Source organism: Mesorhizobium sp. M1D.F.Ca.ET.043.01.1.1, assembly GCF_003952385.1.
In the GTDB taxonomy this organism is placed as follows: Bacteria; Pseudomonadota; Alphaproteobacteria; order Rhizobiales; family Rhizobiaceae; genus Mesorhizobium.
Map to the genome: position 1 here is coordinate 1,566,032 of NZ_CP034444.1, position 115,343 is coordinate 1,681,374.

Annotated in this window: 98 protein-coding genes and 4 pseudogenes (1 of these 102 cut by a window edge); 54 read left to right on the forward strand and 48 right to left on the reverse strand. The window is 63.2% G+C overall.

All coding sequences use genetic code 11. The features are described 5' to 3' along the window. The 4 genes from EJ067_RS07855 to EJ067_RS07870 all read left to right on the forward strand — a co-directional run. Positions 1–1,267: the 3' portion of a serine/threonine-protein kinase gene (locus EJ067_RS07855; RefSeq protein WP_126085449.1), read on the forward strand. Its footprint begins 1,316 nt before the window's first position; only the last 1,267 of its 2,583 coding nucleotides appear in the window; the start codon falls outside the window, past its left edge; the stop codon is at positions 1,265–1,267. Positions 1,268–1,279: 12 nt separating this feature from the next. Continuing rightward, positions 1,280–1,780, forward strand: coding sequence for a DUF1036 domain-containing protein (locus EJ067_RS07860; RefSeq protein ID WP_189510463.1), 501 nt, complete (start codon positions 1,280–1,282; stop codon positions 1,778–1,780). Continuing rightward, a complete protein-coding gene (locus EJ067_RS07865; RefSeq protein WP_126085450.1) occupies positions 1,777–4,203 on the forward strand; it encodes a M23 family metallopeptidase in 2,427 nt (808 codons plus the stop codon). The genes EJ067_RS07860 and EJ067_RS07865 overlap by 4 nt, the downstream gene beginning before the upstream one ends. Before the next feature lie 229 nt (positions 4,204–4,432). Then, positions 4,433–6,055 (forward strand): caspase family protein, encoded by a 1,623-nt coding sequence (locus EJ067_RS07870; protein ID WP_126085451.1) that lies wholly within the window; start codon positions 4,433–4,435, stop codon positions 6,053–6,055. A 139-nt stretch (positions 6,056–6,194) separates the two neighbouring features. On the opposite strand, the gene EJ067_RS07875 is transcribed toward EJ067_RS07870, so the two are convergent. Next, positions 6,195–6,728 (reverse strand): OmpA family protein, encoded by a 534-nt coding sequence (locus tag EJ067_RS07875; protein WP_189510466.1) that lies wholly within the window; start codon positions 6,726–6,728, stop codon positions 6,195–6,197. Positions 6,729–6,899: 171 nt separating this feature from the next. Here EJ067_RS07875 and EJ067_RS07880 point away from each other — a divergent pair, with 171 nt between their 5' ends. Next, the gene (locus EJ067_RS07880; protein ID WP_126085452.1) at positions 6,900–7,466 is read left to right on the forward strand and encodes a hypothetical protein; all 567 of its coding nucleotides are present in this window, start codon (positions 6,900–6,902) and stop codon (positions 7,464–7,466) included. A 379-nt stretch (positions 7,467–7,845) separates the two neighbouring features. Here the strand turns inward: EJ067_RS07880 and EJ067_RS07890 are convergent, their stop codons facing one another. Next, positions 7,846–10,395: a caspase family protein gene (locus EJ067_RS07890; protein WP_126085454.1), complete on the reverse strand. Its 2,550-nt coding sequence runs from the start codon at positions 10,393–10,395 to the stop codon at positions 7,846–7,848. A gap of 246 nt (positions 10,396–10,641) precedes the next feature. Between EJ067_RS07890 and hutH the strand changes: the two genes are divergently transcribed. Together hutH and EJ067_RS35140 are read left to right on the forward strand one after the other, a co-directional pair. Further along, complete coding sequence (gene hutH, locus EJ067_RS07895; protein ID WP_126085455.1) at positions 10,642–12,138, forward strand: histidine ammonia-lyase; 1,497 nt, start codon at positions 10,642–10,644, stop codon at positions 12,136–12,138. A gap of 52 nt (positions 12,139–12,190) precedes the next feature. After that, positions 12,191–12,280: pseudogene (locus tag EJ067_RS35140) on the forward strand (DNA-binding protein); the annotation flags it as partial. 42 nt (positions 12,281–12,322) lie between these two features. Here EJ067_RS35140 and EJ067_RS07905 read toward each other — a convergent pair. Continuing rightward, complete coding sequence (locus tag EJ067_RS07905) at positions 12,323–12,931, reverse strand: isochorismatase family cysteine hydrolase (RefSeq protein WP_126085456.1); 609 nt, start codon at positions 12,929–12,931, stop codon at positions 12,323–12,325. Positions 12,932–13,088: 157 nt separating this feature from the next. Between EJ067_RS07905 and EJ067_RS07910 the strand changes: the two genes are divergently transcribed. From EJ067_RS07910 to EJ067_RS07925, 4 genes are all read left to right on the forward strand, one after another. Beyond that, positions 13,089–14,126 (forward strand): ATP-dependent DNA ligase, encoded by a 1,038-nt coding sequence (locus tag EJ067_RS07910; protein WP_126089533.1) that lies wholly within the window; start codon positions 13,089–13,091, stop codon positions 14,124–14,126. A gap of 103 nt (positions 14,127–14,229) precedes the next feature. Next, on the forward strand, positions 14,230–14,511 hold the full coding sequence (locus EJ067_RS07915; protein WP_126085457.1) for a hypothetical protein: 282 nt from the start codon (positions 14,230–14,232) through the stop codon (positions 14,509–14,511). Between the two features lie 153 nt (positions 14,512–14,664). Further along, entirely contained in the window at positions 14,665–15,030 is a 366-nt protein-coding gene (locus EJ067_RS07920) for a metalloregulator ArsR/SmtB family transcription factor (RefSeq protein ID WP_126085458.1), read from the forward strand. Beyond that, on the forward strand, positions 15,008–15,526 hold the full coding sequence (locus tag EJ067_RS07925) for an SRPBCC family protein (protein WP_126085459.1): 519 nt from the start codon (positions 15,008–15,010) through the stop codon (positions 15,524–15,526). The genes EJ067_RS07920 and EJ067_RS07925 overlap by 23 nt, the downstream gene beginning before the upstream one ends. 225 nt (positions 15,527–15,751) lie before the next feature. On the opposite strand, the gene EJ067_RS35145 is transcribed toward EJ067_RS07925, so the two are convergent. The 13 genes from EJ067_RS35145 to EJ067_RS07985 all read right to left on the reverse strand — a co-directional run bounded on the left by EJ067_RS35145 (position 15,752) and on the right by EJ067_RS07985 (position 24,839). Beyond that, positions 15,752–16,180 carry a DUF1445 domain-containing protein gene (locus EJ067_RS35145; RefSeq protein WP_245468205.1) on the reverse strand — a complete coding sequence of 143 codons (429 nt, stop codon included), beginning with the start codon at positions 16,178–16,180 and terminating at the stop codon, positions 15,752–15,754. Continuing rightward, positions 16,162–16,578 (reverse strand): hypothetical protein, encoded by a 417-nt coding sequence (locus EJ067_RS35150; protein WP_245468206.1) that lies wholly within the window; start codon positions 16,576–16,578, stop codon positions 16,162–16,164. The genes EJ067_RS35145 and EJ067_RS35150 overlap by 19 nt, the downstream gene beginning before the upstream one ends. A 167-nt stretch (positions 16,579–16,745) precedes the next feature. After that, positions 16,746–17,483 (reverse strand): type III secretion system export apparatus subunit SctT, encoded by a 738-nt coding sequence (gene sctT, locus EJ067_RS07935; RefSeq protein ID WP_245468207.1) that lies wholly within the window; start codon positions 17,481–17,483, stop codon positions 16,746–16,748. Between the two features lie 87 nt (positions 17,484–17,570). Beyond that, entirely contained in the window at positions 17,571–17,840 is a 270-nt protein-coding gene (locus tag EJ067_RS07940; RefSeq protein ID WP_126085461.1) for a flagellar biosynthetic protein FliQ, read from the reverse strand. A gap of 18 nt (positions 17,841–17,858) precedes the next feature. Beyond that, entirely contained in the window at positions 17,859–18,512 is a 654-nt protein-coding gene (gene sctR / locus EJ067_RS07945; protein WP_126085462.1) for a type III secretion system export apparatus subunit SctR, read from the reverse strand. Then, entirely contained in the window at positions 18,505–19,485 is a 981-nt protein-coding gene (gene sctQ, locus EJ067_RS07950; RefSeq protein WP_189510468.1) for a type III secretion system cytoplasmic ring protein SctQ, read from the reverse strand. Before sctQ ends, sctR begins: the two co-directional genes overlap by 8 nt. Before the next feature lie 152 nt (positions 19,486–19,637). After that, on the reverse strand, positions 19,638–20,126 hold the full coding sequence (locus tag EJ067_RS07955) for a hypothetical protein (RefSeq protein WP_126085464.1): 489 nt from the start codon (positions 20,124–20,126) through the stop codon (positions 19,638–19,640). Beyond that, on the reverse strand, positions 20,113–21,471 hold the full coding sequence (locus EJ067_RS07960; RefSeq protein WP_126085465.1) for a FliI/YscN family ATPase: 1,359 nt from the start codon (positions 21,469–21,471) through the stop codon (positions 20,113–20,115). Before EJ067_RS07960 ends, EJ067_RS07955 begins: the two co-directional genes overlap by 14 nt. Then, complete coding sequence (gene sctL / locus EJ067_RS07965; protein ID WP_126085466.1) at positions 21,468–22,088, reverse strand: type III secretion system stator protein SctL; 621 nt, start codon at positions 22,086–22,088, stop codon at positions 21,468–21,470. The genes EJ067_RS07960 and sctL overlap by 4 nt, the downstream gene beginning before the upstream one ends. Continuing rightward, the gene (locus tag EJ067_RS07970; protein ID WP_189510470.1) at positions 22,088–22,660 is read right to left on the reverse strand and encodes a SctK family type III secretion system sorting platform protein; all 573 of its coding nucleotides are present in this window, start codon (positions 22,658–22,660) and stop codon (positions 22,088–22,090) included. Before EJ067_RS07970 ends, sctL begins: the two co-directional genes overlap by 1 nt. A gap of 47 nt (positions 22,661–22,707) precedes the next feature. Further along, complete coding sequence (gene sctJ / locus EJ067_RS07975; protein ID WP_168247633.1) at positions 22,708–23,454, reverse strand: type III secretion inner membrane ring lipoprotein SctJ; 747 nt, start codon at positions 23,452–23,454, stop codon at positions 22,708–22,710. 100 nt (positions 23,455–23,554) lie between these two features. Beyond that, positions 23,555–24,175, reverse strand: coding sequence for a hypothetical protein (locus EJ067_RS07980; protein WP_126085468.1), 621 nt, complete (start codon positions 24,173–24,175; stop codon positions 23,555–23,557). A 16-nt stretch (positions 24,176–24,191) separates the two neighbouring features. Further along, a complete protein-coding gene (locus EJ067_RS07985) occupies positions 24,192–24,839 on the reverse strand; it encodes a type III secretion protein (RefSeq protein ID WP_245468208.1) in 648 nt (215 codons plus the stop codon). Between the two features lie 233 nt (positions 24,840–25,072). Here EJ067_RS07985 and EJ067_RS07990 point away from each other — a divergent pair, with 233 nt between their 5' ends. The 3 genes and pseudogenes from EJ067_RS07990 to EJ067_RS07995 all read left to right on the forward strand — a co-directional run bounded on the left by EJ067_RS07990 (position 25,073) and on the right by EJ067_RS07995 (position 26,776). After that, complete coding sequence (locus EJ067_RS07990) at positions 25,073–25,795, forward strand: L,D-transpeptidase (protein WP_245468209.1); 723 nt, start codon at positions 25,073–25,075, stop codon at positions 25,793–25,795. Positions 25,796–25,840: 45 nt separating this feature from the next. Continuing rightward, a pseudogene (locus EJ067_RS35155) lies at positions 25,841–25,933 on the forward strand (LysR family transcriptional regulator); the annotation flags it as partial. A gap of 93 nt (positions 25,934–26,026) precedes the next feature. After that, positions 26,027–26,776, forward strand: a complete 750-nt coding sequence (locus EJ067_RS07995) for a substrate-binding domain-containing protein (protein WP_245468289.1) — start codon at positions 26,027–26,029, stop codon at positions 26,774–26,776. Here the strand turns inward: EJ067_RS07995 and EJ067_RS08000 are convergent. Both EJ067_RS08000 and EJ067_RS08005 read right to left on the reverse strand, forming a co-directional pair. Next, positions 26,749–36,390, reverse strand: a complete 9,642-nt coding sequence (locus tag EJ067_RS08000; protein ID WP_126085470.1) for a LysM peptidoglycan-binding domain-containing protein — start codon at positions 36,388–36,390, stop codon at positions 26,749–26,751. The genes EJ067_RS07995 and EJ067_RS08000 overlap by 28 nt on opposite strands. Before the next feature lie 72 nt (positions 36,391–36,462). Further along, positions 36,463–37,311 carry a MurR/RpiR family transcriptional regulator gene (locus EJ067_RS08005; protein WP_245468210.1) on the reverse strand — a complete coding sequence of 283 codons (849 nt, stop codon included), beginning with the start codon at positions 37,309–37,311 and terminating at the stop codon, positions 36,463–36,465. A 217-nt stretch (positions 37,312–37,528) separates the two neighbouring features. Here EJ067_RS08005 and EJ067_RS08010 point away from each other — a divergent pair, with 217 nt between their 5' ends. From EJ067_RS08010 to EJ067_RS08040, 7 genes are all read left to right on the forward strand, one after another. Next, a complete protein-coding gene (locus tag EJ067_RS08010) occupies positions 37,529–37,714 on the forward strand; it encodes a hypothetical protein (RefSeq protein WP_189510473.1) in 186 nt (61 codons plus the stop codon). Positions 37,715–37,837: 123 nt separating this feature from the next. Continuing rightward, positions 37,838–38,860: an EscD/YscD/HrpQ family type III secretion system periplasmic domain-containing protein gene (locus EJ067_RS08015; protein ID WP_126085473.1), complete on the forward strand. Its 1,023-nt coding sequence runs from the start codon at positions 37,838–37,840 to the stop codon at positions 38,858–38,860. A gap of 38 nt (positions 38,861–38,898) precedes the next feature. Then, complete coding sequence (locus EJ067_RS08020; protein WP_126085474.1) at positions 38,899–39,297, forward strand: hypothetical protein; 399 nt, start codon at positions 38,899–38,901, stop codon at positions 39,295–39,297. A 137-nt stretch (positions 39,298–39,434) separates the two neighbouring features. Then, complete coding sequence (locus EJ067_RS35160; protein ID WP_245468211.1) at positions 39,435–39,632, forward strand: hypothetical protein; 198 nt, start codon at positions 39,435–39,437, stop codon at positions 39,630–39,632. Then, positions 39,629–41,791: a type III secretion system export apparatus subunit SctV gene (gene sctV, locus EJ067_RS08030; protein WP_126085476.1), complete on the forward strand. Its 2,163-nt coding sequence runs from the start codon at positions 39,629–39,631 to the stop codon at positions 41,789–41,791. Before EJ067_RS35160 ends, sctV begins: the two co-directional genes overlap by 4 nt. A gap of 48 nt (positions 41,792–41,839) precedes the next feature. Next, positions 41,840–43,201, forward strand: a complete 1,362-nt coding sequence (locus EJ067_RS08035; protein ID WP_245468212.1) for a type II and III secretion system protein family protein — start codon at positions 41,840–41,842, stop codon at positions 43,199–43,201. A gap of 12 nt (positions 43,202–43,213) precedes the next feature. Beyond that, positions 43,214–43,663, forward strand: a complete 450-nt coding sequence (locus EJ067_RS08040; protein WP_126085477.1) for a hypothetical protein — start codon at positions 43,214–43,216, stop codon at positions 43,661–43,663. A 170-nt stretch (positions 43,664–43,833) separates the two neighbouring features. Here the strand turns inward: EJ067_RS08040 and EJ067_RS08045 are convergent, their stop codons facing one another. Further along, positions 43,834–44,637: a tetratricopeptide repeat protein gene (locus EJ067_RS08045; protein WP_126085478.1), complete on the reverse strand. Its 804-nt coding sequence runs from the start codon at positions 44,635–44,637 to the stop codon at positions 43,834–43,836. A gap of 85 nt (positions 44,638–44,722) precedes the next feature. Between EJ067_RS08045 and EJ067_RS08050 the strand changes: the two genes are divergently transcribed. Further along, the gene (locus tag EJ067_RS08050) at positions 44,723–45,763 is read left to right on the forward strand and encodes an EscU/YscU/HrcU family type III secretion system export apparatus switch protein (protein ID WP_126085479.1); all 1,041 of its coding nucleotides are present in this window, start codon (positions 44,723–44,725) and stop codon (positions 45,761–45,763) included. 145 nt (positions 45,764–45,908) lie between these two features. Here the strand turns inward: EJ067_RS08050 and EJ067_RS08055 are convergent, their stop codons facing one another. Continuing rightward, entirely contained in the window at positions 45,909–47,330 is a 1,422-nt protein-coding gene (locus tag EJ067_RS08055; protein ID WP_126085480.1) for an FAD-binding oxidoreductase, read from the reverse strand. A 106-nt stretch (positions 47,331–47,436) separates the two neighbouring features. Between EJ067_RS08055 and EJ067_RS08060 the strand changes: the two genes are divergently transcribed. Continuing rightward, positions 47,437–48,132 (forward strand): helix-turn-helix domain-containing protein, encoded by a 696-nt coding sequence (locus tag EJ067_RS08060; protein WP_126085481.1) that lies wholly within the window; start codon positions 47,437–47,439, stop codon positions 48,130–48,132. A 179-nt stretch (positions 48,133–48,311) separates the two neighbouring features. On the opposite strand, the gene EJ067_RS08065 is transcribed toward EJ067_RS08060, so the two are convergent. Next, positions 48,312–49,169: a GNAT family N-acetyltransferase gene (locus EJ067_RS08065; RefSeq protein ID WP_189510720.1), complete on the reverse strand. Its 858-nt coding sequence runs from the start codon at positions 49,167–49,169 to the stop codon at positions 48,312–48,314. Between the two features lie 284 nt (positions 49,170–49,453). Here EJ067_RS08065 and argE point away from each other — a divergent pair, with 284 nt between their 5' ends. The 6 genes from argE (at position 49,454) to EJ067_RS08095 (ending at position 56,033) form a co-directional block, all read left to right on the forward strand. Further along, a complete protein-coding gene (gene argE / locus EJ067_RS08070) occupies positions 49,454–50,578 on the forward strand; it encodes an acetylornithine deacetylase (protein WP_126085482.1) in 1,125 nt (374 codons plus the stop codon). Between the two features lie 13 nt (positions 50,579–50,591). Then, positions 50,592–51,515 (forward strand): glyoxylate/hydroxypyruvate reductase A, encoded by a 924-nt coding sequence (locus EJ067_RS08075; protein WP_126085483.1) that lies wholly within the window; start codon positions 50,592–50,594, stop codon positions 51,513–51,515. Positions 51,516–51,539: 24 nt separating this feature from the next. Continuing rightward, complete coding sequence (locus tag EJ067_RS08080) at positions 51,540–51,893, forward strand: cupin domain-containing protein (protein ID WP_126085484.1); 354 nt, start codon at positions 51,540–51,542, stop codon at positions 51,891–51,893. A 147-nt stretch (positions 51,894–52,040) separates the two neighbouring features. Continuing rightward, on the forward strand, positions 52,041–53,504 hold the full coding sequence (locus EJ067_RS08085) for an aldehyde dehydrogenase family protein (RefSeq protein WP_126085485.1): 1,464 nt from the start codon (positions 52,041–52,043) through the stop codon (positions 53,502–53,504). Between the two features lie 10 nt (positions 53,505–53,514). Then, positions 53,515–54,558 (forward strand): tartrate dehydrogenase, encoded by a 1,044-nt coding sequence (locus EJ067_RS08090; protein WP_126085486.1) that lies wholly within the window; start codon positions 53,515–53,517, stop codon positions 54,556–54,558. A gap of 17 nt (positions 54,559–54,575) precedes the next feature. Further along, positions 54,576–56,033 carry an NAD-dependent succinate-semialdehyde dehydrogenase gene (locus tag EJ067_RS08095; RefSeq protein WP_126085487.1) on the forward strand — a complete coding sequence of 486 codons (1,458 nt, stop codon included), beginning with the start codon at positions 54,576–54,578 and terminating at the stop codon, positions 56,031–56,033. A 100-nt stretch (positions 56,034–56,133) separates the two neighbouring features. On the opposite strand, the gene EJ067_RS08100 is transcribed toward EJ067_RS08095, so the two are convergent. After that, on the reverse strand, positions 56,134–57,408 hold the full coding sequence (locus EJ067_RS08100) for an FAD-binding oxidoreductase (protein WP_126085488.1): 1,275 nt from the start codon (positions 57,406–57,408) through the stop codon (positions 56,134–56,136). Between the two features lie 16 nt (positions 57,409–57,424). Next, positions 57,425–58,093, reverse strand: a complete 669-nt coding sequence (locus tag EJ067_RS08105) for a haloacid dehalogenase type II (RefSeq protein ID WP_126085489.1) — start codon at positions 58,091–58,093, stop codon at positions 57,425–57,427. A 318-nt stretch (positions 58,094–58,411) separates the two neighbouring features. Here EJ067_RS08105 and EJ067_RS08110 point away from each other — a divergent pair, with 318 nt between their 5' ends. The 14 genes from EJ067_RS08110 (at position 58,412) to EJ067_RS08175 (ending at position 72,676) form a co-directional block, all read left to right on the forward strand. Further along, on the forward strand, positions 58,412–59,251 hold the full coding sequence (locus tag EJ067_RS08110) for a GNAT family N-acetyltransferase (RefSeq protein WP_126085490.1): 840 nt from the start codon (positions 58,412–58,414) through the stop codon (positions 59,249–59,251). A gap of 14 nt (positions 59,252–59,265) precedes the next feature. Continuing rightward, on the forward strand, positions 59,266–60,639 hold the full coding sequence (locus tag EJ067_RS08115) for an aspartate aminotransferase family protein (RefSeq protein ID WP_126085491.1): 1,374 nt from the start codon (positions 59,266–59,268) through the stop codon (positions 60,637–60,639). A 237-nt stretch (positions 60,640–60,876) separates the two neighbouring features. Beyond that, positions 60,877–61,599 (forward strand): HAD-IA family hydrolase, encoded by a 723-nt coding sequence (locus EJ067_RS08120; protein WP_126085492.1) that lies wholly within the window; start codon positions 60,877–60,879, stop codon positions 61,597–61,599. A 64-nt stretch (positions 61,600–61,663) separates the two neighbouring features. Next, positions 61,664–63,274, forward strand: coding sequence for an ABC transporter substrate-binding protein (locus EJ067_RS08125; RefSeq protein WP_126085493.1), 1,611 nt, complete (start codon positions 61,664–61,666; stop codon positions 63,272–63,274). A gap of 86 nt (positions 63,275–63,360) precedes the next feature. Further along, a complete protein-coding gene (locus EJ067_RS08130; protein WP_126085494.1) occupies positions 63,361–64,311 on the forward strand; it encodes an ABC transporter permease in 951 nt (316 codons plus the stop codon). Beyond that, the gene (locus EJ067_RS08135; protein ID WP_126085495.1) at positions 64,308–65,159 is read left to right on the forward strand and encodes an ABC transporter permease; all 852 of its coding nucleotides are present in this window, start codon (positions 64,308–64,310) and stop codon (positions 65,157–65,159) included. Before EJ067_RS08130 ends, EJ067_RS08135 begins: the two co-directional genes overlap by 4 nt. A 2-nt stretch (positions 65,160–65,161) precedes the next feature. Further along, the gene (locus EJ067_RS08140; RefSeq protein ID WP_126085496.1) at positions 65,162–66,817 is read left to right on the forward strand and encodes an ABC transporter ATP-binding protein; all 1,656 of its coding nucleotides are present in this window, start codon (positions 65,162–65,164) and stop codon (positions 66,815–66,817) included. An 87-nt stretch (positions 66,818–66,904) separates the two neighbouring features. After that, positions 66,905–67,384, forward strand: coding sequence for an Lrp/AsnC family transcriptional regulator (locus tag EJ067_RS08145; protein ID WP_126085497.1), 480 nt, complete (start codon positions 66,905–66,907; stop codon positions 67,382–67,384). A gap of 469 nt (positions 67,385–67,853) precedes the next feature. Then, positions 67,854–68,630: an amino acid ABC transporter ATP-binding protein gene (locus EJ067_RS08150; RefSeq protein WP_189510475.1), complete on the forward strand. Its 777-nt coding sequence runs from the start codon at positions 67,854–67,856 to the stop codon at positions 68,628–68,630. An 85-nt stretch (positions 68,631–68,715) separates the two neighbouring features. Next, positions 68,716–69,489 (forward strand): transporter substrate-binding domain-containing protein, encoded by a 774-nt coding sequence (locus EJ067_RS08155; RefSeq protein ID WP_245468213.1) that lies wholly within the window; start codon positions 68,716–68,718, stop codon positions 69,487–69,489. Positions 69,490–69,548: 59 nt separating this feature from the next. Beyond that, complete coding sequence (locus EJ067_RS08160) at positions 69,549–70,262, forward strand: ABC transporter permease subunit (RefSeq protein ID WP_126085500.1); 714 nt, start codon at positions 69,549–69,551, stop codon at positions 70,260–70,262. 1 nt (position 70,263) lies between these two features. Then, positions 70,264–70,956, forward strand: coding sequence for an ABC transporter permease subunit (locus EJ067_RS08165; protein WP_126085501.1), 693 nt, complete (start codon positions 70,264–70,266; stop codon positions 70,954–70,956). Positions 70,957–70,967: 11 nt separating this feature from the next. Further along, entirely contained in the window at positions 70,968–71,321 is a 354-nt protein-coding gene (locus tag EJ067_RS08170; RefSeq protein WP_126085502.1) for a cupin domain-containing protein, read from the forward strand. A gap of 20 nt (positions 71,322–71,341) precedes the next feature. Beyond that, entirely contained in the window at positions 71,342–72,676 is a 1,335-nt protein-coding gene (locus tag EJ067_RS08175; RefSeq protein WP_126085503.1) for an FAD-binding oxidoreductase, read from the forward strand. An 82-nt stretch (positions 72,677–72,758) separates the two neighbouring features. On the opposite strand, the gene EJ067_RS08180 is transcribed toward EJ067_RS08175, so the two are convergent. Continuing rightward, positions 72,759–73,235: an Lrp/AsnC family transcriptional regulator gene (locus tag EJ067_RS08180; protein ID WP_126085504.1), complete on the reverse strand. Its 477-nt coding sequence runs from the start codon at positions 73,233–73,235 to the stop codon at positions 72,759–72,761. 222 nt (positions 73,236–73,457) lie between these two features. Between EJ067_RS08180 and EJ067_RS08185 the strand changes: the two genes are divergently transcribed. Beyond that, entirely contained in the window at positions 73,458–74,783 is a 1,326-nt protein-coding gene (locus EJ067_RS08185; protein ID WP_126085505.1) for an FAD-binding oxidoreductase, read from the forward strand. A 23-nt stretch (positions 74,784–74,806) separates the two neighbouring features. On the opposite strand, the gene EJ067_RS08190 is transcribed toward EJ067_RS08185, so the two are convergent. The 5 genes from EJ067_RS08190 to EJ067_RS08210 form a co-directional block, all read right to left on the reverse strand. After that, positions 74,807–76,174 (reverse strand): FAD/NAD(P)-binding oxidoreductase, encoded by a 1,368-nt coding sequence (locus EJ067_RS08190; RefSeq protein WP_126085506.1) that lies wholly within the window; start codon positions 76,172–76,174, stop codon positions 74,807–74,809. Beyond that, the gene (locus EJ067_RS08195; RefSeq protein ID WP_126085507.1) at positions 76,171–76,473 is read right to left on the reverse strand and encodes a (2Fe-2S)-binding protein; all 303 of its coding nucleotides are present in this window, start codon (positions 76,471–76,473) and stop codon (positions 76,171–76,173) included. Before EJ067_RS08195 ends, EJ067_RS08190 begins: the two co-directional genes overlap by 4 nt. Beyond that, positions 76,470–78,455, reverse strand: coding sequence for a hydantoinase B/oxoprolinase family protein (locus EJ067_RS08200; RefSeq protein ID WP_126085508.1), 1,986 nt, complete (start codon positions 78,453–78,455; stop codon positions 76,470–76,472). The genes EJ067_RS08195 and EJ067_RS08200 overlap by 4 nt, the downstream gene beginning before the upstream one ends. Positions 78,456–78,459: 4 nt before the next feature. After that, positions 78,460–80,544, reverse strand: a complete 2,085-nt coding sequence (locus EJ067_RS08205; protein WP_126085509.1) for a hydantoinase/oxoprolinase family protein — start codon at positions 80,542–80,544, stop codon at positions 78,460–78,462. 90 nt (positions 80,545–80,634) lie between these two features. Then, a complete protein-coding gene (locus EJ067_RS08210; RefSeq protein WP_126085510.1) occupies positions 80,635–81,540 on the reverse strand; it encodes a LysR family transcriptional regulator in 906 nt (301 codons plus the stop codon). 111 nt (positions 81,541–81,651) lie between these two features. Here EJ067_RS08210 and EJ067_RS08215 point away from each other — a divergent pair. Then, positions 81,652–82,769: pseudogene (locus tag EJ067_RS08215) on the forward strand (FAD-binding oxidoreductase). 166 nt (positions 82,770–82,935) lie between these two features. Here EJ067_RS08215 and EJ067_RS35165 read toward each other — a convergent pair. The 8 genes from EJ067_RS35165 to EJ067_RS08255 all read right to left on the reverse strand — a co-directional run bounded on the left by EJ067_RS35165 (position 82,936) and on the right by EJ067_RS08255 (position 90,955). Then, positions 82,936–83,220 (reverse strand): hypothetical protein, encoded by a 285-nt coding sequence (locus EJ067_RS35165; RefSeq protein ID WP_126085511.1) that lies wholly within the window; start codon positions 83,218–83,220, stop codon positions 82,936–82,938. Positions 83,221–83,228: 8 nt separating this feature from the next. Next, positions 83,229–83,927: a hypothetical protein gene (locus EJ067_RS08225; RefSeq protein ID WP_126085512.1), complete on the reverse strand. Its 699-nt coding sequence runs from the start codon at positions 83,925–83,927 to the stop codon at positions 83,229–83,231. 58 nt (positions 83,928–83,985) lie between these two features. After that, on the reverse strand, positions 83,986–85,383 hold the full coding sequence (locus EJ067_RS08230; RefSeq protein WP_126085513.1) for an amino acid permease: 1,398 nt from the start codon (positions 85,381–85,383) through the stop codon (positions 83,986–83,988). A 10-nt stretch (positions 85,384–85,393) separates the two neighbouring features. After that, the gene (locus tag EJ067_RS08235) at positions 85,394–85,561 is read right to left on the reverse strand and encodes a hypothetical protein (protein WP_168247624.1); all 168 of its coding nucleotides are present in this window, start codon (positions 85,559–85,561) and stop codon (positions 85,394–85,396) included. 10 nt (positions 85,562–85,571) lie between these two features. Then, a complete protein-coding gene (locus EJ067_RS08240; RefSeq protein ID WP_126085514.1) occupies positions 85,572–85,955 on the reverse strand; it encodes a hypothetical protein in 384 nt (127 codons plus the stop codon). Between the two features lie 11 nt (positions 85,956–85,966). Then, positions 85,967–86,284, reverse strand: a complete 318-nt coding sequence (locus tag EJ067_RS08245) for a hypothetical protein (protein WP_126085515.1) — start codon at positions 86,282–86,284, stop codon at positions 85,967–85,969. Positions 86,285–86,709: 425 nt separating this feature from the next. Beyond that, positions 86,710–88,014 carry a serine hydroxymethyltransferase gene (gene glyA / locus EJ067_RS08250; protein ID WP_126085516.1) on the reverse strand — a complete coding sequence of 435 codons (1,305 nt, stop codon included), beginning with the start codon at positions 88,012–88,014 and terminating at the stop codon, positions 86,710–86,712. A 43-nt stretch (positions 88,015–88,057) separates the two neighbouring features. Then, on the reverse strand, positions 88,058–90,955 hold the full coding sequence (locus tag EJ067_RS08255) for a phosphoenolpyruvate carboxylase (RefSeq protein WP_245468214.1): 2,898 nt from the start codon (positions 90,953–90,955) through the stop codon (positions 88,058–88,060). Positions 90,956–91,118: 163 nt separating this feature from the next. Between EJ067_RS08255 and EJ067_RS08260 the strand changes: the two genes are divergently transcribed. Next, the gene (locus EJ067_RS08260; RefSeq protein WP_126085517.1) at positions 91,119–91,463 is read left to right on the forward strand and encodes a hypothetical protein; all 345 of its coding nucleotides are present in this window, start codon (positions 91,119–91,121) and stop codon (positions 91,461–91,463) included. 189 nt (positions 91,464–91,652) lie between these two features. Here the strand turns inward: EJ067_RS08260 and EJ067_RS08265 are convergent, their stop codons facing one another. The 6 genes and pseudogenes from EJ067_RS08265 to EJ067_RS08290 all read right to left on the reverse strand — a co-directional run bounded on the left by EJ067_RS08265 (position 91,653) and on the right by EJ067_RS08290 (position 96,997). After that, entirely contained in the window at positions 91,653–92,288 is a 636-nt protein-coding gene (locus tag EJ067_RS08265; protein ID WP_126085518.1) for a response regulator transcription factor, read from the reverse strand. A gap of 346 nt (positions 92,289–92,634) precedes the next feature. Next, positions 92,635–92,807: pseudogene (locus tag EJ067_RS08270) on the reverse strand (NAD(P)-dependent oxidoreductase); the annotation flags it as partial. Between the two features lie 372 nt (positions 92,808–93,179). Beyond that, entirely contained in the window at positions 93,180–94,220 is a 1,041-nt protein-coding gene (locus tag EJ067_RS08275; protein WP_126085519.1) for a DUF3445 domain-containing protein, read from the reverse strand. A 16-nt stretch (positions 94,221–94,236) separates the two neighbouring features. Beyond that, the gene (locus EJ067_RS08280; protein ID WP_126085520.1) at positions 94,237–95,202 is read right to left on the reverse strand and encodes a PDR/VanB family oxidoreductase; all 966 of its coding nucleotides are present in this window, start codon (positions 95,200–95,202) and stop codon (positions 94,237–94,239) included. Then, complete coding sequence (locus EJ067_RS08285) at positions 95,199–95,798, reverse strand: dimethylamine monooxygenase subunit DmmA family protein (RefSeq protein ID WP_126085521.1); 600 nt, start codon at positions 95,796–95,798, stop codon at positions 95,199–95,201. The genes EJ067_RS08280 and EJ067_RS08285 overlap by 4 nt, the downstream gene beginning before the upstream one ends. A 65-nt stretch (positions 95,799–95,863) precedes the next feature. Beyond that, a complete protein-coding gene (locus EJ067_RS08290) occupies positions 95,864–96,997 on the reverse strand; it encodes an aminomethyltransferase family protein (RefSeq protein WP_126085522.1) in 1,134 nt (377 codons plus the stop codon). A 96-nt stretch (positions 96,998–97,093) separates the two neighbouring features. Here EJ067_RS08290 and EJ067_RS08295 point away from each other — a divergent pair, with 96 nt between their 5' ends. Next, positions 97,094–98,023 (forward strand): FCD domain-containing protein, encoded by a 930-nt coding sequence (locus EJ067_RS08295; protein WP_210211687.1) that lies wholly within the window; start codon positions 97,094–97,096, stop codon positions 98,021–98,023. 7 nt (positions 98,024–98,030) lie between these two features. Here EJ067_RS08295 and EJ067_RS08300 read toward each other — a convergent pair whose 3' ends face one another. Continuing rightward, entirely contained in the window at positions 98,031–99,326 is a 1,296-nt protein-coding gene (locus EJ067_RS08300) for an ABC transporter substrate-binding protein (protein WP_126085523.1), read from the reverse strand. A gap of 163 nt (positions 99,327–99,489) precedes the next feature. On the opposite strand from EJ067_RS08300, the gene EJ067_RS08305 reads away from it, so the two are divergent. The 7 genes from EJ067_RS08305 (at position 99,490) to EJ067_RS08335 (ending at position 109,647) form a co-directional block, all read left to right on the forward strand. Then, positions 99,490–100,833: an NAD(P)/FAD-dependent oxidoreductase gene (locus tag EJ067_RS08305; RefSeq protein WP_189510723.1), complete on the forward strand. Its 1,344-nt coding sequence runs from the start codon at positions 99,490–99,492 to the stop codon at positions 100,831–100,833. Positions 100,834–100,974: 141 nt separating this feature from the next. Beyond that, positions 100,975–102,042 (forward strand): GlxA family transcriptional regulator, encoded by a 1,068-nt coding sequence (locus EJ067_RS08310; RefSeq protein WP_126085525.1) that lies wholly within the window; start codon positions 100,975–100,977, stop codon positions 102,040–102,042. Positions 102,043–102,084: 42 nt separating this feature from the next. Next, entirely contained in the window at positions 102,085–104,457 is a 2,373-nt protein-coding gene (locus EJ067_RS08315) for an aminomethyltransferase family protein (protein ID WP_126085526.1), read from the forward strand. Between the two features lie 5 nt (positions 104,458–104,462). After that, positions 104,463–105,014, forward strand: a complete 552-nt coding sequence (locus EJ067_RS08320) for a group II truncated hemoglobin (RefSeq protein WP_126085527.1) — start codon at positions 104,463–104,465, stop codon at positions 105,012–105,014. Then, positions 105,011–106,720, forward strand: a complete 1,710-nt coding sequence (locus tag EJ067_RS08325) for an APC family permease (RefSeq protein ID WP_126085528.1) — start codon at positions 105,011–105,013, stop codon at positions 106,718–106,720. Before EJ067_RS08320 ends, EJ067_RS08325 begins: the two co-directional genes overlap by 4 nt. 303 nt (positions 106,721–107,023) lie before the next feature. Further along, positions 107,024–107,923 (forward strand): bifunctional methylenetetrahydrofolate dehydrogenase/methenyltetrahydrofolate cyclohydrolase, encoded by a 900-nt coding sequence (locus tag EJ067_RS08330; protein ID WP_126089541.1) that lies wholly within the window; start codon positions 107,024–107,026, stop codon positions 107,921–107,923. Positions 107,924–107,967: 44 nt separating this feature from the next. Continuing rightward, entirely contained in the window at positions 107,968–109,647 is a 1,680-nt protein-coding gene (locus EJ067_RS08335) for a formate--tetrahydrofolate ligase (RefSeq protein ID WP_126085529.1), read from the forward strand. A 414-nt stretch (positions 109,648–110,061) separates the two neighbouring features. Here the strand turns inward: EJ067_RS08335 and EJ067_RS08340 are convergent, their stop codons facing one another. Genes EJ067_RS08340 through EJ067_RS08355 form a run of 4 tightly spaced genes read right to left on the reverse strand, consistent with a single transcriptional unit; the run spans position 110,062 to position 115,321 of the window. After that, a complete protein-coding gene (locus EJ067_RS08340) occupies positions 110,062–110,691 on the reverse strand; it encodes a sarcosine oxidase subunit gamma family protein (protein WP_126085530.1) in 630 nt (209 codons plus the stop codon). Then, a complete protein-coding gene (locus EJ067_RS08345; RefSeq protein ID WP_189510477.1) occupies positions 110,684–113,746 on the reverse strand; it encodes a sarcosine oxidase subunit alpha in 3,063 nt (1,020 codons plus the stop codon). Before EJ067_RS08345 ends, EJ067_RS08340 begins: the two co-directional genes overlap by 8 nt. After that, positions 113,743–114,051: a sarcosine oxidase subunit delta gene (locus EJ067_RS08350; RefSeq protein ID WP_126085532.1), complete on the reverse strand. Its 309-nt coding sequence runs from the start codon at positions 114,049–114,051 to the stop codon at positions 113,743–113,745. The genes EJ067_RS08345 and EJ067_RS08350 overlap by 4 nt, the downstream gene beginning before the upstream one ends. A gap of 16 nt (positions 114,052–114,067) precedes the next feature. After that, on the reverse strand, positions 114,068–115,321 hold the full coding sequence (locus tag EJ067_RS08355) for a sarcosine oxidase subunit beta family protein (protein WP_126085533.1): 1,254 nt from the start codon (positions 115,319–115,321) through the stop codon (positions 114,068–114,070). Between the last annotated feature and the right edge of the window lie 22 nt (positions 115,322–115,343).

Here is a 115,343-nt window from a genome sequence, read left to right on the forward strand (position 1 = left end):
TGTTTCGCCCGCGCCGTCCCAAGCGGAAGCCAGGACCGGCCCCGAGGGGAAGCCGGCAGATGCAGGGGCCGCGCAGAACCCGGCGCAGCCCGCCGAAACGCCCGCACCCAAGCCTCGACCGCCGGCGGAGATCCAGAGAACGCCGGCGGCCCAGCCGGAGAGCGATGCCAAAAATCGGGCCGAAACCCCGCAGCCGACCGAGATCGAACCCGCGAAACCGTCAACCGGGACACCGACGCCGGCTCCAAAGGTTGCGCAAAGCCAGAAGCCGGCTCAACCAACCAACGAGGCGCCGCCGGCCAAGGCGTCAGGACCGAGCCAGACGGAAGCAGAAAACTCTCCGGCGCCGGAAGCAAAGCCGCCGGCGACCAGGCCCAGCGCATCGGACCTCGTCGAGGCTCTGTCCAAGTTGCCCAAGCCGAAGACTGCTCCGCCTGCCGAAAGCCAGGCACCGGCGTCGCCTCCCAGCCAGCCGACCGCGCCCGAAGCGGCTGGCCAGCCGGCAACTCCGAGCGCGTCGACGCAACCGGCACCGCTGCCGCAAACGCCGCCTGCAGCCAAGCAACCGCAGAATACGGACGTCGTCATCAACCTGCCCAAGCCGCAGGTTCCGCCGCCGGCAAAAGAGCTCGACGAGCTGACGCAGCGCGCCTCCTGGGTGCGCGACTTCAGCGGCGGTGACTGCTTCTATGCGAGCCTGACATCGGCGACGGACGGCGCCGCCGCGATCGAAGGTTTTGGAACAACGGTGCAGCCCTTCGAACAACTGCTCAATGATTTCCAGTCGAGATTCCACCTCGAGCCGGATATCAGCGTGCGCCTCATCGACCAGCCACAATGCGAGGTGACCAACTTCCTGCGCTTCCTCGACCGCAGCGGAACGGAGCGGCCGCAACTCGTTCTCGACCGGACGTCCGTGCCGGACGGCGCGCCGATCAGCGGCACGATCGTGACGCGCGGCGGGCTGATTTCCAACGTGATGCTGATCGACCACAAGGGCATCGCCTTCAACCTCGACGAGCGCATGGTGGCGCAGCCGGGCAAGGCGGCGTTCAGCATCCCGATCGGTCTCAGCGACGCCGACAGGGCGGCCGGCAAGGCGCTGCCGCAGATCATGCTGGTGATCACCGGACCCCGGGATATCCGGGCCGCGATGTTCTCGCGGCCGACGCCGGCCTCGGAGCTGTTGCCCAGGATCCTCGAGGAGATCCAGGCCGACGGTTCCCAATTCTCCGCCACGGCCAAGTACTTCCGACTTGGCGGATAGACATGGACGCCGATGGAACTCCGCTACCCGCGTCCTTCCTCTCCGTCACTGCCATGCAAGAAGCGTGGCCGGCTTCGAATTCGGGCTGATACGACCGGCCGCATGAAGCTTGCCGCACTGCTCGGCGGGGTGCTGCTCTCGATCCTCACCACCGGTAGAGCCCATGCCGAATTCACGGTCTGCAACCAGACGCTCGACGTCGTCAACCTTGCCGTCGGACAGAAGGTCGACGATGCCGACCAGACCGACGGCTGGTGGACGATCGGCGCCAACCAGTGTGTCAACGTCATCCGCGAGGAGCTCACCAACCGCTATATCTACATCTACGCCACGGACGTGTTCGGCCATGCGATCCTGAACGGATCGACCGAGATGTGCATCGACCGCCGCCGCTTCTCGATCCGCGGCATCGACGAGTGCTGGCAGCGCGGCCATATCGCCGCGCGCTTCGTCGAGGTCGACACGCTGGAGCAGGTGCGCTGGACTTATTTCCTGACCGGAAGCAGCCCGTGACGCACAGCATCGACACGAGCTTCAAGTTGAAGAAGCAGGCGCGCCTGGCCGAGCGCCGGCGCAAGCTCTGGCGCTGGGTTCTTTCCGGTGTCGCCGGGCTCGCCGTCGTTTCGATCGCCACGGGGTTCTACCTCACCAAGGACTACTGGTCGTTCGGCGACGAGGACGAGGAACTGCATCCGGTCGAAGGCATGGAGGATGTACCGCCCGATGCCTCGGTCTATGTGCCGGCCATCATCGACCTCGCCGGCGACCCGATGTGGATCACGCTGGCGCCCGACGCCGACACCGCAACGAAGGGCAAGACCGTCGCGCGTCCGGCCGAGCTCGACAGTTCCGGCGCCTCGCCGCAGATCGAGATCCTCTCCGACGTGATGCTGAGCGCCAGCGAGAAATTTATGACGACGATCCCGTCGACACAGGAGGATTTCGCCTTCTTCCAGGCGCAGCGGCAGACCGCGCCAAAAGTCTCGGCGACGGCGCCCGACCAGCAAGCCGCCCCGCCCGCCCCGGCTGCAGCCGACGATCAGCAAGGCGATCTGGCGAACGACCTTCAGGCGGCGCCGGACGAGAGCGAACCGCCTGAGGCTTCTGCGCCCAAGGCGGATGCGGACGATCCCGAGGCGGGCTGGGGCGAGACCGTCGATCAGGGCGAAGCTGCCCTTCCCGCCTTCAAGAAGACCGAGATCGAGAACAACACGACCGTCGCCACCGTCACCAGCGAGTACCAGCGCTTCGAGGCGACGGGGGACACGTTCGTAAAAATCCTCAACGACCGCAGCCTGGACAGCGTCGTCGCCGACGCGCACTTCTCTGCCGACGACGCGAAACTGGCGGGCGAAGCGCTGAAGGCATTGTTCAACTGCGATGGCCTGCAATCTGGCTATGTGGTGGCCATGCGCGGGTTCAGGCCGAACCGCGAGACGACGACCATGTTGCTCATGCAGGTTTCGATCTACGCCAGGAACGTCTATGTCGGCACGCTGACGCGCAATGCGGCCGGCGCCTTCGTCTCGGGCGTCGATCCGTGGGTGCGCGAGGACCTGTTCAACTATTCCGGCGCATCCGACGAGGGCGGGCCGAAGCGGCAGTACCGCCTGCTCGACGCGATCTATTCGACGGCGGCGCGCAACAAGGTTCCGACCAGCGTGATCGGCGAGGCGATCATGTATATGTCGCGCGGACAGGACCTCGACGCTTTCGCCAGCGAGGACCAGCGCCTGGTGCTGATCTATTCGCAGACGCCGCGCGGCCAGGGCGAGATCTCCGGAAGGGTCCTCTATGTCGGCGTCCAGGGCACTGAGAAGAGCCTCGACTGTTTCGTCTTCCAGCAGAGCGACGGGCAGTACGCGTGCGTCACGGGCAATGACGAGGTCCGTTCGCTGACCGTCACCAATGGCATGGTCACGCCGGTCAGCGGGGTTATGACCTCGACCTTCGGCCCGCGCAAGCATCCGATCCTGGGCACAGTTCGCATCCACAAAGGCGTCGACTGGGCCGCTCCGGTCGGCACGCCGATCATGGCCGCCTTCGACGGCGAGATCTCCTTCCAGGGCGATGGCGGCAGCTATGGCAACCTGGTCAAGATCGCGCACGCCAACGGGCGCGAGACGCGCTATGCGCATATGCAGAAATTCGCCATCGCAAGCGGCGTCGGCACCAAGGTGAAGGCCGGCGACGTCATCGGCTATATCGGGACAACGGGGCTTTCGACGGGCCCGCATCTGCATTTCGAGCTCTACCAGAGCGGCGAGGCGATCGATCCGCTGGGGACGGTCACCACGGTCGCCACCTATGCTGCAGCCAGTTCCGGCGGCTCCGGCGACGCTGCCGTCGAGACGCTGACCGACCGGATCGTGCATGTCGAAAGCGGCGGCAGCGCACGGGCCAAGAACCCGCTGTCCTCGGCGACCGGCGCCGGCCAGTTCATCACCAAGACCTGGATCCGGATGATGAACACCTACCGGCCCGATCTCGCCCGCTCGCTGTCGACCGCCGACCTGCTGGCGCTTCGCTACGACGCCACGCTGTCGCGCGAGATGGTGCGCAACCTGGCGCGCGAGGGCGAAGCCTATCTTCGCGCCCGCGGCCACCAGATCACCGCCGGGCGGCTCTATCTCTGCCACTTCCTCGGCATGGAGGGTGCTGCCCAGGTGCTGGCGGCGCCGGGCTCGGCGCAACTGAGCGCGGTCCTCGGGGCCGCTGTGATCCAGGCCAATCCGTTCCTCACCGGCAAGACCACCAGCTACGTCGTCGACTGGGCCGAACGGAAGATGGGCCAGAAGGTGATCCGCGTGGCATCCGATCAGAACCAGCAGACGACCACGACGCAGATCCGGCAGACATCGCCGGAGTTCGAAAAATACAAGCAGGCGATGACGGCGCTGGTCAATTCGATTCAAAGCACGCTGGAGCCTGGTTAACCCCGGGTTTCAGTCGCCCGCGGATCGCGCCCCGGCAGCCAAGCCGTTTGGTTTTGATGCTTGCGAATGGTATATTGACGCGTGGTTGCAAAGTTTTTTTGTGAACCAAAACTGTGGCCGGGATCACATACGTCCAGAAGCCATTTTTGGCAGAAGCGACTTTGTCGCGAGCGGAAATTAGCATGCGCAGAAACCGATAACGCGCCCCCTCGGGGCGGAGGGCAGATCCATGAAAGCGTTCGCCGTCCTTTTGAGCGGAATTCTTCTGTTCGTCCTTGCCGCGTTCGGCGCCGAGGCCGCCACGCCAGATGCCGCCAAACGCGTCGCGCTGGTCATCGGCAACAGCAAATATGTCAACGCCGTGCCGTTGCCCAACCCGGCCAACGACGCGCAGCTCATCGCATCGACGCTGCGCAATGCCGGCTTCGAGGTGATCGAAGGCGTCGACCAGGACAATCAAGGCATGCACAGCCTGATCAGCCGGTTTACGGAAGAATCCTATAACGCCGACCTCGCCGTCATCTTCTATGCCGGCCACGGCATGCAGGTCGACGGCAAGAACTACCTGATCCCGGTCGATGCCGAGCTGACCTCGCCGGCCTATCTCAAGACCCGCACCGTGCAGATCGACGAGTTCATGGCCGCGTTACCGCCCGACCCGGCCGTCGGCGTCATCATCCTCGACGCCTGCCGTGACAATCCGCTGGCAAGGACGCTGGCCGCCTCGCTGCCGAAGAGCCGCTCGCTCGGCGCCGGCCTGGCGCCGGTGGAAGCGAAGGCCGACGGCGTCGGCACGGGCGGCGTGCTTATCGCCTATGCAACCGACCCCGGCGCCATCGCCTTCGACGGCAACGGCGTCGACAGCCCCTATTCGCTGGCCCTGGCCAAGCACCTGACCGAGCCCGGGATCGAGATCCAGAGCGCCCTGACGCGGGTGCGCGGCGAGGTGACGGAAGCCACGCAAGGCCGGCAGCGGCCCTGGCACAATGCTTCGCTCGGACGCGAGGTCTTCCTCGGCAAGCCCGCGGCGGAAGCCGCGCCCGTCGCGGCGCCCGTGGCCGATGCGGCCAAGACGACGGCGGCCGCCCCTGCGGCAGCCAGCGAACCGCCCTCCTGGGAGGTCGAGCAGCGTCTTTGGGACGAGGCTTCGAAGAAGAACGCCATCCCGTTCTACGAAGCCTATCTCGAACAATTCCCGAACGGCCGCTTCGCGACGGTGGCCAAGCTAAACATCGATCAGTTGAAGGACCCGAACGCACAAAACAAGCAGGTCGCGGCCCTCGATGCCAATGGGACTGACGCCAATGCCGGTTCGGCCGTGCGCACCTCGGTCGGCATCAGCGACGAGATGAAGCGGACGCCGGGCACCGAACTGACGGAAGACGCCATCGGGCTCGATCGCGACGGCCGCATCGACCTGCAGCTGCGCATCGAGGCGCTGGGCAACGAGCTTGGCCAGGCCGACGGCAATATCGGCCCGAGGACGCGCCAGGCGATCGGCGTCTGGCAGAGCAAGAACGGCCTGCCGCAGACGACCTATCTGACGGGCGAGCAGCTGGCGTTCCTGGTGATCCAGACCGACCCGATGATGGATGCGGTACGTGCCAAGAATGCCGCCGACCAGGCGCGCGCGGCGGCGCCCAAGAAGCCTGTGGTGCAGAAGACCCGCACGCTGAAGCCGGTAGCCCAGAAACCACGCAAGAGACAGCAGCAGGTCGTCCAGCGGAGGCGGGACCGCGAGACCGTGGTTCGCGAGGAAGGCCCGCCGCCGAACGACAACAACGACTTCCTGACCAAGGCGCTGATCTTCGGCACCGGTGTCGCGGTGGGCGGCGTGCTCAACAAGCCCTGATTGTCTTCGCGCAATTCCGGACGGAAAACCGCTACGCACTTTTCCTGGAATTGCTCTTAACAGAAACGGGAGTCCGGCGGTCTGGCCGGGCTCCCGTTGATTGCCGTATGCGGCGCGCGGATGACTTTGTGCCCGCGGCTTATTCCGTCCTGATCCGCATCTCCACCCGGCGGTTGACCGGATCGTAAGGATTGGCGACGCGCGGGTGCGATTTGCCGAGGCCGATCGCCTCGAGCCGGGCGGCCTGAACGCCGCTCGCGGTCAGGAAGGCGGCCACCGACTGTGCCCGTCTTTGCGACAGGTCCTGGTTATAGCGCGTCGAGCCGGAAGCATCGGTATGGCCTTCGACGACGAAGGTGAACGTGCTCAGCCGGTTGTCCTTCAGCGCCTTGGCGAACTCGTCGAGTTCGGCGCGCGCGGTCGGATCGAGCTGGGCGGAATCCAGGCCGAAATTGATCATCATATCGAGCCCGGTCTTGGTGGGGGCCGCGTTCTTGTCGTTCTTGCTCTTGCACTCTTCCTCGGTGCCGACGCAGATCCCGCGCGACGCACCGAGTTTGCCCTGGCCGGTGAAGAACTTCACGATGTCCTCGGATTTCTGAAGCGGATCAGCGGAAACGTGCGTCGAAAAAAGCACGGCCGCCAATGCAAAGGCTGAGCTGGCCAACCGCATGACCGTTACTCCTTGTTTGAGCGGATCTCGCTGCGGCGGAAAATAGCAAATTTCGCGACGGTTGTCTGTGAACAAACACACGCCCGGAGCGGCCGCTGTTTGTTAAGCTAGGCTTGACCAATGCCCCCGCCGGGGTTTCAGTACCTCTATTCCTAGTGGGGGCGGGCAGCCATGGCCAACGGGCTCCGGTTCAGGACGGCGCGGGATCTCTTCAGCGCTTGCCCTGCCGTCGCCCACGATATGAAAGCGGCCCCCACCGACCAGTCTTCGATCGAGTTCTGCCGCGCGCTGCTGGCCGGGCGCGTGCCCGAAGAGGCAATCACCTTTTGCGCCTATCTGCTGCCCGAGCGGGCCGCGGTCTGGTGGGCGCATGAGTGCCTGGGCAATCTTGCGGAGCTGCTCGGCGACAGGGATCTCGAATTGCTGGCGCTCGTCGGCGACTGGGTCGGCCAACCCGGCAATCCCGACCACCGCGCAGCGGTTTCCCAGGCAGTGGAGGTGCCGCCGACGACACCCGTCTCGTGGCTGGCCCTGGCCGCGGGCTGGCGCGACAGCGGCTCGGCCGTCGACCAGGCAGCGGTCGGATTTCCGACCGCCCACGCCGTCGGCGCGGGGATCCTGGCGGGGCTTGCGCGGGTGTCGCTCGCGGACCGTTTTGCCGTGCTTTCGGCCTTCGTCGAAATGGGCATCCAGATGGCGGAGATGGAAGCGCAGCAGCAATCGGCCGACGCCTATTAGCTCCGCTCGCGCTCGTGATCGGCAACCCACGATAGCGGCATGAGGTGCTGCTCACCAAGCCAGTGCAATCGCAAAGTTGCAGTTAGCAGGCCTCATCACCACCCGCCACCGCCACCGCCACTTCCACCCAAGGGCGCAATGATGGGCGCAGTCTGAACAGGTTGGACCGGGTTCTGGGCAGTGACCTTTTTGCGCTTGACGACTTTTGGCGCGGTCGTGGTCCGGACGACTTTCGCCTGAGGTTTCGCTGCCACCGGCGCCGGCTCCGGTTTGGGCGGCATTAAGGACGTACAGCCCATGAGCGCCGCCAAAACGGCGGAGAGAGTTGTTCCGACGACTGCCTGTTTCAGTGCCCTGCCCACCATAGCCTCCCTGTTGATCAGAACAAGTCTCGACGCGGATTGGCTTGCTCCCAAACGGCCCTGGCTGTCTTGACCAGTTGGTCGTCGAGTGAACCACCCGTCTGGATTTTCGATTTAAGCTCGGACCGCAGCTGTTTCAGTGCTGCTGTCTTGGCCTTTGCGGGGAATTGCTCCAACGTGGACTGGGCGCTCGGCAATTCGTTTCGAAGATCGAGCCCGACCGCAAATGCGAGATAGCGGGCGGCCACGATCTGGTCCGCTTTCCCGCCTTTCTGCATCTCAAGCGCCGCGCGATCATAGGCGCCGGAATAATCGCCGCGGGTGGCTGCCATCTCGAACAGCCTTTGCGCTTCATCGAGGTCCGGCGTCACGCCGAGACCGTCCCGATACATACGCCCAAGGCTGGCAGGAGCATAAGGCTGGCCGAGATCCATGGCCTTCTGGAAAAGCGCCTGCGCCTGCTTCGGATCCTTTTCGACGCCGCGACCGCTGAGATAACTACGGCCGAGAATGTTCATTGAATACATATCCTGCCGCTCAACGCCGGCCTTCAGAAAGGCCACGGCGCGAGCAGGATCTGCGGGCACGCCGCTGCGGCCCTCGGTGAAGATCGCGGCGAGATCGTTCATCGCATAGGTGTGACCCATAGCAGCCGCTTTCAGCAGCAGGTCCAGCCCCTTGGCGGTATCGCGCTGGACCCCCAGCCCGTTGAACAAGGCCCGACCCCAGGCGGTCATTCCGTAGGGATCGCCTTTGTCTGATGCTTTTACATAGAAGCCGTTCGCTTTCGTAGGATCGACAGCCGTCCCTATCCCGGATGAGGCGATATAGCCGAGCTCGAACACCGCGCGGACGTGCCCCTTGTCGGCAGCCTCCTGGATCGCCTTTTTCGCGTCCTCGACCTTGCCGACAACAAGCAGCGCACGCCCGAGCTCGTAGCGGAAGCGGGCGACGTCCGGATAGGCTTTCACCGCCGCCCGGCAGACGTCCACGGCGTTGCTGCTGATCTCGTTCGGCAACAGGCCGGGGACGACGCCCTGCAGGTCGAGGGGCTCGCCGGCCTCCCTGTCGCAGGGATCGACGCTGGGCGACAGCTTCATCGTCGCCTGCTTCGACGAGGTATTATCAGCGCGGATCTCGACGCCGACTATGAGTGGTTTGACTTCACCTATCTGGGGTTCGTAGCGCAAATGGTCGACTTCATCGGCCATCAGGCTGGAATCCGGAGACAGGGTCCGATCCGGCAGCGACAGCGTTCCCGTCGCCGGGTAGCTCGCCAGCTTCAGGCTGACGGCGGGATCCTTGGTCGGGAAATCGAGCTTCAGCGGCACCGGGCCGACACCGACCGGTACGCTGATGTCGCTCTTTTCGATCGCCTCGGCCGCGCCGGCGATGTGGATGCCGCGCTCCAGCACCTGCTGCTTCTGCTCGGCCTCGAGCGAGGCCATGAGCTGCTGCCCTTCGGCGGCGTTCCCGTTCTTGACCCTGAACACGAGGATGCCCTGGGATTCGCCGCCCCAGTTGTCGCGCGTGGCATATGCCAGCATGTCGACCTCTTCCTGCGCGCCGGAACCCTTCGGCACGTCCATTTGAAGGCGCGGCAGGTCCTTGCCGGCGATCGGCTCGCCGGTCGCGACAGGCTTGCCGTCCAGCATCAGGCGTCCGAGCGCCGGCGGCCTCTCGATGCTGACGGTGACCGCGCCGCCGTCGACGTCAACCGGCTCCGGCAGGTCCAGAGCGACGGGCCCGACGCCCGACGGCACGACTTTCTCCAGCACCGGCGGCAGCGCAGGGCGGCTGGCGCGGCGCATCAACACCACCTCGTCGATCAGCGATGAGTTTTCCCAGGGAACCTGCTTGCCGTCGGTCGCCTTGACAACGTCGCGGCGGACTGCCGCCATCACCGTGCGGATCTCCTGGTTCGGCGCCAAGGCGCGGCGGGAGAACGCGGACGAGAACGGGCTCAAGTCACCCGTCCCGTCATAGGCGACCGCTCCCGGTTCGGTGGCGAAGGCAATCAGCGTGTTCAGCGAGCTTTTCACCTGCGCAAGGCCGGCGCCGCCGGCGGCGATCAGCTGGTCGCGCAGCCAATAGTCCTTGCGCGGAAACGGATTGTTGCGGCAGGCGTCCAGGATGATCACCTGGATCTTCGACTTCGAGCGCATCTGCTCCAGCACGTCGTCGAGTTTGATCGCCTGGACCTCGATGTCGGCCGCGGCCTTCAGCGAGGCGTCGACCGGAATGAGGAAATTCTCGCCGCCGATCTGAAAGCCATGGCCGGAATAATAGACGACTGCGAGATCGGCGCCGTCCGCCGCGGCGAGATAGTTGCGGAACTGCTCCTCGAACTGCAGCTTGGTGAGATCCCTGGCGACGAACACATCGAAGCCGGCCATGCGGAAGGTGTTCGACACATCCTCGGCATCCTTGTCCGGATTCTTGAGCGCCGGGATGGCGCGGTATTCGGAATTGCCGATGACAAAGGCAACCCTTCGATCGGCATGAGCTTCGAACGCCGTGAAGCCCACGAGGACCAAGGCTGCAAGGAAGGCGCAGCATCGCAGCATGGCAAATCCTTAACTGCTATGACCTGTCGGCCGCAGCAATGCAGCTTGCGGCGCATGGGTCTGTTAAAGAGTTCACAATCTGCCGAGACCGGAGCAGAACGCATGCATAACGACTGCGGGCATGCGTCTCATCCAATCGGATTCTAAAATACTCCAGAGGCACGGGCGCCGCAATGACGCTGCGCCGCGTCCAAGGGGCGGCGTGGCACATTTGCGCGGCGCCGATCATGAGATAGATGAAAGGGCATGACAGCCAGAGTGATCGTCCTCGACGCCAGGCCGCTCGGCGCGACGGATGTCGCCGAGATCGCGCGGCGCAATGCCCGCCTCGTGCTTGGCGAGGAGGCCATGCGCCGCATCCGCGCCGGCCGCGCGCTCATCGAGCGCCTCACCCAGCTCGGCAAGCCGCTTTATGGCGTCACCACCGGCCTCGGCGCCTGTGTCGACACGCCGCTTGCCGAGGCCGATCTGATCGCCTTCCAGCACAGCGTGCCGCTCAGCCACTCGATGGGCGCCGGGCCGGCCCTGCCGACCGAGGCGGTGCGGGCGCTGTTGACGGCGCGCATCTGTGGCATGGCCGCCGGTGGCACCGGCGCCTCCGAGCGGGTCATCATGGGACTGCTTGCCGCGCTCAACGCCGGCGTCCATCCGGTGATCCCTAGCTGGGGTTCGATCGGCGCGGCCGACCTTGCCCCTCTCGGCCACATGGCAAGGGCGCTCGGCGGCGACGGCGAGGCCGAGTTCCAGGGCAGGGTCATGCCGGCCGCCGAGGCGCTGAAGCTTGCCGGGCTGGAGCCGCTCGACCTGCGCGAGAAGGACGGCCACGCCATCATCGTCGCGAACAGCCTTTCGACCGGAACGGCGTGCCTCGCCCTCGAGGATGTCGCCTGCCTCATCGACTGGTCGCTGGCGGCCGTGGCACTCAACCATGAGGCGTTCCGCTCGTCCCTCAAGGCCATCGACGAGGACGCGCTGGCGGCGCGGCCGGCATTCGGGCAATGCGAGATCGGCGCGCGGCTCCGGGCGGAGCTGGCCGGAAGCGGGCTGTGGGATGAAAATGCCGCGCGGCGCCTCCAGGACCCGCTGAGCTTCCGCTGCGTGCCGCAGGTGTGGGGCGGCCTGCTCAACGCGTTCGAGCAGGCCAGGCTGGCGACGGAGATCGAGCTTGGCCATTCGGGCGACAATCCGGTGATCCTGCCGGCGGCCGAACGCGTCGTCTCGAACGGCAATTTCGACCTCACGGCCTTCACGCTGGCCTGGGAACAGCTCGGCCAGGCGCTTGCGCATTGCGCGGTCGCCACCGCCAACCGCTCGATGAAGCTGATGTCGCCGACGGTGGCCGAACTGCCGCGCTTCCTGTCGGCCAGGGGCGGCAGCCGCCAGGGCTACGCCGAGTTGCAGAAGCCGGTCGCGGCGCTCGAGGCCGAGATCCGGCATCTCGCCAACCCGATGTCGCTCAGCCCGCTGGCCGTCTCGGACGGCATCGAGGACCAGTCGTCGATGGCGCCGCGGGTAGTGGCCAAGACCGCCGGCATCATCGAGCGCCTGCGCTACCTCGTCGCCATGGAGTTGATCTTCGCGGCGACTGGCGTCGAGTTGCGCGGCGTGGTCGACAGCATGGGCGAAGGCCCGCAACGCAGTTATGCCGCCGTGCGCGCGCTCGTGGCCCCCCTCGACGACGACCGCGAGATGAGCGCGGACATGGCGCGGGTCGCGCGGATGGTGGCGGGGCCGCGTCTCTGATCCGAACTTGCCGCCCCGTTTCCTCTACCTCGCCAGCCGCGCGGCGTGCCACTTGGAAGTCACCGTGCTGGAGTCACCTGCTCATCTGCGCCGCAGAAAGCGCCCTAGGCTCGGCATCGCCTTGATCGACCTCGAGGCCTGATGCCGGCGGCGTCGATGCCCGTGAGGGATCGTCGTATAACGATCAGTTCCAGGCCGAGAGAACCGTCTCCATCTCGACCGTCTCGACCTGTTGCGCGAAGCGCTGATGATAGACGGTCATCAGCGCGTCATGCGTGGCATCCGAGGAGCTGCAAAGCGCATCGGTGACCAGCACGACGCGATAGCCGATATCGATCGCTCCGAGGACGGTTGCAAGCACGCAGACGTCGGTCTCGCCGCCGGTGATCACCAGCGTATCGATCCGGCGTGCGGCAAGCATGGCCTGCAGCTTGCCCTCCGGCCAAGGTGAATAGACGTGTTTGTCGATCGCCCGCGCCGGCGGGCAGAACGACGACAGCGGCGGCAGCAATTCGATCATCTCCGGGCCGACATTCTCGATGGTCATCGAGGCCCAGCGCTCATAGTAGCGCCTCCAGGTACCAACGCCCCTCCCAGGCCTTTCGGCCGGCAAGAAGCGTGTGAAAATCGTCCGCTCGGCTTTCCTCTCGACGAGGCTCACGATCCTGGGAAGGACACGGGTAATCCAGGGCGTTGCCCATTCCGAAGGTTCAGCGAACAATCTCTGCATGTCGACACAGACATGCGTGCAACGATCGCCGAGAGGACCATAACTCAAGCCGGAAACCGACATCAGGATTCCTGACGGTAGTTCATGTTGATGTGATGGAGCAAAGCGGCCGGACTGGATGGCCGAAGTTTCGTTCCTGTTTTGTGGTGAAGCAACGCCCCGCCGTGCGACTCGTTCCTGTTGGCCGGAAACCACAGCTTTGGTCGAACGTTCAAGCGAGATGGAGACTTCCCGGATTTCCGCCCAAACTGCGTCGAACAACGAGTTTCCCCTTCCCCTGGACACGCAGCCGATGGAAGCGCGCGCCGCCGAGGCGCTGCCCGAGGATCGCGGTGCCTGGGCATACGAGCCGAAATGGGATGGCTTTCGTTGTCTCGCCTTCAAGGGCCATGATCCCGTCGACCTCAGGGCGAAGTCCGGCAAGCCGCTCGGCCGTTACTTCCCCGAGCTTAGAGCCATGCTGCGCGGTATCGATGCAAAGGATTTCGTCGTCGACGGCGAGATCGTAATCGAGATCGAGGGCCGCGCCTCCTTCGACGCGCTGCAGATGCGGCTGCACCCAGCCGAGAGCCGCATCCAAAAACTGAGCGTGAAGATGCCGGCGCAATTGATCCTGTTCGACATGCTCGTCGCGCCAGGCGGCAAGCTTTTGCTCGAAAACGCCCTGCAAGAGCGGCGGGCGGCAGTCGAGAATTTCGTGGCGAAAGCCAATACGGCTTCCTTGCGGCTCTCGCCATCCACCACCAGCCTCGCCACAGCCAGGCAGTGGCTGCAAGGCGCAGGTCAGGGCTCGACCGACGGGGTTGTCGCCAAGGCGCTGGGCGGATCCTACCGGCCGGGCGAGCGCGCGATGATCAAGGTCAAGCGGCTGCGCACAGCCGATTGCGTGGTCGGTGGATTCCGCTACTTGAACGGCAAGCCTCAGGTCGGGTCGTTACTGCTCGGGCTTTATAACGGCCAGGGCCAACTCGACCATGTCGGCTTCACCTCGACCATCGGCAATCAGGAGCGGGCGGGGCTCACCAAGAAGCTCGAGAACTTGCGCGGCGGGCTCGGCTTCACCGGCAAAGCGCCGGGCGGCCCGAGCCGCTGGAGCACCGAGCGCAGCGGAGAATGGGAGCCGATACAGCCGGAATTGGTCGTAGAGGTTCGTTTCGACCACGTCACCGGTGGCCGCTTCCGTCATGGAACAAAATTGGTGCGCTGGCGACCCGACAAGGCCCCGCGTCAATGCACATTCGAGCAGATCGAGCGTTGAGCCGCGTGCCGCGCCGGCAACCGCGGAACAACCGGTCACCCCAGCGGTTCTTCAATGGAGCGAACCGGACGCCGGTAAAAGGTTCACAAAATTGGAGAGCGATATGGACCCCCGCAACAAGCAGCGATCCAAACAGCAAGACGAGGCCGAGGCCCCGGCCATCGAGCAGCAGGACTGGGAGTCCTTTGAGGGCGACAGGGTGCTTCCCGACAGCGTGGTCGTGGAAGAAGGCATTCCCGACGCCAGGGAGACGGAAGGAACGCCCTCCGAAGAGGACGACGACAATCCCAGCCAGAACAGCGACGAGGCCTTGCCCGACGACGAGGAGGAGGAGGTTTTGTCGAAGGACCCCTCCAAGGAAGGCAGCCGGTTCGACGAGGTCTAGCCGATCACGCGCCTGCAGTCGGCTGGTTCAAGGTGCCGAGATTGCCGCGCGCCCGATGTTCATCGGCGCAGGACCTTCCCTTACAGACTGCGGCCGGCTGATTGCGGCTTCCCCCTTGCATGCCGCCAATCCGTGCGTTAAATACTGAACCACATGGTTCAGTATTTAACGGCCCGCCTCGACGCCTCGTTCGCCGCGCTCTCAGACGCCACCCGACGCGGCGTTCTGGAGCAGCTCGGGCGTGCAGACGCTTCGATCACGGAGCTTGCCGAGAAGTTCCACATGACCCTCACGGGCATGAAGAAGCACGTCGGGGTCCTGGAGCAGGCGGGGTTCGTCACCACGGAGAAGGTCGGGCGCGTGCGAACATGCAAGCTCGGCTTACGCGGATTGGAGGAAGAGGCGGCGTGGATCGAGGGGTACCGCCGGCTCTGGGACGCGCGGTTCGACGAATTGGACAAGGTTGTCGAGGAATTGAAACGGAAGGAGAAGGTCGATGGACGAAAGAAGAGATCGTGAGCCCACCCGCATGAACAATCGCACGACGGTCGTACGGAAGTCCGAGCGTGAGCTGATCATCACGCGGACCTTCAACGGCCCGGCGCGCGTCGTGTTCGCGGCGTGGACCAAGCCCGAGCTGTTCATACGGTGGTGGGCACCGAAGTCGACAGGCGTGCCCATGCTTTCCTGCGAAATGGATGTTCGGGTCGGAGGCAGGTACCGGGTCGAGTTTGGCCACGATGCTTCTGAACCTATGGCATTCGTGGGTAAGTACCTCGAGGTGATACCGAACTCGCGCCTCGTCTGGACAAATGAGGAAAGTGAGGACGGCGCCGTGACCACGGTGACCTTCGAGGAAAAAGGCGACAAAACGTTGCTGGTCCTGCACGAACTCTATCCCTCGAAGGAAGCTCTCGACGAAGCCATCGCCGGGATGGAAGGTGGGATGCCCGAGCAGTTCGAGCAGTTGGACGAGCTTCTCTTCATCCTGGGCGAAAGCGCGGGAGGGTCATGAAGCGCGTCAGATATCGAGAGGGGACGTTTCAAAACGGCGGCGAAAATTGCCGCCGCCGTGTGCCCCCTACTCCCAAATGATGGCAGCCTCCAGGATATGTCCGCCTAGAGCGTTTCAGCGATTCATAGAATCGCCGAACCGCTCTAAGTATTTGTTTTTACGCAATTCCGGACGGAAAACCGGTACACACTTTTCCTGGAATTGCTCTAAGGCTGGATGCCGGAGCTAGCAGACCTTGAAAGCTCCCGCGTCCGCTCGAGCATTCACGTCAGTGATCAACATATGCCCTGGCGATACCGAGATCGAGATCGCGAGTTCGGCACGGGCAAGCGCATCCTGAGCGGTCAGGCTGCTGGCCCAGAAGACGGGGACCTCGCCTTCCATGATTTCTACCGCTTCGCCCCAATCGGGCGCCATCAAATCTTCTATTCCGATGATCGCGGGGTCTCCGACATGGATTGGAGAGCCGTGGGCGTCCGGGAAGCGTGCCGTGAGGGCGCGTACCTTGTCGACATCGCAACATCTTATCGGGCGCATCGAAACGACCATTTCGCCACCAAAGGGACCGGCGCGACAAGTCTCGATTCCGGTTCGAAACTTGGGCAACGCCTTGCCGCTGGCAACGCTGCGGAGCGCTACGCCTTTTTCGACCATTGCCGCTTCGACGGTAAGCAAGCTGCCGAGCGCAAATGCCGCAAAGTCATCCCGCCACAGGTCGATGATATCCGTCCTGCGACCGGTGAGCTCACCATGACGATAGATGTTGTACTGGGGGCATCGGTACGGATGTCGATGTTGCCCAAAGTCGGGATCAGCGGGCTGCCGGCACGGCTTACCCCCACCAATGGACAGGCTTTAGGATTGCGCACGCAAAACTGATGGAAATCGCCAGCAAAGCGGCTGGGCACAATCACGACATTGGCTTGAAGCTTGCCGCTCGCAAGCCCTCCCGTATACCCTTCATAGGCGCCCATCCTAACCAGCCTGCGCAGCTTATCTGCATCGACCAGTCGCAAATTGTCATAGAACAATGAAGTGGTCAGGCGAGGCATGGCGTCCGAGAGTATGCACGTTTCACAGACACGTCGAAAGAGCGTAAGATCATCGGCGGGCCAGCCGGTTGTCAAATCGTCAGAATCTTTCCTCTTCGATAAATTGTATTTATTGGTTAGCCAGCGAATGCTCTACTATTAGCATTTTTGCATAAACATACTGACTCTCACTGACAGCTTAGGCAGCCGATCGCTTGTATCTGACGGCCTGCCTCGCGCAGGAAGCCGAGGTCGCGGTTCATGTACGAGAGGAGAAAAGCCGCGTAGAGGACAAAGACCAGGCTGAAGACCAGTGTCTTGACGACCAGCGAAAGCGCAAAAACATTGAGGTGCGGCGACGCCCGCGCCAGGAAGGCCAGCACAATATCGGACAAGAGCATGCTGATGACGAGCGGGAACACGAGGGTCAGCGCCATCACCAGAATGCGGTTCAGCAGGCCGAGGAAGATCCCGGCCGCGTCCTGGCTGAACAGGGGCAGAAGTCGGTCGATCGGCCAAAGGCCGTAGCTGTCGTAGAGGCTGGTCAGGGAAAGTTGCAGGCCACCGGCCGCGAGGTAGATCGTGACCATGATGACGGCGAGGAAGGTGCCGGTGGCACCGGTCTCATGGGTCATCATCGGATCGATCAGCGTCCCCATCGTGGAACCGCGCTGCAAATCCAGGATATCGCCCGCGGCCTCCGCCGCCCAGAACGGTATTCCCATCGCCAGGCCGAGCGTTACCCCGACCACGACCTCCTTGAGCATGTAGAGCACGACCATCGTCGTCTGGAGATCGGTGCTCGTCAGCTTGTGGACGATCATCGGTAAGATTGGAACCGCCAGCGCCAGCGCCACGCCGCTGCGCAGGAGGCCTGACAGCGGCACGCGCGAAAAGAGCGGCATCAGGAGCATGAACCCGGTCATTCGGGCGAGCGCGAAAGCGCCTGCCAGGAGATAGAACTGGAGCTCCTTGACCGAGGTGAAGAGCGGCTCAACCGGCATCCGCGTGCCTCAACGCGTGACGACGGGGAACTCGTCCAACGCCGTCGAGGCCTGCTGCGCGATCTGCTGGCCAAGCAGCGGACCGAACACCATGATGACCAACAGGATCACCACGAGCTTGATGGTCTGCGGCAGCGACTGGTCTTGGATCTGAGTCAGCGCCTGGGCAAGACCGACGAGGATGCCGACGGCCAGCGCCGCGATGATCGCCGGGCTCGATGCCAGCAACACCGTCAGAAGCGCGCCTTGGACCTTCGCCAGGATGAAGTCATTGCTCATGCAAAACCCCCAGCGGCGTCAGCCATAGCTCAGGATGAGGCCATGCATCAGCCGCGACCAGCCGTCTATGGCGACGAAGAGGAACAGTTTCAGCGGGATCGAAATAAGGACCGGCGAAACCATGATCATGCCGAGCGTCATGAGGACGTTCGCAACAACGATATCGATGATGAGGAATGGCAAATAAAGCAGGAAGCCGATTTCGAAGGCCCGGGTAAGTTCGGATGCGACGAAGGCAGGGACAAGGATCGACAGATCGTCGTCCTTGAGATTTTGCCGGGCCTGTTCCGGCCACAGGCGGTTCGTCCCGTCGAGAAAGAACTGCCGCTCCTGCGGCTGGGTGAATTTCATGAGGTGGCGCTGCAAGGGTTCCCTGACCAGTTGCGCCGCCCTGGCAAGGTCATCCGTCGTCTGGAACTGGACCTGCCCTTCCTGAAGCCGGCCCGACATTTCGCTCAGCAATGGCGTGGTGACATAGACCGTCAGCACGAGCGCAATGCCATAGAGCACCAGATTTGGCGGCATCTGCTGAACGCCGAGCGCATTGCGGATGAGAAACAGCACCACCGAAATCTTCAGGAAGCCTGTCATCGTGACGACCGCGAGCGGCAGCAACCCGACCACACCGACGGCGATCAGAATTCCAAGCAGGTTGGGCGAGTTATCAAACATTGTCGAACATACGGACGATCCGCACGCCCAGGCTTTCTCCGATCCGCACGATCTCGCCGCGACCGACACGCCTGCCGTTGGCGAGGATGTCGACCGTCGCCTCGGCTACATCGGCGAGCGCAACAATGGCGCCAGGCGCAAGCTGCCTCACCTCTCCAAGCGGCATCGCGGTGCGGCCGACCTCGAAGGCAAGCGCGACCGGCAGCTCGTCCAAAGTCGATTCTTCCAAGGTCTGCCCGGCTGGCGGCTGCGTGTTCTGGTTCATGGTCCACTCCCAATTCGATCCAGCGATGGCGGTCGGCGCGGCGAGCAATTGCGGGCCATCGGCTGTCAGGGCCACCGGCGCATAAAGGCGCTCGGCAATGACGAGCGCCGCCACGCGCCCCTCCTCCGCATCGCCGAAAAGCACCACATCGTCGACCTGCAGGCTTTGAAGCTCGCCAAGGGTGATCGCAAGCGGTCCGCGCCGTAGGCAGACCGGCAGCGGAAATTCAGCCGGGATCGGCGGTCTGGTCTTGTCCAGATCGTCGAGAAGGCGGCCGATCCGTACGGCAAGACCGACGTCATTCGCGGTCAAGACGCAGTCTATCGTCGCATCCACGCCGGTCAGGACAAAAGCGAAAGGAGTCTCGCCTGAGACGGCATTTCCCAGCGCGACCGAGGTGATCTCGATCCTCTCGTCCAGCTTGCCCTCGATCCATTCGAGATCGTCTTCGAATGCAGTCTCCAGCAGCAGTGCGGCATGCGCGGGCGCCAGCCGTTTCATATCGATCGTTCCGTCGATCCCGGCGAGACCTCGCTCGACAACTGAAAGCGGCAGGCGCAATTGCCCGACCGTATCGCCGGCGGTGAACCCAATCGCGCACTGCGGCTGGTCCGCAGAGTTGGGCGCCGGCCAGATGGCTGCGATCGCCACCGTTTTCCCTGCAATCGTGACCTGTGCGGCAGCGCGGCGACGGTAGAAGGCGTTCACCGCTCCGACATCCGCGGGCGCCACAGTTTGCAACGTCAGGCGTGCTCCTCCGCCCGAGCCTGCGGCGGCCCGTTTCGCCGGTTTCAGCCGCGCTTTCCTTTTCGCCGGAGCGAAGTCTTGAGGCATCACATCCATGTCGATCACGAATTGGGCTATTGTTCCGCGGGCGGGCGCGGTTGGCCGCGCTCCTCTTCCTCGGAAAGCTCGGCGAGGGCCAAGCGACGACGCGCGTTGCGCTTGGCCAGTTGCTCCGACAGCCTGTCCACCTTGGTCACCGCCTTCATGCTCGCGCGGTGATCATTGCGGGCCATCGACAGTTCCGCCTGGCGTTGCTGCTCGGCGAGCGCTGCCATCTTCGCGGTTTCCCGCAACTGCTCGGTTTTTCTCGCAGCGCCCTCGAACCGCCCCTGAAGCCGGCGGAGCCTGGCGGCCTTTACCGGCTGTCCAACGAGCGCCCCGAAGGCGGTATCTTCGGCGTCGACCGTGCGCTCGAGATGATCCGTCACCGCGACGGCGGCTTCCTGGCCTTGCCATGCCGCCCGTTGCGCAGCCGCGTGCCTTCTGACCACATCTTCCCTGGCGCGCTCTTCACGGCGACTTCTGAGGTCGCGCAACCGGGCGATCATGTCACGCTCCTTCATCGACGATCTCCCGCATCAATTGCCGAGTCCTCTCGATGCTTTCGTGCGTGGCGGACGGCTGACGCAGGAAGGCGGTGATGGCGTCGATCTTGGCCATCGCCTCGTCCGCCACGGCATCGCTACCTTTTTCGTACTCGCCGACACGCAAGAGAAGTTCGATGTCGGCGTAGCGGGCGAGCAATTCGCGCAGGTGGCCGGCGTCGGTCCGATGTGTCGACGGCACGACGGCATCCATCAGGCGGCTCCTGCTGCGCAGGACGTCGATGGCAGGAAAATGGTTGCGTTGCGCAAGTTCGCTCGACAGGAAGACATGGCCATCGAGCAGCGCCTGGATTTCCTCGGCGACCGGATCCAGCGTTCCGTCGCCTTCCAGAAGGACGCTGTAGAGGCTTGTGATGGACCCGATGCGGCCGGGCCCCGAGCGCTCGAGCAGGCGCGGCAGGACCGCGAACAGCGAAGACGGAAAACCTCTTCGCGTCGGCGGCTCACCCGAGGCCAGGCCAATTTCACGCTGCGCTCGGGCGAACCGCGTTATGTTGTCCATCGCAAGCAACACATGCTTGCCCTGGTCGCGAAAAAATTCAGCGATGCTGGTCGCCACATAAGCGGCCTTGACGCGCTCGATGGCGGGCCGGTCCGACGTCGCGACGACGACGACCGCCCGCTCCCGACCTTCCGGTCCAAGCTGGTGTTCGACGAATTCGCGCACCTCGCGCCCGCGTTCGCCGACGAGGGCGACTACCGCAACATCGGCGTCGGTGCCGCTGACGATATCGGAGAGCAGGATCGACTTGCCGACGCCGGGTTCGCCGAATATGCCGACGCGCTGCCCGCGCGCGCAGGTGAGCAGCCCGTCGAGGGCGCGGATGCCAAGCTGGATCGGCTCGGAAATCAAACTGCGCTCCAGCGGAGACGGCGGATAGGCATTGACCGGATAGCTGCCGACAATGCCGTCCGGCGAAAGCGGCCTGCCATCCAAAGGCTCGCCGAACGCGCTGATCACGCGGCCCAGAAGGCCGGGTCCGACGGCTACCAGCTGATCCTTTCCGGTCGCGACGACCTCAGTCAGGCTTGAAAGGCCGGTCAGATCGCCCAACGGAACAAGGATCGCCATCTCATCCATGAGCCCGACGACTTCCGCCTTGGTCGTCCTGCCGGCCTTGGGGTCGACCAGCTCACATATCTCCCCGATCCGGGCTTCTTCCACGGTCGCATGAATGACCGTGCCGACCACCCGCCGCACGCGGCCTTTCCGGGGGCGGCTGGCATCGTCGCGCAGGCCGGAACGGAGGTTCGGAATGATGGCCGCCAGACGACCTTCGATATCGATGGCTGGACCTGTCATGCCGGCGCCTCGCCCTTTGACGAGATTGCCGCGGCGATGGCATCGAGCTGGGCGTCGATGCTGGCGTCAATGACGGCGACATCCGTCGAAAGGATGCAAGCGGCCGGCGCCAGCGCATCGTCCGTGTCGATTTCGACCGTCATGCCCAGATCGCTCTTGCGCAACACCGCGTCCAGCTCTTCGCGAGCCCTTTCCACGGAAGCGGGATGGACCCGGATCTTCAGATATTTGGCTCGGCGAATTTCGGTCACGGCCTGTCTTGCGGCCCTTGCCACAAGCGTGCCGACGTCGAATTCCCCCAGAATTCGCCTGACGACCTCGAGGGCGAGACTGGTGACTTCGGCTTCCAGCCCACCGAGATAGCGATCGACCTTGACAGCTGTTTCGCTTAGCAGCCGGCTGGCATCCGCATCGCCTTGCGCCTTGCCGTCCTCGTAACCCTGCGCATATTCGGCAGCATAGGCATGCCGGGCGGCGTCGCGCATCTGCTGGGCATCACGCCGTGCGCCATCGAGAAATGCATAGCCATCCTGCCAGGCGCGCGCCTCGGCGGCGCGCAGGATGCGGGCGTAGGGCCGCCTTGGCGTATCGGTGGTCGCGGGGCCGGGTTCGACCATCACGCCAGCTCCATCGCGCGCCGGACGATCGCCGGACCGCACTCTACGAAAGGCTTGGCCGTCCGGTCGATGAGTTCGTGCGGCATGAGCTTGAGGCGAACGCGCGTGCCGGTTTCGCCAGACATCGCCTGGCACCACCCGCCAAGGCAGCTCACGCCGTCGGCATAGATGCGACTGCGGATATCTTCCAAGGGCTCCAACGGCCGCACTGGACCGGCCAGGTCGCGGTTGGCGACGGCGAAGGTACAGAGATCGGCGCCGAGCGCCGCCTGCAGCGCATCGGCCTCGCGTCCGTCAATGACGGCGGCAAGACTGCCCGCCCAGTAGATTGCTCCCGAGCGAAGAGCGAGCTCCTCCAGCTCCTCGCCCGACGACAGGGCGATCGCCCGATCCACTTCGTCGGACGGTTCATCGGCTGCATATGAGAGCCGGTAGTGCTCCAGCAGAAGCTTCGACAACCGCTCATGCAGGCGTTGCGACTGCAGCATGCGTTGGCAAGCAGCCTCGCTGATCATGCCGTCAAAACACTCCGCCAGCCGAGCCGCGTCCGCATAGGATGCGGGCCCGGACATGAATGCCTGCCACTGCGGGCTGGCGGCTTGCTCCGAGCGGGCCCGGGTCATGTCTTCTTCACAGGTATTGCGGAAGCGTCGAGGGCGTAGACACCGGGCCGTCGGTACCACTGCAGGTACGCCAACCGGGCGGCCAGCGCGAGTATCGCCGCCGCCATGCCGTAGAACAGCCACATCGCGGCCGCCACGCTGTCAGGATGCAGCCAGAGACCGAGGAAGGTCGTGAAGCCGGCCTCGGAGTCCGGTTCCGGGGCTGTCGCGGCAACCGGAATGAGCGTGACCGAGACGTTGTCGTAGGTCAGTCCGGCGATGCCCTTGGCCACCAGCATCTTGACCTGCGGGATCAGGTCATTCATCGGCACGGATGCGCGATGCCGGATGAACACGGAGGCGGACGACGGCACCAGTTGCTGTCTCAGCGGGTCGTTCTCGGGCAGGACAAGATGAACGCGCGCCGAAAGCACGCCGTCGATCTCCGAGATTGTCTGCGAAAGCTCCTGGCTCAGGCCATAGATCATCGTTGCCCGTTCTTCCACCGGCGAAGACACAAGCCCGTCCCTCTTGAACACCTCACCCAGCGTCTGGAATTCCTGTTTGGGCAAGCCGCTTTCGTCGAGAATGGCCATGGCTTCGGCGAAACGGCCCTTCTGCACCGAAACCGTCATCTTGCCGTCCTTGCCGGCTTCGCGTTGTGCCGGAATCCCGTGACGCATCAGAGTAGCCACGATCTCGTTGGCCTGCCGCTGATTGAGGTTGGAATAGAGCTCCACCGAACAGGCCTGGAGCAAAAGCATGGCCACGAGAACAAGCGCGACGCGGCACCCCGCGACACATCGACTGAACAGCGCCGACCGCCGCGGCAGGACCAATTCGGGCACGAGCACTTCGCAGCGCCTATTGTTGCTTGATCAGCGTGCTGGTGGACGACGTCACGGCCTTCACGCTGCTCGTCACGAGCTCGAGATTGGCTGCCGCCCACATCACCGAAATGGATCGTTCGAGCAGCTGCTCGGCATTCTTTGCCGGTGCATTTTCCGCTTCCTTGCTTGACGGCGCGGCATCCTGCGTGGCGGCCGTTTCGGCGTTTGCCGGCGTATTCGCCTTGCCGAGGGCCTTTTGGACCTGCTGCATGGTTCCTTCCAGCGATTGGACGACAGACCCCAACAGGGCCGAGGGATTCGTGACCGCTCCTCCTCCAGCCTTCTCCACCTCGGCCAGATAGTCGAAGAGTTGGCGTTCGACGATCGGCCCGGCCCTTTCCGACTTGGAAGACTGTCCGGCCATTGCCGGATTGGCTCCGGACGACGCCTGCGCCACCTGCTGGCCCGCGCGTGCAGCGACATCGCCGCGCTCTGGCGCGTTGAGCTGCGCGGCATCGTGCTTTTCCTGCTTGGTGCCTACCATCCGGTTGCCCGGTTGCGCCGCCGCGCCGGCGTTGATCTGCTGTTGCGAGCCTACGCCGGTGGTCAAGCTTGCCAGCGTCGCCTCCAAGGCTCCAATCGGCGCGATCTGCATGAACCTGCCTCCTGTTTCAGTTCGGTTTGACGGGCACATTCTGTATCTCCGCCGGCTTGCTGCCGCGGAAAACGCGGATCGAAACGACCTTGCCGGGCTCCTGCTTCGTGCTCGATGCGGGAACGCCAAGTGTCTTCCGGACGAGTTCCACATAGGACGGCGGCCCCGATACCGAGACGACGTCGTCCTCTTTGGAAACCTTGACCGGAAACTTCGGATCGATGACGCCCAGCCGCGAAAGCCGATCTTGCGCGCCGGCGGCCGTGTTGGCATCGAGCGGGATCAGCGCGGTCTGGACCTCCGTTTCGGTGGCGACGTTCATGACGATACCGTCGAAATGCCAGACCAGGCCGTATCGATTGCAAATCTCTTCCAGAAACTCGCGCGCCGTGCCAACCGGCATGCCGGCGCTCAAACGTCCCTTTACGAGCTTGCTGACACGCATCGGCACCCGCATGTTGCGGCCGAGCTCGACCAGCGCATCCGTCACCGACTGATCGATGGTGATGTATTTGTAAGGACCCGCGGGCCAGCGCGGCTCGGCGGCATCCGCCCGCGACGCAGCAAGGCCGAACATCAGCATGACCGCGAGGCCGCCGGCCACGAAGGCAGCGCTGGCTTTCGACAACCGGTGCGCTTGGCAGATACCGCGTGCCGTCAACATTGGTCCTATCGCTGGGGAGCGGAGCGATAGCCCGCGTCGCCCGTCTCCTGGTTTACCCGCCGCGTTCATCCTATCGCGCGCGTTGCCAAATTGGAAGTCCAATTGGACTGCCAAGGCATACTTGGTTCCAAATGTTGCGAATGGCGAGCAAAGCGATATGGTGCGCATGGAATCAGGCAGAAGCGGTTGGTGGTTGCCGGTTTCCTGCTCGAATTTGAAAGGGATCGGCCCCTGTGGCAGCACGCAAGAACCTGCTCTCGAGCTTGAAAGCTCCTGCGGGCAGTCAAGGGCGCTGGATCCTGATCGACCCGCGTCTCGTCAGGGGCTTGGGTGAGTCGGTTCTGGTTGCCGCCACGTTGACCGCCGCCATGTCGCCGGCGCAGGGTCAGTCGAACAGCGGCTACGACCCGCGAAGCTGGAGCTACGATCAAGCCCGAAATGTGCTGATCTCGCCATCCGCTCCCGACAAGGCCGCTGGTGGAGAAACGCGGCCGGCATGGTCGGCAATCCCCAGGGAGGTCGTCGATTTCGGCGAGGTTCACCCGAAGGGATCAATCGTGATCAACACCACGGAGCGACGCCTCTATTACATATTGGGGAACGGCAAGGCGCTGCGATATGCGGTGGGCGTCGGCAAGGAGGGACTCGAGTGGTCGGGTCGCGACACGATTTCGAGCAAGAAGGACTGGCCGGAGTGGCGGCCGCCGGCCGAAATGCGATCCAGGGAAGCATCGAAAGGCCGCTTCCTGCCCGTTCGGGTCGCGGGCGGCCCCAACAACCCGTTGGGCGCGCGCGCCCTGTACATCGGCAATACGCTTTATCGCGTCCACGGCACCAATCAGCCATGGACCGTCGGACAGGCCAACTCCTCCGGTTGCATTCGAATGACCAACGAAGACGTTATCGACCTATATGACCGAGTGAAGATCGGCGCCCAGATTATTGTCCGGCATTGAATCGTGATCCCTTTCAACATCAAGCAGCTCGAAACCTTCCTCCTGGTGGCGACTTTCGGAAGCTTCCGAAAGGCGGCTGAACGCCTGAACACGACACAGCCCGCTGTCTCGACCCGAATCGCCGGTCTGGAAGAAGCGCTTGGCGCCAAGCTGTTCGAGAGGCAGCGCAGCATCGTAAGGCTGACCGCCGAGGGACAAAGGCTGCTGCCGCCGGCGCAACGCGTCCTGCGCGTGGCCGAACGGCTGCAGTTGATGGCAAACTCTCTTTCGGAAACGGCAGGGGTGCTGAGACTCGGGATCGCCGAGACCATCGTGCACACATGGCTTCCTGATTTCCTCAAGGAATTGCAGGCGAACTATCCGCTTGTCGATGCCGACATCGTCGTCGACACGACGACGACCCTTCGCAATGAGCTCATGTCCCACCGGCTCGATCTTGCCGTGCTGATGGGCCCTATCCTGGAATACAATATCGAGAACGTGGAGCTGCCATCGTTTCCGCTCGTGTGGGTCTGCTCGCCCGCTTTGAACCTGCCCAACCGAGGCAAGCTGACGCTGAACGACCTGATGCAATTCCCAATCATCAGTTATGCGCGCACGACGAGACCCTACAGCGAGCTTTACCGCAAGCTGACGGGCGAGCTCGAAGCGACGCCGCGTATCTTTCCGGCCAATTCGCTGGCCGCTTCCATCAGGATGACGCTGAACGGCATCGGGATCGCCTCTCTCCCCAGGGAAGTCGTCCAGGATCATACCGCCAGCGGCGCCCTGCGCATCGTCGACTGCGAATGGCATCCCTCCGACCTTCGGTTCACCGCCTCCTACTCCTCCGACCCATCGAATCCGACAGCGGAGCGCGCGGCAAAGCTGGCGGGTTGCATCGCACATGCATATGCCGCGCGCATCGGCAAGGGGCAGCCTGCCGATGACTCTCGAGTCGAGCCCGCGCCGTCTCAGCCCACCGACGCAAGCGGCAGGTAGATGCGGTCGCCGGAGAAAATCATATCCGGCCTCAGAATATGATCCATGTTCAGCACCACCGTATCGGCGACATCGGCCGAATGCGCATTGGCGATCAGGCGAATGCTGTCGCCATTCTTGACCTCGACCCACCGATAGCCGCCTTTCTCCAGCGTCGGATTGGTGCGGCCCTCGGAGCTGCTGCTGCCGGCGGGATGAACCTCGACATAGTCCGCGGAAACCCAGCCGCTGTGCATTTCGCCGTCCGGTCCGAAACCTTCGACGGGCATCCAGGCCTCTCCTGACGGATCGGTCGAGGGTTTCGCCGTCTGCTCGACAAACGTGCCGGGTTGCAGAACCGTCACCACGGCGGAATCGCCGTCGGGCTTGCTCCGCAAATTCAGGCCGTCATCCGCCGACACCACGAGCTGCGGGAAGCTTTCGGGCGGGGTCTTCGGCTTACCTGGAACATCCGAATGATCGTCGGGCTGCTGGGACGAGGAATCGTCATCCGACTTTTTTGGATCGGGCGGAGGGGTCGTTTTCGGGTCCCAGGGCTGCGCGAGCAGGGAGTCCAGAGAGAAGAGAAGCATTCCGATGCCAAAGGTGATGCCCAGCGTCCATCGATCCGCTGTGGCCCATCGTTTGTCGGACTTTGCCGCCGCCGCGATATCGGCATCGGTTCGGGGCACCGAACGACGATTCATCCGGTCCGTCCTTATGGCCGACGCCCAGAACTCCGCGCAGCCGAACGTGAACATGGTGCCGGCGACTGTGGCGATCGGAGCCGGCCAGGAGTGCAGCGTATAGACGGCGCAGCCAAGCACGTAGCCGGGCCCGGCCAGATGCTCGGCCAGGTTACGGATCACCGGCCTGCCGGTGAACGACTGCAGCATCGACTTCGTGCCATAGACGACGTTGCCGAGCGAGAAGGTGCTGTTGACGACAAGATCCTTGCCCTGGATCATCCCGGTCGCGGCACCCGGCGCCGCGGCAATGAATGTGGCTCCGCCAAGCGCGTTGAGGAATCGCCCGAACGGCTTGTTGTTTGCGGTTGCGTTGGGGAAGATCGCCTGCGTGCCGAAAACGAAGCCTCGCACGCCAAATGCCACCGCTCCGGCCGTTGCGCTCCAGGTCGGGGGCAGCGAACTCCACAATACATAGGAAGTGGTCGACATGCCGCCAAAGGTGGCGAGCGCCTGAGCGTTTTCGCGCATCCTGGCATGGCGCAGCGCCAGATCGACGCTGGCAGCCTGATCCGGCGTCATCGTCTTCTTGTGGGTGGCCCGAAAGGTCGTCACCTGCAGCACGGAGAGGCCGTTCGTCTGCTCCCCGCTCATCCACTCGAACTGCTCGGGCGTGAACTTGCGGAACTGGCCGGGGCTCATTTCCTCGAACTGCTTTGGTGTCACCGCTTCGATCTGCGGCTGGGTCAGCGCTTCGATGTGGTGGATGGTGAAAGCGCCCCACTGATCGCGGGTCAGCGCCGGGATCTGCCTCCCGGTCAGCCACGGCACCTGCCTGGCATCGAACTTCGCCACGTCCACCGAACCGATCATGGTCTCGGGGATCGCCCGGACCTGGTGCTCGACCAAGTTCTTCTGCAATCCGGCCTCGCCGAGGTCCTTGAATTGCGGTGACGTGAACTTCGCGACCTGGCCCCCCTTGAACCACGGAACCTGGCGCCCATCCAACTTGGATACGTCAACGAACCCGACCTTGTCTCCTTTGATCGCCTGTACCTGCGGTCTCGTCAGGAGACGGGTAAAACCGGCCTTGCCGAGATCACCGAACTGCGGGTCGGTCAGATTGCGGATGTGGCCCTCGGTGAGCCAGGGGACCTGTTTTCCGTCGAGGCCCGCTATGTTGATATAGCCTGTCTTCGCCTTCGGAATACCGCGCAATTGGGTCTTGGTCAGATAGGGCAGCAAGCCCGCCTGGTCCATGACGCGGAACTGCTGCTCCGTCAGTTCGGCCACCTGCTCGCGCTTGAGCCATGGAACCTGGTTCGGCTGGAAATCGCCGATGGGGAGACCCGGCACCTGGTCAAGCGGGGTGGCTCTGACGCCATCGCGGGTGAGCGGTCCATTGTTCGGAGCCTTGTTTGCCGGCGCAGGACGGCCAGTTTCGCCGGTGAAACCAGAACCAGAAGAGGTATATTCGTTATATACGCCATCGGCGTACCGGCTGTAGAAATCCACGTAGGTTCCGTCCGCAGTGCTTGGCTCCTTATCCCCGAAGAGCGCCGCCATCTCGTCAACGGCCTGTGTTCGATCAATCTCGCCAGCCTGGTAGCGGGCGAAGACATCGGCTTGAGCGGAATTCCAGTCGGCACCGAGGATAGCTGCCGGCTTGCCGCCGTTAGTCGCAAGCTCGTCGGCAACAGCGTATTGAACAAATCCCGCCTCGCCCTCGACGTTCAGATAGGCGGAGACCACCGCATCCCTATAGGCCTGCCGATCTGAAAAATCGGCAGGATGGAGATCGATTGGAGCGTCCCCAACATGCGACAACTCGTGGCCGAGCATGTCGACGAACTCCGCAACCACGGTGTCGCCATCCGTGTCGTCAGCGCGGAATGTCTCGGCGTCGACAAAGACGACCTCCACGTCGCCGATATATTGTGACCCGGTCGCGGTCAGGTCGTCGCCTGACTGGGCGTCGGAAATCCTGAGATCGTTCCGCGCCGGGTTTACGATGCGCACGTCTTTCGCGTGAGCGTCGCGCAAGAGCTTCATCAAGGTCGGGGACCGGCTGATCTGGTCGATGAGATTGGTTTTGGTGACCTCCGGCATGCCGAGGCTCTGAGGGAGCATGTCATCGAGCAGGCTTGCCGCCTCTTGGCGGTTGGCGGCGATTTCGTCGGGTGTAAGCGGCTTGGCGGATGATGGGCCTTTTGACCCGTCCGGCGCAAATCCCTGTCCTCTAGGCGCTGGCCTGGGCGCAGGTCGGATGCCGTCCCCACCGGCCTCGGGCGGCCTCGCTTGCGAGGAAAGGAATGTCAGCACGCCATCGGCGACGTTCTGGCGCATGAATCCACCGTCGACGATCGACGGGCCGAAATCGCTTTTGAACTGCTCGATTGCGGCAAGCTGGTCGGGCTCTGCCCTTTGCTCAAGTCCGCTCAGGAACTTGTCGAAGGACGCCTTGCCGCCCTTCGGGATGCCGGTCGCGGCACCGTCGCGCCCGGATTCCACTGCGTGCGCAAGCCAGGCCGGGACCGTCAGCGTTTCGCTTTGCCCATTGGCCCGATCGAAGGCCAGTGTCGCGTTTTCGCCCTTGGCGATCGAAGGAGCGGTCTTGGCCGCCTTCGTCTTGTACTGGAATCTCACTTCGGCACTGTAAGCCACCGCACCTGCCGGCAGCGGTGGCGTGGAGAACGAAACCGTGTAGCGTGTCGCCGGAGTGCCGTCGGAACCGTAAAGGTTTTTGTAAATGTTGCCGGCGCTTGGCATGTAGCGGGACTGTGGCGCCCCATCGGATTGGAAACGCGCCGGAAGCCAGGACTGTAGCGTCGATTTCACCTTGTAGGTCGCGGATGTGACCATCCGGTCCGGATTGAAACCCAGCGGGCCCGGCAGCCTGTTGCTGTCGTTGAAGATAACGTCGACGAGCATCGCTTCGGGGTTGACGACGCGAGCCTTATCGCCGGTCAGCAAGACTACATCTGCCGTGGGCGCCTTGCCCGGTATGGCCGAGAGCCTGAACCCGCTTAGCGTCGGCTCGTCGACGAGGGAGACCGTATTCGATGGATCGATCTGACCAGACTTGACGAGATCGTGGATCGAGCGGATGCCGTCTCCCTGCCCTATTGCTGCGACGAGCTCTGATGCCTTGGCGGGGTCCTTGACCGCGAACTGGATCTTCAGGGTCGTCGAGCCAAGGGCCGATTGGATCTGGTCGTACACCTGCTTCGAGACGATGTCGCCAGGCTGGAGCGTGTCCTTGACCGGCTGTTCCGGGCGCTTCTCGAAACCGATGCGCGGCATCTGGTCAACCGCCGTCACATGGTTGGCCACGATCGGCAGGCGTATGCCGGCCTTGGTCTCGGTCATGACGCGATCGAATGGAAGCGTGCCCTGCAGCGCGACATGGCCGGCGCTGTTTTCGGCCGGCACGCCGAAGAAATCATGCTGGCCTGATGCGAGCGCGGCCTCCTCGCCTTTGAGCGAGGGCGTGTAGGTCATCTCGACCACCGTGCCTTCACCGTCTGGCGTCATCCCGACAATGGCAGCATCCAGCGGGGTGGCGCCGTAGCCGGTCGCATCGCCAAACACCGCCTTGCCGGCCGCCGCCGAAAGATCGCTGCTGCGCACCGGCAAGGCTGTCTGGTTGGAAACCGGCCAGACGCCGGCCTGAAGGGCCGTGATGTTCCTGTATTCGCGGGCCCGGTATGAGACGACGCCCTGGGTGCCGAGCGCGTCCTTGAACGGTGTCAGGCTGCGCTGGCTGACGCTGTCGACGATCGACCATCCGATCATGCCGAAATCGGTCTTGGTACCAACGCCGAAGCCGACGGCAGCAACGGTCGGCGAACCGATCCCGAACGCCTGGCCCGTGTTCAGCCGGGCCCGGAATGTGACGCCGACGCGGAAGTCCGGCAGGGTCTCGCGAAGCGGCGTGCGCGGTATCTGGACTCCGTCCGGGCCGTAGCGTTCGGCCAACTCGCGGTTGGAGTAATAGCTCTTCTCCTGTTCATAGCGGCTCACAAGCTGCTCGGCGGTCAAGCCGTCGAGATAGGCCGAGGGGGTCTTCGGATCCTTGCCGCTGGTGTAGACGTAGCCGCTCGTGTCGCGCTCGGGCATGCCGGTAAAGCTGCGTGTCTCCGGATTCCAGACAAGGCGTACCGACCCGTCCTTTCCTGTTGGCTTACCCGGCACGACGATGGGGTCGCCGTCGGCGGGGTGCGGTGTGCTGGAGGCAGTCGAGCCGTCAGGATCGCGGCCCGGCTGTGCCGTCGAGCCATTGCCGCTGCCGTCATCGGTCTTGATCACCTCTCCTGGGATCACCGGGTGGCTGGGGTCGTGGAAGACCTGCTTTCCTGTTGGCCGATAAACGCCGTCGGCGCCGATTTCGTACACATCCATCGGACGACCCGAAGGGCCGGGTTCCAGCGCCAGTTGCGACGGTCCTTTGCCGCCGGGCGGCGGCTGGAACGGTCCGTCGCCGCCGGGCGGCGGATTGGCATCAGCACCGGGAGCGTCGGGGTCCTGCGTGCCCGTTCCTGGCCGCATCGTCCGCAGACCATGGATGCCGAGCCCCGTGCCGGTAATGCCGGTGCCGAGACCCGTAAGCGCGTTGGCAAACTGGAGACCGTTCATCTGGTCTCCGTTGGCGGCGAGATCGTAGGCGGATGTTGCCAGTAACGGTGAGCCGACAATCACCGAACCGACATCCATCCCCCACGCCGCCTTGTTCAGTCCGGCGCTCGACTGCATGTATGTGCGGGTTTCGGCTGCCAACGCCCAGTTCGACCGTGTTGCGCCGATGCTGCCGGCGAAGGCGCGGGGACTGGCGACAACGCCTGCCAAGAATGACTCACTCTTCGCCGCCATGCCGATCGTGCGAAGGCCGCTGGAAGCCATGGGCAGAACCGTGGTCGCCGCACTGGCGATGTTCATCATTGACTCGGTGTCGTCCCACTCGCCGCCATGGTCGAGGTGGTTCACCTCGTTTATGACGGCCCTCGTTCCAAGGTAGGCCGCGCCCGCATAGGCCAGCGGTGCGGCGACCGGCGCGGCCGGCGTGAACGACAGGATGGTTGCAATGCCGGTGCCGATGCCGACCACCGGATCGACAACCTTGTCCCAGACCGAGACGTTGCGCGCTTTCACCACTTCGAGCGCGATCTTGCCGTCGGCGCCCGCCTTCATTTCCAGGCCTTTGGGAACGACAAGCTTGCCGTTCTCGCTAAACTGGCTGTTGTTGTCCTGGAAATCGCCGAGATCGTCGAACTTCTTGCCGGTCGCGTCGACGTAGCGCGTGTTGCCGTCCCCGTCGCGCACCGCAAACAGCGCCACCTGCTGCGTTCCGACCTGGTCGTCGACATAGAAGATCGGCACGCGACGCACATACGGGTTGTCGCCGCCGATATCGCGGATCTCGCCCGTCACATTCTCGATCGCCTCGCGGCCGTCATCGGTCGAACTGTCCAGGCCGAGCGTTTTGGCTACCGTGGTATCCAGATCCTTGCCGAACTGTTGGTGGAACTCCTTGTCGTAGCCTCTGTCGAGCAGTTGCTGGAACCGCGGCTGATAGATGGCGTCGAGCGTCTGCTGCTCGTGCTCGTCCAGGTAGGTTTTGTCGACAGTGGTGTTGTCATCGGCCAGCAGAGACGGCTCGCTGAGCCGAAGCTCGTGATAGTCGTTGAAGCCCTGCAACTGCCTGCGCAGATCCTGGATTTGACTTATCTGAAGCCTTGTCGCCTCCAGCCTCAGCTTGGCGACCGCCAGTTCGGGATCGACCCAGCGGCCATTGGGGTCGTCATCCTTGGTATCAAGGTCGATCCAGATCGCCTTCCCGCCCTGGGTCAGCGCATCGATCCCATGCTCGTTGTAGTTCCGGGCAACCTCCGGCGCCACCTTGATCGTCTGTCCGCCGACATTGATCTCGACCGGCTGCACGCCGTCGGGCAACGTGCCTTCGGGAGCATCGACCGATCCCGGCTTGTGATGCGTCAGCGCGTTGTCGAAATTGGTCTGCAGCGTCGGCAGCTTGGCGTTTAGATCGGCGAGGCTGTCGCCGAGCTGCCGGTACAGCTCGTCGTTGAGGCTCTTTGCCGCCTGCTCCTCGCTGGACCTCACCGATTGCAGGCCATTTGCCGTGCACATTTTTGCGTTGGAGTCGTAGCCGGCCAGCAGCGCCTGCCAGTCCTTGTTGAGCTGGCGATCGCGATATTCGCCCCTGACATGCTTGTCGTTCAGGCCGTAGGTCAGCTGCTGTTCAGTGGTTCCCTCGTCGAAGTGGTTGACCACCCAGAGCTGGCCGTCACGAATCTCGAGCGTCGAGTTCTGGTAGTGCCCGAGGTAGTCGCCATTGATGCGATTGTACTTCTCGTCAAAGTTAAAGTTCTGCTTACTGAGATATTCGTTAGCCAGCTTCTGCTCGAGGTCCGTCTGCCGCGCGTTGACCTGTGCGGCATCGGCATGGGCGTCGAAATAGTCCTGGTAGGCCTGAGCCAGTTCGAGCTGGTTGCCTGCCGTCGTCTGCAGGGCTTTGAGGTCCTTGTAATCCTTGGAGTCCGCGGGGACGCCGGCGAGCTCGGCCTGCCCAACCAGGTAGTCGATGGTCAGCTTGTCGCCCTTGCTCAGATGCAGGCCGACCTCGGAAAACAGCTTGTCGACGGCGCTATGGTCGGCGACGCCCTGGTCGTATTTCGGATCAAGGTCGGGAGTGCCCCGCGCCCTGGCCGACGGCGCATTCGGATCGCCCAGAGGAGTGAGCCTGCCTTGCCCGGCAATGGCATCCTTGAGGACGCGCCCGGCATTCTCATACTCGCCCCGGGCATCCTGTGCGTTCTGCAGAAGGGTGTTGGCTTTGGTCAGCCGCGCCTGCGCATCGGCAAGGCTGCCCTTGGGTTTCTGCGGCGTCCATTGCAGGCCGTGCGGCGCCAGTGCCTTGTTTATGATGGTTTGCGCGCCGTCGACGGCATCCTTATAGGCAGGATCGAGCAGATCGACGTTGAACTGCTCCTGCCGCTGGCCTGCCAGAGCCCGCGTCTCGGTGATGCGCGACAGTGCGACGTTCTCGTTGATGATGGCCTGGGCGACCTGGGGATCGACCCACCTCCAGACGCCATCTATCTTCATCGGCATCCATTTTCCCCCGGAGGGGGCGTTGCCCTGGGGTGGATCGCCGAATGGATCGACAACCCTGTTCTGCCCGTTAAGCTTGGGCTTGGCAGGCGTACCCAGGTCGTATTTGTCGATCAGGTCCTGTTTGTCCTGTCCGGCCTTTTCCGCGGCGTCGATCAGGCTGGGCAGGGTCTCCCCTGCCAACAGCCCCTCGACGAAGGTCTTCACGACCTCGCCCTCTTTTGCCGCCTTGGGGTCGCTGCTGTTGGGGTTCACCGCCAGCAGCGTCCTGGCCAGGGCTTCTTGCGTGCTTCCCGCCTCGATTTTCAGGTCGGTGCCGGTGGTGTTGTTGTGCAGCGTTATGCTGCCATCGGGCTTGGTGGTCAGCGTATAGCCGTTGAATGTGACCTCGACCGTCGTGCGGGTGCCGTTGTCGATAGTAATTTTTTCACCCGTATGGATTGTGCTCGGGTCGCGCGACGAGCTGAAAAGCCCCGGATTCGTCCGCCTGAGATCATCCAGCGTCACGCCATAGTGCTGCGCGATAAGGGTCAGGTTGTCGTTCGGCTTGACCTCGTACTCGACAGGCTCGCCGCCATTGATCTTCTCGGTGGTGGTCTTCGTCACCCGGCCGTCCTGGTCGGTGACGGTCTTGGTTTCGGTTCCCTTGCCATCGACGGATACCGACGTTTTCTTGCCGTCGGCCGTGGTCGTGACGGTGCGTACGTCGTGCTGATAGTCGTAAGAGTAGACGGTCTTGTCGCCGCTGCGGGGGTCGACGAGCTCGACAGACTGCGCGTCGCTGCTGCTGGCGGTCGTGACCTTGTAGCCCGCGGCTTGCAGTTCGGCGATTACCTGCTGGCTGGTGAGGTCGTTTTCCTTCGCGATCTGGTCGATGCTTTTTCCGTCGGCAAGACCGTTCTTGATGTTCTGCGTGCTGGCGCCACCTGGATCCTGGGAGGGCTTCAGAATGGTTTTGCTGCCGTCTGGACCGGTGACGGTGGTCACGGGAAGCGAAGGTCCGGCGCCCGGCGTCACCGTTTCCACCGACGCGCCGTTGGGCAGCGACGTCCGCTCGGTGACGGTGCCGGTGCCGAGATCGTCTTCATACCGCGTCGTGATGGCGCCGGTATCGGGATTGTAGCTGTTGGTCTCCTTGCGCCCGAGCCCGTCGCGGACCGGCGTGGTGGTTGCCGCGCCGTTGGGTTGTGCCTGGACGCTCGTATAGTAGCTGTCGTGCTGGTAATCGTAATATTGCGTGACGGTGCGACCGTCGGCATCCGTGATCTTCGTCGTCTGCACGTCGCCGTTGCCGCTCGTCGGGTCGGCGGTCGACACGGTCATTCCGCCGGATCTGAGCGCGCCGATGACCTGCTCGCGCGTCATGTGACGGGCAGAGGCAATCTGGTCGATGCTCTTGCCGCCGGTAACGTCGTTGACGATATTGCGAGCGGTGGCCGCGGCAGCAGGATCATTCTTGGGCGGACTGCCATCGAAGTCCACCAGCGTCACGGGCGTCGACGCGAGATCGCTGGGCACATAGAGGGCCGGCGCCACCGTGGGGCCATTGCCGGATGTGCCATTACCGGCGTTCACGACGCCCGGCGTCGCCGGAGCCGTTGCCGGGTTCGGCTGAAGCGAGCTTAGTTGCGTGTTTACCTGAGCCAGTTCTTGGCGGGCCTGCGTCGCCCAATCGCGCTCGCCCATTCTATTGGCAAGCCTGATCTGTTCCCGCAGTTCGGCTGCCTGCGCCTCCAGCCGCGCAATCTGTGCCGCGTTTGCCTTGGGATCGACCTTTTGCGACTGGAGCGGCGGCTTGGTGAGCGTTATCGGGCGAACCATCTGGACGACCTCCGGAAATCACTGTCACCGGCAGCCCGGCCGCCGTCACGCCCGCCCCGATCGCTTCCGCTGTTATCGAGGGGGCTTCCAATAGATGCCGAAAGCAGCAAGCTGCTCTTCCGACTGCTTCACTTGTTCCGCAGCATCCGTTCCGGACCGCGCCGCCGTCAGCGCAGCCAGGATTTCGACGGCGGCGAACGCCGGCGACATGCTTCGGAAGAACGATTGCGAGTTTGAGGTCACGATGATTGTTTCCCGCGCGATCCGGGCCAGCGGCGACACGCTGCTGTCGGTGATCGCCACCACGCTGACCCCCTGCCGGGCCGACTGGCGCGCCACCTCCATCGTCATGCGTTCATAGGGCGACATGCCCACAGCAAGGAGCACGTCGCCGCGCCCCGCATGCTGAAGCGCATTGAGACCCTGTCCGGCAATCTCGCCGACAAGCGTCACCTTGCGCTCACCGCCAGCCGCAAACGACATGATGTGAACGAAATGGCTCGCAATCGCGTAAGCCGCGCCTGAGCCGAGACCGAATAGATTGCGCGCTCCCGCAAGCAACTCGGCGGCGGCGACGAACTGCATGGCGTTGCCGTACTCGCCAAGGCTTGAAATCTGGGCTGCGAGAGAGTCCGCAACGACGCCGGCCGTCGAATATCCCGGATCGCCATGCCGTTCGACACCCTGTCGGGCCGGTTCTCCGGCTGTCGTCTCACGCAGCGCGCGCGCATAAAGGCTGCGCATGTCCTCATAGCCTTCAAGGCCGAGCCACCGCGCCAGCCGCATCATCGTGCTGTGCGAAACGCCGGCCTGCTGCGCCTGCTCGCGCATCGACATCAGCGCCACGTCCTTGGGATGATCCAACACGAAACGCGCCGCCACCCGCAGTTGCGGCGGCATGTTTTCAAACCGTTCGACCAACAGCTCCGCCAAAGGACCTTTTTCCATTCCCGTTACCCCATCCAACCCCGTCGGTCAGGCTACTCCGTGAACGCCCGAAACGCAACAGTTGGAACAAACTAGCCTCAAATATTCCAAGTGGACTTTCATTTCCGATCGTCCTGCCCTAAGTTGTTATAGCAAAGTCTCGGGCCGCCTGGGCCCGGGCTTGCAAACTGAATAGCCCCTCAAGGAGACAATGATGGCTGCCACCCCTCCCATTACGTCCGGCTCTGCAGGGTCGCCGGAACAGAACCTGGACAAGATGATCAAGCAGCAGGAGCGCATGTTCAGCCTGGAGATCACCAAGGAGATGGCGAAATCCCAGCACGACATGCTGATGAGCACCGCCAAGACGCTCGGCGAGTCGGCCGAGAAGGCCTGACGCAGGAGATGCTCGAACCCATGCGCCGCCGCGAGCAATCGGCGGCGTACTTCATGGCGGATATTTTCGACCGCCATCGTCCGGCTGCATTGGAAATCCTCACCGGCGGGGAGATGAAGTGGCATGACCGCTAGTCCTATCGGCAGATATCTGGATGCCGCGCCGGCGCGGTGGCTCCCGTCGATTCTCGCTCCGTCGCCGGCAACCGCAAAATCGGTTGCGCTGAGCGTAACCCACGGGTTTCATGCCGGTGCCGAACTCAGTCTGGTCGAGCCCCTGTATACGATCGGCTCCAGCACCGAATCGGACGTTGTCCTGAGAGATGCCGGCATCGCTCCGATCCACGCCAGGCTGCGGCGCAAGGGCGGCCAGTTTGAAGTCGAAGCCGTCGGCGGCGATGTCGCGCTCGCCACGGGCGAGATCATCCGTCAAGGTCAAGGCAGCCGCTGCAGGTTGCCGATCATCTTGGGCATCGGCGATGCCCGCATCCGGCTGGTCAATCCGGAACGCCCCCCGAACCAGTGGTCGATCGGCAACCGACCGATGCTGGTTGCGGACCGACCGATGCTGGTTGCGGGCAGCGTTCTCTTTGCCGTTTTCGCCGTTTCCGTCGCCGCCAACGGGTTCTCTCTCGCCAAGTCCGACATTGGCGCGCAGACATCTTCTTCCCAGGACGGCCATGTCAAAATGGCTTTTGCCGGCGAGCAAGGCCAGGGCGTGCTGGACGATTCATCGCCCGCGCAAATTCAGACTGTCGCCGAAGCGGAAAGCCAGCTCAAACTGCGTCTCGATCAGTCCGGCATAAACACGGTGACGGTCCAGCGATCGCCCGGCCGCCTGGTGGTTTCGGGCATGATCCCGAGTGACAAGAGCGGCGTCTGGACGGAAACGCAATCCTGGTTCGACGAGGCGTTCGGCACCCGTGTCCCGCTGGTGTCCAACGTCATGGTCGGCAACGCACCGCAGGCGCCGCGCCTGACGCTGCAGGCGATCTGGTATGGCGAGCGGCCTTACGTCATCGCAGCCGACGGCGCGCGCTATCACGAAGGCGCGTTCACGGATGACGGCTGGACCATCAAGCACATCGGCGAGACGGAACTTCTGCTGACCAAGGGCGGCGCTACGGTCGCGCTGAAATATCCGTGAACCGCCGGCTCGAAGGGCCGCGTTTCGATTCGGCGAGGATGGATACTGCCGGCCGTGACGTCCATCAGGCGGAAGGCGTGCGCAACCAAACCATCAGCCGGCGACGGATGAATGGCGTCGACCAGGCCGCAAAGCGCGCCCAGGGGACGAAAGCGGCTGCTGCCGCAGAAAGGCCTGAGACGGCGGAGTTCCAGGCCTCTCGAGAAGCGGCGGGCGAATCGCTGGACGAGATCCTGATCAACTTCGTCATGCCCGCCATTCCGGAGCCAGCCATCCTGCGTCGCTCCGTGCCAATTCTCCAGCATTTCATAACGAACCTGGTCCCTGAGCTCGAGGGCGGCGAGCAGCTCAAGACGCTCGCCAGGGCACTGATCGAGGGCGAGATCGAGCGTCATCGCGATCTGCTCGGTCGCATGCAGGAAGGAATCGAAATCTGACCGACCCGCATGACACGGTCCATCTGCTGCATGTCCTGGGCTATCTCTACGGATGTCATGGGCAGGCCAAGCGGGGTGCGACGTACCTGCTCATCGCCGCGCAGCTGGCGCCGGAAAATGCCGGTCTCCTGAGGACATTGGCGCACCTGCTCATACTTGATGGCGAAGCGGAGAAGGCGCTGGCCACGATTGCCAGGCTGGAGACCTTGGAAGGAATGGCCCACCCGGCGCTTGCATTGCTGAAGAGCCGCGCCCTGCTCGTGGCCGGGCGCAAGACGGAGGCTCACAGCGCCTTGCTGCGCTTCCTGTCGCAACGAGGCGTTGAACAACCATGACCGTACCGGAGCGGCTTCTGCAATTCCTTGCCAGGCTGTCGCGGCGAAGCGATCTGGTCATTGCCGTCCTGATGCTCGTCGCCGTGGTGATGATGCTCATCCCGTTGCCGACGTTTCTCGTCGACATCCTCATCACCGCGAATATCGCCATCAGCGTGCTCATCCTGCTGGCTTCGTTCTACGTTTCCCATCCGCTGCAATTCTCGTCGCTGCCGTCGGTCATCCTCATCGCCACCTTGTTCCGGCTGGCGATCACGATCACGACCACGCGGCTGATCCTGCTGCAGGCCGACGCCGGCGAAATCATTACCGCCTTCGGCACCTTCGTCGTCGGCGGCAGCATTGCCGTCGGCCTCGTCATCTTCCTGATCATCACCGTCGCGCAGTTCATCGTGGTTGCGCGGGGCGCCGAACGCGTCGCCGAGGTGGCCGCGCGCTTCACGCTCGATGCGCTGCCGGGCAAGCAAATGAGCATCGATGCCGAGCTGCGCAACGGCGATATCGATCAAGCGGAAGCACGCCGCCTGCGCCAGCAGTTGGAGCGCGAGAGCCAGCTGTTCGGCGCGATGGACGGCGCCATGAAATTCGTCAAGGGCGACGTCATCGCCGGGATCGTGATCATCCTGGTCAACCTTATCGGCGGCTTCGCCGTCGGCACGCTGCAGCACGACATGTCGCTGGGCGATGCGGCAGCGACCTACTCGCTGCTCACCGTGGGCGACGGGCTGGTGGCGCAGATACCGGCTCTGCTCGTCGCCGTCGCCGCCGGCACGATGGTGACGCGCGTCGGCAGCGCTGACGGAACCGGCGACCTTGGCCGGCAGATAACGAGCCAGCTTCTGCGCGACTCGCGTGCGCTTGCCCTCGCAGCCGTGATCATGGTTGGCCTCGCCATGGTGCCAGGCTTTCCTTCCATCGTGTTCCTGGTCCTTGGCGCCTGCTTCGGCGCAGGCGCCTATGCCATCGGCCGCCACAACGCCCAGGACTCCGAACCCAAGGATATCGGTCAGATAGCGGTCGAGGACCAACGGGGCAGTTCCGCCTCGCTCGCCGCAATTTCCACGGGAACGCTGCCTGCTACATATCGCGTGGTCGTACGCCTCGGCTCCGAACTCGCGGACTCGATTCCGGAGCCCGAATTCAGCGCACTCGCCGACGGCGTTCGCCGCGAACTCTTCGGCGATCTCGGTGTCGATGTTCCGGCCATCGGCCTGCAGACCGACGAGATGCTCTCACCACGAAGCATCCGCATCGACCTGGAAGGCGCGCCCATCCTGGACGCCGAAATTCCCGCCGCCCGCGTTCTCGTCGAAGCGGACCTGACTCACCTCGATCTGCTGGAGGTGACTTACGAAAAAGCTGCTTCGATCGCCGGCCAGCGCAAATTCGTATGGGTCGATGACCGCCACGTCCCGGCGCTGCAAGAAGCCGGATTCGTATTCTCCACGCCGGCGGAAACGGCCGCCAAATGGACCGGAAATGCGCTTCGGCTCTATGCCGGGCACTTCGTCGGCATCCAGGAGACACGCAGGCTGCTGTCGGACATGGAGACGGAATATGCGGATCTGGTCAGGCAGGCTCAGGAGATCGTGCCCCTGCAGAAGATCGCGGAAGTGTTTCGCCGCCTTGTCGGCGAAAACGTGCCGATCCGCAATCTGCGCCTTATCCTCGAAGCGTTGATCGAATGGGGCCAACGCGAACAGGACGTCGTCCTGCTGACGGAATATGTCCGCACTTCCCTGAAGCGCCAGATCAGCTTCCGTTCCGCCGGCCGCAACAACATCATCGCGGCTTATGTGCTGCAGCGGTCGGCGGAGGATGTTCTGCGCAACGCTGTGCAAAGCACATCGACCGGGACATTCCTGAACCTTTCGGATGATGACGCGCAGGCCCTGGTCGGCGAAGTCGAGCGAGCACTGGCGCACAGCGCCAGCGACGTCTCGCCGGTCGTCCTCGCCGCGATGGACGTGCGCCGTCACATGCGCAGCCTGCTGACGCACAATGCGATCGAGCTTCCTGTCCTTTCCTTCCAGGAACTTGCGCAGGAATTCAACGTCCAGCCGCTGGCCACAATCACCGGCCGCAGCGCAAGAGCCGGCGCACGCGCCCAGGCGCTGCCGTCGGCTCAAGCGAAAGCCGCGCAGGAGGCAGCCTCATGACGGCAGCCGGACGAATGGGGACATCCGGGGAATCAGGAGAGGAACAGCATGACAATCCACGATACCGCAGCAGGCGTTCGATCCGCCGCTTCCGCCTGGCGGACGGACATGCGCCGGCTCGCTATCGCGACGGTTGGCGTTTTGGTGGCCTTGTTGTTTACGATTGCCGATGCAACGGCGCAGAACGTATCGCCGCTGCCGAGCAAGCCAACGCTCGACCTGCCGGTCGGGCAAGGCCGATTGCTGCGGTTCAATGAGCCGGTCGAATCCGTCCTGGTCGCCGACACTACGATCGCAGACCTCCAGGTCGTGTCGCCAAGCATGGTCTATGTCTTCGGCCTCAAACCCGGCCTGACCAACCTTATTGCGGTCACCGCCGACGAGCGGATCGAGGCGACGGCTCAATTCCGCGTCACACCCGATGTCACGCCCGCCTCCGAAGCCAAGCATGCCATGCAGCCGAATTCGGCGACAAACCTCCACATTTTCGGAACCCGCATCGTCATCACGGGCGAGGCAAGAGGCGTCGATGAAGCAAAGGATCTGGACAATGTCGCACGCACGTTCTCGCCGCCGGAACAGCCGCCGTTGAACAACATGACCGTGCAGGGTTCGCAGCAGGTCAACATCCGGGTCCGCTTCGCCGAAGTCTCGCGCACGGAACTGCAGTCTTATGGCGTCGACTGGTCCGTCGGTTACAAGAGCGGCGGTTTCGAATTCAACATGTTCCAGGACAACGGCGTGCCTTCGGGCGGCGGCGGGAATTTCGGTCTGAGCCTCGACCAGGCGCACGGCCTCAATTTCGACGTCCTCATCGAAGCCCTGCAACGCAACGGCGTCGTCAAGATACTGGCCGAGCCGAACCTGACCGCTGTGACCGGACAGACGGCGAACTTCCTGGCCGGCGGGGAAATTCCGGTGCCCATCGCGCAGGGATCCGACGTCACGACCGTTCAATACAAACCTTTCGGCGTATCCCTCGGCTTCACCCCGACGCTCATCGGCCGCAATCGCATCGCGCTCCATGTCCAGCCGGAAGTCAGCTCCCTGTCGGATGCCGGCTCGGTCACCGCCAACGGCTTTGCCATGCCGAGCTTCGTGGTGCGAAGAGCGGACACGACGGTGGAAGTGGCCAGCGGCCAGACCTTTGCGATCGCGGGCCTGTTCCAGCAGCGGACCTCGCGCAATCTGGAAAAATTTCCAGTGCTCGGCGATGTGCCCGTGCTTGGCCCGCTCTTTCAATCGCAGCGCTTCCAGCACGAAGAGACCGAACTGGTGATCCTGATCACGCCGTATCTGGTGGCGCCGGTGCGGGACAGTCTCGCCACCCCACTCGATCGCCCGGCTGCCAAGCGGGTCAGTCGCAAGCACGCCAAGGACGCGTCGGCGACCGGTCTGATCATCAAATAGCGGGAATTGACCATGACATTGCGCACCACCTTCTGCTTCGTGCTTCCCGCGCTGTTTCTTGCCGGCTGCGTGAACAGCCCTCAACAGCGGCAGGAGTATTCGCCCGGCTACAGCTATGTCTCGACCGATCCCGGCGGCTCCGAGAAAGGCGTCAGCGGCTCGATCCTTGCTCCCAATGCATGTCTGGCGGAACCGGCCGACGACGACAGCCCCGCCGCCAGGACCGACCTGACCATCGTCTCCGGCGTCGGCTCCCATCTGCCGGCGGGCTGCGCCAATGCGTACAATCTTCAGCGCATGGCCGAAAGCCAGCCCGACCTCGTCGAGGGCCGCCGCATGGGGCCGGCGGCCGCCGCGCCGACCGCGCGCGCTGCCCGTCGTTATCTCGATGGCGAGGAGGCTCCGATCGGCGGCGCCAACAGCGCGCCGGCAGCGCCGCAGACGACGCTTCCGGTCGAGTGAGCCGGCGCGATCATCGCCCGTTCAGGGTGGTTCAGCGATCCGTACAATCGCTGAACTGCTCTAACTATTTGTTTTTATGCAATTCCCGACGGAAAACCGTTACACACTTTCCCTGGAATTGCTCTGGCACCTGTTTGCGCGGCGGGCTTTGCATAAGAACACCTCAGGCGCTAGCCGAGGATGGAGCCGAGCGCCTTGGCTTTGGCCTGCGTGGTGCCCTTCGACCGGATGGTTCTGGCACGCGCAAGCAAGGTGGTCACCTCCTTGGTCGTCAATCCGATAGGCGGCGAAGCCTTGACCTGATCGGCCTGGCCGAGAAGCCCATAGACCATCACGAGATTGCGCTTGTGGTGCAATTGCGCGTTGGGTGCGGCGGCAACCTTCTGCACCAGCGGCAGTGCGGTGGCCGAGTTGTCCTCGAGGGCTGCCGCCAACGCCATGTTGGTCTCGACGTCCAGATCGCCGGGCGCAAGTTTCAATGCCTGGGCGAAGGTCGCCTGCGCTTCGGCAGTCTGGCCGGCAAATGTCTGCGCCACGCCCAATCGGTTATAGGCGGCGCTGCTGTTGACCAAAGGCGCTGCCTGTGCGAGCGCGCGCATGCCGGCCTCGATATCGCCGGCCTCAATCATCGCCGAGCCAAGCCCGAGCATCGCTTCGCCGTCGTTGGGCGCTTTTGCGAGCGCTGCCTGGTACGCTTTGGCGGCATCGGCCGGATATCCGGCCCGCATATAGGCGTCACCCGCCTTGACGAACACACCCGGCTTGGCGTCCGGCATCGCCGCCGCACGCTGGTAGAGCGCTATCGCGGTATCACTGTCCCCGCGCGCATTGATATCGTCGGCAAGCTTGATCAGTCGATCCGACTGCGAGGCCGGGGGTTGGTCCTTCGCGCTGACCGAGCCGGTTTTGGCCGTCTGGCAACCGGACAGCGCCAACGCTATGACGACAGGCAAGAATACGACATGCAACCGCATATCCACCTCTCCGTATTCAAGCCCGTCCTCACCTTACACAGACCATCGACGGACTGGAACCAGGCCAGTGCGATAAGATTGCAACATGGCCGAAGAAGCTGAGGAAAAGAAACTACCCGCTTCCGACAAGAAGCTTCGCGACGCCCGCCGCAAAGGCAAGGTTCCGCAGAGCCGCGACCTCACCTCCGGCTTCACTTTCCTTGCAGCGCTCGCCTATCTCTATTTTTTCTGGCCGACGCTTTTCGAACGTCTCTCCGAACTCGTGCAGACCGTAACCGTGCCTGGCGGCTCGTTCGGGGATGTCAGCCTGCGCGCCATCCGTCATTCGTTGTCGCTGCTGATGCTTGCCACGCTGCCGCTGGTTGGCATCGTTGTCGTTTTGACCGCCGTCTTCGGCATGCTGGGGACGTTCGGACCGGTCTTCTCGTTCGAGCCGCTCAAGCCGCAGCTCGACCACATAAATCCGGCCAAGGGCCTAGAGAAGATCCTGTCGCTCCGCAACGTCATCGAGTTCGCCAAAGGCGTGATCAAGCTGGTGCTGCTGGCGTGCCTGTTCGCGTTCGTGCTGATCACATGGCTGCAGCCGCTTTTCGATGCGCCGGGTTGCGGTCCGTCATGCCTGGGCCCGATGATCAAGGCGGTCCTGACGCCTCTCGGAATCGCCGCCGGCCTGGCCTTCGTCGCCATCGGCGTGATTGATGTTCCGGTTCAACGTTGGCTGTTCCTGCGCGACATGCGCATGACGACAACCGAATACAAGCGCGAGCACAAGGATCTCGAAGGCGATCCGTTGATCCGCCATGAACAGCAGCGGCAGAGGCGCGAGGCGGTGTTGCAACCCGCAAAGCTCGGCGTGAAGAATGCAGTCATAGTCTTCGTATCCGGCGACCTGGCCGTGGCGTTGCGCTACGTCAAGGGCGAAACGCCGGTGCCGGCGGTGGTCGGCAAGGGCCAGGGGCGCATTGCCCACGAGATAATGGCGCAAGCGCGCCAGTCAGGTATCCCAGTGGTGGTGGATGCGGCCGTCGCCGGGTCGCTTTTCGAGCGTGCGAATACCGGAACTTACATCGGCGAGGAGTTGTTTTCTCCAGTCGTTCGCCATCTGGTACGACATGGCCTAACTTGAGCAAGGACCGTCGGCAGGACCTCCTGATGGTATGAGATCTGGCCCTTCGCGCGATGCCTCAACATCCCGTCACAATTGTCGTCAAATTCCTCACTGCCTTGCCGGCGGTGATTACGCAGGTCTTAACCTACTCCAACTCGATTGTTCACGACCCAGCGGGGCGGATGTTCTGGTTATGGTGGAAGGTGTTGTCGGGGTCGTACGCAGTCTTCACCGCCACCAGTCGGTCGTAGACGGCTTCGCCGTATGCCTCGCGGACCCGGGCGGGATCTTCGTCGCCGCCGAGGAAGTTGACGTAGACGCCCTCGCGGAAGCGGCCGAGGGCGCCGAAGAACCCCTTTGCCCAGGCAGTGTCCCGGTCGCCGAAGCCCTCGCCGGGCCGCCACACCGCATCGAGGGTGATTGCGTGCGACGCCTGCCGATTGCCGAACGCTGTCCCGCCCTCGGCTACTCGGCTCACCGCCCCCTTGAGATGGAATATAGCCGCGTATGACCGCGGCGATGAAGAAGAGAACGCGTGCTCGATGATCACGTCGATGAGATCGTCGCGGAGCTCGGGGAGGTGGGTGGACTTCCAATAGTAGTTCCAACCATGGGGAACGGTCGAGTCGAGCGCGCTCTGGAATCCCACATACGGTGTGGCCCCAACCAGGTCGACGACAGGGGTCCGGAAAGTGCGAAGCGGGCGCAGCGCCTGCTCACCGTCTCCGATCGGCCCGGCATAGCAGGTACCGACCATCATCACCGGGCGCCAGTGCAGATCCGCGGGTATGACCGGTAGGGGTGGCGCGGCGCCGAACCTCACGACCGTGCCGAGCTCGTCGGGAGCGTCGCGGACGAAGTCGCGATAGAAGCGGAGAACGTCTCCGGCGTCTGTTGCGTCCCAGATGATGGGCCCCGCCAGGACGTTGGGCCCGACGGGATGGAGGCGGAATTCGAACGAGGTGACCACGCCGAAGTTGCCGCCACCGCCTCGCAGTGCCCAGAACAGGTCGGGGTGCTCTTGCTCGGATGCCCGCAGCAGCTCGCCGTCGGCCGTCACGATGTCGACAGCAAGGAGGTTGTCGGCCGTGAGGCCGTGCTTGCGCATCAGCCAGCCAACGCCACCGCCCAGGGTGAGTCCGGCTACTCCGGTGTGGCTCACGATACCGCCGGTGGTGGCCAGACCGTAAGCCTGCGTCTCATGATCGACGTCGCCCCACAGCGCGCCACCCTGCACCCAGGCCCTGCGGTTGGTGGGGTCGACTCGCACGCCCCTGATGGCCGAGAGGTCAATGACGATTCCATCGTCGCAAACGGCGGTGCCCGCTACGTTGTGGCCTCCACCGCGTATGGCGATCTCCAGATCGTGGTCGCGGGCGAAACGCACTGCCGCGACCGTGTCGGCGGTGCCGGTGCATCGGGCAACCAGCCGCGGGCGCCGGTCTATGGCACCGTTCCAGACTGCGCGGGCGAGGTCGTAATCGGCGTGCTCGGCACTGATCAACCGGCCTCGGAACCCATCGATTTCCACGGCGGCTGACTTCGTGCTTGCGCGATCGATCTCCGCGGTTATCGGCGTCGTCATCGTTTCCTCCTCCTGTTGAGAGGCAACATCGGACCACGGCGCAAGGCGGCCGGATAGTCAAAAATCTGGACTTCACAAGCGGAGGCGGGCGCGCAACAGTGGTGTCATGAGGACATACGGCCAGTATTGCCCGATCGCTCGCGGCGCCGAGATCTTCGCCGAACGCTGGACACCGCTGATCATCCGCAACCTGCACCTGGGCTGCGGAAACTTCAGCGAAATCCTGGAGGGCGCGCCGGGACTCTCCCATACCCTCCTTTCACAGCGGCTCAAGCAGCTGGAACGACTCGGTGTCATCGAGTCAGCACCCAAGTCCGACGGGCGTGGGCACCATTACGAGCTCACCTCGGCGGGTCACGCCCTGTTCGGGGTCTGCCAGTCGCTCGGCGAGTGGGGTGCGCGTTGGCTCGAGATCGCCCCCGAGCATCTCGACCCCTTTGTGGCACTTTGGTCCATGTGCAACGCGCTCCGCCGAGACCGGCTCCCGAATCGACGCGTCGTCATACGTTTCGACTTCACCGGCCGGCCGCATCGAGAGCGCTACTGGCTGCTCATCGAATTCGGAGACACCGAAATCTGCAAGAGATACCCCGGTTTCGAGGAGGACCTCTACATCACGGCGGAAGCCGAAGCCTTCGTCAAATGGCACACCGGCCAGCTTAGCTGGACCCAGGCCATTGGCGGCGGCCGGATCCAGCTCGACGGACCGCCGTCGCTGGTAAGAGCCTTCCCTACCTGGAACGGCCGCAGCATGTTCGCGCATATCAGGCCGGTCTCCCGCGCCGCCACGAGCCCCGCCTGACATCTTGACAGCGCTGCAGCAGGTTTCCGCCAGTTCGACTGGCGAGTTCTGGCCTGACAAGCCCATATCCAGACGTTCAGATCGCAACGCTTGAGGGCTGCGTCCAGTTGAAGATGCGCAGGGAACAACTTAGAAATGGTTGAAAGTTGGCCGGCTCTTCGACGAACAGCAACGCCAACCTACCCGAGGGTTTGGCTCGCAAGGGCATAGGTCTTCGGCATAGCCGAGCCGCCGGCGGCAAAATCGGCAAGGCGTTTGCCAAGCGACATGGTCAGCACCGTGTCGAAGACCGGCATTCCGGCGTGCGAGAGAAAGGCGGCGAACTCGCCATTGTCCACATGGGTGTCGACTCGGAGGAAAGACCCCGAATGATCGACGACATGCGGCCGCACGGTCGCCACGGCGTCGGCATCGCTTTCGGCGACGACCGGCCCTACGACATGGCCCCGCCCGAATGGCCTGCAGAGCGCGAAAGCGGTCAGTTTGTTCCCCCTGAAAAGCCCATAGCCGGCCGAATGCGCGAAGAGCTTTTCAATGAGCGCTGACCGCCTTACGCCGAATCCCGCCGCGTCGAGCGCGATCCCTGCCGGAACATCGCGTGCGTCCAAAGTCCGGATATCGCCGCGCGTCTCCGCCGGACCGCCCGCTGTCGGCACGCGGGCGATGCCCTGGCATTGATAGACGGTCTTCTCCGGCTGAAAGTCGAGCGAGAGATAAAGCCGCCGCGCTGCACGGGTCGCGTTGAGACGCAGATCGCGTCCGGCGACATTCTCGAAGACCCGCTTCATCAACCATTGCCCCGCCCCCAGCGTCTGCAGTCGCGGTGAGGTGATGACCATTCCGACCGTCGCGAAATCGGCGCCATGCGGGAACCACATGGCCGAGCCGAGAACGCGGCCGATTTCATCGAGCGCCACGAACCCCTGTCCCGATTCGCGCAGGAATTGCCAGTCCTCGGCCCGATGCGGCCATCCCACAGAGAGCGAGAGGGTGTGCAACCGATCCAGTTCGACCTTTTCGATGTCGCCGATGCGCATCGAAAAGGTATCGATTTTCAAGCTTCCGGACGGCTTCAATTTTATGCCTCTGAAAGATTGCTGCAATAAAGGGCGACACGCCGAAGTCCGCCCGTTGCCTCTGCCAACGCTAACTAAGCAGGCCGGTACGATTTGCTTGAAAGGCGCGCGCCAACGTTAGATTCAACTGAAACACTTCCGCTTTCGGCACGCAATCGCGAAAGGACGCGCGCACCCTCTGCGGAAATCGAGCAGCTTACGGTCAACTGCACCGATCCCTGCGAACCAACGCCTTGAGGGCTGGAATGGACGTCTTCGACATCCTCGACCATCTCGTCGCCTTTCCGTCGGTCGCAGGCAGGGCGAACGGTGACATCGCCGGCTGGATCGAAGCCTATCTCGCCGAACACGGTGCACGGGTCGCCCTGCTGCCAGGGCCAGAAGCAGATCGTTCCAATCTTTTCGCGACGATCGGTCCCGCCGATGTCCCCGGCTACATCCTGTCGGGCCACATGGACGTTGTTCCCGCTGCCGAGCCTCAATGGAGCTCATCTCCCTTCGCGCTGCGCCGCGAAGGCGAGCGGCTCTACGGGCGCGGCACTACGGACATGAAGGGGTTCCTTGCCGCAGCGCTCGCGGCTGTGCCGCACCTGGCGGGAATACGCCTGGCCAGACCGATCCACCTTGCCTTCTCTTACGATGAGGAAGTCGGATGCCGCGGCGTGCCGCACCTGATTGCCCGCCTGGCCGAACTCTGCGCCATGCCGCTCGGCGTCATCGTCGGCGAGCCGAGCGGCATGCGCGCGGTGCGCGGCCACAAGGGCAAGGCGGCCGCCCGCGTGACCATCCGGGGACGCACCGGCCATTCCTCGCGCCCCGATCTCGGGCTCAACGCCATCCATGCCATGGCCGAGACGCTGAGCGCGGTCGTGAGCGAAGCCGAGCAGCTGACGCATGGTCCGTTCGACCCGGCCTTCGCGCCGCCCTGCTCCTCGCTGCAGGCGGGTGTGATCGCGGGCGGACAATCGGTCAACATCATTCCCGACTATTGCACGCTGGAACTCGAGGCCCGCGCTATACCCGGCGTCGACCCGGCCAGCCTGCTCGCGCCGGTAAGGGCGCGGGCGGAGGCCTGTGAGGCCAACGGTTTTCGCGTCGAGTGGACGCCGCTAAGCGCCTATCCGGCGCTGTCGCTGCCGCAGGACGCGCCGCTGGCAACGCTGCTCAGCGAACTGACCGGCGAAGCGCCGCTCGCCGCCGTCAGCTACGGCACGGAAGCCGGGCTCTACCAGGCCGCCGGGCTGGACGCGATCATCTGCGGCCCCGGCGACATCGGTCGCGCCCACAAGCCGGACGAATACATCCTCGCCAGCGAACTCGCCGCCTGCCAGCGGATGATCGAAGCGCTGGCCGCGCACTGCTCGGCCTGAAGGAGCAACCAGGATGACGTTCCTGTTCAACTCCGATGCGCGGCGCGGCGCGATCTTCGCCGAAGTCTTTGCCCGGGAAATGCCGGACGTCGCCTTCACCATGGACGCTGCGACGGTCAATCCCGACGTGGTGCGCTATCTCATCACCTGGACGGTGCCGGAAAACCTGGCCCGCTACCGCAATTTGGAAATCCTGTTTTCAATCGGTGCCGGCGTCGATCAGTTCCGCTTCGATGCGGTGCCTGCGCATGTGAAGATCGTGCGCATGGTCGAGGAAGGCATCGTGCGCATGATGCAGGAATATGTCGCGCTGGCCGTGCTCGCATTGCACCGCAACCTACCGGCCTATCTGGCGCAGCAACGCGCCGGCGAATGGCGCGACATCCCGCAGCTCCAGGCAGGGTTGCGCCGGATCGGCGTGCTCGGCCTCGGACAGCTCGGGCAGGCTGTCCTCGACCGGCTGAAACCTTTCGGCTTTCCGCTTGCCGGTTGGAGCCGTTCGCCGCGGCGGATCGAGGGCGTGACCTGCTATCATGGCGAGCCCGGACTGGAGAATATCCTTATGGCCAGCGACGTGCTGGTCTGCCTGCTGCCGCTCACCCAGGACACGCGCGGTTTCCTCAATGCCGAGCTGTTCGCGAAACTGCCGGAGGGCGCAGCACTAATCCACACCGGCCGGGGGCCGCAACTCGACCACGCGGCCCTCGTCGCGGCGCTCGACGGCGGTCACCTTTGTGCGGCGATGATCGACGTGACCGATCCTGAACCGCTCCCCGGCGACCACCCGTTCTGGTCGCATCCGAAGATCATTCTCACCCCGCATGTCGCCAGCGTCACCCAGCCCAAGACCGCCGCGCGCGCCGTCATCGACAACATCAAGCGCCATCGCGCCGGTCTCGACCCGATCGGGCTCGTCGACCGATCGCGCGGTTATTGAATCTCCAACCTGAAAGGCCGTTCCATGTCCCTGCTCAAGACCGTCGATACCGACCCGTCCTTCCCGCCACGCCAGGCCAAGGCCCTACCCGAACGGCTGATCGCCGGCGACCCCGCCTTCAAGACCTGGGCGCAGGATGCCGCCAAGGAAGACCTCGTCCATACCGGCGTCTGGGAGGCGACGCCGGGCGAGACACGCTCGATCAAGGGGGAGACCTTCGAGTTCTGCCACATCCTCTCCGGCGTGGTCGAAATCTCCCCGGATGGCGGCCAGCCGGTGACCTACCGTGCCGGCGACAGCTTCGTGATGAAGCCGGGCTTCACCGGCGTTTGGAAGACGATCGAAACCGTGCGCAAGATCTATGTGACGGTCGGGTAACCGATGCGCCTGGCGTTCCGCCACCGCGACAGATTTTGCCGTCCCGCGCGGGCTGCACGCAACAATCGTCCGCCGCGCTTCGCCGAACGACGCATGCTGCTTGCCCGCCCGCGCTAGGCTGCGGCCAACGCTGCTGAGTGGTTGCCCATGAGCCTGAGTTTCGATCCGGACACGGTTCCCCTGCCCGCCGGCCATTTCATCGGCGGCGAACTGATCGCGGCCGAGGGCGCGATCGAAATGCATCGCCCGTCGGACGGCAAGGCATACGCCGCCTGCCCCGTGGCCGGCGTGGACATGATCGACCGTGCGGTGGAAAGCGCCAAGGCCGCGCTGAAGGCGAGCAACTGGGGCGGCGTTCGCCCGCGCGAGCGCACCAGGGCGCTCCAAGCCTGGGCCGACCTGATCGAGGCGGAAGCCGAAACGCTCGCCCGGATCGAGGCGCTGTGCTCGACCCGGCCCATTGGTCAGGTGGTTGCCGGGGACATCGCCGTTACCGCCGAGCAGATCCGCTTCTTCGCCGAGTTCGCCGACAAGGAAGGCAGCGAACTGGTGCCGACAGACGACGCCAGTCTCGGCATGATCGTGAGCGAACCCTATGGCGTGGTCGGCGCCATCACACCCTGGAACTTTCCGATCTCGATGGCGGGATGGAAGCTCGGCCCGGCGCTGGCCGCGGGCAACGCCGTCGTGCTGAAGCCGTCGGAAATGACGCCCTTCTCGGCTATCCATATGGCAGAGCTCGCGGTCAGGGCCGGCCTGCCGGCAGGGCTGATCAATGTGGTCCTGGGCGACGGTCCGACGACCGGCACGGCGCTGACCGGCCATGCCGAGATCGCCAAGATCAGCTTCACCGGCTCGACCCGCGCCGGCTCGGCGATCATGGAGAATGTCGCCCGCACCGGCGTCAAGCCGATGACGCTGGAGCTTGGCGGCAAGAGCCCGCAGATCGTCTTCGCCGATGCCGATCTGGGCAAAGCGGCGACGGCGATCGCAGGCAGCGTCACCTACAACGCCGGCCAGGCCTGCGTGGCCGGCACACGACTGATCGTCGAGAAGAGCGTCGCCGACCGGCTGACGGCGGCGATCCTGGAGAAGATGAAGGCAGCCCGGCCCGGCCCGACCTGGGACGAGGCTACCCAGTATTCGCCGATCATCTCGGAGCGGCAGCGTGCGCGCGTCGACGGCATTGTGCGGGCCGCGGTCGAGGCCGGCGGCGAATGCCTGGCGGGCGGCGTCGCCATGGACAGCACCGGCTATTTCTACCAGCCGACACTGATTGCCAATGTCGATCAGAACAATCCGGCGATCGTCGAGGAGATCTTCGGCCCGGTCCTGACCGTCCAGAGCTTCGAGACCGAGGAAGAGGCGCTGACGCTGTCCAGCCATCCGACCTATGGACTGGCTTCCGGCCTGTTCACCTCCGACCTGTCGCGCACGATGCGTTTCGCGCGTAAGCTCGAAGCGGGCACCGTCTGGGTCAACCGCTACAGCCGCTCGCGCGACCACATCATGCCGACCGGCGGCTACAAGCGCTCCGGCATCGGCAAGGACCTTGGCCGCGAAGCCTATCTCGCCAATCGCAGGACCAAGAGCGTCCTGATCAGCCTGTGAAGAGACGCCGATGAAAACCTATTCGATCGCCCTTATCCCTGGTGACGGCATCGGCCGTGATGTCACCTCCGCCGCCTGGACGGTGCTGGAAACGGCAGCCAAACATTCCGGCTTTGGTTTGACGGGAACCGAATTCCCCTGGTCCTGCCGCTTCTTCAAGGAGACCGGCCGCATGATGCCGCAGGACGGTATCGAGACCTTGCGGGGCTTTGACGCCATCCTTCTTGGCGCCGTCGGCTGGCCGGCGGAGGTGCCGGATGCCGTCTCGCTCCACGGTCTGCTGCTGCCGATCCGCAAGGCGTTCGTGCAATACGCCAATATCCGCCCGCACCGCCTGCTGCCGGGCGTGACGAGCCCCCTCAGGGCCGAAAGCTTTGACATCCTTTGCATCCGGGAGAACACCGAAGGCGAGTATTCGGGCGCCGGCGGCCGCGTGCATCAAGGCACTGCGGACGAGGTCGCGGTCGAGACCTCAATCTTCACCCGCGCCGGCGTCGAGCGCATCCTGCGCTTCGGTTTCGAGCAGGCGCGGACGCGGCGAGGCAAGCTTGCCTCCGTCACCAAATCCAACGCGCAGAAATACTCGATGGTGTTCTGGGACGAGGTCACGCGCAAGCTGGCAGCGGAGTACTCTGACGTCACCGTGACCAGCTATCATGTCGACGCGCTCGCCGCCCGCATGATCATGGCGCCGGAGAGCCTCGACGTGGTCGTCGCCTCCAATCTGTTCGGCGACATCCTGACCGACATCGGCGCAGCGATTCAGGGCGGGCTCGGCTACGCCGCCTCCGCCAACATCAATCCCGATCGCTCGGCGCCGTCGATGTTCGAGCCGGTGCACGGCTCCGCGCCCGACATCGCCCATCTCGGCATCGCCAATCCGATCGCCGCCATCTGGTCCGGCGCGATGATGCTCGAGCACTTGGGCGAAAAAGACGCCGCCGGCCGCGTCATGGAAGCGATCGAGGCGACAACCGCTCGGGGCCTTGGAACCATTGCCGGCAAGGACAGCACGGACGCCATCACCGCCGCCGTCATCGCGGCGCTCAAATGATTGCAAGGTCGTTTTCGATGAAAGACTTGATAGACAAAACTCTCTTCCGCGAGGCCGGCTTGATCGGCGGCAAATGGGTCGCCGCCGCCTCCGGCGGGACGGTCGATGTTATTGATCCGGCGACCCAGGCCGCGATCGGCACGGTGCCAGACATGGCGGGACCGGAGACACGCGCGGCCATAGACGCCGCGGCTTCCGCCTATCGGGATTGGCGGAAGAAGACCCATGCCGAACGCGCTGCCCTGCTGGAGGCCTGGCATGGCCTGATGCTTGCGCATCTGGATGATCTCGCGCTGATCCTGACGACGGAACAAGGCAAGCCGCTGGACGAAGCCAAGGGCGAGATCCGCTACGGCGCTTCCTTCGTCAAATGGTTCGCGGAAGAGGCGCGTCGCATCAACGGCCACACCATTCCCTCGCCGGCGTCAGACCGTCGCATCATCGTGCTGAAGGAGCCGGTCGGTGTGTGCGGCATCATCACGCCGTGGAATTTTCCGAACGCGATGATCACCCGCAAGGTCGCGCCTGCGCTCGCGGCCGGTTGCACAGTGGTCGTCAAGCCGTCCGAGTTCACGCCCTATTCGGCGCTGGCGCTCGGCGTGCTCGCCGAACGGGCGGGCATTCCCGCCGGCGTCATCAACATCGTCACCGGCATGCCGGCCGGGATCGGCCACGAGATCATGGCGAACGAGACCGTGCGCAAGATCTCCTTCACCGGCTCGACGCGCGTCGGTTCGCTGCTGATGCGCGGCGCGGCCGATAGCGTGAAGCGGCTCAGCCTCGAGCTCGGCGGCAACGCGCCCTTCATCGTTTTCGACGACGCCGATCTCGACCTCGCCGTCGAGGGCGCGCTCGCCTCGAAATTCCGCAACGGCGGCCAGACCTGCGTCTGCGCCAACCGCATCCTCGTCCAGTCCGGCATCTATGGCGCTTTCGCCGCGAAGCTCACCGCCCGCGTTAACGCCTTGACGGTGGGGCCCGGCACTCAAGCCGGCGTCGCCATCGGACCGATGATCAACATGGCCGCGGTTGAGAAGATCAACCGCCACGTAGACGATGCGCTTGCCAAAGGTGCTGAGATAGTCACGCAGAGGCCGGCTCTGCCGGAAGGGCCGCAATATGTTGCCCCGCTGGTGCTGACTGGCGCGACAAACGACATGCAGCTCGCCGGCGAGGAAACCTTCGGTCCGGTCGCACCGCTTTTCCGCTTCGAAACGGAAGAGGAGGCGATCGCGCTGGCCAACGGCACGCCTTACGGGCTTGCTTCCTACTTCTACACCGAGAACCTGAAACGCGCCTGGCGCGTCGGCGAGGCACTGGAGTTCGGCATGGTGGGGCTGAACACCGGCTCGGTCTCGATGGAGGTGGCTCCCTTCGGCGGCGTCAAGCAGTCCGGGCTCGGGCGCGAGGGCGCCCAGGCCGGCATCGAGGAATATCTCGAGATGAAGAGCTTTCATATGGGGATAGGGGAGTAAGGCAGTACGGCAGCAGGGAAGACAGCACCTACTGCGCTACTGCGCTACTGCGCTACTGCGCTACTGCGCTACTGCGCTACTGCGCTACTGCCCAACTGCGCTACTGGACCCGGTCGAGCATCTTGTAATAGAGACCGACCACAGGCAGGAACCAGGGTTTGCCGGAGTAGCCGGGAATGGCAGGCCACTCGACGCCTTTCATCGGATTGCGATCCTCGCGGCCGAGCATGGCATCGGCCATGATCATGCCGAGATGGGTGGATAGCTGCGCGCCGTGGCCGGAATAGCCCATCGCGTACCAGACCCCGTCATGGTAGCCGGCGCGCGGAAAACGGTCCTTGGTCATATCGACGAGCCCGCCCCAGCAATAGTCGATCTCGACCTTGGCGAGCTGCGGGAAAATCGCCGCAAGGCTCGCCCGCAATATCTCTCCGCTTTTGGCGTCGGAACGCTGGTCGGAGGTCGCCGAGAAGCGCGCCCGGCCGCCGAAGATCAGGCGGTTGTCGGGCGAAAGCCGGAAGTAGTTGCCGATGTTCATCGAGGTCACGCATGTCCGGTTGCCCGGCATGGTCGCGGCGATCTCTGTGTCGCTCAACGGGCGCGTGGCGATGATGAAACTGCCGACGGAGATGATCCTGCGGCGGAAATAGCCGAAATTCGGCGTGGTGTAGGCGCCGGTCGCCACCAGCACGTTGTCGGCGCTGATCCGGCCGCTTGATGTGACCAGCTCATGCCTTTTGCCGGTCTGCTTGTGATCCGTCACCGCCGCGTTCTCGTGGATGACGGCGCCGTGACGAACGGCCGCCATGGCCAGGCCTGCCGCATAGCGGCCCATATGCATCATGGCGCTTTTCTTCGACAGCATCGCGCCATGGAAGGGCGAGCCGACCTCGGAGGTGAGATCGTTCGCCGACAGCAGCGCCGTATCCGGATCGACCTCGGCATGGACGGCTTCGAAGTTGCGGGCGATCGCCTCGAAATGCTGCGGCTTGGAGGCGAGCTTCAGCTTGCCGGCGCGGCGGAAATTGCAGTCGATGCCTTCCTCGGCGACCAGCGCCTCGATGGCGTCGACGGATGAGTCCAGCGCACGGTAGAGCGCGATCGCGCGTTCCTTGCCGAGTTCCGCCTTGGCCGAAAGGTAGCTGTGGGCGAGGCCGTTGTTCAGATGCCCGCCATTGCGCCCGGATGCACCCCAGCCCACGCGCTCCGCCTCCAGCACGACCACCTTGGCGCCGGCCTTCGCCAATTGGCGTGCGGCGGCGAGGCCGGTGAAGCCGCCGCCGATGATGGCGGCATCGTAATGCCCCTCGAGCGGGCCTTTCATCCCGCCGGAAAAGACGGGGGCCGTGTCGTGCCAATAGGAGACGAATTTCATCGGCAGCCCGCCTGTCTCAAAGCCCGACCACGCCCGGAAGACCAGAAATATTGGCGATCTCGACATAGCCGTAATAGGGGTTGGCCGGTTCGTGGCCGCGATTGACCCACACCTTGTTCTTGATGCCGAGATCGTGCGCCGACATCAGGTCGTAGCGGAACGACGACGAGCAGTGAAGGATATCTTCCGGGCCGCAGCCCAGCCTGTCGAGCATGTACTCGAACGCCTTGAAGCGAGGCTTGTAGGCCTGCGCCTGCTCGGCCGTGTAGACGGCATGGAACGGTGCGCCGAGCTTCTCGACATTGGACATGATCTGCGCGTTCATCGCATTGGAGAGGATGACCAGCGGAATTTCCTTGGCGACCTTCGCCAGGCCGGCCGGGACGTCCGCATGCGGCCCCCAGGTCGGGACGCGCTCATATACCATCCTGGCGTCGTCAGGGCTGAAGGCGACGCCGTTGCGCTTGCAGGCGCGCTCGAGCGCGTTATGGATGACGTCGGCATAAGGCTTCCAGTCGCCCAGGATCTCGTCGAGCCGGTAGGCCGCGAAGTTCTTGATGAATTCCAGCATGCGCGGCTGATCCAGCCGGCTGCCGTAGAGGTCGCGCGCTGCTTCCGCCATCTGGAAATTGGTCAACGTGCCGTAGCAGTCGAAGGTGATGTATTTGGGCCTGAAAGAAGCCATGTCCGTCGATCTCCGGTGGAAGCACATCCGCGTTGGATGTATTTCATCATAGGCCGGCCGGCGGCGGGCCACCTGACCGAAATGGGCTATTCGAAAGCAGAAAGTTCTGTATCCGTGGCCCGGTTTGGCACGCGATAGCATCTTGCCTGTCGATGGCAGTGCCGCCTCACGCCGTGAAACGCATCCGCCGGCGGTAGTGCAGCACAAGATGCGGCGCGCGCCCCGAGCAACGGCGAATGATACCGCCGAAGCCGAAACCTTCAGACGATCTGCGGCGCGCCGATGCCCGAGACTTGGGCGCAGACGGAAGGATGCCTCATGCAGCAGGGCGAAATCGCAATCCGGGCTTTCGGGCCGGACCACATAGAGGGCGCGGTCGCGCTTTCTCGCCAGGAGAATTGGCCGCACCGTCCGCAGGACTGGCAGATGGCGCTGCAGCTCTCCAGCGGCGCGGTCGCGCTCGACGACCAGGGCCGCGTCACCGGAACCATCCTGGTAACGCCCTACGGCACGGATTGCGCCATGATCAACATGGTGATCGTCGACAGGAACGCGCGCGGCAAGGGGCTCGGGCGCAAGCTGATGGAACAGGCCTTCAGCCTCGCGGGAAACCGTCCGCTGCGGCTCGTCGCGACAACGGACGGCATGCCTCTCTATGAGAAGCTGGGCTTCGTGCCGTCGGGCACCATCCTGCAACATCAGGGTAACGTCACGGCGCTTGGCATGCCCGATGGCGTGCAGGCCGCAGACACCGGCGATCTGCCGGAAATCAAGGCGATGGACCGCGACGCTTACGGCGCCAACCGTGAAGCCCTGATCGATGCGCTGGCCGAGCGCGGCGAATTCGCCGTCATCCGACGCAACGGCGCCATTGAGGCCTATGCCGCGGTCCGACCGTTCGGACGCGGCGAAGTAATCGGTCCGGTCATCGCCGGAGATGCTGATGCAGCGAAGGCTCTGATCGGCTTCTTCGCCGCGCCGCGCGCCGGCGCCTTCCTGCGCGTAGACACCGACAGCAGGACCGGCATCGCCGGCTGGCTCGGAGAAATCGGCCTCGCCCATGTCGGTGGCGGCATTGCCATGGATCGTCCGCCCAAGACGGGTTCGAAACACGCCAGGCCAAAGGTCTATGCCCTCGCCAACCAGGCGCTCGGCTAGTTCGGAGAAAAACAATGCTCGCCAATTCCCTGATCGAACTCGACCGCGCCCATCTCATCCATCCGGTCTCCTCATATCGCGGCCACGAGGCGCTCGGGGTGCGGGTGCTGAAATCGGCCAAGGGAGCAACCGTGACCGACGCGTCAGGCCGGCAACTCGTCGACGGCTTCGCGGGGCTCTGGTGCGTCAACGCCGGCTATGGCCACGACAGCATCGTCGAGGCGGCGGCCCGGCAGATGCGCGAGCTTCCCTACGCCACCGCCTATTTCGACCTCGGTTCTGAACCGGCCATCAGTCTCGCCTCCGAGCTGGCCGAGCGCGCGCCCGGTGATCTCAATCACGTCTACTTCACGCTCGGAGGCTCCGACGCGGTCGACAGCACGATCCGTTTTGTCCGCTACTACTGGAATGCCAGGGGCGAGCCGAAACGCGACCAGTTCATCTCCATCGAGCAGGGCTATCACGGATCCTCGGTGGTCGGCGCGGGCCTCACCGCCCTGCCCGCCTTCCACGCCGGTTTCGGCATTCCCTTCGAATGGCAGCACAAGATCCCCTCGCCCTATCCGTATCGCAACCCGGTGGGCGAGGACGGCAACGCGATCATCGCCGCATCGCTCGCCGCGCTGAAGGCCAAGATCGAGGAGATCGGGCCGGAGCGGGTCGCAGCCTTCTATGCCGAGCCGATCCAGGGCTCGGGCGGCGTCATCGTCCCGCCGAAGGGCTGGATCAAGGCGATACGCGAACTCTGCCGGGAATACGGCATCCTGTTCATCGCCGACGAGGTGATCACCGGCTTCGGTCGCACGGGACCGCTGTTCGCCTGCACGGAGGAGGACATCGTCCCCGATTTCATGACGACCGCGAAGGGGCTGACGTCCGGCTATGTTCCGATGGGCGCCGTCTTCATGGCCGATCACGTCTACAATGTCATCGCCGACGCTGCGGGCAACGCGGCGGTCGGCCATGGCTACACCTATTCCGCCCACCCGGTCAGCGCCGCCGTCGCGCTTGAGGTGTTGAAGCTTTATGAAGACGGACTTCTGGAGAACGGTGTCAAGGCCGGCGCCCGCCTGATGGCGGGGTTGGAAAGCCTGGAGGACCACCCGCTGGTCGGCAATGTGCGTGGCCGCGGCATGCTCGCCGCAATTGAGCTGGTGGTCGACAAGGAAAAGAAGACGCCGCTTCCCGCCTCGGCCATGCCGGCCCGGCGCGTCTTCGACAGGGCGTGGGACAACGGCCTCATCATCCGCGCGTTCGCCCATGGAGTTCTCGGCTATGCGCCCCCGCTCTGCTGCACGGACAGCGACGTCGATGCGATCGTCGAGCGCACGCGCCGGACGCTGGACCAGACGCTGGACGATCCCGATGTCCGCAAGGCACTGGCATGACCGGCGCCCGATTTTTCGCATCTCGAAATATCGCCGGGGCAGACGATTTCGCAATTTTGTGCCGCGGCCCCGCGCCAATTCGGCGAATCCAGCGCGGGGGAAGTGCCAGACTGCTTTTACGACAAGGCCAGAGAGCCCAGGTTTCCGGGCTTTTGAAACAGGCCGACGCCCCGGACAGCACGGAATTTTGTTCTGTTCATCGCATGCAATTCGACCGCGCGCAGAGGAGAGCCAGTCTTGGCCAGGGGCTTTAGCGAATTCAAATATATGACCTTCGATGTTGTCGGCACGCTGATCGACTTCGAAGGCGGCATCACGACCTGCCTGGCCGGCATTGCCGCCGAGGCCGGTGTTTCCATCGACGGCGAGGAAGCGTTGAGCCTTTACCGACAGGCTCGCTACATGCCCGATGCAGGCCTCTTCCCGGACGATCTCGTACGCGTTTACATGGTCATTGCGCCGCGGCTCGGCCTGCCGGCCGATGACAAATACGGCGTCCGCCTGCGCGATTCCGTGAGCTCGTGGAAAGGCTTCCCCGACAGCGCGGCTGCATTGGCTGACCTTGCGAAGACGCACAAGCTGATTGCCATGACCAATGCCCAGCGCTGGGCGCTCGATCATTTCGAGAAGCAACTCGGATCACCCTTCTTCGCCACCTTCACAGCCGACGATACCGGCACGGAGAAGCCCGACCCGGCCTTCTTCCATAAGGTCTTCGATTTCGTGTCGTCCCGCGGCGACAGCAAGGACGACATCCTGCACGTCGCGCAAAGCCAGCATCACGACATCGGCATCTCCCGGGCGCTTGGCATGACCAATTGCTGGATCGAGCGCCGTCATGCCCAGAAGGGCTATGGCGGCACGATCGAGCCCGAGCGCTTCACCGTGCCCGACTACCACTTCACCTCAATGGCCGCCTTCGCGGCAGCCGTGCGGGAAAGCCTGAAGGAACGAACCTGAGCCCAAGCCCGGAAAGCCGCATCAAGACGCGCATCCCGACGAAACAACCGAAAGGGGAATGAACATGACCGACAAGATCACGAACTGGACCAGCGCAGACGATGCCATGGTCGAAAACGCCATCCGGCGGGGCGCAAGCCGCCGCGAACTCCTCAAGATGCTGCTGGCCGGCGGCGCCGCGGTTGCCGCGGGCAGCGTGGTGCTCGGCCGTGCCACCAATGCTCTCGCCGCGACGCCGGTCTCCGGCGGAAACTTCAAGGCGGCCGGCTGGTCGTCGTCGACCGCCGACACGCTCGATCCGGCGAAGGCGTCGCTCTCCACCGACTATGTCCGCTGCTGCTCGCTCTACAACCGCCTGACTTTCCTCGACAAGGACGGCAAGACGCAGATGGAGCTGGCCGAAAGCTTCGACAGCAAGGACGCCAAGACCTGGACCGTGAAGCTGCGCAAGGGCGTCACCTTCCACGACGGCAAGGACCTCACCGCCGACGACGTCGTCTTCTCGCTGAAGCGCCACCTCGACAAAGCGGTCGGTTCCAAGGTCGCCAAGATCGCCGCGCAGATGACCGGCTTCAAGGCGGTTGACAAGTCGACGGTTGAAATCACGCTCGCCGATCCGAATGCCGACCTGCCGACCATCCTGGCCCTGCACCACTTCATGATCGTCCAGGACGGCACCTCCGACTTCTCCAAGGGCAACGGCACCGGCGCCTTCGTGCTGCAGACGTTCGAGCCGGGCGTCCGTTCGGTGGTCACCAAGAACAAGAACTACTGGAAGTCGGGCAAGCCCTATCTCGACTCCTTCGAGTTCATCGCCATCACCGACGACAGCGCCCGCGTCAACGCCCTGATTTCCGGCGACATCAATTTTGCGGCCTCGATCAATCCGCGCTCGATGAAGCTGCTGCAGAGCCAGCAGGGCTTCGAACTGTCGAAGACGACATCGGGCAACTACACCGACCTCAACATCCGGCTCGACATGGATCCGGGCAGCAAGGCCGACTTCGTGGCCGGCATGAAGTATCTCGTCAACCGCGAGCAGATCGTCAAATCGGCATTGCGCGGCCTCGGTGAAATCGGCAACGACCAGCCCGTCTCGCCGGCGAACATCTTCCACAATGCCGACCTCAAGCCGAAGGCTTTCGATCCGGACAAGGCGAAGTTCCACTTCCAGAAGGCGGGCGTCCTCGGCCAGTCCATCCCGGTGGTCGCGTCCGACGCGGCAACCTCGTCGATCGACATGGCGGTGATCATCCAGGCGGCCGGCGCGGATATCGGCATGAAGCTCGACGTCCAGCGCGTTCCGTCCGACGGCTACTGGGACAATTACTGGCTCAAGGCGCCGGTTCACTTCGGCAATATCAACCCTCGCCCGACGCCGGACATCCTGTTCTCGCTGCTTTACGCCTCCAACGCGCCATGGAACGAGAGCCAGTACAAGTCCGAGAAGTTCGATAAGTTGCTCGTCGAGGCGCGCGGTTCTCTCGACCAGGCCAAGCGCAAGGAAATCTACAACCAGATGCAGGTCATGGTCGCCGAGGAGGCCGGCACCATCATCCCGGCTTACATTTCCAACGTCGACGCCCTATCCAGCAAGGTGAAGGGTTTGGAAGCGAACCCGCTCGGTGGCATGATGGGCTACGCAATGGCCGAATACCTCTGGCTCGAAGCCTGAGAGGCGCCTGCCGGGGCCCGGTCAACCGGTCCCCGGCACTGCATTGCGCAAGATTGCTTGACTGAACGCAACCGCAGGGAGCTTCCATGAAGTCTGGGGTTCTAAACCTCGTGCTGAAGCGGCTGGCGGTCGCGCTCGTCACCCTTCTGATCGTCCTGTTCGCCGTGTTTTTCGCCACCAGCATGCTGCCTGGCGACACAGCGTCGATCCTTCTCGGCCAGGCTGCGACGCCGGAAGCGGTCGCCGGCCTGCGCGAGGCCATGCATCTCAATGATCCGGCGATCCTGCGTTTCCTGCGCTGGCTTCTCGGCCTCCTCCACGGCGATCTCGGCACCTCCTATGCCAACGAGATGCCGGTCGCGGCGCTGATCGGCGGGCGCTTCGTCAACACCATGAAGCTTGGCGGCATCACCACGCTGATCTCGGTTCCGCTGGCGCTGACGCTCGGCATAACCGCCGCAATGCTGCGCGGCTCCGTCTACGACCGCGCCGTCACCATCCTTTCGATCGGGGTCATCTCCGTGCCGGAGTTCATGGTCGCGACGCTGGCGGTCCTGCTCTTCGCCGTCTATCTCAGATGGCTTCCGGCGCTGTCCTCGGTCAACGAGGCGCATTCGCTGACCGACATTGTGCGCATCTATGCGATGCCCGTGATCACGCTCACCTTCGTCATCTCCGCCCAGATGATCCGCATGACCCGCGCCGCGGTGATCGAAACGCTGTCCACGCCTTATGTCGAGATGGCGCTTCTCAAGGGCGCTTCGCGCAGCCGCATGGTGTTGAGGCATGCGCTTCCCAACGCTCTGGGCCCGATCGTCAACGCGGTCGCGCTCTCGCTGTCCTATCTGGTCGGCGGCGTCATAATCGTGGAAACGATCTTCAACTATCCCGGCATCGCCAAGCTGATGGTCGATGCGGTCGCGACCCGCGACCTGCCGTTGATCCAGAGCTGCGCGATGATCTTCTGCCTCGGCTATCTCCTGCTCATCACCGCGGCCGACATCGTCGCCATCATGTCCAACCCGAGGCTCAGATGACGATGGCGCGCGCGGCATCCCCCCGACGGTCCTTCCTGGGCCACAGCTACAACCTTGTCGGCGTCGTCGCTTCGCTGGTCATCCTGGCATGGACGCTGGTCGCGATCTTCGCGCCCTACATCATTCCGCATCCGATCGGCGACATCGTCGACGACGACTATTTCGGACCGATGCGCCAGGGACTGTGGCTGGGTTCGGACTATCTGGGGCGCGACATGCTCTCGCGGGTTCTGATGGGCGCGCGCTACACCGTCGGCATATCGCTCGCCGCTGTCTCCATCGCCTGCTGTTCGGGCGTCGTGCTGGGGATGATCGCGGCTGTCACCGGCGGCTGGCTCGACACTTGCCTCAGCCGCTTCCTGGACGCCATGAACTCCATTCCCAGCAAGCTGTTCGGCCTTGTCGTCGTCGCCGCGGTCGGATCGTCGATCCCGGTACTGATCCTGACGCTCGCCGTCATCTACATCCCAGGCGCCTATCGCTTCGCGCGGGCGCTCGCCGTCAACATCAACACCATGGACTTCATGACCGTCGCCCGCGTCCGTGGCGAGAGCACCGTCTATCTCATCGGCTCCGAGATCCTGCCCAACATCATCCGTCCGGTGCTCGCCGACTTCGGCCTGCGTTTCGTCTTCATCGTGCTCTTGCTCTCGGGCTTGTCTTTCCTTGGGCTTGGCCTGCAGCCGCCTCTAGCCGACTGGGGGGCGCTGGTGCGCGAGAATATCGGCGGCCTGCCTTTCGCGGCCCCCGCCGTCATCGTGCCTTCGCTGGCGATCGCCAGCCTCACCATCAGCGTCAACCTGCTGATCGACAACCTGCCGCAGAAGATCAGGGACAGGGACGCTTGAGCATGACCAATCTCGTCGAGGTCAAAAACCTGCGGATCGAGGCGACGACCGATGCCGGCCGGGTGGTCGAGATCATCAAGGGCGTCAGCCTCGACATCGCGGAGGGCGAGATCATCGCCCTGATCGGCGAGAGCGGCTCCGGCAAGACCACGGTGGCGCTTTCGCTCATGGGTCACGCAAGACCCGGCTGCAGGATCACCGGCGGCGAGATCAATCTCAACGGCAAGAACATGGCTGCAATTTCCGAAAAGGAACGCGCCAGGTTGCGCGGCACCGACATCGCCTATGTTCCGCAAAGCGCCGCCGCCGCCTTCAATCCCTCATCGACGATCATGGAGCAGGTGATCGAGGTCACGCGCATCCACAAGCTGATGCCGCCCGAACAGGCGCGCCGGCGCGCGGTCGAGCTGTTCAGGGCCCTGTCGCTGCCGGATCCGGAAGGAATCGGCGCCCGCTATCCGCACCAGGTTTCGGGTGGGCAACTGCAGCGGCTGGCCGCGGCCATGGCGCTTATCGGCGATCCCAAGCTGGTTATCTTCGACGAGCCGACGACGGCGCTCGACGTGACGACGCAGATCGACGTGCTGAAGGCGTTCAAGTCGGTCATGCGGGCGGGTGGCATCGCCGGTGTCTACGTCTCCCACGATCTCGCGGTCGTTGCCCAGATCGCCGACCGCATCGTGGTGCTGAAGGGCGGCGAAGTGCAGGAGACCGCCGCGACCGCTGAAATCCTTTCGGCGGCCCAGCACCCCTACACGCGTGAATTGCTGGCCGCCTTCGAACCAAAGCCGCGGCAAGCGCAGGCCGACGCGGATGCCGGAAAGAAAGAGCTCTTGCGTATCGACAATCTGACGGCCGGCTACGGCCCGGTACGAGATGACGGACTGCCGCTTATCCGGGCCGTCGATTCCGTCAGTCTGGTCGTGGAAAAGGGGCGCAATCTCGGCGTCATCGGCGAATCCGGCTGCGGAAAATCCACACTGGCGCGGGTTATCGCCGGCATCCACCCGGCGGCCGCCGGCGAGATCGTGTACGACGGCAAGGAACTGGAGCGCGCGGCCAGGAGACGCAGCCAGGACCAGCTGCGCGAGATGCAGATCGTGTTCCAATATGCCGATACCGCGCTCAATCCGGCCAAGCCGGTGGAGGACATCATCTCGCGACCGCTGGCTTTCTATCACGGGCTCGACAGGCGGGCGCGCTCGAAGCGCGTGGATGAACTGCTCGACATGGTGCGCCTGCCAAGGGCGCTGCGCTACCGTCATCCATCGGAGCTCTCGGGCGGCCAGAAGCAGCGCGTGAACTTCGCGCGCGCCCTGGCGGCCGGCCCGAAGCTCATCATCTGCGACGAGATCACCTCGGCGCTCGATACGGTGGTGGCATCCGCCGTGATCGAGCTGCTCAAGGAGCTGCAGCGCGAGCTGGGACTGTCCTACATCTTCATCAGCCATGATCTCTCGGTCGTCGAGGCCATCTGCGACGAGATCATGGTCATGTACAATGGGGAGCGCGTGGAGCAGATCACGCCCGACAAGGTGAAGACGCCCACCCACCCCTACTCCAAGCTTCTGTTCTCCTCGGTGCCGAAGCTCGATCCGACCTGGCTCGACGGCCTCGTCCGCGACCCCGAGCTCGTCAGCCAGTATGGTCACCGCTGACTACATCGGAATAGGCCGGAAGACTGGGAGTGACGGCAAGTTTTTCAGCCACGATTGTGTCACCAGATCAACGCGCAGGCAGGCAGAATGAAGCTTGATCGACTGGACTCTCGCTTGCTTAATATTCTGCAGACCAACAATCGCCACGGCACGGAAGAGCTTGGCCAAATGGTCGGCCTGTCGGCAACGGCGGTCCAGCGTCGTATCAAACGGCTTCGGGAAGGGGGAGCAATCGAAGCTGACGTTTCGATCGTGAAACCCAAGACTGTCGGCCGGCCTATTGCGATGCTCGTGCTGGTTTCGCTCGAGCGCGAACGAGCTGACATCGTCGACCGCTTCAAACAATCGATCCGCCAGACGCCGGAAGTGATGAACGGCTACTACGTTACGGGAGAAGCAGATTTCGTTCTCATTGTCACATCCCGAAGCATGGAAGATTATGAAGCTTTTACCCGGAGATTTTTCTACGAGAATCACGACATCAAGGGGTTCAAGACAATGGTTGTCATGGATCGAGTGAAGGTTGGGTTTTCCATGCCAATCGATTTCGAGCATTGTCTTGATTGATGATGCGTTTAGGCCTGTCAACGGCGTGGTGCAGGCAGCCCGTGATCTGAATCTCTGCAAGAACGTGCCGCAAAAATGGTCGCGAGGTGAGCGCCGATCCGAAGACCTGGTTTACCCTGCCGCGGTCCGACTCCGACGCGTTCGGAGCGTTTCCTCTTACAAACCTACGATTGGCAGGAATTCTGCGGAAATTCAATGGACTAAGACGAAATTGCGTGCCCCGACGGACATAAGCTGAGGTTACGTTTTGTAGTCCTCGAGGGTGGAATCCAGATGGAAGCAGTCAGCCTTGAACAGGAGGGCGCGCAACAGCATCCGTCGCCGAATTTCGTTGAACTGAAATTCGTCTGTTTCTGCGATTTGACCCCCCTAGGGATCCGAGAATGACGACCAGCGAAGATCTCGCCGAAATGGACCGTCGATCGGTTCTACATCTCTTCACCACGGCACGGACAGGAGGCGCCTGGGCATGGCTCCTGTTCTGAAAGTTCGCGAACTTCGCAAGGCGTTCGGCACGGCCCGCGTTCTCAACGGGCTGAGCTTCCAGATGCGGCAAGGCGAGGTCATTTCACTCGTTGGTTCTTCCGGCTCGGGAAAGAGCACCGCGCTACGCTGCATTAACTTTCTTGAGACCCCGAGCTCCGGTGAGATCGAGGTGATGGGCGATGCGATTTCCGCCTTTGAGAACGAAAGCCGCGAAACGAAAATCGTCAACGCAGCCAACATCAGGATTTTTCGTCGCCGCATCGCCATGGTGTTTCAGAGCTTCAACCTGTGGCCCCATCGAACCGTGCTCGGGAATGTGACCGAAGCACTGATCTACGTACTGCGGAAGGGCAAGCGGGAGGCGAATGAGGCAGCGCTTGGCGCTTTATCCAAAGTGGGCATGGCCGACTTTGGCCACCGGTATCCAAGCCAGCTTTCGGGTGGGCAGCAGCAGCGCGTGGCAATCGCGCGCGTTTTGGCGATGGAGCCCAAGCTGATGCTTTTTGATGAACCAACTTCCGCGCTTGATCCCGAACTTGTCGGCGAGGTCTTGAAGGTCATCCGAACGCTTGCCGGCGACGGAGCGACCATTCTCCTCGTCACGCATGAAATGAGGTTCGCACGAGAGGTGTCGAACCGAATGATATTCCTGCACAACGGTATCGTTGAGCAGGATGCCGTGCCGGAAGAACTGTTTCGAAATCCCGCATCCGAGGCGGTGAACCGGTTCCTATCCAGCGTTATTTCAACTGCCGCCTGATGGCGGCCATCAAACAGAAAGCAAAGAGGGGTAACTCAAAATGCTCGTAAAGAACACACTTCGCTCAATCTGCCTATCCGGCCTGATGGCGGCGGCGGCAATAGGCGTCGCATGGGCCGAGGACGGCGTCTTACGCGTGGGCACCGAAGGCGATGCCCCGCAGTTCAGCATGGCCGACGCCAACGGCAACGTTACCGGCTTCGACGCCGATATCGCCAACGGCATTTGCGCCGAGCTTAAGGTCAAATGCAAATTCGTGGTCCAGACGTTCAGTTCCTTGGTTCCGTCGATGGACAGCGATCGCTTTGATGTCATCATCTCGGGTCTCGGCATCACCAACGAAAGAATGAAGAAGATCGACTACTCCGTCCCCTATGCAACCACACCCCAGTATTTCGTGGTTCCGAAGGATTCTTCGCTCATGGGACTAAAGAGTCTTGCGGAAATCGAGAAGGGGCTGGCCGGCAAGACCATAGGTGTCGTGAATGGCACCACATACGCGCAGTTCATCAAGAAACATATTCCGACCGCGGACCTGAAGACCTACGACGCCACGACCCAACAGAATTCCGATCTGGCGGCAGGCCGGCTTGACGCTGCATTCGGCGATTCCCCGACCTGGGTCGACTTCCTCGGCTCACCGGACGGCGCCAACTTTGCCCGCATCGACGTCAAGGTCACCGGAGCGGACGATCACGAAGCGCTGGGCTATGGCATGGGTGTTGGCCTGCGCAAGGGCAATACCGAACTCAAGGCCAAGCTCGACGGCGCGCTCTGCAACATGATCGACAGCGGCAAGGTGAAGGCTGCCTCGGAAAACTGGTTCAAGGACGACTACACCATCGCGTGCAACAAGTAATCACCCGACAGGCAACAGACCGTCGCGGCAATGTCGCGACGGTCTGATGGAATGTTTTCATGTTGCACGATATCTGGGTGCTGATGGTCGAGAAGGGCTGGCTCCTCGCGCTGCTGCGCGGGGCCGGTATCACGCTTCTCATCGGCTTTGTTGGCGTGGTTGTAGGATTGGCGGCGGCGATACCGCTTGCCATCCTTCGTTGGCGTCAGGTTCCTGTTCTGTCACAGCTTGTTGATGCCTACAGCATCATCATCCGCGGCGTTCCGGGACTACTGGTCATTTATCTCCTGTTCTTCGGCTCCGTCGACTGGGTGCAAAGCATTGCCTCGGCGTTCGGCTACGCGGATAGCGCCGAAAACGCCTATCCATTCCTTATCGGCATTGTCGCGATCGCCGCCATCTCATGCGCGTACTCGATAGAAGTCATACGAGGCGCGCTGCAGGCAGTTCCCATTGGCCTCCTGGAGGCGGCTCGATCGCTTTCTTTGTCGCCACGCGTGACCTTTTTTCGCGTGACGCTACCGCTCGCCCTCAGACTGGCTCTGGGTGGGATCAACAACGTGTGGCAGATGACGATCAAGGATACCTCGCTCGTATCAGTGGTCGGTATGCAGGAACTGATGCGAGCGGCAGCGGTCGCCGCAGGAATCACGCGCTCGCCGCTTCTATTCTATTGCATGGCGGCCGCGATGTTCTTCGCCATGACCGCCGTGAGCCAGGTTCTGTTCAACCGCGCCGAGAAATATTTCAACCGCGGCTTTAGTAGAGGTTAGGATGGATTCCAGCATCGTTACATATGCGGTTCCATTTCTCCTCACCGGCGCGAAGACGACCCTGCTCATTGCAGCTTTCGGCGTCGGTCTTGGATTACCATTCGGCATCCTGCTGGCAACAGCCCGCATTTCCCAGACCGGCACGGTTCGCAAATGCGCCGATTTCTACTGCGCGGTCTTCAGGGGCACACCGATGCTCGTACAGATCTTTGTGATCTATTACGGCCTCGCGCAGATAGGTTTCATACGCCACAACGCGGTTTTATGGTGGCTGATCGGCGACAGTCTTCACGCTGCCATCCTTGCCGTCATTCTCAACACCGGTGCCTATACGGCGGAGATCTTCCGTACTGCCCTGCTCTCGCTGCCGCGCGGACTGATCGAGGCGGCAGAGGCCTGCGGCATGTCCGGATGGGTGGTCTTCCACCGTATCAAGTTTCCCCTGGCGCTGCGTCAGGCCGTGCCTTCCTACAGCACCGAAGTCGCCGTTATCGTCAAGGAATCGAGCCTTGCCTCCACCATAACGGTGCTTGAAATCACCGGCTACGCGAAACGGCTGATGAGCGAGACATTCGCCATCTTGGAAATCTTCGTCGTCACCGCTGCCTTCTATCTTGCAATCAACGTCGTCTGTTTGACTGCCCTGCATGCCATCGAAAGGCGTCTGTCTTTCGAACGGCATTCCGCACGCTGAAAGGGTGCCCTATGTCCAAGCTTACCTTTTTCGATCAGAACAATCTCCCCGAACCCAGGAGAGGCGAACCGCTGCCGGAACGGCGCGTGGAAGGTGATCCCCGGTTTCTAACTTGGGATATCGCGCAGACCGCTGATGGCCAAGTACAGGCTGGCGTATGGGAGGCCACGCCTGGCGCTTATCGTTCCATCAAAGGCGGGACCTTCGAATTTTGCTACATCCTTTCGGGGGTTTCGGAACTCATCGAGGATGGGTTCGAGCCGCGCCGAATTGCAGCGGGCGATGCCTTCGTCATGCACCCAGGATTCACGGGGGTCTGGCGGGTGATCGAGCCCACCCGGAAGCTCTGGGTCTCGCGCGATTGAGCGCGTGGATTGAACCAGAGATGCACGCCATGGATCCCATCTCCGCGCGTCCGTTTAAGTCCACGCCGTACTGGTGGGACGACTGCGCGTTTTCTGCTCTGCCGGTGTGGCCGGTGATCCCCAGATGCGACGTCGCCATCGTCGGCGGTGGCTATGCGGGCCTGTCGGCTGCCATCGAGGTCGCGAGGGCCGGACGCAGCGTTCAGCTTTTCGACCGGCAACCGATAGGGCAAGCCGCGTCCAGCCGAAACGGCGGTATGGCGAGCGGCAGCATAAGGCCAAGCCGCAAACAATTGATCCGTAGGTTTGGTGAAGCCCGCGCCAATGGCATCTTGATGGAAGGAAAGGCTGCGCGAGATGATCTCTGGGCCTTTCTCGAAGGGGAGCAGGTGGAGTGCGACTTTTTCCTTTCTGGCCTTTTCGACGGAGCGATAAATGAACGCGAATGCGAAGAGTTGAGCCGATACGCCGAGTTGTTGCAACGTTTCCTAGGGATTGAGGCATTTTCAGTTTCCCGTGCAGAAGTATCGCGATACATCGGCACGGAGGTCTACGCGGGTGGCTTCGCGCGCATGGACATTGGTGGTCTTCATCCCGCCAAGCTGCTGGCCGGCATATTGCGGGTCGCCCGGGCAACCGATGCGGTCATTCACGAGGATACGGCGGTGCTGGGGATGGTCGCCGAGGCCGGCGGCGTGCGTGTCGCCACATCGCGTGGCGAGGTCTTCGCCAAGAAGGTGCTGGTGTGCACCAATGCCTATACTGACGACTTCGATCCCTGGCTTCGCCGTCGTCTCGTGCCGGTGCGGAGCCGTATCGTCGCCACCGAGCCTCTAGGCAACGGCGTCATGGAACGCCTGATGCCGAAGCGCATGATGTACGGCGACACGAGGCAGCTCAGCTACTACTATCGTCCGTCGCCAGACGGCTCGCGCATTCTATTTGGCGGGCGCGACGGCACGACGGAAGGAGATCCGCTTTCGCCCACCACACACCTGGGCTTCGAACTCGGCCGCATATTTCCCGAACTGGCTGGTGTTGGCCTCACGCATAGCTGGTTCGGCCAAGTCGCCATGAACCGCGATATGATTCCGCGAATGTTTACCGTAGGGAATACGGTCTATGCTACCGGGTTCTGCGGATCCGGCGTGGTTTGGGCGCGCTGGCTCGGCAAGAAGGCTGCCTTCAAACTTCTTGGCCAGACAGAGAAGGCCCTGTCGGCCTTCGACTTCGACCCGCCGAAGGCAGTGCCATTCTTCCAGGGCAAACCATGGTTTATCCCGTTCGTCTATTCGCTCTACGCGTGGAGGGATAAGCGTGCAATGCGCCGCAAGAATGAGCGCGAGAAACGGTGATGATCTTTTTCAGCGGTCGCGCGCATGGTTTTGCGATGCCTTCGCGGTGCGCAAGACCCTAGTTCGGCGCGGCCACTGCTGACTACATCGGGAACAGGCTTGGCAGAGGCATGTGCGCCTTGACGATGGGAGACTTCAGCACCACGAAACTGAAATACTTGTCGATGCCGATGTCCATGTCGGTCAGCCGCTCCATGATGGTCTGATACTCGCCGATGCCGGCGGTCACAAATTTCATCAAATAGTCGTAGCCGCCCGAGACGAGGTGGCATTCGATGACCTGGTCGATCTTCTCGACGACGGCGAGAAAGCGGGCGAAGTCGACCTGGCGATGGTTCTTCAAGGTGATCTCGGTGAAGACGGTCAGCGTCTGACCGAGCTTGCCGAGATTGACCTGCGCGGAATAGCCTTCGATGTAGCCTTCCGACTGGAGTTTCTTGACCCGCATCAAGCATGGGCTGGGCGACAGGTGCACCAGCTCGGCTAGTTCCACATTGGTGATGCGGCCGTTCTTCTGCAGTTCGTGCAAAATCTTGATGTCGATCCGATCGAGCTTCATGGCAGTCTCCACGGAAAGCGTGCCACAGCACAAAATGCTGTCATGTAAGATCCATCGAGACTATCACAGCCCGCCGGCCTGTCCATCCGAAGGAATACCGCTTGAAGCGCAAGGACTCCCGATTTCAGCGCGGTCGCCGAAATAAAATTCTGCTTCAGCCTCAACTGCAGCAGCGACTGCCTGCCAAGCACGCTAGACTGAGGCTTCAAGGCAGAGAGGACCATGCGCGCGCCGCTGCAGCAAATCGAGACATCTGGCCAACTGCCGCAGTCCGCGGACGCGGTGGTGATCGGCGGCGGCATCGTCGGCGTCTTCGCGGCTTATTACCTGGCGCGGCGCGGCATGAAGGTGGCGCTTATCGAAAAGGGACGCATCGGCGCCGAGCAGTCTTCGCGGAACTGGGGCTGGTGCCGCCAGCAGAACCGCGACTCCCGCGAGCTGCCGATGGCGACCCACAGCCTTGATCTGTGGGAGCGCTTTGCAGCGGAGACCGGCGAGGACACCGGCTTCCGCCGCTGCGGCCTGCTTTATCTCAGCAATGACGAAGCGGAACTGGCCGGCTGGGCGCGCTGGCGCGACTTCGCCAGGACGGCCGGCGTCATCACGCACATGCTCGACAGCGCCGAGGCCGGCGCGCGCGGCCGCGCCACGGGCCGGACTTGGAAAGGCGGCGTCTTCTCGCCGACCGACGGCACCGCCGACCCGTCGCAGGCCGCGCCGGCGGTCGCCCGCGCCATCCTGAAGCTCGGAAGCACTGTGCACCAGAATTGCGCGGCGCGCGGCATCGAGACCGAGGGCGGGCGCCTGAGCGGCGTGGTCACCGAACGCGGAACGATCCGGACGAAGGTGGCGATCATGGCCGGCGGTGCCTGGGCGTCCTCCTTCTGCCGGCAGTTCGGCTTCCGCTTTCCGCAGGCCTCGATCCGCTCCTCGATCCTGTCCGTCTCGCCAGGCGCCGAGGGCCTGCCGGACGCGCTGCACACGGCGCGCATCTCCGCGACGCGTCGCGGCGACGGCGGCTACACGCTCGCCATCAGCGGGCGCGGCCGTGTCGACGTCACGCCGCAACAGCTGCGCTTCTCCTCGCAGTTCGTTCCCATGTTCCTGAAGCGGTGGCGCAGCCTCGCGCCCGGTGGGCTGGAGGGCATGCGCTCGGGCCACGAGACGCTGCAACGCTGGCGGCTCGACCACCCGACGCCGATGGAGCGCATGCGCATCCTCGATCCAGTCCCTGACCAGGCGACGATCCGCCTCACCCACGCCCGCGCGCTCGAACTGCTGCCCGATCTCAGAAGGACCAAGATCAGCGCGGCCTGGGCCGGCTACATCGACAGCACACCGGACGGCGTGCCTGCGATCGGCGAGATCCAGACGGTTCCAGGTTTCTTCCTGGCGGCCGGATTTTCGGGACATGGCTTCGGCATCGGGCCCGGCGCGGGGCACCTCGTCGCCGACCTGGTCACGGGGTCGGAGCCGATCGTCGACCCGACATCCTACGATCCACGGCGCTTCGATGCTCCGGCCTGGGGGAAGGTCGCCGATTTCTAGAGCCCGTGACCTCTGGAACTGCATCAGCGTTCCCGGATAATGGCGCCGACAGGTGCCGGCCGGACAGGAGCTTGCCCACGGAACCTGCCGACAGCACCGGCGGTGCAGCCGGCCCGCCCTGCGACGAGTTCGGCGGCGGCCAGTTGGCAATAGCGTCCCTGGCAGCGACCCATGCCGACGCGCGACTGCGATTTCACCCTGTTGGCCTCGCCGCCACCGCGTTCCACGCTCTCGCGTACGGCTCCGGCCGTCACGTTCTCGCAGCGGCAGACGATAGCCTCGTCGGGAAGTGCCCGTGCCATCGCCTCCGGCCACGGAAAGGCGGTCGCCAGGCCGCGGGCAAAGCGCTCGAGCCGCGCGAGCTTGCGCAGGTCGCCGCTGGCCGAGGGCGCCGGATGTCCGAGATCGGACAGGCACGCCGCCGCGGCGAGCCTGCCCGCGATCTCCGCGCCGTCTGCCCCGAGAAGGCGGACTCCGTCGCCCGCAACGTAGACGCCGTTGCCGGCCCGACCCATCTCGTCGGTCTTCGGCAGCCATTGTCGCCACTGCTCGTCATAGGTGAAGGCGCAACCCGCCAGATCAGCCAGATGCGTCTCGGCGCGCAGATGCCAGCCCATGCCGATCATATCGCACGGGGTGAGGTGCTCCCGGCCACCGGCATCGCGCCATCGCAAGGCCGCGACACCGGACGCGTCAGCCTCGATCCACTCGAGCGTCACGCCCGCATGATAGCGTCCGCCGAGTCTCGCCCGCAGGACAAGGCCGCGCAGCGCGACGATCGGACGGGCGGCGAGGTCCCAGAACCCACGCATCTGCTGGCGCCAGGGAGAGGTGTCGAGCACCGCCGCCACGTTAGCTCCAGCCTTGAGGAGTTGAGCGCCGACCAGCGTCAGCAAGGGCCCTGATCCAATCAGGACGATGCGCCGCCCGAGGGCCACGCCCTGCGCCTTGAGAGCGATCTGCGCAGCACCCAGACTGTAGACGCCGGCGTTCTGCCAGCCCGGGATTGGAGCGACGCGGTCGGACGCGCCGGTGGCAAGGATCAGGCGGTCATAGCCGATCACCTCCATGCCGCCCTCGCCCAGCAAGTGCAGCCGCCCCTCGTGCATGGCGATGACGGAGCTCAGCGCGCAATGGGTGAGCCGCCCCTCTTCGGCCAGCCGGTCGAACAGCGCATGCAGCGCGCGCGCCTTCGTCGCCTCCGACGCATAGAGCTGCTCCGGCGTGCGGACGAACCCGGCAGGCGGGCGACGATAGATCTGCCCGCCCGCGCGATTCCCTTCGTCGATCACCATTGGGTGGAGCCCGGCCTCGACCAGCGTCGCCGCGGCCCTGATGCCGGCGGGGCCAGCGCCCACGATCACGATCCTCGGCGACGGGGTCTCGCTCACGGCCAGCTCTCCGGCGGCGTCGTGCGCAAGCGTATGCCTTCTGTGACAGGGGTTGTGCATGCGCGCAGACGCGATCCGTCGTCCTGCCATACCCAGCAATCCTGGCAGGCTCCCATCAGGCAGAAGCCGGCGCGCAGCTCGGGGCCGAACTCGGACTTTCGCAGAGCGTGGCCCGACGCCAGCATGGCGGTCAGCACCGTGTCGCCCGCCAGCGCGCCGCGCATTTCACCGTCAAGAAGGAACTGCACCTTTGCCCGGTCGCGCTCGGCCAACCGGACGATGCGGCCGGGCGTGATCATTCCGCGGCCTCTGGCATCCGGTGAGGACGCGGCAGTTCCGGGAAGCGTTCGCAAACCGCGTCGAAGGCCGCCTGGACGCCGTCCGGCCCGGAGCGCCCCTTCATGCGGCGGAAGATCTCGGTCTTGGCGAAGAACCGCCAATGGATGGGTAAGACGTCCAGCAGGGCGTGGAGCCGGTCATAGGCCGCCGGCGTCCACTGCGCTTCGTAGCCTTCGCGCTCCGGGCCGAAATGGAAATGGCTGGCGGACGGCTTGTGCCGCGCGCGCAACAGTTCCGTCGCCTGCTGGTCGACCGCGCCGTCGCAGAGGACGACGCCATAGTCGCGCTCGGCCACGGCTGGCGAGACATAGCCGCGCCGCACGTCCTGCGCGACCCGCCAGGGCTCGCGTTCAAGCGGATCGCCGCGCCCGCCACCCCCGGCGGAGCGGATCTCGAGCACGTCGCCGGGCTGCAGGACCGCGGTGTCGATATTGCCCAGCCGCCGCTCGTGCGTGGCCCCCGGATTGACGACCATGTCCGACAGGCCGGCAGCCTTGCCGCCCAGCACGCCCCACGGACGAAAGAAGCTGCGGTCGCGGTTGCGGGCCGTGATCCTGGAGTCGGGGGCAAAGACGCGGAAAGCCATTTCGGTCGCCAGCCCGCCGCGCCAGCGGCCCGCGCCGCCGCTGTCCTTGGCGAGCCCGTATTTCACGAATTCGACCGGTGTCTCGGTCTCGGTGATCTCGATCGGCGTGTTCTTGAGATAAGCGGCATCCGCGCCCGATCCGTTGGTGCCGTCGCGATGCGGCATCGCCCCGCCGCCGCCCACCACGGGGTTCACCGCCGCGATGACGCTCCGGCTGGTCCGCTCATCGACCGTCATGACGTTGACGATGCAGTTGTTGCCGGCCGGAGCTGCCGGCAGGCGATCCGGCACGGCTTGTGAGAAGGCGCCGAAGATGACCGAACGCAGCCGGGCGCAGGTGAGCGAGCGCATGCCGACGGCTGCGGGATGAACCGGGTTCAGCACCGAACCTTGAGGCGTGATGCAGGTGAAGGGCCGGGTGAGGCCGGTGTTGAGCAGGATTTTCGGGTTGAGCGTGTAGAGCACGTAATAGACGCCGACCAAAAGCACGGTGTGGCGCGGGTCGCCGCCCGAAGGCACGTTGAGCGAGGAGCCGAGCTGCGGGTCGGAGCCGGTGAAATCGAGCACCGCCTCGTCGCTTTTGATTGTCAGCCTGAGCTTCAGCCGGCAGGGATTGGCTTCGACCGAATCCTCGTCGGCATAGTCGGCGAATTCCCAGGTGCCGTCGGGCATGGAGCGCAACACGTCGCGCGCCTGCGCCTCAGCATGGTCGAGAAGCGCGGCAACGCCTTCGATGAAGCCGGCCTTGCCGAACTTTCTCACCATCGCCTGGATCTTGCGCTCGCCGGTGTTGAGCGCACCGACCAGCGCCTTGATGTCGCCGATGTTGAGGTCGGGCTTGCGCACATTGGTGCTCATGATCCTGAGGATTGTGTCGTCGAAGACGCCTTCCCTCACCAGTTTCATCGGCGGAAAGCGGATACCTTCCTGATGGATTTCGGTCAGCGCCCGGCTGAGCGAGGCCGGCACCGCTCCGCCCATGTCGGTGTTGTGGATGTGCCCTCCGGTCCAGGCGACGATCTCACCGTCGACGAAGACCGGCTTCCATAGATGCGTGTCGGGCGCGTGCGTGGCGACGTGGCCGGAATAAGGATCGTTGGTGAAGGCGACGTCACCCGGCCGGTAGTCTCCCACCATCGCGATCGCACGGTGATAGGAAAGCCCCGGATACCAGGTGGCGCCAAGTTCCATCGGCACGGCGAAGGTCGCCCCAGAACGGTCCATCAGCATTACCGTGAAGTCCTGCGTCTCCTTGACGAAGGCAGAATGCGCGGTGCGGTGCAGCGTGTGGGCCATGTTCTCGGCTGCCGCGCGGGCATGGTTCGCCAGAACCTGCAAATTTGTCCGGTCAAACATGGCGTCACTCCGCGAAGGTCAGCAGAAGGTTGAGATGGCGGTCGACCCGTGCCTGCGTTCCCGGGGGAATGGCAAAGGTGGTGTCTTCCTGGACGACGACGGCGGGGCCTCGGAAGGTGCTGCCCGGCACCAGGGTCTGGCGGTCGTGGAGGTCCACGACTTCGAGGCTCGCGCCCGTGTAGACCGGAAGGCGGCGCGCCGGAATGGCGGCGGCGCCGATCTCGTCTGTCTCCGGGAAGGAGAGCGCCGGCCCCGCGCCGATGGCGGACAGCCGCACGTTCACAAGCTCGATCTCGCCCTGCGGGTCGTGAAAATCGTAGAGCTGCTCATGAGTGCGGTGGAAGGCCTCCTCGATTGCCTCCGAGTTGGCGTCCGCCAGCCATTGCGGTGAAAGGACGACCTCGATCTCGTAGCTCTGGCCGAGATAGCGCATGTCGCAGGAGAGAGTGAGCTCAGCCGCCGCGTCGTACCCCTGCGCCGCGAGCCAGCCGCGCCCCTCTTGCGCGAGAGCATCGAAGGCCTCGCGAATCTCGGGGAGCGACGCAGCCGTCAGCGGGCTGAAGATGGTGCGGATGAAATCCCCGCGCAGGTCCGCCACCAGCCCGCCCAGCGCCGACACCACGCCGGGGCGGCGCGGCGCCATGACACGCTTCATGCCGAGTTCGCGGGCAAGGAAGGCGCCGAGCATCGGGCCGCCGCCGCCGAAAGGCATCAGCGTGAAATCGCGCAGGTCCACGCCGGCGCGCGAGGCGAGCTTCTCGACCTCGACGAACATTTCCGACACCGCGATGTCGAGGATCGCCTGCGCGGTCTGCTCGACCGGGCGGCCGAGCCGCGCGGCCAGTTCGCCGACCGCGCGATGCGCCAGTCCGGTATCGATCCTGAGCTGGCCGTAGGCCATCTCGCTGTGGCCGAGCCATCCGCACACCACCATGGCGTCCGTCACCGTCGCCCGCTCGCCGCCGCGCCCGTAGCATGCCGGTCCCGGCGTCGAGCCGGCCGACTCCGGTCCGACCCGCAGCACGCCTTGCGCGTCGACACTGGCGATCGAACCGCCGCCGACGCCGATCGAGCTGACCGATACGGATGGGATGTGAAGCGGAAACTCGCCGATCAGCTCGCCGGTGCCGAACTGCGCCTCGCCGCCGATGATGAGCGCGAAGTCGGCCGAGGTCCCGCCGATGTCGAGGGTAAGGACCTTGTCCTCGCCTGCCTGACGCGCCAGCCACGACGCGCCGATGACCCCGGAGGCCGTTCCCGACAAAAGCATGCTCACGCAGGCACGCTTGCCTTCGGCGGCGTTCATCAGCCCGCCATTCGATTTCGTCAGCATCGGTCGCGCCGGCACGCCGCGAGCCTTCAGCCGCTCTTCCAACGCCGTCAGATAGCCGGACACGCGCGGGTGGACATAGCCGTTGAGGATGGCGGTCGAACTGCGCTCATATTCGCGGATCACCGGCCACACCTCTGCCGAGGAGAAGACGAAGAGGTCCGGCGCAAGACGCGCGATCGCAGCCTTGACGGAGGCCTCCTGCGCAGCGTTGCGCCAGGCATGGAGGAAGGACACGATGATCCCCTGCGCCCCGTTCGCCTTCGCCGCCGCGACAGCCCTCTCGACGGCCGCCATGTCCGGCGCCTGGGATTCGCTGCCATCGGCACGCATGCGGGCCGGAATGCCGAACACCATGTCGCGCAAGATCAGCGGATCCGGCCGCGCGCAGAACAGCGAGTACATGTCCGGCATGCGAAGCCGCGCCAGTTCGATCACGTCCTCGAAGCCGGCATTGGTGAACAGCGCGAGCTGCGCGCCTTTGCGCTGGATGACGGTGTTGATGCCGACGGTCGTGCCGTGCACGAAGCGCGTCATACGGGTGGGATCGAAGCCCTCGCGCTCGGCCAGGAGCGTGAGACCCGTCATCAGCTCGGCGCCCGGATCGTCCGGCGTCGTCAGCACCTTCAGCGAGGCGACGTGGCCGGAGCGGGCTTCGAGCGCGCAGAAATCGATGAATGTCCCGCCGATATCGACGCCGACCTTCCAGTCGGCTCCGTTTTGCGGCTCATCCGCCGCGCGAGCGATGGCACCATCCATGACGCATCCCTTCCTGTCTGCCTGCCAAAAGCTGGCACGACCGGAGGGTCCTGGTCTAAGATGGATGACGGGTAAGCATATAAGTCCTGCTTATGCCTTTGCTTTGTCGCCGGACAGGACAGCGGAACAGGCGGTACGGATGTGGTCGCGCATCATCTCATCGGCCCGCGCAAGCGCGCGTGTACGCGAGGTGAGCAGCGCGATCGGGAATTCCGGTCCCGCCGCCAGCGGCCTGACGGCAAGCCCGGCAAATTGGCGCCAAGGCAGCAGCGCGTCGACCAGCGCGATGCCCAAACCGGCCTTGACGAAGCCGACGGCGGAGATCGACACGTCGATCTCGAGCGATGGTGAAAGGGCCACACCTTGCGCGCGGCCCGCGTGGGCCAGTTCGTCGGCAGGGCGGGTATTTCCGCGATAGGATATCAGCTCCTCGCCGGCGAGATCGGCGAGCGTCAATTCGGTCCTCATGGCCAACGCATGCCCGGCGGGCAGAAGACATGCGAAGCCGACGCTGCCGATCACTTCCGCCTCGATATCGGGAGGAACGCGGTCGTCCATGGCGATGCCAAGGCTGGCATCTCCCGCACGCAACATGTCGACGATCGCGGCGATTGGCGCCATATGGGAACGCAGCAATATGTCGGGATGCTGCGCCCGGAAGCTGGTGAACGCGCGCGGCAATATCGCCATGGCCGGCGGCGGCGAGGCCGCCACCCGAACCAGTCCAGTACGGCCGAGACGCAGGTCGGTGGTCTTGCGGCGAAGGCCCTCCAGCCCCGCCGACAGCCGCTCGGCATCGGCGAAGATATCGAGCGCCTCGGGCGTCGGCCGCAGCCGGCCCTTGACGCGCTCGAACAAGGTGAAGCCGAGCTCGTCCTCGGTGTGCAGCAGCACCTGGCTGAGCGCGGGCTGCGAGATGTTCAGCATCCGCGCCGCGGCGGTCACGGTGCCTGCGCGCATGACGGCGATGAACACTTCGAGCTGCCGGGCCCGCATTGCCCACTCCATAGGTAAAGCTTATGGCTGTCGTTCAAACCCATCTTTGACGCAATGCCGCGGCGGCGACAAGATCGATCAAACTTCGGGTGCTGTTCGCAAGGAGCCGCCATGGATGTGATCGTATTGGGCGGCGGCCTGATGGGGACGGCTTCGGCCTATTTCCTCGCCAGGCGCGGCGCGCGCGTGACGCTGATCGAGCGCCACCGGGTCGGCAGTGGGGCGACCGTCGCCTCCTTCGGCAACATCCGGCGCACCGGGCGGCATATCTCCCAGCTTCCGCTTGCCCATCGCTCGCTCAGCCTGTGGGGCGAGGCGGAAAAAATGCTTGGCCGCGACGTGGAATTCCGCGCCACCGGCCACATCCGGCTGATCTTCGATGAGGGGGCCTCGCCGACATGCGGGCCTATGCTCAAGCCGCGCGGCCTTGGGGGCTTGAGCTGGAGGAACTCACCCCGCGCGAGATCCATGCCTGCTTTCCCGGCCTCGGCCCGGATGCGATTGCCGCGTCTTTCTCGCCGCATGACGGCAGCGGCAATCCGCGGCTGATCGCGCCGGCCTTCGCCGAAGCCGCCCGCAAGCTCGGCGCGGAAATCATCGAGGATGCCGAGGTCGAGAGGATCAGCCACACGGGTGGCGGCTTTCTTGTCGCCAGCTCAAAAGGCGCGTTCGCCGCCGAGTGCCTGCTCAACACCGCCGGCGCCTGGGGCGCGCGCATCGCGGCGCAGTTCGGAGAGGCGGTTCCGCTTGACGCCCGCGGCCCGCAGATGGGCGTCACCGAGCCGCTGCCGCATCGGATCCTGCCGGTGGTCGGCATCTGGACGCGCGACAAGGACTATGGCGCCTATCTGCGTCAGGTCGAGCGGGGCAACATCGTCTTCGGCGGCGCAGCCGAAAGAGTGTCGGTGGACCTGGATCCGGGCCATGCGAAGGCCGATCCCGCGCGCCTTCCGGTGCAATTGCGCGCCGTCGCGCGGCTCCTGCCGGCAATCGCGCAGGCCGCGGTCATCCGCACCTGGTCAGGCTGCGAGGGCTATGTGCGGGATATGCTGCCGGTGATCGGGCAATCGGCAACGACGCCAGGCCTGTTTCATGCCTTCGGCTTCTGCGGGCACGGCTTCCAGCTCGGACCGGGCGTGGGTGACGCCATGGCCGAACTCATCACGACCGGCCATTGCGAAACGCCGCTCGATGATTTCAGTATCGATCGCTTCAGCCGAGAAGCCTAACGAAACGAATCGATCGCGATTGGCCTCCTCGAGGTCACTAGCAATGACCGTTTTAGGAAACGCCAGAGCTTACTGCAGCGGCCGAGATTGAGCGCAAAGCCGACACGCCTTTGTGCACGTACGCCGCAGCCCTCGCGCCATTCGGGGCATCTCGCAATCTCGTCGCTCAAGCGAGACGGCTTTGATGCCCCCCGCCTGCCGCGGCCGTCGCCAGGACCCGAGCCCGACGATAGGCATCTGGGATCGACAGTGCCCACACGAACAACCCGAACGCATGTCGCCCGATGAACGATTGATCCGGGGTTGTCGTCATATAGCTGATCACTGAAAAGAAAAGCACGAAGAAAGCGAACGCCAGCCCGCGCCTTGGATCGCGTACGGCAAAATGACCGCCCCCGGGGCAGAGGATCGCCATGGCGAGGACCAGGTAAGGATTTATTGGTTTAGCCATCGGCGACCTCAGGCGGCTTCTTGGGTAGCGGTGATGGCGCCGCCCGCGGCCAGCGCCTCGCTCAGGGACTGCGCCTCCGCGACTGCCTTGCTGACGAGATCGGCGGAAATCGTGGTGACCGCAAAGCGGATCTGCCGCAGCAATAGGTGTGCGCCGCGCTCACCCTGGGCGGCCTGGCGGATGACCCGGGTACCGCGCGGCGAAATGACGGCTTCCTTAACGGCGGAATCGGCAAAGAGGTTACGGAAGATCGCTACCGCGCGCTCAACCTGGCAGGCAGTGGCGCGACCATCGCCGCGCATCAACACTGATGCGTCCATCTCTGGTGGCGCCATCCATTCAGGCAAGTCATGGACAAGCGAATAGTATTCAGCACCGGTCGGGCGGGCGAGCACGCCAATCGCTGGCCGGTTGCGTTCGTTGACTTCGCTGAGTGTCACCCGGAGCCAGAGCTGCGGCAGTCGACGTGTGACCATTGTGTCGGCAAGGAGTTCGATCCGCACCTGCCTGCCGTCCTCAAGGCGGCTGACAAGAATGGGAAAGTGATCGGGGGCGAAGCTGATCCGCGCATCGGGGAAAGACCTCGCCGCCTCGTCAAGAAGCCCCCTGCGTTTCGCGAGGGAGGCACGATGGTCGCTGATCGCGCGCTTGCCTATCCAGGCGCCAGCAGCAGCGATGAAAGCGGAAAGAGTGATGGTGATGATCATCGAGATCGCCTTGATGAGGACGTGGCGGCGGAAGAGCGCGCCGCCACGTCTGACAGGTTCAGTAACCGCGCGGCTTCGGCCAGGGCATGGTGAACTGGTCGCCCCGACGCACGAACCGATAGCGCCGGAAATGGAACCAGAGCGATGCCACAATGTAGAAGCACATCATCGCGCTGAGCTGCGTGCCGTAGCCAAGGAACACAGCGAAGTACGCGGCGGCGCACAGCGTCAGCAGGACGATCGTCGGCAGCGGGTGGAGCGGATGCACATAGCCGCGCTTGATCGTTTCGAGCGGCCATTTGCGCCGGAACATGACCATATTGAAGGTCATGAAGGTGTAGCCGAGCAAGCCCGAGAGGATCGAGAAGGTCACGACCTGGTCGAGCGGCGCGCCAAGCGCGAAAATGAGCGCGATGGGAACCAGGAACACGATCGATCGGTATGGCGTGCGATAGACTGGGTGCACCGCGCCGAACCAACTCGGCAGGTAGCGGTCGCGGCCCATCGAGAACCAGGCGCGCGAGGCGTCGTTGATGCATCCGTTCGCCGAGGCGAGCGTCGAAAACATCGTGCCTACGAAGAGAAGGACCATCAAGCCGACGTTGCCCGTGACGCGCGCGGCGTCAAAGAGCGGCGTGCCGGCCTGGCCGAGATATTCCCAAGGCAGGAGGCCGGAACAGACATACCAGGTCATGGTCGCGGCGATTAGCAGCGTCATGATGCCGGCCATGGTCCCGTAGGGCAGCGAACGCGCTGGCGATCGCACTTCTTCGGCGGCCTGGCAGGTTCCTTCGATGCCGAGATAGTACCACAAGCCGAAGTGCAACGCCGCGACGATGCCGATCCAGCCGTAGGGCAGCGGGGCCGAGGTGATCGCCGAAAAGTCCATCGCCACGGCTGAGGCGCCCAGTTGCACCGATACGAACAGCGCAATGATTGCCAGGAAGGCAATGGCGGTGATCACCAGATTGAAGGTCAGTGTGGCCAAGACACCGCGGAAGTTGAGCCATGCCAGGAACATGATGGAAAGGATGATGAACGGCTTCTGGTTGAGGCCGGTATGGCCCATCATCCCCGCGACCGTGTCGAGCAGGTAGCCGACGGTGATCGCGTTGGCGGCCTCGAGCATGGTGTAGGCCATGACAAGGAACAGGCCGACATTGAAGGCCATCAACGGCCCGACGATGTGCTTGGCTTGAGCGTACTGGCCGCCAGCGGCGGCAATGGTAGACGTCACTTCGGAATCGATCATCGCCACGCATGTGTAGAGCAGGCCTGCCACCCAGCAGGCGGCAAGTCCTGCGATCATGCCGCCTTTGCCGACAGAGAAGTTCCAGCCCATATATTCGCCGACCAGCACGATGCCGACGCCGAGAGCCCAGATATGGGCGGGGCCGAGCACGCGCAGGAGCTGAAGGCGCTCGGTTGCGGGTGCGGTTGCAGTCACGTTTGCCATTTCCGTCCCCTCAGATTTGGTGGCGCTCGGCCGTCACCTCGATCTCGCCTTCGCGGGATGAGGTCAGCAACTCGTTGTCGTAGGTGGTGTCGATGCGAATGAGGTTGATGAGCATCAGCGCACCGAACATGGCTGACAGGGCCCAGGCGACGTATTCGAGAATGTTCCAGATATCCATGATTGGCTCCCTATCGCCGCTTTGGATCGAAGCGTTCTTCGATCACTTCGCGATATTCCCTGTCGGAAAGCCGCACGACCAAAACAAAATAGCCAATGACCAGCACCGCCATGACGATCAGCGGGAGCCAGTTGAAGCTGTAATCGAAGCGCGCGGTGATGATGTCGTTCGCGGCAGCCGGGTCGGTAATTCCAATCGCCGCCCATTGCTTGGCCTCGGTCGGATTCTGACCGAGCGCTTCCCAGGTCGGGTTGGCGATCGGGTTGGGCGTTTTGGCTGCCCCGGCAAAGCCCAGGTAAAGCGGCAAATAGAGAGCGCCCACGGTCAGCACGAGCAGGGTAATGACGTCGAAGACCTGACCGGCGAGGCCCTGTTTGGGAGGTTGATATGCCATTTGCTAGCTCCTTAGCCCCGACGCCTGCGCATCTCGTCGAGATGCTTGATGTCAAGTCCGTAGATGAAGTGTTTGTCTTCGGCGTAGTGGCGCAGCATGGCGACTATGGCCGCCGTGTTGAAAACCAGCACCAACGCGCATGCGACCGACAGGATAACGCGCATGGCGGGGATTGAAATGAATGGCCAGACGCTGAACAGCGCGAACAAAAGTGTGCCCCATAGAACGACAACGAACGCCAACAGGCCTGCGCGGTCGCGAGCGTGCATTTTGTCGATGCGCTGATTGAGGCTGAATTCGCCAGCTCGACTATTGATTGTTGCTTCCATTGTTCTCCTCCGGACGGCCATTTTCGGCTTCGTTGCGCTTTTTCGTATGGGAAAATTAATTTCCCAACAGGAATATCCGGCAAAGTTAATTTCCTGTCAAGTGACGCGGTGCAGATAGTGGATGGCGTCGGTAAGGCAGAGATGTTCCTGAACAGATCTAACCCGGATATGGGGTTTGCATCCGCGCGCACGCGTTCGCGACACCTCAAACCAGATCGCGGGGCGAACGCATTTTTCGATCGCGGAACGCGACCGCCGGAAGCCTTGCCACTCGGGTTGCCTGGGTGGAAATTCAAGCCGTCGTCACGATCGACGATCGCTCGCTAGAGCAATTCCAGGAAAAGTGTGTAGCGGCTTTCCGTCCGGAATTGCTTGGGAAGCAATTTCTTTACCACCAGTTCTATCAAGCTGAATCGTTCCACGAATCAGTCGTAGATCGGGAATTGGCTGACCAGGTCGTGCACTTCCTCGCGCACGGCCGCCTCGATTGCGGCGTTGCCGGCCTCGCCATTGGCAGCCAACCCATCGATCACGCTCATCGTCAGGCGTCCGACCTGACGGAATTCTTCCGCGAGCAAGCCGCGTGTGGTGCATGCCGGGCTGCCTAGGCGGATGCCCGACGTCACCATCGGGCCCTGCGGGTCGAATGGGATGCCATTCTTGTTGCAGGTGATGTGAGCGCGACCGAGTGCGGCCTCAACAGACTTGCCAGTCAATCGTTTGCGCCGCAAGTCGACCAACATCAAATGCGTGTCGGTACCGCCCGAGACGATATCAACGCCCCCCTGAGCGAGGGTCTCGGAAAGGACCTTGGCATTGGCCACAACGTTTGCCGCATAGACCTTGAATTCGGGCGCCAGCGCCTCGCCGAAAGCGACTGCTTTTGCGGCGATTACGTGCATTAGCGGTCCCCCTTGGAGGCCGGGGAACACCGTCGAGTTGATCTTCTTGCCGATCTCGTCATCGTTGGATAGCACCATGCCGCCACGCGGGCCGCGTAGGGTCTTATGGGTGGTTGTGGTCACCACGTGGGCGTGCTCAAGAGGGTTGGGGTGGACGCCGCCAGCAACCAGGCCTGCAAAATGCGCCATGTCCACGAACAGCTTGGCGTCGACTTTGTCGGCGATCTCGCGAAAGGCACCGAAATCGATAATGCGCGGATAGGCGGAGCCGCCCGCAAGGATCACCTTGGGCCGATGCTTGCGTGCCAGATCGCGCACCTCATCGAGGTCGATGCGATGAGTATCGGGGCGAACCCCGTAGGAAACGACATTGAACCACTTGCCGGATTGGTTGACCGGCGCGCCGTGGGTGAGATGTCCGCCGGCGGCGAGGTTGAGACCCAGAAAGGTATCACCAGGCTGCATCAGCGCCATGAAAACCGATTGGTTGGCCTGGCTGCCAGAGTTCGGCTGGACGTTGGCGAACGAGCAGCCAAACAATGTCTTGGCGCGCTCGCGCGCCAGATCCTCGACCTCGTCCACGAATTGGCAGCCGCCATAGTACCGGCGGCCCGGATAGCCCTCTGCATATTTGTTGGTCAGCACCGAACCTTGTGCCTCGAGCACCGCCTTGGAGACGATATTTTCGGAAGCGATCAGCTCGATCTCGTCGCGCTGGCGTGTGAGTTCGCGCTTCATGGAGTCGCTGACGGCATGGTCTGTAGTGGCCACGCCGGCGCGGAAGAAACGGCCTGAGGCACCGGTGCCAAGCTTGGTCGATATGTTCATAAGCTCCTCCCTTGCGACGCGACGCTTGCGTCAAGATTGCTACTCACCCAGTCCAGCCAAGGCCGGTTGAAATGCAGTTGATCGAAAGCAAAAGCGCGTTGACCGCACGCTTTGGTTTTGCGGTGGAGCCGTCCTGTGCGCGGACCTCGCGCAAGAGCTGCACCTGCAATCGGTGTATGCCGTCCATCTGCGGCCTGATGCGATCGAAATGCTGCTTGAAGGCAGGGAAGCGCTGCGAGACCTTCAGACCGCCATGGACCTCGGCGATCATCTTTCGGGTCAGCAGATATTCGGTGGCGATCTTGCGGTAGATCCGTTCACCCACCTCGCGATCTTGGACCAGACCGGCATAGAGCCGGCCGATTTCCATGTCGGTCTGGTAAATTCCCTTGTCGACCTCATCGACGATGAGACGGAAGAAGCGCGAGCGCTCGAACATCTGTCTGAGCAGCTCCAATCCGGCGCTGCCGCGAACGTTGAGGAAGGAATTGAGCGCGCTGCCGATGCCGTACCAATTGGTCAGCAGATGCCGGTTTTGGCTCCACGCGAAAACCCAGGGGATGGCGCGCAGGTCGGAAATGTCGCGGGCCCCGAAGCGGCGGGCCGGACGCGATCCGATCTTGAGCAGCGACAGTTCCTCCACAGGACTCGCCTGATGGAAATAGTCGATAAAACCCGGCTCGTTGATAAGGCTCCAATAGGACGCCTGCGACATGCCGGTCAACGCCTCCAGAGCCTCGTTGAACTCGGGGATGTCCCTGAGCTCGGGTTCGTTGGCCGATTTGACGCTGTGGGCAAAAACGCTCGCGGCGAAGATTTCGAGCTGGTAACGCCCCGTGCCACGATTGGCGAATTTCGACGACACCACCTCGCCCTGCTCCGTCACGCGCATGGCTCCGCCGACCGTGCCGGCGGGCTGGGCGGCGATCGCGCGGCCCGTCGGCGCACCGCCCCGGCTGACCGAACCGCCACGGCCATGGAAAAAGCTGATCTTGATCTTCCGCTTCTGACCGAGGGCGTGGATACGTCTCTGCGTCTTGTTCAACTCCCAGTTCGAAGCGAGGAACCCGCCATCCTTGTTCGAGTCGGAATATCCCAGCATGACTTCCTGTCGGTTGGAGAAGTCGCTCAACGAACGGCGCACGATCGAGACGGCCAGCAGCCGGTCTAAAATGTCGGGGGCGGCACGCAGGTCGGCAATGGTCTCGAAAAGTGGCACGACACGCAGTCCGATTGTGCCGCTGCCGTCGAGCACGGTGGCCATGCCGCAAAACTGGCCGAGCAGATAGACCGCAAGCAAGTCATCGCAAGAGCGTGTCATACTCAGGATGAAGGCGCCCACAGCACCGCCGTTCAGTCCAGACGCGGCCCCGCGAATGACGTCGAACAGGTCAAGAAGCTCGCGCGCCTCCGCGGAGAGAGCGCCCCGGTCGATCCCAAGCTTCTCGCCAGTACTGAGGGCATTACGAATGCGCAGGCTCCATTGTGGCGTATCGGGCGCGGGCGCCTGATCCCCATCTGTAAGCCTGAAAAGCTCGGCCAGCACTCGATTGACGACCGTCGAGTTCTGGCGAATGTCCAATGCGACCGTGCGGAAGCCGAAGGTTTCGACCTGCTGGCGCAAGGGGCGGACGAAGCGCCGCGCAACGAGATTGCCACCCAATTTGGCAAGCACCGTTTCGAGGTGGCGCAGGTCGGTCTTGAACAACTCCGGGCGGGCATACGGCTTGGCCGCGGTCTCGCCGAGCATGGCCCGCAAGCGATCCAGCATCGCGGCCGCGAACTGCCGCAGCGGCTCTCCCGGATTGCGCGCCGCAATCTCGCGAGCCGCGCCGCTCCGATGCAGCGCCTGGGCCAGCGCCTTGTTGAAGTCTTCCGGGATGTCGACGACATTGGCGCTGACGCTTAGCACCGTGACCAGTCGGCGAACCTGCTGGATGTACCAGCCGATAATCGCCTGGCGCGATTCCTTGAGCGCGCAAGCGGTAGTGCTCGCAGTCACATTCGGATTGCCGTCACGGTCGCCGCCGATCCACGACGCGTAGCGCATGAAGGATGGCACTTTGAGATCGTATTTCGGGTAATGACAGGCGAGCGCTTCCTCGACGGCATCATAGATCTTCGGGGTCGCCTCGAAGATCACCTCGCGGAAAAAATGCAGGCCCCAAGCAATCTCACTTTCGACCGAGGGGCGTTCAAGCCGCAACTCACCCGACATCCACAGCAGCTCGATCTCGCTCCTGAGATCGTCGATCAATTGTTGATGCTCGCGCGGCGCCCACCGCTGCTGTTCGAGGTCGGTGAGCTTGCGATAGATGCGTCGGTGGATTTCGAGAACTGTGACTCGTTTTGCCTCGGTCGGGTGGGCGGTCATGGTTGGACCGACACTCAGTGTGTCGAGGGCGGTCTGGATCTCCTCGGCCGGGTAACCGGCGGCTTTTATTTCGCCGATGACGTTGGCGAAAGAGCCGATCACTTCGTCCGCGCCGCCCATCTGCTCAAGCTCGCGGCGTGAACGCATTGCCAGCAGTTCGTTCGCGATCGCGACAAGCTGAAACCATATCCCTGTCGCCTGCAGGGCCGGAATGCGCTGAGCGTCGGTGAGGGTGTCGAGGCTTGCACGCCCGGTCAGAACATCCCCCAGCCCGGGTTCCCGTGCGCTGACGACGGTCGTCAGGAGCCTGAAAAGCAGGCTCCTGACGTCCTCGTGACAGCTGAGTGGTCTGCTGTCGTTCAAAACGGCACCCATTCTTCCAAGCGTTGTCCCGAGCTCGCCGAATGAGGCGGATATCTCGGGATTCTCCATCTGGAAGCAGATAGACTTTCCGCCGTCTTGAAAACGCCCGGACGGGTAGATTTGCCGTTCGTTTGGGTGGGTCGGGGCACCGACCGGATGATGATCCGCAGGGCCGACCTGGGCGTCGAACCAGGCATGAATCACGATCTTGCCAACATTGGTCCAGCGCGTTTTGGCTCTGGACGTCAGTTAACTGTTATGCAAACATGTTGCCTTAAAGGAAAAAGCAACACGATTGAGCTGCGGTTCATATCCATAACCGCGCTAGCTCAGCGTGTTTCATAGGGGACCTCGGGAGGACTTGGACATGGATATGCACAAGGTGTTTCCGGATCTCTTTGAAGGGCATGCCCCGATCACCCTGCAGAACGCTTTTCACGAAGCGCTCGAGGCGCTCGAGGAATGGGGCGAGAAAGACGAAGAGCCGCTCGTTCCGATCCATGGCGTTGCCATACCGATCAGCAGCGTTTTCGTCAGAATGAGCGACTGCACCGATCTGATGCCGCTCAGAACACAAGGTGTTCTGGAAGCGATCATCGGCAGGGATCTGGTTCGCGCCTCAGAACGGATGCTTTATGCTGACGCAGCAAGGCTTGCGATGCCCCTATTTGCTGCGCGGGCAGACCCTGGCGCCCTACCCGCTTATCCCTGACACGAACGGACGAACCGCAGCACCCGGACTTTCCGTGGAGAGGGGCCAGCTGTCACGGATTGCTTCAAAGCCGCCCGGACAACTGTGAATAGCGCGAGGACCGAGTAGCCACCAGGCCGTCACGGCTGTCCCGCATAACGGATTGCCAAGGGCAGCAATGCAGGCCATGGCAAAACCCTTACGGCGAGTTCAAACGCGGCCTCGATTTTTCTCGCCGGCGTAGAGCGCCACAGCCATCGCCCGGTTGCGGACGTCAAGTTTGTCGTAGAGGTTCCTCAGGTGGTATTTGACTGTGTTCTCTGAGATTCCGGTCCGGGTGGCGATCTGCAGATTCGTCCAGCCGTCGGCCAGCACCGAAAGCAGTTCGCGTTCCCGTATCGTCAGCCGCGACATCGGCGTGTCGTTGATTTTCGAGACGTCCAGGTAGGGGATGCAAATCCGGCCATTGGCGACCGCGACCAAGGTGTCGAAGAGGACCGCTGGGTCGTCGAACTGGTAGCAGAACCCCTGGACGCCAAGGCGCACGCACTGCTTGAGGATGGCGATGTCGTGATCGTTGGAAAAGATCACGAGGCGCGCATGCAGGCTGCGCCGCTGCATCTCCGTCATGACAGCGCCGGCGTCCATATCCGACAATTTCCACCCGAGCACGGCGAGGTCGAACTGAGGAGTTGAGGCTGACGCCGCCCGGAGAAAAGCCTCACCGGCCTGGACGCTACCAACGAGATCGAAGCGGTCATCCCGCGAGATCATATCCCCAAGGGCAGCGACCACGAGCGGATTGCGCTCTCCAATCAAGATCCTGAATCTGCTCTTTTCGGGCATTGACTCCACCTAAGTCCCGACACATTGGCGCTGATCCTAGACTCGGCGGCATTCATGCGCGTTCCCGGCCTTCGTCGCTTGCGCCCTCTCCCTTGCAATCCCTACGCTGGCCGACCACTTTCCTGCTTCGACCACCTTTCGGCATTGATCCCCTATCGACCAGATCCGCGCCAGGATCTCCATTCATATCATGAATTTTATTTTCCTTCTAGTACAATCGGTCAGTTCGACGCACTGTTGGATTGGGCCTTCGCGAGGGATGAGCCGTGCGCGCGCTGCGGCCGGCACCGTCTCCGGCCCAGACGTCGAGCCCCCGCTCCAGCAATCACCCCCTTGTCGAGCGCGTGGATGTCTCGTCGATCATATCTCCGCGCGCCAGATTGATGAGGAAGGCGTCGGCTGCATGATTGAGAGCCTTGCTCCGTCAATCAGATGCCTGTTTTCGGCTCCGCCTGGACAATGCGGCGAGACGAAGTCGGACTCCGCCAGCACTGCCTCGATGGATGGAAGTTGCCGCGCAGACATCGGCGCGAACAGAGTTGGCTGAGCGGTAGCCTCGCATCGTTCAAGTGATGGCGAAGGCCGGCGCACGCCACCGATCGGAAGCAACGTCCTGCAAGCCTTCGTACCGGTTCTGCCTGGCGAGACGCGCTACAGGGCCGGCCATTTCTAGAGCGTTTCAGCGATTCATAGAATCGCCGAACCGCTCTAAGTATTTGTTTTTGCGCAATTCCGGACGGAAAACCGTTACACACTTTCCTGGAATTGCTCTAAGCATCCATGAGGACAACCAGAAGCCTGGGTGCCTGCGGTCGTCACGCGGCGGCGTGCCTGCTTCGCGACCGGGCAATCACTCTCATGCCCCTGGCGCCGCCAGTGGACACGGCTCGCTCAGTCCGGCCAAATGCCCGGCGACGTCGGAGCGCCGTCGTCATATCGGGACAGCCATTCCACGATCTTGGGGCGATTGGTGACAAAGCCCTTGTAGGTCGCAAGCTCGGTCGGCAGATCGCGGATAACGCGATGGAAGCGCCTGGCCCATTTCGGCACCGTCACCAGTTCGTCGAGCTTGATGAGATAGCAGCGGATGGGAAACACCAGGGCATTCGAGCGAGGGAGACGGAAGAAGGTCTGAAGCTCGACGCGCAAATGCATCATTTGCCCCATGTTCTCCAGCGTCAGGTCTTTCTTCATCACGCCCCATTTGTGATAGTTTTCGGGGCTTGTATCGAGCAGCGGATTGACCGTCATCGTCCAGTTCAGACGGCGCGCCGGCGAGCCCTGCTGCACGTTCAGGAGGAACTTCAAAGCGCGCTGGAAGATCCCCATCTCGTGCGCCTTCGGCACCGGGGCGTGCCATTCGAAGAAGTTCATGCCAATGTCGAAATCAAGGCTCCAGTCGGCCTGTGTCGTCACCATGCCGGCGTCCATCCACAGGTTGTCGTCGCGTTGGTCGAGCACCGCAAAGTCGCCCTGGGTCTGCCGCGTGACGTACTCCATCGGACCACAGGGCAATGTGGTCTCATCAAGGAAAGTGAACTTCTGCTCGATGCCCAGTGGGCAGTTGATCCAGTGCCATTTGGCGCCGTCGCGGCGCAGTTCGAAAAGCTCTGGATACTCTCCCGCCTTCGAGGTCATGATCAGCTCGAGCAGATCCCAGCCGGCCAAGGTCATGTGCGGCAGCGACTGGCAGCGCAACGGGTCTTCGGCAAGGACGCGGGCACGGTCGCGCATCTCCGAGACGTAGTGCTCATCGACGTCGAAAGTCCGCTCGTAGACGCTGCCCGGGCGGTATGATTTATGCGGCTCCAGGTTCACCGAGTACATGTAGCTGTCCTCGGGGAACGGGAAAGGGAAGCGCTTGACCGCCTCCGGCGAGTTGCGGAAGGTGAAATCGTCGTGGAAGGTTTCTTCCTTGAAGATGATAGTCATCGCAGCGTCCTCCTCGCTATCGATCCAACACCAGCGTTTTGCCTTCGAAGCGTGATACGCAAGGCATGATCTTGGTGCCGCTGGCACATTGCGTGGGCGTCAGCCAATGGTCCTTGTGCAGGAACGTTCCCTCATACTGGAGGACATCGGTCTCGCACTGACCGCAGGCTCCCCCGCGGCACAGATATGGCGCCTCGACACCGGCCGCTTCGATCGCTTCGAGCAGGCTTTGATGCTCGCCGACCCGGATCATCTTGTCCGAGCGCGCCAGCATGACCTCGAAGGGCTTGCCTGAGGCCGGCGCAAGGAACTCCTCATGATGGACCGCCTCGCGCGGCCATCCGAGCGCCGCCGCGGTCTTGCGCACCCAGTCGATCATGCCCTTGGGGCCGCAGACATAGACATGGGTGCCGAGCGGCTGCCCGTCGAGCAATGCCGGCAGGTCGATCAGCTCGCGTCGGTCGTCGTGGTAAAGATGAACCCGCGGACGATAGTTGGCCACAAGCTCGTCGGCGTAGGAGCCAAGGGACGCTGTCCGCACGGAGTAGTGCAGTTCGAAGTTGCCGTTCATGGCGCTTAGTTGCCTGATCTGCGCCAGGAACGGCGTGATGCCGATGCCTCCGGCAAGCAACAGGTGCTTTCGCGCCCGCAAATCCAGTGCGAAGAGATTGACCGGATTGGAGATGACCATTTCCATCCCCGGCCTCACCTGCCGATGCATGAACAACGAACCGCCTCTGCCATTGTCGTCGCGACGGATCGAGATCGAATAGCCCTCCCGGTCGGCCGGATCGCTCATGATCGAGTAGGGATTGCGGCGCACGCGATCCTGGTCGTTCATTTCCACGACCGTATGCGCGCCGCCCGAGAACGTAGGCATCAGGCCGCCGTCACGGCGCACGAACCTGAACCGGGTGACGAGCTCGTTGACCGGCGTGACCTCAGCCACCCTCACGGGTATTTTCGCGGCTCCTGCACTCATCTGAACCGCTCCACCGATTCCGGAATATTGCCGGGATCTTCCGCGTCGACGCGCACGCCCTGAAAGGCCGCTATGCGACGCGAATAGTGATCGCGCACGAACAGATGCAGCCCGCAATGGGCGCATTGGAAAGGATCGTGTGTCACGTCTTCGGTGATACCCTTGCAATGCACGCACTGCACACGGCGCGCGGTCGAGCCGCGATGCTCCGTCTGGATGGCGGAATGCGGGATGCCGGCCTCCGTGGCCTCGAACATCGCCTGTCCCACCAGCCCTTCAGTTCCCGCCAGATAGACCTGGAGGCCCATATGCGCCCCGGCCAGCACCCGCCTTAGCCGCGGAAGCGCGGCTTCGTAGCTCGGCCCGACATAGAGTTGGGCAGGGGCAAGTTCCTTCAGCCTTGGGACGAACTTGTCTCCAGATTTCTTGGGGGCATAGATGATATGAGTCGCGCCGAAGAAACCGGGGGGCGCGGCGGCGGCCAAATCGAGAATAGCCTCCGCACCTTCGGCATCGGCGACCATCAGATGCAGCCGCCCTGGCCGCACCTCCAGCACGCCATAGACGGGGCGGCTTGGAATCGAGCCTTCTAACACTGACTTTGACCCTCGGCTCCGTTTTGGTTCGGGCTTGCACCCTGTTTGCGATGTCTCACCGCGACTTATCCCTTGGCGGTGCGACGCTTCTTTTCCGCATCGAAGAACGGCATCGAATGGGCGACGCAGGAAATTTCGCCGGTCGAATTGCGAACGGTCATCTTCACTCCGTCGACCGCGCAATCAACCGGCATGCGGGCAATGCCGATATTGTGCCTGTTGAGACCGGAGTACATGCCGATCGTCACCACGCCGACCTTTTTGCCGTCCTTCAGCAACGGCGCGCCTTCCTCGGCCGGCGTCGTGCCTTCGAGCTTGACGCCATAGATCTTGAAGCGCTCCTTGCCCTTCAGCCGATAATGTTCCTCGGCGCCGCGGAAACCCACCTTGCCGGGAGAGACGGTGAAGTCGAGCCCGAGTTCCCACAGCGTGTCGCCGGGACCCTCGTTCTCGAACGGATATTTTTCCGAATTGTCGTATGGGAAGAACAACAGATAGCTTTCGGCCCGCAGCAGATCGAGCGTTGTGAACCGGCAGGGGATAATGCCCATGCCCGCGCCCTCCTCCAGGATCCGGTCCCAGATCGCGGGAGCGTCCTGGCCACGACAGAAGATCTCGTAGCCGCGCTCGCCCGTGTAGCCGGTGCGCGAAATCGTCACCGGCAGACCGAAGAGCGAGGTGTGCATATGGCTGAAGTAGTTCAGGTTCCGGATGCCTTCCACATGCTTCTGCAGGTAGTCGACGGCAAGCGGGCCCTGCAGCGACAGGTCGTGGAGATTGTCGTCGAAGCGGATGGCGACGTCACGCCCGGTAGCCGCCATCGTGAGCTGCTCATGGGCGCCGCCGGAGCCGTGCACGACCATCCAGCTGTTCGGCCCCATGCGGTAGATGACGCAGTCGTCGATGAACTTGCCGGCGTCGTTCAGCATTGTCGCGTAGACCGAACGGCCGGGCATGATCTTTTCGGCGTTGCGGGTCGTGGCGCGGTCGATGATGTGGCTGGCCGCAGGGCCGTTCAGGTGCACCTTCTTCAAGCCGGAAACGTCCATGAGGCCGGCCTTGGTGCGGATCGCCAGATATTCGCGCTCCGGATCGCCCGCATACTGCCAGGCGGTGCCCATGCCGCTCCAGTCTTCAAGCTTCGAACCAAGCGCGCGATGGCGATCGGCGAGCGTCGAAAATCTCCAGGAATTGGTCATTGCATTCCCCTTTTTTATACCAATTATTGAACCAGTTTGCGAGAACTGGTTCTTGAAATCAATACTCCCGTTAAAATTTTTTACCTGAGAGCAAAAATGACCAATCGAACATCGCGGCCAGGAAGAGCCGAAGGCCAACCGAAATGGAAAGCGAGACACTCGCGCGAAACAGACGGCGAAACGCCAGATTGGCGATCAGAATCAGCCGACCGCCAGAAGGGCGCGGTCATCGGCCGTGGCTTGCGCGGCCACCCAGAACCATCGCAAATGGATGCGAACTTTCGGATGTCGAAAGGAACGTCGCCGATGTCATCGAAACATGAGGCTGCCTTGGCACTAATCGCGGATCATTCAATCACCGCCACGGTTCGTGTCGTGGTGGACACGCTGCTGGCGCGAATAAGCTCTCAGCGATACACCACCGACGAGCGGCTGCCCTCGGAGCGGACATTGGCCAGTGAACTTGGCGTCGCCCGGAACACGGTTCGCGAAGCGCTGGACATACTCGAGAAACATGGCTTCATACGCCGGCGTGCCGGGAGCGGCAGCTTCGTGAAGGGTCAGGCGGCCCCGGATGACGCGACCGGAGGTGTCGCCGCCGAGACGAGCCCGCTCGACCTCCTGGTGATGCGCGGAATAATCGAACCCGACATGATGAGGCTCGCCATCATCAACATGTCGCCGCGCGCCATCGAGGGACTGAGCGAGACCTTGTCCGCCATGGAAGGGGTTCAAACCGAAGCGGCGGAGTTCGCCCGGCTCGAGGATGAATTCCACCGTCAGGTAGCCCGCGGCGCGGGAAATCCGCTGCTGACGTCATGCTACGATCTGTTGCTCCAGGCTCGCCGCCAGAGCTTCCGTGCCGCCCTCAACCGGCGGCATCTGACGCCCAGGCGAATACAGGACTACCAGCGCCGCTACAACACGCTGCTCAACGCGATCATCGCCCGGGATATCGAGAGCGCGGTCGAATTCACCAAGTTGCTATTGATCGAGGAACAGAAGCTGCTTCTGCAGGAAGACTGAGCCTCGGTCAGTCCGATCCGGCAGCGATGCGCAGCTCTCCGGAGGCGCTGGAATGGCGCTGATCCCACATCAGCCCAAGCGCGCGCATTTCGTCGCGCAACCGCGCGCCGTGCCTTTGCAGCCAAGCCGGGACCGACCCAAAGGCTACAATACGCGCCTGGCCATCCGTAATGCGCACGACCGGCCAGTCGCCGATCAGGGCGTTGTCATTCCCGAACAGTTCCGAGCCCGCCCATTGCGCCATCCCGAACGCATGTTCGCCGAGCCCGCCATGCTTCATCGCTGCGAGAACGGAGACAGGCGCTGCCGTTCCAGCTTTCTCGACCGCCGCATGCCAAAGGTCGAGCGTGGCAACGTATTCCCAGGAAACCGCGCTCCAGCTGTCCGGGAAACGCCGGTTGTACTCCGCGAAGAACGCGGCTGGACGATTGAAGAAGAAGGCCTTGTCGCGAAGCTCCGGATCGTCGAAGTCCGGGAACTGGAACAGAAAGCCCTCCATGAAATCCACCGATGTCCGGTCGACCAGCCGCCGATAATAGTCGGCAGTGCAAGAAATGATCTGCCCCCGAAATCCCGCCCGGAAAGCGGCCTCGGTCAGCGCGTGAACCATTGGCTCATAGCTCGTGCACCAACACAAAATGTCGGGATTGCCGACCAGCATTGCGCGCAGAATTTCGTCGGCGTTCGTGGCCTCCGGCGCGTAGCGGACCTCGCCCACCGACGCGATCCCCTCGGCCGCAAAGGCGGCGCGATAGGTAGCCAGCGAAGGCAGACCCAGCGCATCCGTCTGGCTGCACATCGCCACGCGCCTCAGGTCGGGGCGGTTGCGTGCAAGCCATTCGACTGCCGTGACGTTGTAGAGGGGGTGGATCTCGCTGGGCGCGATCAGATACGGCGTGTCGGGCGAAAGATCGCTCGGCAGCAGCGTCGAGGTCAGGATCTTGCGCGACATGAGATAGTCCTGGACCGGACGGAACGTATCGCCTCCGTGCATCATCAGCAGCCCTACCCCGTGATCCTGCACGAGGCGCCGAGCCCCTACCGCTGCCCGATCGGGTTCATAGCCGCAGTCCTCGGCCAGCAGTTGGACGTTGTGCCGCGTCCCGCCGATGAGCATTCCGCCGGTGCGATTGATCCAGTCCACCCAGATGCGGCAGCCGTTCAATCCCGGCAGCCCCCAAGAGCTGACAGGCCCGCTGAGCGGCCCGAGAAAGCCTACTTTAACCACTCGATGTGCGCCGACGCCCAGCCGTTTGACCTGGGCGTTCACTGCAAGTCGTTGCACTAGGCTGGCGGCGTTCATGGCGCGCTCCTCACCGACCGTTCATAGACCGAGGCCAATTCCGGCGCAAATTCATTTTCCTTCCATGAATATTAGTTGACAAGCTTGTCGTTTCGATCATAACTGGTTTGAACCAAAAGAACCAATCTCGCAAAAACCGGTTCAGACCAATGGGAGAATCATGATGAAGAAACGGATTGCCGTCATCGGTGCCGGCCCGTCCGGCTTGGCTCAGTTGCGCGCCTTTGCGTCCGCAGCGCAGAAGGGCGCCGAGATTCCCGAAATCGTCTGCTTCGAAAAGCAGAAGAATTGGGGAGGGTTGTGGAACTACACCTGGCGCACGGGCCTGGACGAATTCGGCGAGCCGGTGCATGGCTCGATGTATCGCTATCTGTGGTCCAACGGCCCGAAGGAAGGTCTCGAGTTCGCCGACTACTCCTTCGAGGAGCACTTCGGCAAGCAGATTGCCTCCTATCCGCCCCGGGCCGTGTTGTTCGACTACATCGAAGGGCGCGTGAATAAGGCCGGCGTTCGCCCGTGGATCCGTTTTTCCACGGTTGTCAGGTATGTGACCTGGAGCGCCGAGACCCGCAAGTTTAGCGTGCGCGTGCACGATCTTCCCCATGACCGATCCTACTCGGAAGAGTTCGACCACGTGATCGTCGCGTCGGGCCATTTCTCGACTCCGAACGTGCCGGAATTCCCCGGCTTCGAGACGTTCAATGGCCGTATCCTCCATGCTCACGACTTCCGCGACGCACGAGAATTCGTCGGTCAGGACATACTGATCATCGGCACCAGCTACTCGGCCGAGGATATCGGTTCCCAGTGCTGGAAGTACGGTTGCAAGTCGGTCACGGTCAGCCACCGCACGGAGGCGATGGGCTTCAAATGGCCGGCTAACTGGAAAGAGGTACCTCTGCTGACCAAGGTCGAGGGTAACGTCGCAACCTTCAAGGATGGTTCGACGGCGACCGTCAACGCGATCATCCTGTGTACCGGCTACAAGCACCATTTCCCGTTCATGTCGGACGACTTGCGGCTACGCACCGCGAACAGGCTGGCCACGGCTGACCTCTACAAGGGTGTCGTCTATGTCCACAATCCGGCGCTGTTCTATCTCGGCATGCAGGACCAGTGGTATACCTTCAACATGTTCGATGCGCAGGCCTGGTGGGCGCGCGACGTTATCCTCGGCAGGATCAAGCTGCCTGCGTCCAAGAACGAGCTGATCGCCGATGTCGAGAAGCGGGTGGCGGCCGAGGATGCCGGCGAGGACAGCTATGACGCGATCCGCTACCAGGGCAGCTACATCAAGGAGCTGATCGCCGAGACCGACTATCCAAGCTTTGATGTCGACGGTGCCGACGAAGCATTCTTCCAATGGAAGAAGCACAAGATCAAGGACATCATGGGCTTCCGCAACAACAGCTACAAATCGGTCATGACCGGCACCATGGCGCCGCAGCATCACACGCCGTGGAAAGACGCGCTGGACGATACAATGCAGAGTTATCTGCGCAACTGAGCTCGCGTTGCCCAGCGACTTTTCCAGAAGCCCTGCGGACCGTTCGCTTCCCTTGCCGCGTTTGGAGCAGTTCCGGGCAGATGACGAGACGGGTCCTGTTCAGCAGCACGCTGAGCAGGGCAAAAACGAGGAGGAGCCAGGATGCTGACTACACAGACCGCGCAAAGGTCGTTCAGTTTCTACCTCTTGCCTGGCTTCTCGCTTCAGGCGTTCTCTTGCGCGGTAGAAGTGCTGCGGTTGGCCAACGAAGCTATCGGGAAAAACATCTACAGCTGGCAAGTCATATCTGAAGACGGGCAACCCGTGATGTCGAGCTGCCGAACGACCGTCGGCATCGACTCCACGTTGAGAGACGAACGCGAAAGAACCCAAAAATCGAACTCGACGTCTGCCGCGGTGATTTGCGGCGGCAGCGCCATCCCCCGCCCTAACAAGCAGCTCGATGCCTGGCTAAGGGAATGCCGCATGCGCCGCATCCCCCTCGTTTGCATCGGCAGCGGCACCCTCGTTGTGGCGCGGGCTGGATTGGCGGACGGGCGCCGGTGCGCCGTTCACTGGGAGCAGCTTCCGTTGTTCTGCGAGCAGTTTCCGGGGATAGAATCCACCCAGACAGCCTTTGAACATGACGGAGATCTGCATACCTGCTCGGGTGGGGACGCGCCTTTCGACATGTTCCTGAACCTGGTGGAACGTGACCATGGCTCGGTCATCGTCAACCGCGTCTGCGAAAAAGCCATCGCCTACCGACTGCGTTCCGCGGGGGAGCGACAGCGCCTGCCCCTCCATTCTCGTGTCAAGCTCAACCACAAGGCAGTGATGAAGGTCATTGGCCTGATGGAGGCAAGCTTGGATGATCCTATGCCGGTCGATGATCTTGTCGCGTTAAGCGGAATATCGCGCCGGCAGATCGAAAGGCTTTTCGACAGAGAGTTGGGGCGCTCCCCGAACCGATACTACATGGAACTGCGTCTGGAGCGGGCGCAGCTGCTTCTTGTGAGCACCAACTTGCCGGTCGTGGAAGTTGCGGTGGCCTGCGGCTTTATCTCGCCGTCGCACTTTTCCAAGGTCTATCGCGAAGCCTACGGGTGCGCTCCGCATCAGACACGACTGGCCGCCCGTGCGGACGGGCACGCCGATCTGATGGACCCGGCGCTGCTGGGACTGAACTGCACCGAAGTATCCCAACACAGGTTGTCGATGACCGCGTAGCCGACGAAGCGGCTGAGCCCCAGCCTCAGCGAGGAGGTAACGATGCTGAACACGATCTACCCTCCCGTCCGCGGTGGACCGCCGCAGGCGAGCCGCATCATCCGTCCCGCAGGATTGACCTTGCCGGCCGGCACCGAGCGCTACAACGTTAGCGGCGCCGGAGCGATGTTGATCGACATTGCGGCAGGCGACAGCATCACCGTAACGAATGATGAGGGCGGCCAGATCTGCGAGGTCGTCGTGGCCGACGCGTCGGGCCGCATCGACGCCGGCATGGTCGACCATGGTCCGAACTCGGATGCTGCGGGTTTGAAGGCGCTGCTGACCAATCAGGACCCTAGCCTGCAGCGGCTGCGCAAGGCGCTGGAGATCCGTGGCATCGACCTCGCCGCGGCGGGCGGAATTCGCTTCTTCGAAGCGACAACGCCACCGAAGACCAAAGTCGAGCTGACCGTCCAGCGCGGCGGCTGGCTCGTCATCGCCGCGCCGGGAACCGACATGACGCCGGACGACCAGAAGACTGCGACGCCGCTGAGCGTCCTTGTGCGGCGCGCGACGGTGGGCTTGCGTGAGACCTCCCGGGATTTGCCAGATCCGCTTGCCGATCCGGTTCTCGACCTTCGCGTGCGCTCGTCGACGGCAGAGGCCTATTTCGTCAAAGCCGGGGACTATATTCAGATCATCGATGTCGACGGACGCCAGTGCACCGATTTCCAGTGCTTCTCGGCGCGCAAATTGGACAACGGAAAGGAGCATGCACTCGACGTCACCGCCACGCGCAGCGCGATGGGGCATGCCTATCCGCTGCCTGGCCTGCATTCGAAGTACTATGATCAGGACTTCCTGCCGCTGGTCGAGGTCGTGCAGGACACTTGCGGTCGCCACGACGCCTTCTCGCTGGCGTGCTATGCGAAATATTACGACGATATCGGCTATCCCGGCCATATCAACTGCACGGAAAACTTCAACAAGGCGCTCGGCTCATACGGCGTCGGTCCGCGCGGCGGCTGGATGGCGGCCAACTTCTTCTTCAACACCGGGGTCGACGCGCATGGCGTCATGTATGCCGACGAGCCGTGGTCGCGGCCGGGCGACTACGTGCTCTTGCGGGCGCTGACCGACCTCGTCTGCGTCAACTCGGCCTGCCCTGACGACACGACGGCGGCCAATGGCTGGAATCCGACCGACATCCATGTGCGCACCTATTCAGGGGCAGAGAAATTCCAACGCGCCGTGGCGATCCGCGCCACTCCCGATTCGGAGCCGAAGATGACCAAGGAAACCGGGTTTCACGACCGCCTGTCCAAGCTGACCCGCAACTTCGTGGAATATCGCGGCTACTGGCTGGCAAACAGCTACGCACAAGCCGGGCCGATCGAGGAGTACTGGGCTTGCCGGCAGAAGTCGGTGCTGATGGACCTTTCCGCCCTGCGCAAGTTCGAGGTGACGGGACCGGATTCGGAAGCGCTGCTCCAGTACACGCTGACGCGTGACGTGAAGAAGCTGGCGGTCGGCCAGATCGTTTACACCGCCATGTGCTACGAGCATGGCGGTATGATTGACGACGGCACGTTGTTCCGTCTCGGCCAGGACAATTTCCGATGGGTCGGCGGCGACGACTATTCGGGCATATGGCTGCGCGAACAGGCGGAAAAGCTCGGCCTCAACGTCCTGGTCCGCAGTTCCACCGACCAATTGCACAACATTGCCGTGCAAGGACCGGAAAGCCGTGAGCTGCTGAAGAAGGTGATCTGGACGCCGCCGCATCAGCCGTCGGTCGCCGAACTCGGCTGGTTCCGTTTCGCCGTTGGCCGCATCGGTGATGACCAGGGCCTACCTGTTGTGCTGTCGCGGACCGGCTACACGGGCGAGCTGGGCTACGAGGTCTGGTGCCACCCCAGGCACGCGGGCGAGGTCTTCGACGCTATCTGGGCCGAGGGGCCGGCACACGGATTGACGCCCATGGGCCTGGCCGCCCTCGATATGGTTCGGATCGAGGCCGGATTGATCTTCGCCGGCTATGACTTCTCTGATCAGACCGACCCGTTCGAGGCGGGCATCGGCTTCACCGTGCCGCTCAAATCCAAGGCCGATGATTTCATCGGGCGCGACGCGCTGATCCGGCGCAAGGAGCATCCATCGCGCAAGATGGTCGGGCTTGACATCGAAGGGGCCGTCGCAGTCGGCCATGGCGACTGCATCCATCTTGGGCGCGCGCAGATCGGCGAGGTCACATCGTCAACGCGTTCGCCGATCCTCGGCAAGAACATTGCGTTGGCGCGCATCGACGTGGCCCATGCCGATGTCGGCGCGCATGTCGAGATCGGCAAGCTCGACGGCCACCAGAAGCGTCTGCCGGCCATGATCGTCCCGCTATCGCACTATGATCCCAAGAAAACTCGTCTGCAGTCCTGACGCATATGGAACCAGTAGCAGCCAAGGAAACTCTTCTTGCGCAGATCGGCGGCGAAACGGTTTTGCGCGGTCTGGTCGACTGCTTCTACGACCTGATCGAGACCGATCCTCGCGGAGAGCCGTTGCTGCGACTGCATTTTCGCGGACACGGCCTCGACCATGCCCGCGAGGAACAGTTCAACTTTCTGTGCGGCTTTCTCGGCGGGCCTCGTCACTATCTGGAAAAGCACGGGCACATGGATGTCCGTCTCATGCACGCGCATGTGCCGATCTCGGCCGGCGACGCCGAGGACTGGCTGGCTCTGATGGATCGAGCCATCGCCGAAATGCGGCTTTCTGGCCCGCAGGTAGACAAGATGCGCCTGGCATTCCGCCGAGTCGCACTGACGCTGGTCAACGATCTAGGGGAATGGGGGTGGGAAGCGCCTGACGATGGTGGATCGTCAACGTCTTTTACTGAAATGAAAAAGAACATGCCTGATAGGAAACAAAATAACCGGCAAAGGAAAGCCGGATCGCAGGAACACTCAACCTCTAACAATGGGAAAAAGCCATGAGCGCTTTATCTGACACTTACGCGGTGGGAGCCGCGGGGCAGTTGCATAGGAGCATTGACTGGCGAGGCGCCTTCTGGGTGGCAAGCGGCGTCCCCGCCCTCGTTCTGTTTTCGATCGGCGGCATTGCTGGAACGACTGGCAAGCTGGCCTTCCTGATTTGGACCGTGTCCATGATCATGGGTTTCCTGCAGTCGTTCACATACGCCGAAATCGCCGGTCTGTTTCCCAACAAGTCCGGCGGCGCCTCGGTCTATGGCGCAACCGCCTGGCTGCGTTATTCGAAATTCATCGCGCCATTGTCGGTGTGGTGCAACTGGTTCGCCTGGTCGCCGGTGCTGTCGCTCGGCTGTTCCATCGCCGCCGCCTACATCCTCAACGCGCTGGCGCCAATTCCGGTCTTCACCGAGACCTCTCCGCAGGTGGTTGCCTACATCGGGACCCATGCCGGCACGAGCGCGGCCGACGCCATCGCGGCGGTGACGGCTGCCGCAACGCCTGCTATCCGCAGTTGGTCTCTCTTCACCCACACGCTTGGGCCTGTCAGTTTCTCATTGAACGCGACATTCTTCATCGGCGCGCTGCTGATGCTGATCATCTTCGCCATCCAGCATCGCGGCATCCTCGGCACCGCCAGTGTGCAGAAATATATCGGCCTGCTCGTCATCATCCCGATGCTGATCGTCGGCGTGGTGCCGATCTTCACCGGCCAGATCGACTGGGCGAATTTCTCGCCTCTGGTCCCGCTGGCCGCCGCCTACGCGCCCGATCCAGGCTCATGGAACATCGCCGGATGGACGCTGGCGCTCGGCGGCATGTTCATCGCCGCCTGGTCGACCTACGGCTTCGAGACCGCGGTCTGCTACACCTCGGAGTTCAAGAACCCCGGCACCGACACCTTCAAGGCGATCTTCTATTCCGGCCTGCTCTGCATGCTTCTGTTCATCCTGGTGCCCTTCACCTTCCAGGGCGTGCTTGGCCTCAACGGCATGCTGGCAACGCCAATCGTGGATGGCTCGGGCGTCGCCGATGCGTTGGCCAGCATGGTCGGCGGCGGTAACCTGATCCACAGCCTGCTGGTGATGCTGATGATCCTGGCGCTGGTGCTCTGCATCATGACAGCGATGGCCGGCTCCTCGCGCACGCTCTACCAGGGCTCCGTCGACGGTTGGCTGCCGCGCTATCTGAGCCACGTCAACGAGCACGGCGCGCCTACCCGGGCGATGTGGACCGACCTTTGCTTCAACCTTATCGTGCTGGCCATCGCCTCGGCCGACGCGACCAGCTTCTTCTTCATCCTCGCGGTGTCGAACTGCGGCTACATCATCTTCAACTTCCTCAACCTCAACGCCGGCTGGATCCACCGGATCGACAACGGCCATATCGAGCGGCCCTGGAAGGCGCCGACCTGGCTACTGGGGATCGGGGCGATCTTCGCCTATGTCAACGCCATCTTCATGGGTGCCGGTGCCAAGGTCTGGAATCCGATGGCGCTGTGGGCCGGCCTGATAACCGCGGCACTGATCCTCCCGGTATTCTGCTTCCGGCACTACATTCAGGACGGCGGTAAGTTCCCCGATCACATGCTGGACGATCTCGGCATGAAATCCACCGATCTCAGAGCCAAGAAAGCCGGACTTCTGCCTTACGCGACGCTGGCGGCTGGCCTTATCGTGGTGCTGATCGCCAACCGGATCTTCGTACTGTGATCGGCGACAGCCTGATCATCTTTGAACCGGGAAACGTCCCCTCCTCCCGGCCGCGTTGAACCGCGGTTGCTTAGTCACCGCCTGCAAGGCCAGGCGGTGACTTTTCTTTGACCCGTGAAAGGCCTGGCGTAGCTGCCCGCCAACTGATCGAGGCAGACGAGGCGAAAGTTTTTTTCTTCATATGAATTTTTCTTTCCTTATAGTTGACTTTCAGCTCAAATAGTTGCAGGGTTTTGCAACTTGATTTTCGACGTTCGACGGCAAAGCGACGCCGTATTTCATTCTCAAGAGCGGAGAGAGGCGATGGCTGAAGTGATCGATGGCAAGGCTGTTGCCGCCGATGTGATCGCAAAGGTCACAAGCGCGAGCAACGACCTGGCTGTTTCGAAGAATGTAACGCCTGGTCTTGCGGTCATCATCGTCGGGGAGGATCCGGCAAGCCAGGTCTATGTGGCTGCGAAGTCGCGTACGGCGAAGGAATGCGGCTTCAATTCGTTGCAACATACGCTGCCCGCGGACACCAGCGAGGCCTACCTGATCGATCTTATCGATATCTTGAATGGCGATCGTACGATCCATGGCATTCTGGTGCAGTTGCCGCTTCCGGATCACATCGATGCGGGCAAGGTCATCCAGGCGATTGCGCCGGGGAAGGACGTCGACGGCTTCCACTTTGTCAATGTCGGCAAGCTTGGCACCGGTGAGCTCGAGACGGCTTTCGTACCCTGCACACCGGCCGGCTCGATGCTGCTGATCGAGCGCGTGCATGGCAAGGATCTTTCCGGTCTCAATGCAGTCGTCGTCGGCCGCTCCAACATCGTTGGCAAGCCGATGGCCAACCTTCTGCTTGCCGCGAACGCCACCGTTACCGTTGCTCATAGCCGGACGAAGAATCTGCCCGAGCTTTGTCGTGGCGCCGACATCCTCGTGGCGGCGGTGGGCCGGCCGGAAATGATCAGGGGTGAGTGGGTGAAGCCAGGCACCACTGTGATCGACGTGGGCATCAACCGCGTCGCCGCGCCGGAGAAGGGCAATGGCAAGAACCGCCTGGTCGGCGACGTTGCCTACGCCGAGGCGGCGGATCGTGCCGGCGCGATCACGCCCGTGCCCGGCGGTGTCGGGCCAATGACGATCGCGCTTCTGATGGCCAACACGCTGACCTCAGCCTACCTCGCCAGCAACCTGCCGAGGCCACAGTTCTAGAAACAGCATTCATTCCCCGCAACCCGATCTCGAGGCAAAGACCCATGGCCGAATTCAAAACCGATATTGAAATAGCGCGCGCAGCCAAGAAGAAACCGATCCAGGAGATCGGCGCCAAGATCGGCATCCCGAACGAGCACCTTTTGCCCTACGGCCACGACAAGGCGAAGGTCTCGGCCGAATTCATCAAGTCGGTGAAGGGCAACAAGGACGGCAAGCTGATCCTCGTCACCGCCATCAACCCGACGCCGGCCGGCGAAGGCAAGACGACCACCACCGTCGGCCTCGGCGACGGTCTGAACCGCATCGGCAAGAAGGCGATCGTGTGCATCCGCGAAGCCTCGCTCGGCCCGAACTTCGGCATGAAGGGCGGCGCCGCCGGCGGCGGCCTGGCCCAGGTGGTGCCGATGGACGACATGAACCTCCATTTCACCGGCGACTTCCACGCCATCACCACGGCCCACAACCTGCTTTCGGCGCTGATCGACAACCACATCTACTGGGGCAACGAGCTCGGCATCGACATCCGCCGCGTCGCCTGGCGCCGCGTCATGGACATGAACGACCGGGCGCTGCGCGACATCCTCTGCTCGCTGGGCGGCGTCGCCAACGGTTTTCCGCGCGAGGCCGGCTTCGACATCACCGTCGCCTCGGAAGTGATGGCGATCCTGTGCCTCGCCACCGACCTCAAGGATCTCGAGAAGCGGCTCGGCGACATCATCGTCGCCTACCGCCGTGACAAGTCGCCGGTCTATGCCCGCGACCTCAAGGCCGACGGCGCCATGGCGGTGCTGTTGAAGGACGCCATCCAGCCCAACCTGGTGCAGACGCTGGAGAACAACCCGGCCTTCGTGCATGGCGGCCCGTTCGCCAACATCGCGCATGGCTGCAACTCGGTCGTCGCCACCACGACGGCGCTCAAGCTTGCCGACTATGTCGTCACCGAAGCCGGCTTCGGCGCCGACCTCGGCGCCGAGAAATTCTTCGACATCAAGTGCCGCAAGGCCGGTCTGAAGCCGGCGGCCGCCGTCATCGTCGCCACCGTGCGCGCCATGAAGATGAATGGCGGCGTCAAGAAGGAAGACCTCGGCAAGGAGAACATCGAGGCGGTCAAGAAGGGCTGCCTCAATCTCGGCCGCCACATCGAGAATGTGCACCAGTTCGGCGTGCCGGTGGTGGTGGCGATCAACCACTTCACCACCGACACCGAGGCCGAGATCAGGGCGCTGAAGGATTTTGTCGCCTCGATGGGGGCGGATGCAATCCTGTGCAAGCACTGGGCGCAAGGCTCCGCCGGCATCGAGGATCTCGCCCACAGGGTGGTCAAGCTTGCCGAATCCGGCGCCTCGCAGTTCTCGCCGCTCTATCCGGACGAGATGCCGCTGTTCGAGAAGGTCAACACCATCGTCAAGCGCATCTATCGCGGCGACGAAGCGATTGCCGACAAGTCGATCCGCGACCAGCTGCATGCCTGGGAGCAGGCCGGCTACGGCAACCTGCCGGTGTGCATGGCCAAGACCCAGTATTCGTTTTCGACCGACCCGAACCTGCGCGGCGCGCCGACCGGGCATACCGTGCCCGTGCGCGAGGTCAGGCTTTCGGCCGGCGCCGGCTTCGTCGTCATCATCTGCGGCGAGATCATGACCATGCCCGGCCTGCCCAAGGCGCCCTCCTCGGAAAAGATCTTCCTCAACGAGCAGGGTCAGATCGAAGGCCTTTTCTAGTGCGTTTCACCGTTTCACGGAAACGGCGGAACGCCCTATCTCCTTGTTTTTACGCAATTCCGGACGGAAAACCGCTCACACTTTTCCTGGAATTGCTCGAGGGAAATCCGCGCTCTCCCCAAGGCGCTAGACCACGACGCGCCCTTCAAGTCTTGGCACATGGTGCCAAGACTTTTTTTTGGAGTGGTTGCCAGGATGTCGGCTAGTGCGTTTCACCGTTTCACGGAAACGGCGAAACGCCCTATCTCCTTGTTTTTACGCATTTCCGGACGGAAAACCGCTTACACTTTTCTTTGCTCTAAGTCAGATCAACACAACAACAGCGAAACCACCGCTGCGCGGTCAATGCGCAACGGCGAACAGCCGCGTCGAAATGGGTTTTGTCTCAGCCGGGGTGCAATCGGCTCAGCAGGACTATGCGGCGTGAGCCGAGGATGCCTGAACCCCATATTCAAGGGAAGAGTCCAGGACCGTGTGCCAAAGGCTGTCGGCGAAGCTGGTGAAGACGAGCATGTTGAAGACGGCGTGTCCGTCCGTGCCATCAGCCCCGCGCCAGATACTCATCGCCGTATGGTCGATCGAGGTTGTCGCCGCGGCGCCCAGCGGAAACGCCTTGTCATCCAGGTCCAACGAGCAGAACTTCGCAAGCGCCTGGCGGGCGTGGGGTCCGCCAATCCGGATGAGGCAGCGTCCGTCCGACTGATCGGAGAGCGACGCGATGCCGGCAAACGCCTTTGACACTTTGACAAATTGTCCGTCTGCCTGTCGTGCAGAGAAGACAATGAACTGGTCCGGGCCCGACCAGATCAGCGTAGCATTCCGGGCCACTGCAGCGCCGGGAGCGCGGGGCGGCTCAATGCCAAATAGCTTCTTGGCGGCCTTTGCGGTCTCGGCCGCTCTGCCGCGCCGCGCCATCACCTGAACCAGGCTGATGTCGCTCACCTCCTCCAGCGTGACGCCTGCCTGCGTGCCGGCCACGCCGTGACGACCGGGGACGAGCGCCTTCTCCAGCGCCGATTGGGTGTTCCAGGAAAAATCAGCCACGCTGACGCACTCCTTCGGGATCGTAGAAGACCGGGCTGCAGATCTCGGCCTCGTAGTCCTCGCTCCGCAGCGGATCATGGATGCGAACGATCTCGCCGATGCGCTCGCGCCCGCGCTCGACCAGACCAAGGCCGATCCACTGTTCAAGCACCGGCGAGAAGCAGACCGAGGTGACATAGCCTTGGTCCGTTTTCGGGCCAGGGGTCTCGCCCCTGGGGACAACGTGCGCGCCGGAACGCAGGCGCCGCGCCTTGTCCGTGGGCTTGAGGCCAACGACCACCTGCCGGTTCGGCGCAACCAGCGCTTCGCGCCCGGCCATGACGCGGCCGATGAAGTCCTTCTTCTTGGACATCATCTTGCCAAGGCCAAGGTCGTCAGCGGTGGTCGTGCCATTGAGCTCGGGCCCGGCAACATGCCCCTTTTCGATACGCATGACGCCGAGCGCTTCAGTGCCGTAAGGCGTTACGCCATAGGGCTTGCCAGCGATCATCAGGTTCTCTGCCATCGCCGCGCCGTAGCGCGCCGGCACCGAAATCTCGAAGGCCATTTCGCCGGAGAACGAGATGCGGAACAGCCGAGCAATCACGCCACCGCGCAGCTTGACTTCACGGGCGCCCATGAATGGGAAGCCCTCGTTGGTGAGATCTTCCGACGGGTCGACCAGATCCTGCAGCAGCTTGCGGGCGTTCGGCCCAGCGATAGAGAACTGCGCCCACTGGTCGGTGGCACTGGTCAGCTGAACATCGAGGTCCGGGAACAATACCTGCCGGCAGAATTCCAGATGCTGCATCACCAGACCGGCCTTGGCAGTGGTGGTGGTGAGAAAATAGTGATCCTCGGCGAGCCGCGAGGTCGTGCCGTCGTCATAGACGATGCCATCTTCACGCAGCATCAGCCCATAGCGCGCCTTGCCCACGGCGAGAGAGGAAAAGGCGTTGATATAGACGCGATCGAGGAAGACACCTGCATCCGCGCCGCGGACGTCGACTTTGCCGAGCGTGGAGACGTCGCAGAAGCCGACGCCGTTGCGCACGGCCAGCACTTCGCGGTTTACCGACTCCAGCCAGTCCTTCTCGCCGGCACGCGGGTACCATTGCGCACGCTTCCACAGCCCGGTGTCGACGAACACCGCGCCTTGCTTGGCGGCCCAATGATGCGACGGTGTCAACCGCCAGGCATGGAAGTTCTCGTCGCGATGATGGCCGGCGAAGGCGCCTATGGCGACGGGTGCGTAGGGCGGCCGGTAGATCGTCGTGCCGGTTTCCGGGATCGTGCGGCCGGTCGCTTCCGCCATGATTGCGAGGCCGTTGATGTTGGACGTCTTGCCCTGGTCGGTCGCCATTCCGAGCGTGGTGTAACGCTTCAAATGCTCGACGCTCTCGAAGCCTTCGCGCTGCGCCAGCGTCACGTCGGATGCGGTAACGTCGTGCTGGAAGTCGACGAATGCCTTGCCCTTGCCTTTGACATGCCAGAGCGGCGCGATTCCGTAGCCCTCTTCGTCGGCTTTCGATGCCTCCCCCGGCTTTCCGGCGGCACCGCATTCGGCGGCCGCCTTGGCACCCGCGCTATGCCCGTCGCGAAGGCAGGCGCCGAGTGAGAGCTCGCCATTGGCAGCACCAGCCGTGGCCATCCCCTTTGGCGCACCGCCCGGCACGAAGGCCGCAATGTCCTCGCGCCAGATCGGCTTGCCGCGATGGAAGCAGGATAAGCCGACATTCGGATTCCAGCCGCCCGAGACGGCAAGGCAATCGGCCTCGATCCGTTGCGTTTGACCGTTCCTGTTGTTGCTCACGACGATGCTGCGGACGCCGTCAACGCCGCTCTTTACATCGGACACGACGCCAGCAAGCACGCGCAGATCGTAAGTATCGGCAAGCCTCTGGTATTGCCTCGGTATCTCACTGCGGGGGTCGATCACCGCCACGATATGGGCGCCAGCCCGCTGGATGGTCTCGGCCGTGCGCCAGCCATCATCATTATTAGTAAACAACGCCACACGCTTGCCTGGCAGAGCCGCGAAGCGATTGACATAGGTCCGAACGGCGGATGCCATCATCACGCCTGGCCGATCATTGCCAGGGAAAACTATCGGCCGTTCAATCGCGCCGGCGGTCACCACCGAACGCTTGGCAACGATGCGCCAGATCCGCTGTCGCACCTGATGACGATCCGGCACCGGGACGTTGTCGCTGACGCGCTCGAGCGCGGCGTAGGTGCCACCGTCATAGACGCCGAACAAGGCCGTCCTGGTCATGATACGGACATTGGGCAAAGAAACGAGTTCGCGGGTCGTGCTACGCAGCCATTCTCTGGCATCCATGCCATCGATCTCGGCGCCATCGCCAAGCAGGCGACCGCCGAGCAGGGAATCTTCTTCAACGAGAATGACGCGCGAGCCGGCGCGGCCAGCGGCAAGCGCCGCTGACAGGCCGGCGGGACCGGCACCGACCACGAGCACGTCGCAATGGGCCCAGGCCTTGTCGTAGTGGTCCGGATCCGGCAATTCGGCACTCTTGCCGAGACCGGCGGCGCGGCGGATCATCGGCTCGTAGATGGACTCCCAGAACTTCGCCGGCCACATGAAGGTCTTGTAGTAGAAGCCGGCGACGAAGATCGGGGCGAACAACTGGTTGATCGACATCAAGTCGCGACGCAGCGACGGCCAGCGGTTCTGGCTGTTCGCGATCAACCCGTCATAGAGTTCCTGCGTGGTCGCCCGCGTGTTCGGCTCGCGCCGGGCGCCGGTGCGCATCTCAACGAGCGCGCTCGGCTCCTCCGAGCCGGCGGTGATGATGCCGCGCGGGCGATGATACTTGAACGAACGCGCCACGAGCTTGACGCCGTTGGCGACGAGTGCCGAAGCCAGCGTGTCGCCGGCAAACCCGGTCATGGCCTTGCCGTCGAATGAAAACTGGAGCGGCGACCGGCGATCGATGATGCCGTCGCTGGGCAACCGGTGTGACTGGCTGGCAGACGTGACAGCCGTGCGGATGTTGGCTTCTACCGGCGCTGTTCTGGCGAGTGGCTCGGATGGCGAATAGCCCGACATGGTCATTCTCCTGCCCGCGCCGCCAAGGCAGCGCCCGCGCCCGGGGCCGCCGTCACGGAAACAAATTCATGGGTGACGGTGTTGCGCTCGGCCACGAGCCAGGAACGGCAGCCGCCGCCGTGGTACCAATATTCGCGCATCACACCCGCCAGATTGTCACGCAGGTAGACGTAATCGTGGAAGGCATCCTCGACACGCTCGGGGCTCTCCCCGCCATCGACGGCGAAGTTGGGCCGCTTGGGCGAGGCATCGCCAAGATAGGTGAACTCGCCGTTCTCGCGCTCGCCGCAGAAAGGACATGCAATACGCATTCCACCGGTCTCTCTTTCAGTGAAGGTTCGGCTGGGCGCCCTGGCCCTTTTCATCGATCATCGCGCCACGGCGGAACCGGTCGAGGCGGAACAGCGCGGCCTCCGAATGCGGTTCGTCGCGCGCCAGAAGATGGGCGAACACGAGTCCCGATGCCGGCGTTGCCTTGAAGCCGCCGTAGCACCAGCCGGCGTTGAGATAGAGGCCGTCGACCGGTGTCTTGTCGATGATCGGCGTGCCGTCCATCGACATATCCATGATGCCGCCCCACTGCCGCAGCATGCGCACGCGGCCGATCATCGGCATGATGGCCATGCCGCCCTCGCAGACATCCTCCATGACCGGCATATTGCCGCGCTGCGCGTAGGAATTGTAGCCGTCGAGGTCGCCGCCGAAGACCAGCCCGCCTTTATCCGACTGGCTGACATAGAAGTGGCCGGCTCCGAAAGTGATCACGCCCGGGATGAGCGGCTTGATAGCCTCGGAGACAAAGGCCTGCAGCACGTGGCTTTCGATCGGCAGCTTCATGCCGGCCATCGCGGCGACCCGCGACGAAGAGCCGGCGACCGCCATGCCGACCTTGCCGGCGCCGATCCTGCCGCGCGAGGTCTCGACGCCGGTCACCTTGCCGTTGGCGTCGCGCACGAAACCGGTGACCTCGCAATTCTGAATGATGTCGACGCCGCCTTCACTGGCGGCGCGCGCATAACCCCACACGACGGCATCATGGCGGGCGGTACCTGCGCGCCGCTGCAAGAGACCGCCCATGATCGGGAAGCGGGCATTGTTGTAGTTCAGGAACGGCAATTCCTTGCGTATCTGCTCGGCGTCGAGCAACTCGGCATCGATGCCGTTGATGCGCATCGTGTTGCCGCGCCGCGCGAAGGCATCGCGCTGGGCGTCGGAGTGATAAAGGTTGATGATGCCGCGCTGGCTGACCATCGTGTTGTAGTTGAGATCCTGCTCCATGCGCTCCCAAAGCTTCATCGACAATTCGTAGAAGCCGGTATTGCCGGGCAGGCCGTAATTGGAGCGGATGATGGTGGTGTTGCGGCCGGCATTGCCGGAGCCGATCCAGCCCTTTTCCAGAACGGCGACATTGCGGATGCCGTATTCGTGGGCGAGGAAGTAGGCCGTCGCCAGGCCGTGGCCGCCGCCGCCGATGATGACCACGTCATAGCGGCTCTTGGGTGCCGGATCGCGCCACGCTCGCGTCCATCCCTTGTGTCCGGACAGTGCTGCCTTGGCGAGCGAAAAGATCGAATATTTCATCGCAGTTGTTCCGGCGAAATGT

Excerpts from the sequence above, each read along its gene's own strand:
- EJ067_RS07860 (WP_189510463.1), top strand. The coding sequence starts at position 1,280 with ATGGAACTCCGCTACCCGCGTCCTTCCTCTCCGTCACTGCCATGCAAG.
- EJ067_RS07870 (WP_126085451.1), top strand. The coding sequence starts at position 4,433 with ATGAAAGCGTTCGCCGTCCTTTTGAGCGGAATTCTTCTGTTCGTCCTT.
- EJ067_RS07875 (WP_189510466.1), bottom strand. The coding sequence starts at position 6,728 with ATGCGGTTGGCCAGCTCAGCCTTTGCATTGGCGGCCGTGCTTTTTTCG.
- EJ067_RS07880 (WP_126085452.1), top strand. The coding sequence starts at position 6,900 with ATGGCCAACGGGCTCCGGTTCAGGACGGCGCGGGATCTCTTCAGCGCT.
- EJ067_RS07890 (WP_126085454.1), bottom strand. The coding sequence starts at position 10,395 with ATGCTGCGATGCTGCGCCTTCCTTGCAGCCTTGGTCCTCGTGGGCTTC.
- hutH (WP_126085455.1), top strand. The coding sequence starts at position 10,642 with ATGACAGCCAGAGTGATCGTCCTCGACGCCAGGCCGCTCGGCGCGACG.
- EJ067_RS07905 (WP_126085456.1), bottom strand. The coding sequence starts at position 12,931 with ATGTCGGTTTCCGGCTTGAGTTATGGTCCTCTCGGCGATCGTTGCACG.
- EJ067_RS07910 (WP_126089533.1), top strand. The coding sequence starts at position 13,089 with ATGGAGACTTCCCGGATTTCCGCCCAAACTGCGTCGAACAACGAGTTT.
- EJ067_RS07915 (WP_126085457.1), top strand. The coding sequence starts at position 14,230 with ATGGACCCCCGCAACAAGCAGCGATCCAAACAGCAAGACGAGGCCGAG.
- EJ067_RS07920 (WP_126085458.1), top strand. The coding sequence starts at position 14,665 with ATGGTTCAGTATTTAACGGCCCGCCTCGACGCCTCGTTCGCCGCGCTC.
- EJ067_RS07925 (WP_126085459.1), top strand. The coding sequence starts at position 15,008 with ATGGACGAAAGAAGAGATCGTGAGCCCACCCGCATGAACAATCGCACG.
- EJ067_RS35145 (WP_245468205.1), bottom strand. The coding sequence starts at position 16,180 with ATGGTCGAAAAAGGCGTAGCGCTCCGCAGCGTTGCCAGCGGCAAGGCG.
- EJ067_RS35150 (WP_245468206.1), bottom strand. The coding sequence starts at position 16,578 with ATGCCTCGCCTGACCACTTCATTGTTCTATGACAATTTGCGACTGGTC.
- sctT (WP_245468207.1), bottom strand. The coding sequence starts at position 17,483 with ATGACCGGGTTCATGCTCCTGATGCCGCTCTTTTCGCGCGTGCCGCTG.
- EJ067_RS07940 (WP_126085461.1), bottom strand. The coding sequence starts at position 17,840 with ATGAGCAATGACTTCATCCTGGCGAAGGTCCAAGGCGCGCTTCTGACG.
- sctR (WP_126085462.1), bottom strand. The coding sequence starts at position 18,512 with ATGTTTGATAACTCGCCCAACCTGCTTGGAATTCTGATCGCCGTCGGT.
- EJ067_RS07955 (WP_126085464.1), bottom strand. The coding sequence starts at position 20,126 with ATGAAGGAGCGTGACATGATCGCCCGGTTGCGCGACCTCAGAAGTCGC.
- EJ067_RS07960 (WP_126085465.1), bottom strand. The coding sequence starts at position 21,471 with ATGACAGGTCCAGCCATCGATATCGAAGGTCGTCTGGCGGCCATCATT.
- sctL (WP_126085466.1), bottom strand. The coding sequence starts at position 22,088 with ATGGTCGAACCCGGCCCCGCGACCACCGATACGCCAAGGCGGCCCTAC.
- EJ067_RS07970 (WP_189510470.1), bottom strand. The coding sequence starts at position 22,660 with ATGTCCGGGCCCGCATCCTATGCGGACGCGGCTCGGCTGGCGGAGTGT.
- sctJ (WP_168247633.1), bottom strand. The coding sequence starts at position 23,454 with ATGCTTTTGCTCCAGGCCTGTTCGGTGGAGCTCTATTCCAACCTCAAT.
- EJ067_RS07980 (WP_126085468.1), bottom strand. The coding sequence starts at position 24,175 with ATGCAGATCGCGCCGATTGGAGCCTTGGAGGCGACGCTGGCAAGCTTG.
- EJ067_RS07985 (WP_245468208.1), bottom strand. The coding sequence starts at position 24,839 with ATGTTGACGGCACGCGGTATCTGCCAAGCGCACCGGTTGTCGAAAGCC.
- EJ067_RS08000 (WP_126085470.1), bottom strand. The coding sequence starts at position 36,390 with ATGGTTCGCCCGATAACGCTCACCAAGCCGCCGCTCCAGTCGCAAAAG.
- EJ067_RS08010 (WP_189510473.1), top strand. The coding sequence starts at position 37,529 with ATGATGGCTGCCACCCCTCCCATTACGTCCGGCTCTGCAGGGTCGCCG.
- EJ067_RS08015 (WP_126085473.1), top strand. The coding sequence starts at position 37,838 with ATGACCGCTAGTCCTATCGGCAGATATCTGGATGCCGCGCCGGCGCGG.
- EJ067_RS08020 (WP_126085474.1), top strand. The coding sequence starts at position 38,899 with ATGGATACTGCCGGCCGTGACGTCCATCAGGCGGAAGGCGTGCGCAAC.
- sctV (WP_126085476.1), top strand. The coding sequence starts at position 39,629 with ATGACCGTACCGGAGCGGCTTCTGCAATTCCTTGCCAGGCTGTCGCGG.
- EJ067_RS08035 (WP_245468212.1), top strand. The coding sequence starts at position 41,840 with ATGACAATCCACGATACCGCAGCAGGCGTTCGATCCGCCGCTTCCGCC.
- EJ067_RS08040 (WP_126085477.1), top strand. The coding sequence starts at position 43,214 with ATGACATTGCGCACCACCTTCTGCTTCGTGCTTCCCGCGCTGTTTCTT.
- EJ067_RS08045 (WP_126085478.1), bottom strand. The coding sequence starts at position 44,637 with ATGCGGTTGCATGTCGTATTCTTGCCTGTCGTCATAGCGTTGGCGCTG.
- EJ067_RS08050 (WP_126085479.1), top strand. The coding sequence starts at position 44,723 with ATGGCCGAAGAAGCTGAGGAAAAGAAACTACCCGCTTCCGACAAGAAG.
- EJ067_RS08055 (WP_126085480.1), bottom strand. The coding sequence starts at position 47,330 with ATGACGACGCCGATAACCGCGGAGATCGATCGCGCAAGCACGAAGTCA.
- EJ067_RS08060 (WP_126085481.1), top strand. The coding sequence starts at position 47,437 with ATGAGGACATACGGCCAGTATTGCCCGATCGCTCGCGGCGCCGAGATC.
- EJ067_RS08065 (WP_189510720.1), bottom strand. The coding sequence starts at position 49,169 with ATGCGCATCGGCGACATCGAAAAGGTCGAACTGGATCGGTTGCACACC.
- argE (WP_126085482.1), top strand. The coding sequence starts at position 49,454 with ATGGACGTCTTCGACATCCTCGACCATCTCGTCGCCTTTCCGTCGGTC.
- EJ067_RS08075 (WP_126085483.1), top strand. The coding sequence starts at position 50,592 with ATGACGTTCCTGTTCAACTCCGATGCGCGGCGCGGCGCGATCTTCGCC.
- EJ067_RS08080 (WP_126085484.1), top strand. The coding sequence starts at position 51,540 with ATGTCCCTGCTCAAGACCGTCGATACCGACCCGTCCTTCCCGCCACGC.
- EJ067_RS08085 (WP_126085485.1), top strand. The coding sequence starts at position 52,041 with ATGAGCCTGAGTTTCGATCCGGACACGGTTCCCCTGCCCGCCGGCCAT.
- EJ067_RS08090 (WP_126085486.1), top strand. The coding sequence starts at position 53,515 with ATGAAAACCTATTCGATCGCCCTTATCCCTGGTGACGGCATCGGCCGT.
- EJ067_RS08095 (WP_126085487.1), top strand. The coding sequence starts at position 54,576 with ATGAAAGACTTGATAGACAAAACTCTCTTCCGCGAGGCCGGCTTGATC.
- EJ067_RS08100 (WP_126085488.1), bottom strand. The coding sequence starts at position 57,408 with ATGAAATTCGTCTCCTATTGGCACGACACGGCCCCCGTCTTTTCCGGC.
- EJ067_RS08105 (WP_126085489.1), bottom strand. The coding sequence starts at position 58,093 with ATGGCTTCTTTCAGGCCCAAATACATCACCTTCGACTGCTACGGCACG.
- EJ067_RS08110 (WP_126085490.1), top strand. The coding sequence starts at position 58,412 with ATGCAGCAGGGCGAAATCGCAATCCGGGCTTTCGGGCCGGACCACATA.
- EJ067_RS08115 (WP_126085491.1), top strand. The coding sequence starts at position 59,266 with ATGCTCGCCAATTCCCTGATCGAACTCGACCGCGCCCATCTCATCCAT.
- EJ067_RS08125 (WP_126085493.1), top strand. The coding sequence starts at position 61,664 with ATGACCGACAAGATCACGAACTGGACCAGCGCAGACGATGCCATGGTC.
- EJ067_RS08130 (WP_126085494.1), top strand. The coding sequence starts at position 63,361 with ATGAAGTCTGGGGTTCTAAACCTCGTGCTGAAGCGGCTGGCGGTCGCG.
- EJ067_RS08135 (WP_126085495.1), top strand. The coding sequence starts at position 64,308 with ATGACGATGGCGCGCGCGGCATCCCCCCGACGGTCCTTCCTGGGCCAC.
- EJ067_RS08140 (WP_126085496.1), top strand. The coding sequence starts at position 65,162 with ATGACCAATCTCGTCGAGGTCAAAAACCTGCGGATCGAGGCGACGACC.
- EJ067_RS08145 (WP_126085497.1), top strand. The coding sequence starts at position 66,905 with ATGAAGCTTGATCGACTGGACTCTCGCTTGCTTAATATTCTGCAGACC.
- EJ067_RS08150 (WP_189510475.1), top strand. The coding sequence starts at position 67,854 with ATGGCTCCTGTTCTGAAAGTTCGCGAACTTCGCAAGGCGTTCGGCACG.
- EJ067_RS08155 (WP_245468213.1), top strand. The coding sequence starts at position 68,716 with ATGGCGGCGGCGGCAATAGGCGTCGCATGGGCCGAGGACGGCGTCTTA.
- EJ067_RS08160 (WP_126085500.1), top strand. The coding sequence starts at position 69,549 with ATGTTGCACGATATCTGGGTGCTGATGGTCGAGAAGGGCTGGCTCCTC.
- EJ067_RS08165 (WP_126085501.1), top strand. The coding sequence starts at position 70,264 with ATGGATTCCAGCATCGTTACATATGCGGTTCCATTTCTCCTCACCGGC.
- EJ067_RS08170 (WP_126085502.1), top strand. The coding sequence starts at position 70,968 with ATGTCCAAGCTTACCTTTTTCGATCAGAACAATCTCCCCGAACCCAGG.
- EJ067_RS08175 (WP_126085503.1), top strand. The coding sequence starts at position 71,342 with ATGCACGCCATGGATCCCATCTCCGCGCGTCCGTTTAAGTCCACGCCG.
- EJ067_RS08180 (WP_126085504.1), bottom strand. The coding sequence starts at position 73,235 with ATGAAGCTCGATCGGATCGACATCAAGATTTTGCACGAACTGCAGAAG.
- EJ067_RS08185 (WP_126085505.1), top strand. The coding sequence starts at position 73,458 with ATGCGCGCGCCGCTGCAGCAAATCGAGACATCTGGCCAACTGCCGCAG.
- EJ067_RS08195 (WP_126085507.1), bottom strand. The coding sequence starts at position 76,473 with ATGATCACGCCCGGCCGCATCGTCCGGTTGGCCGAGCGCGACCGGGCA.
- EJ067_RS08200 (WP_126085508.1), bottom strand. The coding sequence starts at position 78,455 with ATGTTTGACCGGACAAATTTGCAGGTTCTGGCGAACCATGCCCGCGCG.
- EJ067_RS08205 (WP_126085509.1), bottom strand. The coding sequence starts at position 80,544 with ATGGATGGTGCCATCGCTCGCGCGGCGGATGAGCCGCAAAACGGAGCC.
- EJ067_RS08210 (WP_126085510.1), bottom strand. The coding sequence starts at position 81,540 with ATGCGGGCCCGGCAGCTCGAAGTGTTCATCGCCGTCATGCGCGCAGGC.
- EJ067_RS35165 (WP_126085511.1), bottom strand. The coding sequence starts at position 83,220 with ATGGCTAAACCAATAAATCCTTACCTGGTCCTCGCCATGGCGATCCTC.
- EJ067_RS08225 (WP_126085512.1), bottom strand. The coding sequence starts at position 83,927 with ATGATCATCACCATCACTCTTTCCGCTTTCATCGCTGCTGCTGGCGCC.
- EJ067_RS08230 (WP_126085513.1), bottom strand. The coding sequence starts at position 85,383 with ATGGCAAACGTGACTGCAACCGCACCCGCAACCGAGCGCCTTCAGCTC.
- EJ067_RS08235 (WP_168247624.1), bottom strand. The coding sequence starts at position 85,561 with ATGGATATCTGGAACATTCTCGAATACGTCGCCTGGGCCCTGTCAGCC.
- EJ067_RS08240 (WP_126085514.1), bottom strand. The coding sequence starts at position 85,955 with ATGGCATATCAACCTCCCAAACAGGGCCTCGCCGGTCAGGTCTTCGAC.
- EJ067_RS08245 (WP_126085515.1), bottom strand. The coding sequence starts at position 86,284 with ATGGAAGCAACAATCAATAGTCGAGCTGGCGAATTCAGCCTCAATCAG.
- glyA (WP_126085516.1), bottom strand. The coding sequence starts at position 88,014 with ATGAACATATCGACCAAGCTTGGCACCGGTGCCTCAGGCCGTTTCTTC.
- EJ067_RS08260 (WP_126085517.1), top strand. The coding sequence starts at position 91,119 with ATGGATATGCACAAGGTGTTTCCGGATCTCTTTGAAGGGCATGCCCCG.
- EJ067_RS08265 (WP_126085518.1), bottom strand. The coding sequence starts at position 92,288 with ATGCCCGAAAAGAGCAGATTCAGGATCTTGATTGGAGAGCGCAATCCG.
- EJ067_RS08275 (WP_126085519.1), bottom strand. The coding sequence starts at position 94,220 with ATGACTATCATCTTCAAGGAAGAAACCTTCCACGACGATTTCACCTTC.
- EJ067_RS08280 (WP_126085520.1), bottom strand. The coding sequence starts at position 95,202 with ATGAGTGCAGGAGCCGCGAAAATACCCGTGAGGGTGGCTGAGGTCACG.
- EJ067_RS08290 (WP_126085522.1), bottom strand. The coding sequence starts at position 96,997 with ATGACCAATTCCTGGAGATTTTCGACGCTCGCCGATCGCCATCGCGCG.
- EJ067_RS08295 (WP_210211687.1), top strand. The coding sequence starts at position 97,094 with ATGACCAATCGAACATCGCGGCCAGGAAGAGCCGAAGGCCAACCGAAA.
- EJ067_RS08300 (WP_126085523.1), bottom strand. The coding sequence starts at position 99,326 with ATGAACGCCGCCAGCCTAGTGCAACGACTTGCAGTGAACGCCCAGGTC.
- EJ067_RS08305 (WP_189510723.1), top strand. The coding sequence starts at position 99,490 with ATGAAGAAACGGATTGCCGTCATCGGTGCCGGCCCGTCCGGCTTGGCT.
- EJ067_RS08310 (WP_126085525.1), top strand. The coding sequence starts at position 100,975 with ATGCTGACTACACAGACCGCGCAAAGGTCGTTCAGTTTCTACCTCTTG.
- EJ067_RS08315 (WP_126085526.1), top strand. The coding sequence starts at position 102,085 with ATGCTGAACACGATCTACCCTCCCGTCCGCGGTGGACCGCCGCAGGCG.
- EJ067_RS08320 (WP_126085527.1), top strand. The coding sequence starts at position 104,463 with ATGGAACCAGTAGCAGCCAAGGAAACTCTTCTTGCGCAGATCGGCGGC.
- EJ067_RS08325 (WP_126085528.1), top strand. The coding sequence starts at position 105,011 with ATGAGCGCTTTATCTGACACTTACGCGGTGGGAGCCGCGGGGCAGTTG.
- EJ067_RS08330 (WP_126089541.1), top strand. The coding sequence starts at position 107,024 with ATGGCTGAAGTGATCGATGGCAAGGCTGTTGCCGCCGATGTGATCGCA.
- EJ067_RS08335 (WP_126085529.1), top strand. The coding sequence starts at position 107,968 with ATGGCCGAATTCAAAACCGATATTGAAATAGCGCGCGCAGCCAAGAAG.
- EJ067_RS08345 (WP_189510477.1), bottom strand. The coding sequence starts at position 113,746 with ATGACCATGTCGGGCTATTCGCCATCCGAGCCACTCGCCAGAACAGCG.
- EJ067_RS08350 (WP_126085532.1), bottom strand. The coding sequence starts at position 114,051 with ATGCGTATTGCATGTCCTTTCTGCGGCGAGCGCGAGAACGGCGAGTTC.
- EJ067_RS08355 (WP_126085533.1), bottom strand. The coding sequence starts at position 115,321 with ATGAAATATTCGATCTTTTCGCTCGCCAAGGCAGCACTGTCCGGACAC.